This is a genomic window from Vibrio sp. OY15, assembly GCF_000742455.1.
GTDB classification, from domain to species: Bacteria; Pseudomonadota; Gammaproteobacteria; order Enterobacterales; family Vibrionaceae; genus Vibrio; species Vibrio alginolyticus.
On the sequence record NZ_JPIL01000001.1, the window covers coordinates 230,687 to 346,029 of the forward strand.

Genomic DNA, 115,343 nt, shown 5'->3' on the forward strand with positions numbered 1-115,343 from the left:
CGTCTTATCATTCAAGAAATGGAAGACACACTTGTTGAAGTGCGTACTAACTCGGCTAAAGCGATTGCAGACAAGAAAGAGTTGGCTCGTAAGGTTGAAACGTTAGAAGAGCAAATTGGCGAATGGGGCCAAAAAGCGAGCTTAGCATTAGTTAAAGAGCGTGAAGATCTAGCTCGTGCAGCGTTAATTGAAAAGCAAAAGCTAGAGCAAGTGATTAAAGGCCTCCACACTGAGCAAACCTTAGTGGAAGAAACGATCGATAAGCTTACTGGCGAGATTGGTAAGTTGGAAAGCAAAATTGCTGAAACGCGCGCAAAACAGCAAGCACTAGCAATTCGTAACCAAACTGCATCTAACCGTCGTGATGTGCAAAAACACCTGCACACTAGCCGTACTAATGAAGCGATGGCGAAATTCGAGCAATACTCACGTAAAGTGGATGAAATGGAAGCGGAAGCAGACCTGTATGCTCAAACCGGTAATGCTAAATCGCTAGAACAAGAGTTTGCAGAGTTGCAGGCACAAGACGAAATTGAAAAAGAGTTGGCAAAACTGAAAGAACAGATGTCATCGAAAGATAAATAAGAAAGGAGCCATTTATGTCGGCATTTTTTATAGCAGGACCAGTGATTGTCTTTTTAATCTTTGTCGCTCCACTATGGCTCTTCTTACACTATCGCAGCAAACGCAAAACAGATAGTGCACTGTCGAGCCAGGATTTAGAGCGCCTTCAGGTACTATCTGAAAAAGCAGAAGCGATGCAGTCCCGAGTTGATACATTGGAGCGCATCTTGGATGCTGAGTCACCAACATGGAGACGCAAGTATGAATAATCGAGAACTGTATCGTGATCCAGTAAATGGCAAAATCTCCGGTGTTTGCGCCGGTATTGCCAACTACTTTGGTGCAGAAGTTTGGTTGATTCGTATTGTAGTGATTTCTGCAGCGCTGTTAGGTGGTACGTTTTTGGTATTGTTAGCGTACGTCGCGATGGCGTTGATGTTAGAAAAGCAACCAGTAACGTATTCTGAAAATATCAGAGCGCAGCAAGAGCATACGCTCAAAAGTAAGCCTTGGCAGAAAGGGCAAAGCCCTGATCAACTGCTCAGTGTGTTGGAAAGGGATTTTGACCGTCTTGATGGCAAAATTCGTAACATGGAAGCTTATGTTACGTCTGATACATATAGGGTGAACAGAGAATTCAGTAAGCTTTAGGCATTTTGTATCCAAAGAAGATTTAACTGAAGCAGGCATAAAGCCTGCTTTTTTATCACAAATTACTAATTTTAAAGCACTATTAATCTTTTCTGCTCTGGAAGTTCGTTCAAAATTCATCTACTTTAAAAATAATCCCCCAATTTTTATGGATGAATGTAATGAGAAAATTGCTCATTCCTATTGCCATCTCGGCTGTCTTGTCGGGGTGCGGTAAAGAACTTCCTCCTGTTCCTGAACCTGAATCGCGCCCTGCGAAGCTATTTACAGTATCTGTTGGCAATGCCCAGTTTGAGCGACATTTTCCTGCCACGACGGAAGCTGGCGATAGAGCAGTACTGACATTTCGAGTTCCTGGGCTTCTTCAAACGATAGAAGTGAATGAAGGTCAAGTCGTCAGTAAAGGTGATGTTTTGGCGTCATTAAACCCAGATGAATATTCTCTGCTCGAACAGCAAGCTCGGGCAAATTTTTTGCTCGCAGATGTGCAATACAAGCGATACCAAAAGCTACGTAAAGACCAAGTAGTATCTGAGCAAGATTTTGATGAGGCAAAAGCGAACCACAACTCGGCAAAAGCTCAATGGAATCAAGCAAAGGCAAACTTAAGGTATACCAAACTTGTCGCGCCATATGATGGAACTATTTCGTACATTCCAGCAGAAAACCATGAATATGTTGCCGCGAAAGAAGGGGTGATGAATATTCAGTCCAACCAACTCCTCAAAGTGATATTCCAAATCCCAGACTATCTTCTAAATCGTTACACGCAGGGGAGCGATGTCTCTGCCAGAATGATATTTGATGCGTTCCCCGAGCGAGCCTTTGACTTAACCTTTCAGGAAATCGATACAGAAGCCGACCCTAAAACGGGCAGTTACAAAGTCACGATGGTCATGGAGCGGCCAGCAGAAATTGGCCTTTTGCCGGGAATGTCTGGCAATGCTTACCTCCTGTCCAAAAGTGCAGGAGCGACAAAGATTCCTAACTCCGCGTTGCTAGAAGAAAACGGCAAAACATACGTTTGGCGTGTCGATGAGCAAGGCATTGTATCCAAAGCCGCAATTGAGATGAATGACAAAAATCAAGTGTTAGCCGGGCTTAACGATGGCGACCAAATCATTATCTCGGGTGTCAGTGTAATTGAACCCGGAATTAAGGTAAGAGCGTGGATTAAGGAAAGAGGGTTGTAATATGAAAGGAATCATCTCTCTAGCGACTTTACTTTCAACGCTTTTTCTCGTTGGCTGTGGGGATAAGGCGCCAGAAAAAGAGCTCGAAACGCCACGAGTTAGAGTTACGTCATTAGCGGGAAACAAGGTGGATGACAACTTGTACTTCCCTGCGGTTGCGAATGCAGCGGATCGCTCTCATTTGAGCTTCAGAGTGGCAGGAGAAGTCAGCCGCATCATGGTAAAAGAGGGCGACAAAGTCACGAAGGGTGATGTTATTGCAACGCTAGATCCCACGGACTATGAGTTGGATGTAGATAATGCGAGTGCGCGTTTTTCTGTTGTCGACAGTCAGTATCGCCGCTCACGCCCTTTGGCTGATAAAGGCCTATTAGCTAAGTCTCAGTTTGATGAAATTGCAGCACAACGACAAATCGCCTTAGCAGAGCTTCAGTTAGCCAAACTTCGTCTATCATTTACTGCCTTAAAAGCGCCCGTGGATGGGATTATTTCGCGAGTTAATATCGACCAATTCGAAAATGTTCAAGTCGGACAGCATATCGTTAATATTCACAGCTTGGAGCGAGTCGAAGTGTTGATTCAGCTTCCTGACCGCCTCTATGTGAACCAACCGCCAACGGAAGAAAGACTCACCGCGATCAAAGCATTGGTGCGCGTGCCCAGCGGTAACGAATATAACGCGACGGTAAAAGAGTTTACGACTGAGCCCGATCCAACAACAGGTACGTTTACTGTCACACTGTCGCTTCCTATGCCGGAAGAAGAGTACATCCTAGATGGGATGGCTGTTGAAGTAACGTCTAAAGACGAGAATGTTGGGCTTGATTTAAACCTAGGAATTAATGTCCCTATCGAAGCCATTTTCAATGCGGACGGTGACGAGCTGGGACGCGAAAACAAATTTGTGTGGGTACTGAATGACGACAATACGGTATCGCGCAAACAGGTGCGAGCAGGTAAGGCATCTAAAACGTCCATTCAAATCCTTGATGGTCTCATGCTCAAAGACAAAGTTGTGATTGCCGGTGTTTCTCGATTAAGGGATGGCATGAAAGTGGAAGTGATACAGGAAATGGCTACGCAGGAGGCCGGTCTATGAGCGATCTTAATAAATCAGTGCCTCAAAGTGATGATGATGTGACCGGTATTGCTGCGTACTTCATCCGAAATCGCGTCATCAGTTGGATGGTTGCACTGATATTTTTGATTGGTGGTATCGCCGCATTCTTTGGTTTAGGGCGTCTTGAGGACCCTGCTTTTACTATTAAAGATGCGATGGTAGTGACCTCTTACCCTGGTGCGACACCGCAACAAGTCGAAGAAGAAGTGACGTATCCAATCGAAAAAGCGATTCAGCAGCTTACTTATGTTGATGAAGTAAATTCGATTTCTAGCCGAGGCTTATCTCAAATCACGGTCACGATGAAGAACAATTATGGCCCTGATGATCTACCACAAATTTGGGATGAGTTGCGCCGTAAAGTGAACGACCTTAAAGGGACGTTGCCTCCAGGTGTGAATGAACCTCAAGTGATCGATGATTTTGGTGATGTTTACGGGATTTTGTTAGCGGTGACTGGCGACGGTTATAGCTATAAAGAGCTACTGGATTACGTCGATTACTTACGCCGAGAGCTCGAACTGGTTGATGGCGTGAGTAAAGTTTCGGTATCTGGGCAACAGCAAGAGCAAGTGTTCATCGAAGTATCGATGAAAAAATTGAGCAGTATAGGTCTTGCTCCGGATACCGTGTTTAATCTTCTTTCGACGCAAAACGTAGTTTCTGACGCAGGAGCGATCAGAATTGGTGATGAGTACATCAGAATTCAGCCGACTGGCGAGTTCCAGAGTGTGGATGAGCTAGGCGATTTGTTGATTACTGAGTCGGGTGCTCAGGGGCTCATCTTCTTGAAAGATGTGGCGGAAATAAAACGTGGTTACGTAGAAGTCCCGAATAATATTATTAATTTTAACGGCAGCCTCGCACTAAACGTGGGTGTTTCTTTTGCTGAAGGCGTCAACGTCGTTGAAGTCGGAAAAGCGTTTGATCATCGCCTTGCAGAGCTAAAGTACCAACAACCTGTTGGTATCGAAATCTCGGAAATTTACAGTCAGCCTAAAGAGGTGGATAAATCGGTTAGCGGTTTTGTTGTGAGCTTGGCTCAAGCTGTCGGTATCGTCATTATCGTACTTCTGTTCTTTATGGGGCTACGTTCAGGTCTGCTTATCGGTTTAATTTTACTGCTGACGGTGTTGGGTACGTTCATTTTCATGAAGTATCTCGCGATAGATTTGCAGCGGATTTCATTAGGTGCCTTGGTTATCGCGTTAGGTATGTTGGTGGACAATGCAATCGTTGTGGTTGAGGGGATTTTGATTGGTACTCAAAAAGGGCGAACTCGACTCCAAGCAGCGACCGACATTGTTACCCAAACAAAGTGGCCATTACTTGGGGCAACTGTGATTGCGGTAACTGCATTTGCGCCAATTGGACTGTCTGAAGACTCTACGGGTGAATACTGTGGCACTTTGTTTACGGTTCTGCTGATCTCTTTAATGTTGAGCTGGTTTACCGCTATCTCGTTGACACCATTCTTTGCTGACATCTTCTTTAAAGGCCAGAAGATTAAACAAGGTGAAGGGGAAGAAAATGATCCATATAACGGGGTTATTTTCGTTATTTATAAAAAGTTTCTTCAGTTTTGTATGCGTCGTGCTTGGTTTACCGTTGTGGTGCTGATTGCGGGATTAGCGGCAAGTGTTTACGGGTTCACCTTTGTGAAGCAAGCGTTTTTCCCATCGTCGACAACGCCGATTTTTCAGTTAGATGTATGGATGCCAGAAGGAACTGATATTCGAGCAACTAACACAACGCTTAAAGAGTTAGAAAGTTGGTTAGCTAAGCAAGAGCATGTTGACCATATCACGACGACCGCGGGTAAAGGTTTACAGCGCTTCATGTTAACGTACGCGCCAGAGAAAAGTTATGCGGCTTATGGTGAGATAACCACTCGTATGGAAAATTACGAAGCGTTAAAACCATTAATGGCGAAGTTTCGAGAGTATTTAAAAGCCAACTACCCAGAAATCAATTACAAGCTCAAACAGATTGAGTTAGGCCCTGGTGGTGGTGCAAAAATTGAAGCACGTATTATTGGCTCAGATCCAACCGTCCTTCGTACGATAGCCGCTCAGGTCAAGGACATCATGTACGCCGACCCTCAGGCAACAAATATCAGGCATGATTGGCGTGAACGAACCCAAGTTCTTGAACCTCAGTTTAACGAGAGTCAGGCACGTCGCTATGGCATTACCAAATCGGACGTCGATGATTTCTTGTCCATGTCATTCTCTGGAATGACGATAGGCTTATACCGAGACGGCACGACGCTCATGCCTATCGTGGCTCGTTTACCAGAAGATGAGCGCATTGATATTCGTAACATCGAAGGCATGAAAATATGGAGTCCAGCACAGAGTGAGTTTATCCCACTTCAACAAGTCACAATGGGTTACGACATGCGTTGGGAGGATCCTATCATCTTACGTAAGAACCGTAAGCGTATGCTCACTGTGATGGCAGACCCTGATATTCTAGGTGAAGAAACCGCATCGACGTTGCAAAAACGTTTACAGCCCCAAATCGAAGCGATTCAAATGCCTCCTGGCTATTCACTAGAGTGGGGTGGTGAATACGAATCTTCAGGTGATGCTCAAGAGTCACTGTTTACTACTATGCCAATGGGGTACTTGTTCATGTTCTTGATCACTGTATTCCTATTTAACTCTATCAAAGAGCCACTCATTGTTTGGCTTACCGTGCCACTGGCGTTAATTGGTGTCACCACCGGTTTGTTGGCACTCAACACGCCGTTTGGTTTTATGGCATTGCTCGGCTTCTTAAGCTTATCGGGAATGGTGCTCAAAAATGGCATCGTATTACTGGACCAAATTGAAATTGAAATGAAGTCCGGTAAAGAGGCTTATGACGCGGTCGTTGATGCTGCGGTAAGTCGCGTCCGTCCCGTTTGTATGGCTGCTATCACGACGATCCTTGGTATGATCCCACTGTTGCCAGATATCTTCTTCAAACCAATGGCGGTTACGATTATGTTTGGTTTGGGCTTTGCGACAGTCCTGACACTGATTGTCGTACCAGTGTTGTATCGTTTGTTCCATAAAGTGGCAGTACCGAAACAGGCTTAGTGCTACTGATATAACGATGAAAAGTATTGCGCCTCTAGCTCATCAGTTAGAGGCGCTTTTTAAGGAAGAATAATGACAGAACAAAAAACGTGTGCGTGGGCGATGAATCACCCATTAGAGCGCGAATATCATGATTCCGAATGGGGCGTGCCAGTATATGACGACCAAGTCCTGTTTGAATTTATTACTTTGGAAGGTGCGCAAGCTGGTCTTAGTTGGATCACCATCCTTAAAAAGCGCGAAGGTTACAGAGAAGCGTTCGAGAATTACGATCTAGATGCGTTGGAACAAAGAAATGAAGAACGCGCTGAATACATCGTGGAAAACTTCGATGTTGTGAGACATCGTGGAAAGATTAACTCGGTATTTAGTAATGCCAAAGCGGCTAAAGCGTTAATTGCTGAATACGGGAGTTTATCAGACGCGTTGTGGCAGTTCGTGGACGGTGAACCCATCGTCAATCAATGGCAACATATGAGTGACGTACCAGCTTCGACAGAGCAATCCAAAGCCATGAGTAAATTCCTAAAAAAGAAAGGCTTCAAGTTTGTCGGTGAAACCATCTGTTATGCTTTCATGCAAGCCGTCGGCATGGTGGATGACCATATCGTGGGATGTCCTAAAAAGCAGAATAAGTAACGTTTGGCGATTAAGCTAATGTTGTTAGTTCTGGCTATCATGAATACGTTCCAAAGCTTCGATTCGACGCCATTGAGGGGCATCGAAGCTTTGTTTTCTTAAAGAAATGATTTCTGCCTGTTTTTCGTCTTGCCCTAGAAAATCCCTATTCAGAATATTTTGACGCTGCTTTAAGTAAGTGGCGAGTTGAGTCTCAAATGATGCTCTTTGCTCATCAAGCTTTTGCAGCCTCTGCGCTCCGGCATCTCCTACCAGAGCAACACGGGCGATGTACTTGTCTTGTGAATCAAGCTGAGAAGCTTGCTCGAGCTGCTCTGCTAATGCGTTATTGCGTTCACTTTCTCGTATGTAATCCGGTTGTTCTGATAACGCTTGATTGAGAAGGTGTGCTTGACTCTCGATATCCGATGCCTGTGTTTTAATCGTCAGCTTTTCTAAAGCAAGTTGGCGAAGTCGGTTTTCTTCGTCAAACAATTGGGTTATCTGCACCTCGTTAAAGTATTGAAGCTGTAAGTTCAGTATTGCTTCATTCAGCATGGTTAACTGTTCAAGCGTTAGGTGGTTGTGCTCAAAAGGCTCTAATGCAGTGAGTGCTTGCTTGTAGGAAAGGTAGGCTTGAAAAAGTGTGGCATCAATATTCAGAGTTTGCTTTGCTAAAGTGTCATCATTGACTTCCGCTTTGATCGTATCGAGATCTTCTTCGCCCAGCCGGCTAAGAGAATATTCGAAGAAGTCTTTTGGGGAAGAGACATCGGCGGCTATATCTTGCTGAGATGGCGAATGGTTAGAGGTTATCTCTTGTTGTTTGTCGCTTTGTAACAGAGAAAGCGCTCCCACGCCAAATATCGAGAGCAGGATAAAAGTGGTGAGAGCGACTTTCTTCATTGTGATGACCTCTTATAAACCTTGAAGTTTGAGACGATTTGCATGTTGGCGATAAAGCGTGACTGGATCGGTTTCAAAAAGATGATGAATACCGAGTAGGCCGTTAATTTCATCCAAATGGTTCATTTGATAATCATCACGTATGACTTTGCCCAAATGTGTGCTGCACGCACCAACTAAGCCATCATTTGGCCCATCAAAGGCTAAGCCAAGTACCATCATGGCAGCGTCGGTCGGATCGAAAACGTTTGTAAAAGTGGATGATCCGGTCCATGAGTAGTAATAAACGCCATTTGAAGCCAGCAAGTCACCATTACCACATTCACTGGTAGGGACTCCCTCCGGGTAGTGTTGGTTAAACGCTAATGATCCTTCCGTGGTTAATGCTGCTAGTGAGGCTAAAGGGTCTTGGTCGAGATCAGAACCACCTGATAGAAGATTAATAAGAGTAGTTAAGCCTTGCGCCAGTTTTACCGCGAGCTGCTCACTACCCGAACCCTCAGATACGGTGCCACGAACTAAATCTGCCACTTTAGACCCTTTATTAACGCCTCCTATACTCGTAACTGATGCGACTAGGTCAGGACGGACAGAGGCAACATAGCGCGTTGTTGGACCACCATGACTGTGACCAATGAGATTGACTTTCTCTGCGCCTGTTGCTGCAAGTAAGGTTTCTACTTGAGCAAGCAGTTGCTCCCCTCGAACTTCGCTGCTATTGGTCGCGGATACCTGTGCAACATAAACTTTAGCGCCATCTTTTGTTAAGGAATGTGGTATTCCGAAAAAGTAATCAACGCCTGCCAGGGTATCAAAACCAAACAAACCGTGAACCAAGACAATCGGATACTTGGTTTGGGTATAACCTGTTGCAGCGTATACGGAGGTTATTGGGACGGTAACTAAGGTAAAAAGCATTAGCGCTATAAATTTGAGTTTCAAAACTATCTCCTTGTGGTATGACCTCTTATGAATGATAGAAAGTAGGAGAGAAACTCTAAATTTGAAAAGCCTATTTATGGCACATTATTTCATTCTGTGACTGCTCAATTGAAAAACAACACAAATGATTAACATTAATTAATGGTTCGGGCGAATGTTAGTTAATTCTAATTAAGTCAGAGGGTTATAAAAACGCCCCGCAATGCAGGGCGATTCAATCATTGTTATAGGGAGGCTTCTTTTTCAAGCATTAAGGCATTATAACGCGCAAAACCAGCCTCTAAATCAGCGATCAAGTCATTTACGTCTTCTAAGCCAATATGAATACGAACCAAAGTACCTTCAAAGTGTGGGTGAGCTACGGTTCTCAGGCTGTTAAAGCTCTTAGGTTCGTTAGCTAGAATGAGGCTTTCATAACCGCCCCAAGAGTAACCCATACTGAAGTGTTTCATACCATCAAGCAGAGCCGTCGTCGCTTTTGGATAAGACGTTTTGAGAACAAATGAAAACAAGCCGTTTCCACCTGTGAAGTCTCGTTTGAAAAACTCATGGCCAGGGCTTGTTTCTAAAGCTGGATGGCGGACATGATCAACTTCTGGGCGAGAAGCGAGCCACTGAGCGACTTTTAAACTGCTTTCTGCGTGCTGTCTTAGGCGAACATCCAACGTGCGAATACCTCGAAGACCTAGGTATGCGTCGTCAGGAGAAACGCACTGACCCATCAGGTAGCTTTGTTCACGAAGCTGATCCCAATACTTTTCAGAAGCCACAGCAGTACCTAGCATGACATCTGAATGTCCAACAATATACTTAGTCGCCGCTTGAATGGAAATGTCTACGCCATGCTCGAAAGGAGAGAAGTTCACGCCAGCTCCCCATGTGTTGTCTAGCATCACGATGATATCTTGCTCATGGGCAATGTGCGCTAATGTAGGTACATCTTGGACTTCCATGGTTATTGAACCAGGAGACTCTAAGAAAAGGACTTTGGTATTCGGCTGAATCAAGTCTCGGATACCTTCACCGATCATTGGGTCATAATAGGTGGTTTCGATGCCCATTTTCTTCATGATGATGTTACAAAAGTCACGAGTTGGTTCGTAACAAGTGTCCACCATTAGAATGTGATCGCCAGTTTCAACGAAAGAGAGGATGGCGTTTGAAATTGCTGCCGTTCCACAAGGGTAAAGCGCGCAACCAGCTCCACCTTCAATCTCAACCATTGCGTCTTGGAAAGCAAAGTGCGTGTTGGTGCCTCGGCGACCATAAAACAACGTTTTGTTTGCACGATTAATGGTGGCTTGGTTCTTTTCTGCAACGGTATTGAATACCACTGTTGAAGCGCGTTGAACGGGTGGGTTTACAACACCATTTGTCCACTTTTTATCGCGGCCAGCGGTAATGAGTTTGGTTTTTTTTCCCTCTGACATAAAAGTTCCCTGTCTTAAATATTGCGGTTTTGAATATTTAAAACATGGACGACGTAGGTTATGCAAGGGAAAAGTCGACTATCAGCCAATAACAGCCAAGATGAACAGGTAATGATGTCGAGAGGTATCGTGTAGATAGGGAGCTAAAAGAACAAACCTCCAGCAGGATGCATGTAGCGCTGGAGGTTTTTTAGTCGGTGTATTTGAGGTATTAGAGGAGTGGGTTGAAGAGATAGAACACTCGCTCTAAGAACCGAGAAAATAGGCTCCTTTTCTCCCATTCTTCCAATACAACAGTGTGAGATTGCTTAATATAGCTATCTTGTAACCAAGACATTTGCTTGGTGAACTCTTCGTCATCAACGGCGAGGGTCACTTCGAAGTTCAGCCACAAGCTGCGCATATCCATGTTTACGGTGCCAACTAAACAGAATTGGTCGTCAATTACGACAGATTTTGTATGCAGCAAACCACCATAAAACTCATAAATCTTGACCCCTGCACTCAAGAGCTCACTATAAAAAGCGCGTGACGCCCATTGCACCATCATAGAGTCATTTTTATGGGGAATAATGAGTTCAACGTCAATGCCTCGTTGTGCTGTCATCTTTAACGTTTCGAGTAAATCAGCATTGGGCACGAAATATGGTGTTGTGATTCGTACCGAGCGATTGGCTTGGTTTATTGCCAATGTTAATACTTGATAGATCAGATATTCCGGCATACCTGGGCCAGAAGGCACAACCTGAATAGGGTGTTGGAATTCACTCTCATCGATTTTACATTCAGGTAGTCTCGGTAAATGGCGTTCGCCAGTTTCGACTTCCCAATCCCAACAGTGGATGGCACTCAATACGTTTACCGTTGGTCCTGTAATACGAACCATGATATCCACCCAATGCCCAACGCCACTATTTTGCTTGAAGTAAGCCGGGTCAACCAAGTTCATTGAACCTGTATAAGCAATTTCATCATCAATTACGATGATCTTGCGATGTTGGCGAAGATCAAGACGACGTAAGAAAATACGCCACATCTTCACTTCTAGCGCTTGAATAACTTCAATTCCAGCATCCTGCATCATTCGATACCAAGGACTTCTGAAAAAACGTGGACTACCTGCTGAATCGAGCAATAGCTTGACATCTACGCCGCGTTTAGCCGCTTGAATAAGCGCAGAAGCGACAGAGTCAGCCAAACCACCTGGATGCCAAATGTAGAATACCATTCGAATACTGCTCTGCGCGTTTTCGATGTCTTCAATAATGGAATGCAAAATCTCATTAGGTGACTGTTGCAGCGACAATGTATTACCGCTCAATGCGGGAAGACCAAGGCGGTTGTTACAAAGTTCATCAATTCGGTAGATGTGCCTTCCCATCGTTTCTGGGTTGTGCGCGTTACAGTCGTTAAGCTGACTGAACCACTTCTCGAATGGTGTAAACATCTCTTTCGCACGTTCGGCTCGCTTTCTGCCTAAGTTCAGTTCACCGAAGAGGAAATAACATGCGACACCCAGAACGGGAAGGATATAAATGATCATTAGCCAAGCTAAAGACACGCTCACTGCACGGCGCTTTAAAACGACACGAATGGTCACACCTGCGACCAGTAACCAATATAGCCCGATGCCAGCTAAAGTAAGAAAGTGATAAAACTTGTCCATATACGCTCAGAGTAATATGCCCTTCTAGGATATTAAGCATAAAAGTGGGTTGGGGGAATAGATTTCCCATTTAGACGTGGGATTGACCTTATATGAGGAACGAATTTCATAACAGCTGATTCTGTTATTTTAATGTGAAAAATAAGGTCATTCTTTAACTTTTGAACAAAAAAGCAGCATTTAACCTGCGTAACTCGACACTTGTGCGATAAATGTACTTTTTTGGGGTTCCAATTTTAAAGGGGAGCTGCTTTACTTTCTAGACATAGTGCGTCGAACGCTTATTTTATAAGTGTACAATAATTTTTACATAAACTTTTTAGACGTCTATCTCTATGCATACACAACAAACTAATTTTGGAGAAAAAGCGTGGCTACAACTAATACAGCAGCACCACGTGATACGTGGGGGTCTAAACTAGGCTTCGTAATGGCAGCAGCGGGTTCCGCTGTCGGTTTAGGCAATATATGGAAATTCCCTTACACAGCAGGTGAGAGTGGCGGTGGTGCATTCGTTGCTATCTATCTTATCTTTGTAATTTTTATCGGCTTTAGCGTGATGCTGACAGAGTTCGCTATTGGTCGTAAGACAGGTCTTTCTGCCGTAGGTGCATTCAAGACAACTGACCGACGCTGGACGTTCACTGGCGTTATGGGAGTCTTCAGTGGTCTTTTGATCATGGGCTTCTACCCAGTGGTTGGTGGTTGGGCATTGGCCTACATCTTTAAAGTGGGCGGTGGTCTACTCAGCGCGCCAGAAGCAATTGGCGACAGCTTTGGCGGTTTCATCTCAGATCCGATTCAACCTTTGATGTGGATGGGTGTTTACCTGTTCCTTAATGTCATGATCGTGATGAAAGGGATTTCGGGTGGTATTGAGAAAGCCGGTAAGGTTCTGATGCCGCTTCTGTTCTTAATCCTAATCGTTGTTTCTGTTAAAGGCTTGATGCTGCCAGGTGCAATGGCTGGCCTTGAGTTCTTATTCATGCCGGACTTTTCTAAAGTCGACAGCAACGTAGTTCTTGCTGCACTAGGGCAGGCGTTCTTCTCACTTAGCTTAGGTATGGGTTGTATGATGACGTACGGTTCTTACCTGAAGAAGAAAGAGAACCTATTTCAAACAACCGGTATGGTTACTGCGATGGATACAGGTGTCGCGATTCTTGCTGGTGTTGCTATGTTCCCAGCAATGTTTGCCTTTGGCATGGAGCCTGCAGCAGGCCCTGGTCTTGTATTCGTTGTCGTTCCTCAGCTATTTGCTGAAATGGGCGGTGTGATTGGGTTGCTATTCGCGTTGCTATTTTTCATCGGTTTGACGGTGGCGGCATTAACTTCTTCAGTATCACTATTGGAAGTTGTCGTGTCTTACCTAATCGACGAGAAAGGCATGAAGCGCTCTAACGCAGTTCTGTCTGCAAGCGCAGTTATGGCGGCATTATGTATTTTTGCGTCACTATCGTTAGGTGGAATGGGACCAACGCTGTTTGGTACCGGTGCCTTTGATATCTTCGACTTGCTAACGGACAAAATCTTCCTAGCGGTTGGTGGTATGTTGGTTTGTATCTTTGCTGGATGGCGCCTAAGCCGTGCTGAGCTAGAAAAAGAGATCACTAATGACGGCGAAGTATCCTTCCCGCTATTTGGATTGTGGTACAACCTAGTTAAATACCTGATTCCTGTTGCGATTGCTATTGTTGCCTTCATGGGGATTAAGTCTGGCTTTGACAGTGGCAAAGGTGAAATCATGCTGCTGGGTATCGCAATCATTGGTCTTGCTGGCATTTTCTCGAAGAAGCTTTAGCAAAGACCTTGGGGGCAAGCCTCGATAGCTTTGTCCGATAACTTATGTATACTGCTGGCTCCAAACGTGGAGCCAGTTTTTTATGTTCGATATTCTACATACCCATCCCGATTTTCTGATCATCAATAAGCATCCTAACGTCTCTGTTCATAAAGACGATGGCGACACAATGCTGCTGCAAGAAGTGGCTAAGCAGAGTGGTGATGAGCATCTCTATCTTATCCATCGCTTGGATAAAATGACATCGGGTATTCTGCTCCTCGGACGCAACGCCAAAGCGGGCAGTGCGTTATCGCAAGCTTTTGCTGACCGCCAAGTGGAAAAGTTCTATCTGGCGATTGGCTCTAAAAAGCCGAAAAAGAAACAAGGTTTGGTCGTTGGTGATATGGAGCGTTCGCGCCGTTCATCATGGAAGCTGGTCAACAGCAAAAATAACCCAGCCGTTACCCAGTTTTTCTCTCTTGCGGCAGAGCCCGGAGAGCGTTTATTTTTATGTAAGCCGCACACTGGTAAAACGCATCAAATCCGCGTGGCATTAAAATCGGTTGGCTCAGGTATTGTTGGCGACCCGATTTACAATGCAGGCAATGAGGCTGATCGCGGTTATCTGCATGCATTTTCACTTTGCTTCCAATACCGAGATGAGCAATATCGCTTTGTTTGCGATCCACGAGAATACAAAGTGCTTGGTAACAAATGGCACAGTGAAATCGTCTCTCAGGGTTTGGATACTTGGCTTTCCCCCTGGGAACTGAACTGGCCTACGATCAAATAACCGTCACAAAGAAAACTAATAAGAGAACTCGATGCAAGCATCACAACTTCCGCTGTTTTTTCAGCATCTAGAAACCGAGCTAGCGCAAGCTCCGAATGAAATTCGTCGACTGTTTCATGGTCGTGGTCGTCGTTTTGAGGGCCTAGAGCAAATCACCTGTGACTGGTTACAAGGTCAGTTGATCATCAACTTGTTTAAAGAAGTCGACGACGTGTTTCTCGCTGAGCTGAAAAGCGGCCTCAATGCGTTGGTACAATCACCACTGTGGGCAGACAAGCAAGGTCGTACTATGGTTATTCAGCACCGTTATGCCGATGGTGCGCCTTCAGAAGTGCTTGTCGGTGAATTAGATGCTCGCCCTGTCGTTGAAGAAAGCGGTTTGAAATACCAATTGGATATTGGCCGCAACCAAAACTTCGGTCTGTTTTTGGACATGCGCTACGGTCGTGATTGGGTACGGGAAAATGCGAAGCATAAAAACGTGCTCAACTTGTTTGCTTACACGTGTGGCTTTTCTGTCGCTGCCATTGCGGGTGGTGCAGATAAAGTGATTAACGTCGACATGGCGAAAGCGTCGTTGTCTAAAGGCCGTGAGAACCACAAGCTAAATGGTCATAACATCAACCAGGTAAGCTTTATGGGGCATGATATCTTTAAATCATGGGGTAAGATTAAGAAATCTGGTCAGTATGACTTGATTATCATCGATCCGCCTTCATTCCAGAAAGGCAGCTTTGCGCTGACTAAAGATTACAAAAAGATTTTACGTCGGTTGCCGGATTTGTTGGCAGACGGTGGTCAAGTGATGGCATGTGTGAACTCGCCATCTGTGACAAGCGACTTCTTGATTGAAAGCATGAAAGAAGAGGCGCCAGAGTTGACATTCCGTGAGCGTCTGGATAACCCGCCAGAGTTTATGGACGTAGACAGCGAAGCAGCATTGAAAGTGTTGTTGTTTAGCGAGAAGCAATGACGACGAAACGAAAGTTGTACCTATCTATAATACCAACCGTTTGAGTAAGGCTGGCATCTCCGCGATACCCCGTCAATCTGAATAGCGAGACGCGAGTGTGATTCAGAGTCTATTATCAGAGTGAGTTATTCCTAACACGCTGATATTAGATTCCTGGCCTCGCCTAGGCTCGTCGGAATGACGGGAAACAATAAAAGATCGATACCAGCAGCATTAACCGATCTGCACTTCAAGATCCGCTTCGATGATTGATGAGCAGGCGAGCACATAGCCTTGTTCAATTTCTTCTGGCGTCAATGTTTCTAGGCTGGTGGAAGAAACGTTGCCTTTACGAACCTTGCATTTGCACGAGCCACAAATTCCGCTTCGACAAGCGACGATTAATGGTAAACCTGCGCCTTCGAGCACATCGGCCAGTACCTGACCTTTTTGCGCATCGATGCTTTGAGCAAAATCAGGAACAAAAACGTTAACCGTCTCATCGGAGACCGATGTTTCTGCGCCAGTCGCTGGCGTAAAACTCTCTTGGTAGAAGTTCGTCATGTCAAAACCAAGGTCATTCAAATAGCCGTGTACATCTAGCATAAACTGGCTTGGACCACACAGGTAAACGGTGCGTTGCTTGAAATCAGGAACAAGCTCTTTAAGCCAGTCGGCATTCAAACGACCTTGTGGGTGTGACGTTCCTTCGCGGTTTTTCAGCAACAGCTTTAAATGGAAGTTGGGATATACGGCGTCTAACGTTTCTAGCTGATCGTAGTAAATCGTCTCTTCTGGGCTGCGTGCGATATGAAGAAATGCGATGTCCACATCGTTGTCGTTTTCATCTTGATTACTCAGCCAGTGTTTTGCCATCGAAAATACGGGCGTGACGCCGCAACCTGCACTGATAAGCAAGGCTTTTGTTTCGCCATCACGTAACACGGGTGGATGGTCGATGCAGTTAAATTCGCCTGCTGGTGGTAATGCTTGAACGGTATCACCTAGCAGAAGCGAGTCAACGATGTAGTTCGATACTTTACCGCCAGATACTCGTTTGATGGTGAGTTGAAGGTGATCGTCTTCATTGATCGAGCTGATTGAATAGGCGCGAAACTCCATTTTTCCATCAATTTCCACGCCTAAGTTAATAAACTGGCCAGGCTTAAACTGAAACAGAAGTGATTCGGTTAGTTCGGCCAATTTGATGCTGACGGTGTCGTGTGTTTCGAAGTATTTGTCGATGCAAAGGAGTGTGACGGGTTGGTTACCTTGCCATTCAAAAAACATAACAATCTCTTTGGTTGTGGCTATTTTTGGTTCGAAATAGATAGCGCCTCCGCGTAAGGAGGCGCGTAACAAGCAGGTTTATTAGGCTGCTAGGATGGCTTTTAGATCATCCTGAACATTGCCAATACTGCGCATATCGAACTTCTCTTGGATGATGGCGATTAGGTTTGGCGTTAGGAATGCTGGTGCAGTAGGGCCTGTGTAAATGCCTTTCACGCCCAATGCAAATAGCGTTAGCAAGATAACGATCGCTTTTTGCTCGAACCAAGAAAGCACAAGCGTGAGTGGCAGTTCATTGATGTCACAGTCAAACTCTTTCGCCAGTGCAAGTGCAAGCTGGATTGCAGAGTAAGCATCGTTACATTGGCCCACATCCAATAGGCGAGGGATGCCGTTGATATCTCCGAACGTATTCTTGTTGAAGCGGAACTTACCACACGCCAAGGTCAGGATTAGCGTGTCTTCTGGCGCTTCAGCCGTAAAATCGGTGTAGTAGCTGCGTTCCGCTTTATCACCATCACAACCGCCGACTAGGAAGAAGTGTTTGATGTTGCCTTGCTTCACTTGGTCGATAACCGCAGGGGCGGCGTTCATCAGTGCATTGCGACCAAAACCAACCGTGATGTGGTGTTCGATTTCATCGTGTTGGAAACCGTCTTGCGCTAGAGCACATTCAATCACTTGGCTAAAATCATCGCCTTCGATGTGAGCCACTCCAGGCCAGCCAACAATACTGCGGGTGAATAGACGGTCTGCGTATTGACCCACATTTGGATTCAACAAACAGTTTGACGTCATTACGATTGCGCCAGGGAAGTTTGCGAATTCTTTCTGCTGGTTTTGCCATGCGCTGCCGTAGTTACCGACAAGATGAGAGTATTTCTTCAGCTCAGGGTAGCCGTGTGCAGGCAGCATTTCACCATTGGTGTAAACGTTAATGCCTTTGCCTTCGGTCTGTTGCAGGATTTTTTCTAGGTCATGCAAATCATGGCCAGAAACAAGAATACATTTACCTTTTACTGGCTTGACGTTCACCGTGGTTGGTTCTGGATGGCCGAAGGTCATTGTTTCACCTTGGTCGAGCATTTCCATCACTTTGTAGTTCATCAGGCCGATGCGCATTGAGCAATCAAGTAGTTCGCCTAGATCTTCAGGGTCTGTGCCCAACCACGCCATGATTTCATGGTATTCGGCATAGATATCGTTGTTGGTTTGCTCAAGAACACGTGCGTGCTCCATGTACGCGGCTGCACCCTTAAGGCCGTATAGGCAAAGTAGGCGTAGGCCAATAACATCTTCATGTACTTGGTCCTTACCACGGTTAACCGCGACTTGAGGAGCAAAAGTTAAGATCGCTTCTGCGCTGTTTGGTAGCTCGAAGTTGGCAACGGCAGGAATGTCAGTAAGGTTGGTGTTTGACAAAGTCGCAGCAGACATTACTTGCTCTTTTAACAATGCTTTGTACGTTGCGGCTTGAGAAGTTAACTCTAGGATGCGTTCAGGGTCGAAGTTAACGTTCGTCAATGTAGAGAAAAATGCCTTGGGTGCCCATTGGTTGATTTCATCGTTAATGATGTTGAATTCAAGTGCTTTTGATGCCCAAAAAGAAACCCCTTGCAGTGTGTAAACCAACACGTCTTGTAGGTCTGATACTTCAGAAGTTTTGCCACACATGCCTTGTGCAAAAGAACAACCTTTAACAGCAGGGGTTTGAATTGTCTGTTCACATTGAATACAGAACATATTGGGTTCTCCAGTGATTGTTTTAATAGTCGTGATGTTGACCACTAGAGAGCAGAATACGTGCCAATTATTATCTTGTTGATTTGTATTGAATTTTATCAGATTTAGGAGAGTGGTTGATGTAATTAAGACAACGCAGTTGATGTCTTAATCACATCGGCTTCTTGTGGTCGGTTATTTATTGATCCCGAGCTTTTTACCCATCCGATATAAGTTCCCGCGATCCATTTGTAAAAACTCCGCTGCTTTTGCCCAAACGCCACCAGTTTGGCTCAAAGCATGTTCAATTAAATCACGTTGATAGCTTTCTATTAGCTCTCGCATTGGTTGGCTTTCTTTAGGCATATAATGCGATGTGTTTTTTACATCATCGAGAGCCAGTGAGGTGTCAAAATGGTTAAGCATGATCGTGCTTGCACCTTGTTGAATGGCGTGTAAAGCCGCGCGAGTTAAAGTGTGTTCGAGCTCGCGTACGTTTCCGTACCAAGGTAAAGACTCCAGTTGAGTCAACACTTTAGGGTGAACGTGAAGATTGGGCGCATTAAATTGTTGGCGTACCTTTTCTAACAGATATCCGGCTAAAACGGGAATATCACCGTCACGGGCACGAAGTGGGGGAACTTGGATTGGGAATACGTTTAAACGGTGGAAAAGGTCTGCTCGAAACGTGCCAGCTTCGACCTCTTTTTCTAATTGTCGATTGGTCGCGGCGATGATGCGCACATTGACCATCAAATGCTGATCGCTACCCACACGTTGCAGCTCGCCTTGCTGAATTACGCGCAGCAATTTTGCTTGCAAAATCATAGGCAGTTCGCCCACTTCATCAAGGAAAATCGTTCCACCGTCTGCCAGTTCAAACTTACCGGCACGGTGGCTATTAGCACCTGTAAATGCGCCTTTGACATGGCCAAACAGTTCACTCTCAGCCAGACCTTCAGGCAGGGCCGCACAGTTGACGTAAATCATCGGCTTATCGCTACGATGAGATTGCGCGTGTACCGAGTGCGCGACCAGTTCTTTACCAGTACCGGTCTCTCCTGTGATAAGTACTGCGTAATCTGATTGAGCAACAGTCGCAATGTTGTTTCGTAACTGGTTGACCTGTGGACTCAAACCCACCATTTCGCCATGTTGAGAACGGGCTTGCTGGATAAGGGTTTGAGTGACGCTTTTTTGCTTCTGGTTTTGCGCTTTGAGCGCTTTTAACTGAGCAATGTTACGCAATGTCGCAGCGGTCAAAGCCGCAAAGGTTTCGATAGCGACAGGATCGATGCCATCAAACGCGCCCACCGTTAGTGCATCCATCGTTAGTGCGCCAACAAGTTGGCCTTCGACATACAAGCTAAAGCCCATGCAATCGTGAACATCAATGCATTGGTCTTCAGTTAATAGTGTGCCGTCGAAAGGATCCGGCAGTGAACAATCGGCATCGAAACGCACCGGTTCACGGCTATGAATAATGGCATCTAAGCGAGGGTGCGCTTTGGGGAAATAGCGACGACCTAAGACCGAGCTGGATAAGCCTTTTACCGCGACAGGAGTTAGAAACCCATCCTCATCGAAGATAAACAGGCAGCTCGCATCACATGGGAATACTTGCGCGACCCCATCAATGAGGTTTTGATATTGCTGCTCATGAGAGCGATTAGAGCTGAGGTTTAGCGCGATATTAAGGAGTACGTGGTCAACAGTCGGTGTCATAACAAGCCCAAAGTTATCTGGAATGGGCTCATGCTAGCAACTTGATGTCATTTGAACATCGAAAGGTATGGGAGATTGATGTTCCATTGACGACGATCAAGTTTGATACGAAAAGAAACGCGCAAGTTAACAAGCCAGTGATGTAAGCTTGCGCGGGTTAGGTGTTTGAATTAGAGCAGGCCAAAGGTTTTGTTTGTCCGAGTTAACGAGGAACGACTCTAGCGTCATTACCAGAAACATTGATTTGGACCGCTTGGCCTGGTTGGAAAATCATGTTTGGATTTGCTTCTTGAACAATAGAGATAATCTTTCCGTCCTCTAAACGAATGGTCAGATTCACGCCATTTCTTTTCGCGGTTGCTTCAGCCGCTTTGCTGCCTGCATAGCCACCCAATAGACCACCACCAATGGCAGCGATATCCGAGCCAGAACCGCCCCCAACTTTTGAGCCTAAGATCCCGCCCACGGCAGCACCAGCGATGGTGCCAATGGCATTGGATTGGGTAGAGGCATCAATGGTTACGGGTTCTACTTTTTCTACTGTGCCGTAGTAAACCTGCTGAACTTTGCGAGTGTCGGATGAGCCGTATGCATCTCCGTACGGGTTAGGTGAGCTACAGCCGCCAAGCACGAGCGCACAAGTAATGGTGAGCAACATGCCTAAATTGATCTGTTTTTTCATATAGCCTCCGAATGGTTTCTTCATTCAAAGAGTATATACCCCAATTTAACCTGCGTTTTGGTGCTTTATAAAACAGTGGCTTAGCGGCCTGTCCCTTAAGGAAACGCGATTGTCTAAGCAGTATTAATGATCGTTAAGCGTATGAAACCCTGAATAAATACGTGTAAAAGTAGTAAACCAGCATGCCGCGCCAAAGATATACGCGATGACGGCAAAGTGTTGCGGTAGCAAACAAAATAAAACCAAGCAGCCAATGGTTTCTGTACCTTCGGTTAAGCCGCTCATGTAGTAAAGCGATTTGTTTTTATATACCGGATTATCGATGCCTTGTTTTCCTGCCATGATGGCAAAAGCCAAAAAGCTACTACCAGTGCCGATGAAGGAAAAAATCAAAAATGCGCCTGCAACGGCATTGTGCTCTGGGTTGGCAAGCACAAAGCCAAAAGGAATCAACGAATAGAACAAAAAATCTAAGCTGATATCAAGAAAGCCACCCGCATCGGTAATGCCTTGAATCCTTGCCAGTGCACCGTCTAACCCATCACAGATTCTGTTCAGCAAAATAAACAGCAACGCCAACAAGTACTGTTCGGCGATCAAAGCAGGCAGGGCAAAACAGCCAAGTACAAAACCAAACACTGTCGTCTGATTTGCAGTGATACCACATTTATCGAGATATGTCGCACTGAGTGCCAGCGGTTTGCGGATGAGCTTTATACTCAGGCTATCAAGCATGATTTGTCTCCCACGGCCAGTTTAGGCAGCGGCTGCCATCAGGAATATCGTCTTCATCGTGCGTTACCATCAAAGTAGGGATGTTCGCTTGCTGCAATTGTTCGACCACCCAATTGCGAAATTGCACGCGCAGGTCTTTATCCAGCTTGCTATAGGGCTCATCAAGTAGCGCAACTTTCGGCTTTGCTAGCAGCATACGAGTCAATGAGATACGGGCACGTTGCCCTCCCGAAATTTGGTCAGGAAAGGACTCTGCTAGTTTGGTCAATGAAATGTTCTTCAGTGCTTGCATAGCGTGAGCTTTACGCTCTTCACCTTTGATTGAGTTTGGTAGCGCGAAGGCAAGGTTCTCCCACACCGTTAAATGAGGGAAGAGCAAATCGTCTTGGAATAGAATACCGACCTGACGCTTATGGGCAGGGAGGGCATCCAACTTTTCGTTATCAAGCGTAATGGATCCAGAGTAGTTGAACTCGGCGGATAGGTGCCCGGCAATGGCATCCAACAAAGTGGATTTACCACAACCGCTAGGCCCCATCAGGGTAACGATTTCACCTTTTTCTACGGTCATATTGAACGCCGAGAAAAGCGCGTCGCCATTGGTTTTACGGATGGCGAGGTTTTCGAGACAAAGACTCATTCAGTAGTAAACCTTTTATAGACAAGCGGCGATACTTTCTGTGCAAGTGGCTAAGCAGTATCGCAAAAGAGAAGAACAAGAATGGCAGCAGAGCTTGCCAAATGGCGTAAATAGCGGTGACACGTCGGTCAAAACCACTGGATAGTGCAACGGCTTCAGTTGTGATGGTGCTAATGCGCCCAGCCCCTAGCACCAATGTCGGTAGGTATTGCGCCAGACTTACGCTAATACCGATAGCCCATGCGAATGCAATCGCAGGCAGGAGGATTGGTAGTTTCACTTTTAACCAAGCTTGCATCGGCGATTTACCTAGACTGAGAGCGACACGAGTTAACCCATTGTCGAAGCTGCGCCACGGACCGTCTAGCGAGAGGTAAATAAATGGGAACGCAAAGAATACATGCGCCCAGCATACCCAAAAGAAATACGCGTTACTGTTTAAGTACAGTGTTACCACTTGCATACCGAATAGCACCGATAATTGAGGAATCAGCATCGGGATGGCGATGATGTAACCGGGCACCTGCCAGCGATAACGGAGACGATACTCATGTGCTATTAAAGCAAGAACTAGCGCGACAGTCGCGCTGATCAGGGCGATTGACATACTTTGTTCTAGAGTCCCTAGAATGCTGTGCCATTCGTATTCCCAAAAACGCAGGCTGTAACGGCTTGGGAGCAAATCTGGAAAGCGCCAACGTTGGGCAAAGCTCCACAGCACCATGAGTGGAATCATTAGAAGTGCAAGTAGAGCAATCAGTGAAAATAGGGTTTTACCGGGTAAACGAAACCCGTTTCGACCAGAGTACTGCCAGCGTTTGAAGCCTTTGGTAATACACCATTCCATTAAGCGTGCAAATCCAATCAAAAGGCTAGCGATCGCAAACAGTATTACTGCGCCAGCGGCCGCTCTTGGTAGGAGCGATAAATCTGGATCGTTAAACCATTGCCATACCAAAACCGCAAACGTCGGTGGGTTGGTAGGGCCAATAATCAGGGCGACATCGACAACGGACAAACTGTAAGCCAATACCGCCAGCATTGGGAAACGAAGTTTTGCTAACCATTGCGGAAATACGCATTTCCACCACGTTTGCGCGGAACTGTAGCCCATCGAGTGACTGACTTTTTCAACCTTATCGACTTTCAATTGCTGAAGGATCGGAATGCTCATCAACAATAAAAACGGCACTTCTTTAATCGCAAGCATGATGACCAAACCGAGTGCATGTGGGTCTTTAATCAGCAATGCTAAGTCATTCACCGTTTGTGCATTCGGGTCGTAACCAAACAGTTGGTTGAGAACACGAACGCCCATACCAGTTGGGGCAAGCAAGAACGCAAAGCCAATTGCAAACGCGACGTGCGGCATAGCGAGAAGTGGGGAAAGGCTAACTTCAATTTTTCGCCAAAACTTGCTGCCCCAAGACGCCTGTAGAATGGCAAACGTGATGAAGCAAGCCAAGTAGCTACTGAAAATGGCGGAGTAGAAAGTAAGCCCGATGGATGTCCAAACACCTTCCCAATCAAAGACGGCATTGAAGCCATCAAAAGAAAAGTGGTGTAGACCGATAGGAGGTACATAACCGAGCGCAGAGACCACCACTCCAAGTAGCCCCGGAATGGTAGGCAAAATACAAACTGCGATAATGACTAAATACAGCGCTCTTAACATGGATTCTTACTAATTCCCGTAGCGTTTCAACCATTCTTTTTCCAACGCCGCTTGCCAACTTGGATGTGGCTCAGCGATAGATTTGAATTGTTGAGTGTTTTTGGCCGAACCAGTTAGGTATTGGTTGCTTAGTACCGAAGGGTCGCCCCAGATGTTTAGGTTACCTTTGCGAGACTGTGCTTCAGGGCTCAATAAAAAGTTTATCGCAACTTGTGCACCAGCACTGGCATTTGCGTTCCAAGGAATCGCTAAAAAGTGGATATTTGAGAGTGCTCCTGCGTCCATTGCGTACGCTTTGGTGCTCTCTGCAAGATTACCGCTCGACTGCGCAGAGAAAACCGCGTTCGGGTTAAAGGTAATCGCCAGGTCAGTCTGACCATCATCTAGTAGCTGAAGGGTTTCTGCTGTACCGCCTGGAAACTGCTTACCACCGCGCCAAGCGACTTTATGGAACTCATCTAGATAAGACCACAGCGGTTGAGTGACTTGTTCAAACGTGTCATCGGTAACTGGTTGTTGCAGCTCAGGGGCGTTGTTAGACAGTTCAATGAGTAATGCTTTGATAAAGCTTGTGCCATGAAACTCTGGTGGTCGAGGGTAAGTCAGGCGATTCGGGAACGCTTTTGCATAGCTCAGCATTTCTGAGAATGATTTTGGAGGGTTATGGAGGGTTTGCTCGTCATGGATAAACACTAATTGTCCTACTCCCCAAGGTGCTTCTAGACCTTCTGTTGGCTCGGAGAAGTCCACATCAATTGGTAGAGATTTATCCACATATTGCCAGCTTGGCAAACCTTCGACAAAAGGACCAAATAGCAATTGGTTATCCTTCATTGATTTGAAGTTTTCGCCATTGATCCAAACCATATCAACACTACCACCGCTGTTTTTGCCTGCCGCTTTTTCTGCGATAAGTCGAGTAGTGGTCTCAGAAATATCAGTTACTTTAACGTGGTTTAGCGTCACGTTATAACGTGATTTTAGCTCTCTATTCGCCCACTGTATGTAGCGATTAATTTCTTGGCTCCCGCCCCAAGCATGAAAGTAGACGGATTGCCCGTCGGCTTGCTGTTCGATTTTTTGCCATTCACTATTCACTGATGAATCGGCAAAAGAAGGTGTCGCAAAAGTCGTGGCTAAAATGCCAATGCTGCTGAGTAGCTTTTTCATATCTATTCCGTGTTATGTCTTTTGGTTCTTGCTTTCGTTTCTATTGACGTTTTCGCAAGTCGTTCCGCTCTGTTACAAGGATAGTAATTCATCTCTCTCTATTATCAATGCCAATCCCAAACGGAATCACTCATTGATTCAAAGAATCACTCTCAATGTGAAGCAAAACGAAGAAAGGACAAATTTGGTGTCATTTTAGGAGCGGACCGTTTGTTTGAGGATATTCTTTCAAGTAATTGAAAATTATTGTCCCCAGAGATATGAATAGGTTGTTTTACAGAGCAAAATTGATGTCTAAAGCATGGAATTGAGGGCGAAAAGAGAAAGAAAGTTGGCCATTTAAATGACTTTAGCATGCATGACTAACGATTCATCGATATAAAAAAAGCAGCCGTTTGGCTGCTTTAAGATACTATCTGGTTTACTTAGTTGGGATTAGTTTACCCAGTCACGTAGTGTAAACGTCAATTCGTGATCGGCACTTTTCAGAACAAGACCATCTTTAGTTAGCGTGATATCGCTCCAGTTAGATAGTGTTTGTGTCATTGCGTTTTCGATCTTCATTTGATCTTCCATACACATCTTCATGGTCATGCCCATTTTTTCGATGCGTAGTTGGTTGTTTTTCAGCTCGGCTTGACCGAAGAAGTTGTTACAACCTGCGTTGCCGTTTGCGGTTAGATTTTCACCGATTTCTAGGCGAGCCGCTTTTTGGTGTTCGTCTAGAACGATATTTTTGCCATCAACTTGAACAAGTTCCCAGTTGTGGTGCTGCAAATCTTGAGCCGTTATTTCTTTCACATCATCACCGTTGCTAGCACAAGCAGTCATAAGAACAGGGAGAGAGATTGCTGTAACTAACGTTTTTAGGCTAAGCTTCATTTTATAGACTCCGTTTTTATAAACGCGGTAAGTATAAGTAATAAAACACTGTTTTTGTCAGCATAAGGTTATGGTTTCGTATGTTTTTGACATAACGAAGTATATAGCAAGTTTTGTTGCTGACTAATCTTCTCATTATTTAAACTAGGCCAATACGCCCTAATATGGAAAGAGCGGTTTTAGTATGGAGCAACTGGAGTTTTTTACTGTCCCAAGCCCTTGTGTTGGAGTATGTACCTCCGATGAAAAAGGGTATTGCAAGGGGTGTATGAGAAAGAGAGAGGAAAGGTTTAATTGGCTTAACTTAACCCCCGCTCAGCAGTTGCACGTTATTAAGTTGTGTCGTCAAAGGTACAGAAGAAAGATGTTGGCAGGGAAGACGAAGCCAGAACAGCTTCAAGATGAGCCATCGCCTCAACAAGACTTATTCTAGAACTCTTGTTCAGTCTGTGGGGTTACGCCTTCGCTTTCGGTTCTGATTAGGCTTTTACATATTCCCGGTCCGGCAAGGTGTCCTTTAAGAACCGGGAATCTCCTATCCATTTTCCCTATAAAGCGGTAATTGGCGTTATTTCATCGACCAACGGTCGCTAACCCAGCCTCCTGCTTGTTCGTCGAAGTGATTTCCTGAAAATCGATGATTGAATTCAACATCTAATTTACTTGTTGGGCGTTCATCCATGAGTTGATGAATGTATCTCGCCATAGGATCCGTACAAGCTTCACGCTCTCTACGGGTAACTACTTCTTTGATCATTTGGAGTCTGTAGCTATTGCTGGCTCGTTTCATTTTTGACCTCCAGAACTCGATGGCAGCAGTTTGAACACATTGACGTCCAGATCGCTGCTCATTAGTTTGCGCGTGGAGGCACATCACCATCGTTTGAAGTCCAAAGACAAATTGTTTGAGAGCAGTGTTTGTAACGCCATTCACATCTTTCTCAGAATCATTGACTGTGCGATTGAAAATGTTTCGCGAAATTTAGCCGATGAACCTGCATATTTAAAAGACCTTATCAAACATAGAAGCCCAACACAGGGGCGTCAATAACACAAATGAACAATTTTTGAACATATTGTGAAGGTGGAGAGTTTTCAGTAATTTATCGAAAATAAAAAACCGAAGCACAAAGCTTCGGTTTTGAGGAAAGCCCTGACGAAATTGCTTGTAAAAGCTCTTAGTGCCAGGGGTAATGTGTTGAGTATTAGCTACCAGATGCAGGACAGCCTTTTACTGGTTGGCCATTACTGAAGTACTTGATGTTCTCTAAGTTCTTGTTGTAGTTATCCGCAGAGATTTGTGGGTTGTTTACGAAGAACTCGCGCAAAACGTATGCATCGGTTAGCTGTGTAGATTGAACATCGATGATTGGATAGTTATCGCCACCAGCAGCACTGAAGCTGATTACAGAGAATGTGTACGTTGCGTCTAGATCGAAGCCTTTATTGTTAATATCGGTAATGGTTACTGAGCCAGCATCACAATTTACATCTAAAGTGATGTTATCTAGTTGAGCGTAAGCACCAGACCCTGCAGATTTCGTCGCAACCACGTCTAGGTATTCTTTAACTTCTTTACCTGTCATAGTTGCTTTAGTCACGAAGTTACCAAATGGCTGAACCGTTAGTACGTCACGGTAAGTGATATCACCATCTTGGATTGAATCACGCACGCCGCCAGAGTTCATCACACCAAAGTCAGCATTTACCGTTTTGTAAGTACGGTATGCCTCGCCGAGTAGGTGACCTAGGTTAGTTTGTTGAGAGCGAACTACGTTACGATCACCTTCTAACTTACCCGTCGTATTAGAAATCTTCTCATCTAATAACTCTTGACCTTGTTGTTGGTATGGCAGTAGTAACGCTTTTACTGTTGCATCTTGTTGAATTCGTTCACCGATAACTTCATCGTTTTCGTCTAGAAGGTTTACAGGAATCAGTGCGTAGTTTGCTAAGTGAAGCTTGCCGTCGTAGTATTCGAAGTCTGCACGACCCACATATTTACCCCACTCATGCGCTTGCATAATCCAAGTACCTTTTTGTTGGTCTGGGGCACAATCATCCCCAGGTTTGAAATCAGCATACTCATTGGTACCTGGTTCCATACATACAGGGTTTTGCGAGTGACCACCGATGATAGCGTTTAGCTGTCCTTCTTCAAGAGAGCGAGCGAGTTTAACGTCACCTGGTGCTTCACTACCGTTTTTGCCATCTTCGTAGTGACCCATGTGCGTCGTTGCAAATACTAGGTCTACCTTTTCGTTCTCTTCGATTTCCTTCAGTACCTTTTTGATTTCTACTTGAGGGTCTTCGAAGTGGATGTTTGATACGTTGTCTGGATTGACTAGCTTCGCAGTGTCTTGCGTTGTTAGACCAATAACAGCGATCTTAAGGCCGTTGATAGTAAATACTTTGTAAGGGTCGAAGTAACGCTCGTTTGTATCTTTTTTATAGATATTCGCAGCCAGCATAGGGAAGTCAGCTAGCTCGGCTTGCATATCGAGAATATCTAGTGAGTTATCAAATTCGTGGTTACCGACAGCCATTGCATCGTAACCAAGTAGGTTCATCCCTACGAAGTCTGGAACCGCATCTTGCATGTCTGATTCTGGTACGCCGGTATTAATATCACCGCCAGATAGCAGAATGGTTTCACCGCCTTTTGCTTCGACTTCTGCGCGGATAGATTCGATTAAAGTGTGACGCGCAGCCATGCCGTATTCGCCGTCGCTGTTATGCCAAAAGCGACCATGGTTATCGTTAGTGTGGAGAACGGTGAACTTAGTACAAGAATCTGCAGTCTCGCAGGTTACTGGAGAATTGTCGCTGTCTGAGCCGCATCCTGCTAGCGCAGCGCCCACTGCCACTACCAAAAGAGATTTGGAAAACTTCATAAGGGATCCTTTCTTTGTGATTTTGTTATTGTTACGGCGTGAAATATACGGAATTAATGTGAAACTTTAGTGATCTATCTCTTATTTATACTTCTATCGGAGAAATGAATTAATAAGCCTGCAAACTACGTCTATAAATAAACAGAATTGGTATTTAGTATTTATTTTATATAGCTAGCTCTATTTTTTGTGAGGTAGTTAATTGAATGTGTGTTGTTTGTGTGAATCAATGCGCATTTTTGCGAAGTATTACGCTGATTTTGGTGATAATTTTGCCAAGTTTATGTTTTCCCTAATAGGTATGACACAAATCGTTATAAATTTTCGCTCTAATGATGAGGGGCTCGGTTTGTATGCATAATGAACAGCACAGAATTGAAACTCATTTGATTATGGCTTTATTCTGCCTAACTCTATCAAAAATTGTATTTATCTCTTTACTATAATTGCGATCGTTTAGAAACCTTATGCTTTAGGCATCGTTTATTTATCCTCATCCGATACCTTATCGTGCTTATTCCGCATTTGACACTCGAGAGTTTAAACAAATAGATTCAACCTAATGAGTCAAAATGAAAAGTAAATAATGGATCGTTCTTCTTCGAATATTATGATGTGAACTATCATTTAATTAATGAAAATGAAATGGATTAATGTAAAGCGTTGCGACTGTAGCTGTTATCTTTGAGCTTTGGTTTAAAGGGTAGGGTTAAAAGAATTTGTAAGTGGTGAACGCTAAGAAAGGATGCTTATGAGATACACAGTAAGGGACGCACTCAAAAAGGAGGTAGCCCAAATCGCCAAGATACACGTTGATTCTTGGCAGGTGGCGTATAAAGGATTAATGCCAAAGAGCTACATAGAGCAGTTTACGATTGAGCGTCGAGAAAGGATGTGGGCGCGAGTGATGACGGAGCAACTGGCCCAATTGATCGTAGTTGAGAGGCAAGGAGAAATTGTTGGCTTTTTAAGTTACGAGTTACCTAACCACACCAGCGAAGATAAAACGGCATTAGTGACATGTTGCTACGTTACGCCGCTACATTATGGGCAAGGAGCAGGAAGTGCACTGTTAGATGAGTTAGAGACACGTTTGCTCTCTACGTCAGTTATGCAGATCAGTTTGAAAGCACTGGATACTAATCAACAGGGGCTTAACTTTTACAAGAAGTGTGGTTTTGTGCGTACTGGAGAGGAAGAGTCGGAAGTGATTGAGAGTATGACGCTGACCGATCTCACTTTAGTGAAGTATATTGCCCGTTCATAAATCAAATGTTATATGCCAAATATAGTAAAACCCCGAAGGTGGTAAGACTCCGGGGTTTTGAAATTTTTAGATGTCTCGGTTGGTAAGTCCGATTATCTTTTATGCAAAAGGTTTGGATTTAATCCGATTAATTCCTTGGTAGGGAATTAGATGCGGATGAAGTCCATGTGTTCAACTTTTGGCTTGAACGCGTGACGTTGAACGTCTTGTGGCTTAACTTTAACTTCTTTGCCATCGATAACTAGAACGATGCCTTCGTAGAATTCAGGCTTGTCCATTTGGTTTACGATGTCGTCGTGGTTAAGAACGATAGCTACTGCTGCTTCTTCACCGCCGTATACAACTGCAGGGAATTTGCCAGCGTGACGTAGGCGGCGGCTCGCACCTTTACCTAGTTCAGTACGTACTACTGCTTCGAATTTCATAGTATTTACTCTCAAATTAGTAAAAATCAAATGTTCACAATCAACAATGCGACCTTGTTGTTCGTGGTAAAGCTTGAAACAGGAACTGTTCAAGCGAGCGCGGATACTATCATTCCACTTATAAATGGGCAACCCAAATCGTATCCAAATCAACAAAAAGGTATGATTTAGCGGGGTGGAAGGCTATCCCTTTTAACGCTTTGCTTGGATTTTGTTCACATCGACTTCATTTTCATCGGTTTACTAATCATGGTCCGAAGAACAAAGTTTATGTGTTATATGCTTTATGTTCGGCTGAGATGTAAGACTAAAGATGCTTTTAATCCACCTAAAGCGCTTGTATCCAATGTTAATTGACCTCGGTAACTGTGTGCCATTTCACTGACTATGTTTAGACCAAGACCTGAGCCAGGGGTTGTTTCATCCAATCTAACTCCTCTCTTGATTACTTGACTCAGTTTCTCTTTAGGGATGCCTGGCCCATCATCTTCAATAATGATGTGTATATTTTCCTTATCCTGAGAGGAGTGCACACGAATCATGCTGTTGGCCCACTTATAGCCATTTTCTAGCAAGTTACCTAGCATTTCATCGAGATCGGTCTGCTCTACTGCTACATTCAGCTCTGAATCAAGTTCATTAATTAAGGTAATGCTCCGGCTCGCATACACTTTATCAAACGCCATTGAGATAGCATCCACACGATCTGCTGGGTTCGACTTCACTGATAATATGTTCATCGATCCGGCCATACGGGCACGACCCAAATGGTAATCGATATGGTCTTGTATTTGATTGATTGGAGCTCGGAGACGGGATTGTGCCTCAGGTTCTAACGTCTGAACTTCATTTTTTAGAACAGAAAGTGGCGTTTTAAGTGCATGAGATAGGTTACCTGCATGATTGCGAGCTCTCTCTAGTAATTCTTGGTAATGGAACAGCAGAGCGTTGAGGTCGAAGATTAGAGGAGAAATCTCTTTTGGGTAGGTTTCTTCTAGACTCTTTTTATTACCAGACTTCAGCTCGGCTAATTCTTTTTGTAGCTTTGTAAGCGGACTCAATGACCAAGCAATTTGCAGTAAAATGACGGTAAGCACGCCCGCGAATAATAAACCCAAAATAAGCCAAAGTTGGCCGATTAACGTCTGAAGGGTATTTTTAATGGGCTCTTCGTCAATACCAATAATAATGTGAATAGGACCATCGTAATCAGGAAGATACAGCGCTTTTTCTAGCGTAATTAGTTTTTCGCCTCTTGCTCCATACGCATCTTTATCCAAACCTTTGTATTCGATTTTTTTGTCCCACAACGAACGAGAACGTTCGAGGCTTGCCTCTGTAGAGGCGCTCCAATACAAACCACTGTAAGGTCGGTTAAATCGAGGGTCTGATAGCTGAGCTGCGAGCGAAAGATGCCCGGTGTTATCGACTTCTAACTGTGCGGCGACTTCATCCATAAAAATGCTGAGCTGTGAGCGAGTGTCATCAACCATATAGTTGTAGACCTGCGTCGGTATCGTCACACCAGCGGCGAGGATCATTGCCGTTAACCAAACGATCGCCGCTAAAACGAGGCGACTTTTGATACTCAGTCGTTTTATTGCGTTCAACGGTAGCCTGTTTCTATTCGGCATTTAATTGGTATCCCAACCCTCGGACAGTTTTGATGATCTTTGGTGCGATTTTTTTGCGAATTCGGCCGATAAAAACTTCGATTGTGTTGGAGTCACGATCAAAGTCTTGTTTGTAAATGTGCTCGACGAGTTCGGTTCGAGAAATCACTTTTTCCGGGTTATGCATAAAGTAAGCGACCACTTTATACTCTAGCGCCGTCAAGCTTACCGCTTGCCCTTGCCACATGACTTTAGAAGTGCGTGTATCCAAGCTCAAGTCGCCAATTTGCATCACAGGAGAGGCATTACCAGAGGCTCTTCGTAGCTGTGCACGAATACGAGCGATAAGCTCAACCATTTCAAATGGTTTAGTTAGGTAATCGTCTGCACCTGCGTTTAAGCCTTCAACTCGCTGCGTTAGGGTGTCGCGAGCGCTTAGAATCACGACAGGAGTATTAATGTTTTCATCTCGGATGCCTTTTAGGACGGTAAGACCATCCAGTTTTGGCAAGCCGAGGTCAAGAACAATGGCGTCCCATTCTTCCGAAGTCGCGCGATACAGAGCGTCTATGCCATCTTGGGACAATTCTGGTACCCAGCCGGTACTTTCTAATGTTTCGATGATTTGCTCGCCTAAACGAGGATCATCTTCAACAACAAGTATTTTCATATTGATGATTCTTATTATGTTTGGATTTTTATCGAAGTAAGCTACGCATCGTGTCTGGATTACGCATTAGACAAGTTTAGTTGTTTTGCGGCTTTAACGCTTTGTTAAAGCTGCGACCTTTGATCTCAAGCATTTCCAGCGTGGCGGCGTCGTACTCAACTTTCAGGACGCTATTGTTGTACAGAATTTTCAATTCATACACCCAAGCATCATCATCTTCTTCAAGCTCGACCTTGATGATGCGGCCGTATAGGTCGTTTTCAACTGCGGCGTAAAGTTCCGAAAATGGTCGTATATATCCTTGTTGAACCGCGCGGTAGACCTCATCTTGATCTTCATCGAATTCGATGCGTGTTCCTGGCTTTTCGACATCTTGCACGATGGCGTGGCCATTTTGTGATGTGTACTCGTTGTCATGCTTGGCAAAACTTGGTGCACACATGAATGTCGCAATAAGGCCGAAAAGTAACGCAGAATGTAGAGAAGTCGTTGCTTTATACATAGTCAAACCTTTTCTGGAGCGTTAGCCGCAGTATATCGGATATAGATGAACAGAGAGTGAATCAGCTAATTAAGTTTTGCCATGTGTTGTGGATGTTATTTCAACTCATCTTCAAAAATTTTATCTCGCAGCTTCCAAAAGCGACCAGATTTTCTAGCAATAACAAACTGAGGCAAACGGAAACGATGTTGATTAGCGACAACGCGTGTCGGTGAAGCCTCTTCAAAAGGACGATGCTTGTCTGCTAAGTGGGGGCGTACGAACTGATCTTTAAACGTTTGTTTTTGTTTTTTGGTACTCAATGACCAAAACTCATGAACTAACGCATTGCCTTCGCCTTGGTATGGTTCACCAGAATACGTCACCTTTAGCTGAGATTTACCATCACTGGACTTAAATACAGATAGGTCCATTTCTGTGCATTCAAAGATCAATGCATCTTTGAGATTAAGGGCTTCTTTTAGCTTTTTATCTGGGTCAACGAGCGTCGCGTCACACTCATGACAAATTCGTGCAGCGATATCGTTGTCCGCACCACATTCACCGCAGTATTTGGCACGAAAACGGTAGCCACAGTGTTCACGTTCGCCTGTGTCTTCATCTTCAAAGTAACCTTGGCAACGTCTGCCAAAATGTTCAACCAAGAAACCGTTACTATCCAACTTACCCCAGAAGTTGTTATTGAATCCGCAAGCCGGGCAAGGAATCGTGATAATTTCACTGTCAGAGTCTGGTTTGGGATCACCGACTTCAGGTTGGTATAAATCGTAGCTGTTGCCTGCGTAATCAAGCACTAAACATTCTGATTTTCCGTCTGATAAGCGTAATCCTCGTCCTACTATCTGTTGGTACAGACTGACTGACTCTGTTGGTCGCAAAATCGCGATTAAATCGACATGCGGCGCATCAAAACCGGTTGTCAGTACCGAAACATTGACCAAGTATTTTATTTGGCGATTCTTGAACGCTTGGATGATCGCATCGCGCTCCGGCGTAGGTGTATCACCAATGACGATTTCAGTTTCGCCTTCTGGCAATAAACTGTGGATCTCCTGTGCGTGTCGGACAGTTGCAGCGAAGATCATGACACCTTGACGCTCTTTCGCATATTGCATGATTTGCTCAACAATTTGTGGAGTCGCACGTTTGGCTTTATCGATCACCATATCCATTTCTGCTTCTTTGTAGCGTCCGGTGTTAGCGGGCTTCAGCTGAGAGAAGTCGTAAGACAAAACGGGCGCATCCATCATGCGGGCTGGAGTGAGGAAGTTTTCGTCGAGCAAGTAACGGATCGGCAGTTCGAAAATACAATCGCGGAAGAATCGAGGCTCTTCGGTTCGCACTTGACCTCGGGTGTGATACTGATAAATCCAGCCCATTCCTAAACGATAGGGCGTTGCAGTTAGTCCCAGCACCTTAATGCCAGGGTTCAGTTCTCGTAAGTGAGTAATAACTTTTTGGTAGCTGCTGTTTTTGTCATCTGGCACACGATGGCACTCATCAATAACGAGCAGAGAAAACTGGTTTTTGAACGAATCTAAGTTACGTACGACCGATTGAACCGAAGCAAACACGACTTGCTGGTCAGTTTCTTTTCGTCCCAATCCTGCTGAGAAGATAGAACCTTTTAAACCATAACCTTCATACTTCGCGTGGTTTTGCTCGACCAGTTCTTTTACGTGGGCGAGGACTAACACTCTTCCTTTCGCAAGGCGAGCAAGTTCTGCGATCACCAAGCTTTTTCCTGCACCGGTTGGCAGCACGATCACTGCTGGTGTCGAGTGTTTACGAAAGTAATGAATAACGGCTTTAACCGAGTCGGCTTGATAAGGACGAAGTGTGTACATGAAAATATGTGAAATTGCTCAACTATTCGAACGAGGAACGCTATAATACCTGACTTTTATACCCAAGTGACCTTTAAACCGAGATTTAGAGATCACTTGGGTATAATTCAATGAGGTATTCATGCGTTTAGATAAATATTTGTGTGACGCTCTGGGTGCAACACGCAAACAGGCAACAAAGATCATCAAAAGTGGAGACATCACCGTAGACGGTGAGGTTCAAAAAAGTGGTGCATTTAAAGTACCTGAAGGTGCGGAAGTGATGTGGGAAGACCGTGTTATTGGTGCTCCTGGTCCTCGTTACATTATGTTGTATAAGCCTGCTGACTTTGTTTGTTCACATGAAGATGGCTACAACCAAACTGCATTCGCACTGCTTGATGAGCCTAAAATTGAAAACCTTCACTTTGCGGGCCGATTAGATGTCGACACTACTGGTTTAGTGTTGATTACGGATGATGGTAAGTGGTCTCACCGTATTACCTCACCTAAGCATAAGTGTGAGAAAACGTACCGTGTTTGGCTCGTCGATGCTATTCAGCCAGATTACGCGGAAAAGCTCGAACAAGGCATCATTTTGCGCAATGAATCAGAAGCAACATTGCCCGCTCGTTTGGAAATCGTGAACGAGGCCGAGAATGAAGTATTGTTAACTATCGTGGAAGGTAAGTATCACCAAGTGAAACGTATGTTCGCGGCGTTAGGAAATAAAGTTGAGTACTTACATCGTGAGCGTATTGGTTCTATCGAACTTGATGAGGCACTAGAACCAGGTGATTATCGCTACCTCACGCAAGAAGAAATTGATTCTATTTGGAATTAATTGTCGGCATGGGAAATTCTTTAGTTCCTAATAGGAACTAGTCTTTTGGTAGGAATTGGCTCAAAATAAATTTTCCTACCAAAATTAGTGCCTAGACAATTCCGGTGTGCTTACTCATCTCAGTGATATGCCTTTGCATTTAGCTGATGCATGCATACTCTTATTGCAAAGCCTTCGGCTACGGTGAATGGAATGATGGTGTCAACGCCATCATTTTTACTGCATTGTGTTTGTTTCCCATAAACACATTTCGCTTTCACATGCTTTTCTATGTCGAGTTCGTCAAGGTCACACCTTGGTACATATTTGCCCTTATGATTCTCGAACGTTGGATAGAACAGGTTTTTGGCTTCTACATTCAGCGATATGAGAACTTCCGTTATTTTCACTTTGTTCTGCAAGTATTGACGGTAGGGCTCCAACAAGAGGTAAAAGAATGACAGAAAAAGCTCAAAGTGCTCCGCAATCCCAAATCAGTTTTCTATTGTTTCTGGTACTAGGAGCGATTGGTGCTTTGACGCCTTTGGCGATCGATATGTATTTGCCTGCGATGCCGACAATAGCGAAAGATTTGGGGGTCGCGCCTGGCGCGGTTCAGATTACGTTGACGGCTTATACCGCGGGTTTTGCGATCGGCCAGTTAATTCACGGGCCGCTTGCCGATAGCTTTGGTCGCAGACCTGTGTTGATTTTAGGCGTACTTTTCTTCGGCTTGGCTGCTGTTGTGAGTGCGACAACAAATGGCATTGATGCGCTGACCTATGTACGTACGGCACAAGGTTTTGCTGGCGCGGCAGCGGCGGTCATTATCCAAGCCGTCGTGCGTGACATGTTTGACCGTGAAGACTTTGCACGCGCAATGTCCTTCGTTACTCTGGTCATTACTATTGCGCCGTTGGTGGCACCGATGATCGGTGGCCATCTCGCGATTTGGTTTGGTTGGCGTTCCATTTTTTGGGTACTAGCTATTTTCGCTGTAGTTGTGATTTTTCTCGTACTTTGGAAAATCCCTGAAACGTTACAGCCTGAAAATCGTCAGCCTCTTCGTTTCCGCACGACGCTGAGAAACTACGCCAGATTATGCTCCAATCCTGAAGCGATCGGTTTGATGCTCTCAGGTGCGTTTTCATTTTCCGGAATGTTTGCATTTTTGACGGCGGGTTCGTTTGTTTATATTGATTTATATGGTGTTCGACCAGACCACTTTGGTTACCTATTTGGTTTGAACATTGTGGCGATGATCATCATGACCAGTATTAATGGTCGCTTGGTGAAGAAAGTTGGTTCCCATGCCATGCTTCGTTTTGGGTTGTTCGTGCAACTTTTGGCGGGGATTGGTTTATTCGTAAGTTGGTTAATGGACTTCGGATTATGGGGCATTGTACCTTTTGTTGTGCTGTTTATCGGTACATTGTCGACGATAGGTAGTAACGCGATGGCGCTGCTTTTAAGTGGTTACCCATCAATGGCGGGTACGGCGTCGTCTCTAGCGGGGACATTAAGATTCGGTATCGGTTCATTGGTTGGTGCGCTGGTGGCATCACTGCCCGGGAATGTTGCTTGGCCGATGATCATCGTGATGTTTGCTTGTTCTGTGCTTTCAGCACTGTTTTATTGGACTTTAGGAAGAAAGGCGTAATGTCGAATTACACCAAAGAAATTCAAAACTTGGTTAACTCAGCACTTGAAGAGTTAGATCAAGAGCATCGCTCAGGTAAGTTAGCCAATGCCCCTGTTGCGAATAACCATTATTTAGTGCGTTGGGTAACAAAGGCGCTAAAATCACAACGTTTCGGACGTACGGTAGGCGATGACTTAACGCGTTGGCAAAAAGCAGGTCGCTCAAAGGGGAACGATGCTGGTTTGTTGTTTATCTTCAAGCGTATTTCTGCTTTTTATGCGCAATTCTTCCCTGAAGGTGAAGACTCCAAAGTGTTCAAAGATTCAGATATTGAGTCTTTTCTTGATTTGATGGAGCAAGCAGGCTGGGAAGTCTCAACATCTGAGCAACTGATTGGGTGCGGCAAAGTACAAATCTTCACTGAAGGTCAAAACTCTTTAGCGTTATGTGCAGACCAATGCGAAAGCTGTTTTGATGGCGAGTTGCTCGTAAAGCCAATGAGTTGGTTTGTGCGTGGCAATCATGCTGAGTTTGTTGAGAAAGCAGCGCAAGCGGGCTTTATGGTTCATAAGGTAACAGACTACAAATCGATGGTGAAATACCATGGCGAGTACCTTATTTTTCCAGCAAACGAAGGCAACCAGTTAGCCGAAATTCCACTCTCGTTCAAAGCTGACTAAAGTGACATTTTGAGTGTTTAAAAGCCCCTGTTATTGGGGCTTTTTGTTTTCTAAACGGTTTGCTTCTTTCGCGATGGCTTTGACCATGCCTTTAAATATGAAAAGATGGGCTGGCATCATTGCAAACCAATAAAGCAGCCCAAGAAACCCTTGCGGGTGCCACCAGGCGGTAATATCCAGCTCTCGTTCGTCACCGAGATCTTTGATGGTAATTTCTAAACGCCCAAGGCCTGGGCCTTTCATACCAAAAAACAGTGAAAGAAACTGATTATTATCGCAGCGAATCACTTTCCAAGAGTCAATAAAATCACCGACTTTAAGCTCTGGTCCAGGAGGAGAAACGCGAATCGGTTTTCCGCCACCAAAAAAGATATCGAGCCATTCACGTGTACGCCACAAGATGTTGGCAAAGTAATAGCCTTTTTCGCGACTCCCGATCTTTTGCGCCACTTTCCATAATGCCGCAGCGGAGGCTTGAGTTTTAATGCTCGCTCCAGCTTGTTTTGGGTAATAGCCATATCCTGGTTGCCATCGACGAAGCGCTGCGGGTTCAAACCCCCAGACATTACTGCGTACAAATGTGCCTTCATCTTGAATGGTATCAGTTACCGCTTGCTCGTAGCTGATCAGCGTTTGAGGAAATCGTTCTTCAATCGCTTTGGAGTCTGCAATGTAGTCGTGCTCTAAGCCCGCAAGTAATGCTTTGCCGATGTTTGCTGGTACAGAGGTGACCAAGCCGAGCCAGTACGATGCCATTTTGGGGGTAAGCAACGGTGTCGACCACAGCCGATAAGGCTTGTTGGTGATTCGGCAAATGACTTTAAACTGCTCGCGGTAGCTGAGTGTATCTGGCCCACCAACTTCATAAATTTGGTTTTCTTCTGGGGGTGATGCTTCGGCCAGCTGCAATAAATAGTGATTGAGGTTGGGTAGGGCAATAGGGTTGGCTTTTGAGTCGACCCATTTAGGCGCAATCAAAATAGGTAAGTTGTAGACAAAATCTCGCATGATTTCGAAAGCGGCAGAGCCGGGGCCGATGATAACGCCAGCACGCAATTCAGTGACTGGAACACCAGACTGCCGAATTATTTTTCCCGTGGCTTTACGAGCGGCTAAATGGCGAGAGTTTCCGGTTTGAGGTTGAATGGCACTCAAATAGATAACATGCTCGACGGAGCTTTGTTCCAACGCATATTTGAAGTTCAAAGCAAGGTTTAGTTCGTACTCAACAAAGTCATCACCTTGAGCCATCCCGTGCACGAGAAAAAAGACTAAATCAAAATCGTTCACTACAGCCTTCGTGGTCTCTGCGTCAGCCAAGTCGAGATACCTTAACGTTAAATTAGGGTGAGGCTGAGTTCTTGACTCTAAATAATCAATATGTCGCGCCGCTGCTGTGACGGCGTAACCTTTATCTAAAAGTAACGGAAGAAGTTGAGAGCCAATGTAACCCGAGGCGCCTAGCACCAACACCTTTTTCATTATCTGTCCTTTTATCGTTGGTGGAATAAACACCACAGAGTATAATCATGAGACACTTTCCCCATTCTATCAATAAGTTGTCGTTGGAGCGCTTGTGACTTTTCTTTCTCAACTCTCAATACACGCAGATAAAGCATTCTTACGTCGTTTATTTGCAATCGCGTTACCAATTACACTGCAAAGCATGATGTTTTCTAGCAGAAGCCTCGTCGATGTTCTTATGCTTGGTCAACTTGGTGAAGCTGAAATTGCCGCTGTTGGAGTTGCTGCGCGCGCGACTTTCGTCACCACCATCATGTTAGTTGGGGTGACAACGGGCGGTGCGTTGTTAACCGCTCAATATTGGGGGGCTGGCGATAAAGTTGGGGTGCGTCGCAGTACCGCTTTAACATGGATGATCGCAATGATGTTTGCTGCGATTGCTGTTGCTTTGTTTGTTGTTTTTCCACAGCCCATCATGAGTTTGACTACCGATTCACAAGAAGTGATTGAGCTAGGGGCCAGCTATCTCATTATTTCGTCGGTTAGCATGTTTGCTGTTGCATGTGTGGCCAGTATGTCGGTGGGCCTAAGGGCGATGCACCAACCAGGCTTAAGCACTTTTTTTAGTGGTATAGGCATTTTATCTAATGTGTTTCTTAACTGGGTTTTAATTTTTGGTCAATTAGGCTTTCCTGCTCTGGGTATTACGGGAGCAGCGATCGCAACGGTAATCAGTGGCGCGATCGAAGTAGGTTGCTTGTTTGGTTATCTATGGTTGAAAAAACACATAATCGCATTTGGTTGGGATGATATACGCGCAGGATTGGTCTTAGATAAAATTACGCGTTTCTTGAGCCTCTCTTTGCCAACCACATTTAACTTCTTGGCGTGGGCTGGTGGGCTGTTTGCTTATCACGCCATCATGGGGCAAGCAGGTGTACAAGGTTTGGCGGCACTTTCCGTAATGACACCTGTTGAGTCGATCGCATTGGCGATGATGATTGGTTTATCGAATGCGGCTGCAGTTCTAGTCGGGAACCAGCTCGGCGCTCGTAATTTTGAACCCGTTTATTATCAAGCATGGGCTACGGTCATTTTGAATGTGCTTATCGCATTTGTGGTCGCCGTCTTGTTGATAGTGTCAAATCAATGGATCCTTAATGCGTTTAGTGCGCTGACGACAGACACTCGCGAGCTAGCTGAACAGTTTATGGTGATTCTAGCGTTGGGTGTCGTGCTACGCTCGGTGCCGATGATGGCGATTGTTGGTGTATTACGTGCGGGCGGTGATGTTAAGTTTTGTTTGTATCAAGACATCTTGGCGCAGTGGGTGATCGGGATTCCACTCGCAGCATTTGCAGCGATTTATCTCAATTGGGATCCACAATGGGTTTACTTACTCTTTTTGACGGAAGAAGTTGTGAAGTGGGCGATTTGCTTGCCAAGAATGGTTAGCCGAAAATGGATGAGAAACCTGATTGGCCAGTAAAGAGGAACAGAGTTTATTTTGGCTGCAAAAATCTGCTCAAAACGTCAACAAAATTAGCAACAGAAAGTGAATCGAGTTGCATTTGTACTTCCATAGTGTGATCAAGCATTCAAAATACTTTCTACTAACAGGATTTTAGTGTAGATTCTGATCCCAATTTTTAAACACCATCCGAGCGGCATAATCAATGTTAAAACTGTCAGACCTATGTAAAGGCTATGTAGACGGGGGAGAGTTTCACCCTGTATTACAAGGGGCAGAATTAACATTGCAGCAAGGTGACCAAGTCGCTCTGATGGGAGAAAGTGGTTCGGGTAAAAGTACTCTGCTGAATTTAATCGCCGGATTAGATACTGCCGACTCTGGTGAAGTGCAGTTTCCAAATTTTGCTATGCATGAAGCACCGGAGCATTTAAGAACCCTTTATCGCCGCAACAATATTGGTAATATCTTCCAACAATTCAACCTGCTTCCTACACTTAATATTGCCGACAATATTCGTTTTTGTCGTCAGTTAAAAGGTCTGCCGGAAGATAAAGAGTTGTGGCGTCAAATTCTTTCTGCTTTGGACTTAATGCCATTGCTAGGACGTTATCCGGAAGAGGCGTCTGGTGGTCAGCAACAACGTGCGGCGATTGCTCGCGCCCTTTATATGGAACCCAAAATCCTGCTTGCTGATGAGCCAACTGGTAGCCTAGACGAGCGAAACGCAGAAGCAGTAATGCGCTTATTAACGAGTCTCGCTCGCCAATTGGAGTGTACTTTGCTGTTAGTGACGCACAGTGAAAAAGTGGCCGCCCATATGGAAGGAAAGATTCGACTTCAAGGAGGGCAGCTACATGTTATGGCCCGTAGTTAAGGCACTACTCGGTCATTACCGTCGTTACCCTCTACAAATTATTCTTGTCTGGCTGGGATTAACTTTAGGCGTGTCCCTCCTTGTTGGTGTTACTTCTATCAACCAGCATGCAAAACAAAGTTATGCTACTGGGGAAAAGCTTTTCTCCAATCCTTTGCCATACCGAATCCGAACGAAGCACTCTGCCAATAAAATTCCTCAAGGTTTCTATATTCAGTTACGTCGAGCTGGGTTCAACCAATGTGCACCGTTTGACGTGCTGCATCTAGATGCCAAGACCGATATGAGCCTGATGTTGGTGGGGATAGATCCTGTCGCGATGATCCCACTACAACAAGGAAAATCGCTAGGTGAGATGCCTGTTTTATCACTAATGAAGCCTCCTTATCCTATTCTCGTTAGTCAAGATTTGGCCGCTTACATGAGTTGGCAGGATGGGGACTTCATTGAGATGAATGACGGAAGCCGTCTTGGGCCTATTCAAGTAGATAAGGACAAGATGCTTTCGGGTACTCGGCTGGTTACTGATATATCGTTGTTGCGTATGCTCAAGCGGAGCTCAGGTTTGTCTGCGATTTCTTGTGGCGAAATGCCAGAGGAAAAGCTGATAGCACTGAAAAACATGTTGCCAAACGGAATGACGCTCGTTAGGAATACGCGTACTGAGCTTGAGTCGCTAACTAACGCATTCCATATGAATCTCACCGCGATGGGAATGCTGTCGTTTTTGGTCGGGTTGTTTATTTTTTATCAAGCGATGTCTCTGTCTTTCATCCAGCGACAACGTTTGGTAGGTATTTTGAGACAGACTGGTGTTAACGGAACACAGTTAGCGCAAGCCTTATTGCTAGAGTTGTCTTTGCTCGTCTTTATTGCGTGGGCGTGTGGTAACTTTTTTGGCTTGATCTTAGCGAATGAACTTATCCCAGCAGTGTCTTCGAGCCTGAGTGATTTGTATGATGCCAACGTAGGTTTAACCATAGGATGGTCATGGCAATCTAGCTTATATAGCCTAATCATGGCAGCGATGGGTGCGTTGATATCGTGTCTGTGGCCATTAATCCGTTTGCTGAAGTCACAACCAATCCGCCTTTCTTCTCGACTGTCGCTAATGCGATTTGCTGGAAGAGAGTTCTCTTGGCAGGCGCTTGCGGCATGTGCGTTTTGTGTCGCTGCAATAGCGGTATATCAGGCGCCGAAAACACAAGAAACCGGCTTTGCAATTATTGCGCTGATGTTGGTTAGTGTGGCGTTGTTTATGCCATTTATTATGTGGCATATGTTCCAAAGTTTTTCTTATACCATGCGATGGGTTCGTGTCCGTTGGTTTTTTGCTGATGCAGCAGCCAGCATGAGCTATCGCGGTGTGGCTACGATGGCGTTTATGTTAGCGCTGGCGGCAAACATTGGTGTAGAAACAATGGTCGGAAGCTTTCGAGATACAACCGATAAGTGGCTAAATCAGCGATTAGCCGCTGATGTGTACATCTATCCGACCAACAATTCAGCCGCTAGGATGAGCGCATGGCTCCAGAATCAGCCAGAGGTGAACTCGGTTTGGTGGCGCTGGGAAAAAGATATGCCGACCGAGCACGGTGCTCTACAAGTTGTAAGTACGGGCTCTTCTGAAGGTGAGTTAGACTCACTTACCGTCAAGTTAGGTGTCCCAAATTACTGGTATCAACTGCACGCTACCAAGAGCTTAATGGTCAGTGAGTCGATGGCCTTGAAGCTGGATATCCGCCCTGGCGATTTCATTAACTTGCAAGAACCGCTTGGTGGTGATTGGCAAGTCGTAGGCGTTTACTACGATTATGGAAACCCATATAACCAGGTGATGATGTCGCACCGGAATTGGCTGTATGCATTTGCAGGTACGGGTAATGTTGGTCTTGGCGTAGTATTAAAAGATAACGTCAATGGAGAAGGGCTGAAAAATCGCTTAGAGAATGTATTCCGTCTCCCGCAAGATCGTGTGTTTGATAACGGTAATATTTATAGCCAAGCAATGAGAGTGTTTGATCATACCTTTGCGATAGCAGGAACCTTGGGCAATATCACGCTGATTATTGCCGTGTTTGGTTTATTCTTTGCGACGTTGGCAGGAGAACTTTCACGGCAGCGGCATTTTTCCTTATTAAGGTGCATGGGTGTGTCCGGAAAAGAACTTGTCGTATTAGGTGGTTTGCAGCTATTCGTCTTCGGAGCCATTTCTGCGATTATTGCAGTGCCGCTCGGCTTGGCGCTCGCACATTTGATCGTTGATATTATCATTAAGCAATCATTTGGCTGGTCTCTAGAGCTTCAAACGATTCCATGGGAGTATGTTCAAACCATTGCTTGGGCGATGCTTGCCATCATGGTTGCTGGCGCATTGCCAGTTATTAGAATGATCAAAAGTACACCGATGAAGTCATTAAGGGACGCGTTGTAATGAAAAAAATGGGCTCTAAAAAACGCTTGTTGGTTTCAACGCTCATTGTTGTTACGTTCGCTTTTCTGACTGGGGCTGCTTTTTACTCAACTTTTTGGTTAGAGGCGACAACAACACGAGAAAGCGAACTTGATTCTATCTTAACGCGTGAAAATCAAACGATTTTCGAGCCTGTACTACCTAATGAGCATGTCTCTTTACCCTCAGACTTTCGCTTTCATCCCGAGTATCAGCATGAATGGTGGCACTACTTTGCGAAACTAAAAGATGAGCAAGGCAAGATCTACAATGTTCAATGGAGCTATTTCAGGGTTGCGACGGACGAGCGAGAAACCAGCGGTTGGCAGAACCCTCAATTGTACATTTCACATGTTGTCGTCAGTCATGGCTCGCATGTATGGAAAGAGCAACGGGTAGCTAGAGGTGGGATAGGCCAAGCTGGTATGATCAATCGTCCTTTCAGGTTATGGATTGATAATTGGACTTGGCGATCACTCGGTGCGACGCCTTTCCCGGGCAACTTGAATGTGAATACTGATACGTTTGGACTTGAGCTCAATACCATGACAAACGGCCCCTTTGTGGTGAATGGAGACAAAGGCTTCCAAGTTAAACATGCGTTGCAATCTGTTGCTTCTTTCAGCTTCAGTGCTCCATTTTTAAAAGTAAAAGGCAGCTTAAGCTTAAATGGTAAGCGATTCTCAGTGACGGGTTCTGCTTGGGCGCAAAAAGAGTGGGGCAGCGGCTTAATTGGTGAGGGGCAACAAGGCTGGGATTGGTTTGTTTTCAATTTAGATGATGGTCGAGCATTAACTGTTAGCCGTTATCGTCACCATGGGCAAACACCGCACGTATTTGGCACGTTGTCGACACGCTCAGGTAAAGTCATCAACCTCTCAGACGATGATATCAGTATTAAACCAATGCAAGTGACCAGTTTATCCAATGGAAGAAGGTTACCTTTGCAGTGGATTATCAATATTCCGAAGCATCAAATTAACTTGACTACCTGCATTATCAAGTCAGATATGTGGCTACCCTTTGTAATACCTTACTGGGAAGGGCCTACTTTAGCTTCCGGCTCCAATGAAGCTTGGGGCTTTATGCAGCTGACAGGCTATTGAGTTGTGAAGAAAACCACCCCCTACGGGTGGTTTTTTAGTGCGCGAAGCTTCCTGGCTTTTTCTCAAAAGTACGGGGTTATCATGATGGTACAAGCCGTGTTATGCTGATTTTCTCATCATCTTGATAAATATTTGGTGCGACAAAAACAAATACGATCTCCGATCAAAATTGAGTGTTATGTTGGAAAATACGATGTATAGTAAACTTAACATCGAAAAAACCGAAGTTTATACTCTGAAGAAGCGATTATTCTAAAGTTTTCGACAGCTATACACTCTTATCACTCTTTGTTAATCGTTTATTAAGATAATAAATATAAGGACGAAACCATGAACGATGTCATTCGTGACTTTTTCAAAATGGAATCAGCAGGTGGTATTCTTCTCGTAATTGCAGCGGCAATTGCGATGACCATTGCTAACTCACCGCTGGGCGAAACTTATCAATCTGTACTGCATACTTATGTATTCGGTATGTCAGTTTCTCACTGGATTAATGACGGCCTAATGGCTGTTTTCTTCTTACTTATTGGCCTTGAAGTGAAGCGAGAGCTACTTGAAGGAGCGCTAAAATCAAAAGAAACCGCAATTTTCCCTGCGATTGCAGCGGTTGGTGGTATGTTAGCCCCTGCTCTTATTTACGTTGCGTTTAATGCTAACGACCCAGAGGCGGTTTCTGGCTGGGCCATTCCAGCTGCGACGGATATTGCATTTGCTCTAGGTATCATGGCGCTACTAGGTAAGCGCGTACCAGTAAGCCTTAAAGTGTTTTTGTTAGCTCTCGCTATCATCGACGATTTAGGCGTGGTTGTTATTATTGCACTGTTTTACACAGGTGATCTTTCTAGCATGGCGCTGCTTGTTGGCTTCATCATGACTGGTGTCCTGTTCATGTTGAATGCGAAGGAAGTAACGAAACTGACGCCATACATGATAGTCGGCGCGATCTTATGGTTTGCGGTACTTAAATCTGGTGTTCACGCAACACTTGCAGGCGTAGTGATCGGCTTTGCTATTCCTCTTAAGGGTAAACAGGGCGAACATTCCCCACTTAAGCACATGGAGCATGCACTTCATCCATACGTGGCATTTGGTATCTTACCTCTATTCGCATTTGCAAATGCGGGGATTTCGCTAGAAGGCGTATCGATGTCAGGCCTAACTTCAATGCTGCCATTAGGTATTGCTTTGGGGCTACTGGTTGGTAAGCCTCTAGGTATCTTCACCTTTAGTTGGGCTGCTGTGAAAATGGGTGTAGCTAAGCTACCGGAAGGCATTAACTTCAAGCATATCTTTGCGGTATCTGTGTTGTGTGGTATCGGTTTTACAATGTCTATATTCATTTCCTCTTTAGCGTTTGGAAATGTAAGCCCTGAGTTTGATACCTATGCTCGACTAGGTATCTTAATGGGCTCGACGACAGCCGCGTTACTTGGCTACGCGTTACTGCACTTTTCTTTGCCTAAGAAAGCGCAAGCGTAAGATACACACTGTTTAGTAAAGCCTCCCATTCGGGAGGCTTTTTTATGTCTGCAGATTGGCACATCAACCACTTCAGGGTGGTTACTTTTGTGACCAACTAAGGTCTAGCTTATGGAGTCGGGGCAAATCACCGAAAGGGGCGTTTGGTAAATCTATAGGCGAAAAAAAGCCCAGCCGAAAATTTGACTGGGCGGATACAAACATAGGAGTTAATAAGAAAAAAGCAGCAACGTAACAATTAGATGGAAACAAGTTTGACGGCCAGTGAAACTTCAAATGCCCTAACTGTTACGTATATTCAGACCGAGCCTTTTCCAAACAGTTCCATTTTTTTTCAAAAAATTTCTACTTAATGCTTTCTAGCTTCTTACACATCCGAAAGTAATAGAAAAATCGAGATGGATTACCAACTTGGCGAAGTTACTAACTTCTGTGTTTCTAATTTTATCTTCCCTAGAACCGAAGATGTATTTCATACTCTCGTCGCTCACTCCGAGCCGCCATGGCTATTGTTAGCGTTTCAATTGCGCTGGACTGAGAAATTTGATCGTTTCCTTCTGACAAGCTTCACTGGAGTATTCGATTGAATTTCAAAAGATTAGATCACACCTTTTACTGCCTGGTCAGACCAATTGGTTAAAGTGTGATGTTAATCATTTGTTAATCTTAAGTTTCGGGAGTATATTTTCAAACAGTTGTTTAATACGAGTGATTAAAATGGCCCCGAGAACATCAACAAAAGAAAAAATACTCGATGTCGCAGAAGGACTCTTTGCTGAACATGGCTTTAATGATACTTCGCTAAGAACGATAACAGGTAAAGCTAACGTTAACTTAGCATCGGTAAACTATCACTTTGGCGATAAAAAAACGCTGGTTAGAGCGGTTTTAGATAGGTATTTAGAAGCACTAATGCCGAGCATTAAGACTTCATTAATTGAGCTAAACACGCGCGATAGCTACAACATGGACGATGTCTTTGAGTCATTGCGATTACCTTTACGTACATTAAATGATGTACGCCCAAATGGTACTGCGCTATTTATGTTGTTAATTGGCCGCGGTTATACAGACGTTCAAGGTCATCTACGCTGGTTCATTACCACCAGATACGAAGAGGTACTGAACCTTTTCACTTTCTCGATAATGAAGGCGAACCCGGAACTATGTGAAGAACAGTTGTTTTGGCGACTGCACTTCACGTTAGGAACCTGTGTATTTACGATGGCTTCAAGCCAAGCTCTTTCGGAGCTGGCAGAAAGTAAGTTTGAAAAGGAAGTCGATGTGAAATCTGTCGTCGATTTACTGATTCCATATTTGTCAGCAGGAATGTCAGCAAAGCAGTTGGCATAAGACAAATAAGAAAGTTAAACCAATAATAAGATTATACCCCGAGCGGTTACGTGAACAAAAGGATCTGAACTATGAGCTCTCTACGAAGAAAATGGATTAGTGACCCGGCTTTTAAAGTGTTCAAAAAAGTATTGCCACCTCTGTCTAGCACCGAGAAAGAGGCGATGGAAGCGGGTAGTGTATGGTGGGATGCCGAACTATTCTCAGGCAAGCCAAACTTTACAACATTGCATCATTATCCAACGCCTACACTGACGGCAGAAGAGCAGTCATTTATGGATAATGAGCTTGAGACCCTGCTAGAAATGCTTGATGACCAGAAGATTGTCAAAGAAGACAGGGATTTACCGCCTGAAGTATGGGAGTACCTACGTAAAGAGCGATTTTTCTCTTTGATCATCTCGAAAGCATATGGTGGTCGTGAATTTTCCGCTTTGGCGAACTCAACCATTGTTTCTCGTATTGCGACTCGAAGTATCAGTACCGCGGTATCGGTAATGGTACCGAACTCTCTTGGTCCTGGTGAGCTGCTATCGCACTATGGTACGCAAGAGCAAAAAGATTACTGGTTGCCTCGTTTAGCTGATGGTACAGACATCCCTTGTTTCGCCCTAACTGGCCCTGAAGCGGGTTCTGATGCGGGTGGCATACCTGATCAAGGCGTGGTTTGTTACGGCACCCATGAAGGCAAAGAAGTGCTTGGCGTGCGAGTTAGTTGGAATAAACGCTACATCACGCTTGCGCCAGTTGCGACAGTGCTCGGGTTAGCATTTAAACTGCAGGATCCTGAAGGGCTACTTGGTGACAAGAAAGAGGTTGGCATTACATGTGCGTTGATTCCCGCTGACCATGAAGGTGTCGAGATAGGCGAACGCCATGATCCTCTGGGGTCTGCGTTTATGAATGGTCCTACTCGTGGTGAAGATGTCTTCATCCCTATGGACTGGTTGATCGGTGGCGCTGATTATGCAGGTAAAGGTTGGCGTATGCTGGTTGAGTGTCTTTCTGCTGGTCGCGGTATCTCTCTCCCAGCGCTTGGCACAGCGATTGGTCACCTTACTACACGTACAACAGGTGCTTATGCTTACGTGCGTAAACAGTTTGGAATGTCGATCGGTAAGTTTGAAGGTGTTGCAGAAGCAATGGGGCGCATTGGTGGTCTTACTTACCTACTAGAAGCGACGCGTACGCTAACGACGACTTCTCTCGATATGAAAGAAAAACCTGGGATTGTAACCGCGATTGCCAAGTACCACATGACGGAAATCGCGCGTACCATTCTAAATGATTCGTTTGATATCCATGCGGGTCGTGCGATTCAAGATGGTCCAATGAACTATCTTGCTAAACATTACCTTGGTATCCCGGTTGCTATCACTGTTGAAGGCGCGAATATTCTGACTCGTAACCTGATGATTTTTGGTCAAGGTGCGACTCGATGTCACCCATATGTTCTAAAAGAAATGGAAGCTGCGGCGAATCCAGATTCTGAACAAGGTGCGAAAGAATTTGACAACTTACTCTTTAAACACATCAAGCACGCTCTCGGTAATACATTCGGTGCATTTGGTGCAGCACTAACTGGTTCTCGATTTGTTAACGCGCACATGAGTGGCCCAACGCAGCAATACTACAAAGACATTACTCGTCTCAGTCGTGCATTTGCAGTAAGTGCAGACTTTGCGATGTTAACCTTAGGTGGAGACTTGAAGCGTAAAGAAATGATCTCCGCACGTTTGGGTGATGGATTAAGCTATCTATATATGGCATCTGCTGCCTTGAAAAAGTATGAAGATGAAGGCCGTCAACAAGGCGATCTAGACTTCGTTCATTACGCTGTTCAACACTGTTTGTATAACACTTCTAAGTCATTAAATGAGGCTTACACCAACTTCCCTGTGAAATACGTTGGCGGTGTGCTTAAGGGGCTATTGTTCCCGCTTGGTAATCATTTCAATAAGCCGAGTGATGAGCTGTGTGTGAATTTGGCTGAAGCGATGATGACGCCAGGTGCGCAACGTGATCGACTTACGCATCTTTGTTACATCGGAAAATCAGAGGATGACAGCGTAGGCTTAATGGAGAATGCATTCCTTGCAATGTACGACATTAAACCTTTGGAGCGTAAACTTATGAAGGCTGCGAAGGATGGTAAAGTGGCTCGTAAAGGTCTGCTGCATGACCGTTTGCAGCAAGCATTTGAAGCAGGCGTGTTAACTGAGCAAGAAATTGATCAAATCATGGCTGCAGATAAATTGCGCTACAAGGCGATTCAAGTTGACCACTTTAGTCATGACTTTTCTGAAGTGCGAACTCATAGCCCAAAAAAGTCGCAGTTGAATCCGGCGGCATAATAGACAACTAATGTTAAGAAAAGCACCTCAATGAGGTGCTTTTTTGTATTCTTGGGGAGTGGATGGTGGGATAGTGCTCCAACCACTTGCCTTTTAAGAGCATTTTTACAGAAATTAGATGCGAAATCCCAACGAAACTTTTATCCTAACAAGGTTTTTTAAAGGAAGTTGAATATGATCATCAAACCTAGAATTCGTGGATTTATCTGTACTACAACGCACCCTGTTGGTTGTGAAGCTAACGTAAAAGAACAAATTGCGTACACCAAAGCGCAAGGTCCAATCAAAAACGCACCTAAGCGTGTTCTTGTTGTTGGTGCATCAAGTGGCTACGGTCTATCTTCTCGTATCGCGGCGGCATTTGGTGGCGGTGCATCAACTATCGGTGTTTTCTTCGAAAAAGAAGGTACTGAGAAGAAGCCAGGTACAGCAGGTTTTTACAATGCCGCTGCTTTTGAAAAGCTAGCGCGTGAAGAAGGTCTGTACGCAAAAAGCTTAAACGGCGACGCTTTCTCAAATGAAGCGAAACAGAAAACTATCGAGCTGATCAAAGAAGACTTAGGTCACATCGATATGGTGGTTTACTCACTGGCATCTCCAGTACGTAAAATGCCAGAAACTGGTGAATTAGTTCGTTCATCTCTTAAACCTATCGGTGAAACTTACACATCAACGGCTGTTGATACCAACAAAGATGTGATCATCGAAGCTAGCGTTGAGCCTGCAACAGAAGAAGAAATCAAAGACACTGTCACGGTAATGGGCGGTGAAGATTGGGAACTTTGGATCAATGCGTTGTCTGATGCTGGTGTTCTTGCTGAAGGTTGTAAGACCGTCGCGTACAGCTACATTGGTACTGAGCTAACTTGGCCAATTTATTGGGATGGTGCACTAGGTAAAGCAAAAATGGACCTAGACCGTGCAGCGAAAGCGCTAAACGACAAGTTAGCAGCAACAGGCGGCAGTGCCAATGTTGCGGTACTTAAATCTGTTGTAACTCAGGCGAGTTCTGCAATTCCTGTTATGCCACTGTACATCGCAATGGTATTCAAGAAAATGCGCGAAGAAGGTGTACACGAAGGCTGTATGGAACAAATCTACCGTATGTTCAGCCAACGTTTATACAAAGAAGACGGTAGCGCGGCAGAAGTTGATGAGATGAACCGCCTACGTCTGGATGACTGGGAACTTCGTGACGACATTCAGCAGCACTGTCGTGAGCTATGGCCTCAAATTACGACTGAGAACCTAAAAGAGCTGACTGACTACGTTGAGTACAAAGAAGAGTTCTTGAAACTATTTGGTTTCGGCGTTGAAGGCGTAGATTACGAAGCGGATGTGAATCCAGCAGTTGAAGCAGACTTCATTCAAATCTAATCACAGACTAGATAACCAATAAACAAAAGGCGCTCATTGAGCGCCTTTTTGTATTTCATAGCCAAAGTGAGTATTAACTTAGTATTATCAGTATCGTACCAGCTAGCGTCATTAAAATATTCGCAATCGCATAGGTACCCGCATAACCAAGGGCTGGGATGGTGGACTTAGCGTAGTCGTTAACGACATCCATAGCTGGAGCGCAAGTACGGGCGCCAATAATGGCACCGAAGAGCAGGGCACGGTTCATCTTGAGTACGTGTGCGCCAACTAAGTAAGCCAGAACCACAGGCACAACACTGACAATAAATGCCAAACCAATGACTTTTGGTCCTACTTGCGTTAGGTGCTCGAACATCTTTCCACCTGCACTTAGACCAATTCCCACCATAAAGAACATTAACCCTAGATCTTTGACCATATTCAGCGCCCCTTGTGGGACATAACCGAAAGTAGGGTGATTTGCTCGTAAGAAACCAAGCGTAATACCGGACAACAGAAGACCCACCGCATTACCCAAACTGAAAGACACCTGACCGAACGTCATTGTGATGAGGCCAAACAGAATACCCAAAATAAAGAAGCTACAAAAAGCGAGCAAATCGGCCATTTGACTGTGGATCGAGATGAAGCCGATTTTTTCCGCCAGTCCATGTACTCGGCTTTTCTCGCCGCTCACTTGAAGGACGTCACCTTTAGCGAGCACAATGTCTAAGTCCATAGGCATTTCAATCTGAGCGCGAACTACGCGGTTTAAGAAACAGCCAAACTCAGACAAATTCAAATCCGATAAACGCTTACCAGCGATAGCGTCACTTTTTACGACGATTTCTTCTTCAACGATGCGCAAATCAAGCAAGTTACGGTCGAATACTTCTTTACCATTACGGAAGCTAGGGTCTAAGCGAGCATGGCTGTCAGGGAAGCCAACCAGTGCAATTTCATCTCCCTCTTGCAAGATAGCATCACCATCTGGGTGGGCGAGAATACCATTTCGGCGGATTCGTTCAATGTAACAGCCAGTTTGACGATAAATACCCAGTTCTCGTAAGTTTTTACCATCAGTCCAGTCAATTAGCTCTGGGCCCACTCGGTAAGCTCGAATAATGGGTAAATACACTTTTCTCTGGCTTGAATTTCCAAGGCCACGCTCTTGTGCGATTTGCTGCGCGGAATCAGAAAGGTTTTGTTTTTGCAGTTTTGGCAACAATTTAGCAAACATGATCATGCTAATTAAGCCGACCAGATAAGCCATCGCGTAGCCTACGGATAGATTTTCTAATACCAGAGAAAATTCCATATTCCGCGGTATAGTCGCAAGGCCAGAGTTAAGAGCATCTTGTGCACCAACCAGTACTGGCGTTGCGGTCAATGCGCCTGCCATCATACCGGCGGATAAGCCAAAATCGAGGCCGAAATAGTGACTCAAGCCATACGTTAAGCTGACCGCAGACACGAGAACAGTCATGCTTAAAATAAAATAATGCTTACCATCTCTGAAGAATATACCAAAAAAGTTTGGTCCAGCTTCAATGCCAACGCAGTAGATAAACAGCATAAAGCCAATGGTTAAAGCTTCTGCATTAAATGAGAAACCAAGGTGGCCCATTACCAAAGAGGTAATAAGAACGCCAATAGAGTTGCCTAATTGTAATTTGCCAAATCGAATTTTTCCGATGGCAAGGCCAATGGCTAATACGACGAAGATTAGAAGGATAGGGTTTTGCTCGAGAAGGTATACGACGTCTATGTTCACTGTGTGGCTCGGTAGAGTGTGTGCCAAAAAAGATTAAGAACTGTGAATTGTAACTAAATATAGCAAAAAGATAAGTGAATTTTTTTAGGTTTTACCATTAGTTGACTTAACGTAATAACCAGCTGAAAAATAATAAAAAAGCCGCATGAAGCGGCTTTTTTGAAAACAGTCTTTATTACTCGTCAAATAGACCTAGGTGCTCTTTCGCGTATGCTTCGAACTCGTCGCAGCCACCGATGTGCTCTTGGTCGATAAAGATCTGAGGAACGGTTTCAACTGGTTTACCAACTGTTTTCTCAAGATCTGCTTTAGAAATACCTTCAGCGTGAATATCAACGTAACGGTAGTTGAAGTCATCACGTTTTGCTTTTAGCGTTTCTGCGTGCTCTTTTGCACGAACACAGAAAGGACATGCAGGGCGACCAAAGATAACAACGAACATAATCTTATTTCTCCTAAATCTATTCTTTTTTGAAAGCGTACAAAACATAGCGGCTGAGTGCGCTTTCTTTTGCTGGAGTAACTATGCCCGATCCAGATACGGAAATAAAGCGGCAATTACCTCTTGGTTCTATAGGTGAAATCTATCGAATAAAAACTAAACGCACGTGCTTATTTTACGGCTCTGAAGTATGTGAAGTGACGCATAAAAAACATACATTCTAAAGGGTTAATGATGGCAAGGTGGAATTGGTCAATTTTTTTTGTTTAAAAAAATAGCAATCTATTTTGGCTATACGCAAATAACTTCAACTCTTACATAAGCGTTAAATCAGAGGGCGAGAGGTTATTTGGGTATATTCTTTTGGGAGGGTGTGTATGTTTCAGTTTATGACTGCAACAAGGATTATATTTGGTGAAGGTGCACTTCAATCTTCATTATCCGTTATTAACCAATTTGGCTACAGTGTTTTGCTGGTTACTGGGCAGGATACCCAACGAGCCGCCCCCATTATCCAATATCTTAAAGCTCAAAATATGCGTTACCAGCACGTAGCTATCGTTGGAGAACCATACATCACGATGGTAGAAGAGACCGCAGTGCTCGGTAGAAAATTCCAACCTGATATGGTGGTTGCGATAGGTGGTGGCAGCGTCATCGATATGGGCAAAGCCTTAGCTGCCATTATTCCCAATCAAGGCAATGTTTACGATTACGTAGAAGTGGTAGGAAGAAGCGTCCCTTTAAAAGCAAAGCCTCTTCATTTTATTGCAATTCCTACGACAGCAAGCACCGGTTCAGAAGTGACCAGAAATGCTGTGCTGAAATCTGGACAAGATAAAGTGAAAGTGAGTCTTCGAAGCCCTGATATGCTCGCAGACGTTGCCATTGTAGACCCGACACTTACTTACGGGACCGACCAATACACATCTGGACGTGGCGCAATGGATGCGTTCACTCATTTAATGGAAGCGTATGTGTGTGGTGAGCCAAACCCTCTTACTGATATGGTCTGCGAAGAGGGGCTACGCCGTTTAAGCCGTTCAGTGATTGCCGCTTGTAAGCAAGATAATCATAAGGCGCGCTCTGATTTATCGTTCGCTGCATTGCTTGGTGGTATGGCGATTACTAATGCCAAATTAGGTGCCGCTCATGGGTTAGCATCGGCGTTAGGAGGCAAGTTAGACGCCCCCCATAGCGTTATTACGGCTCGCCTAGCTCCGCACGTGATGCAGGAGAACATTAACGCCGCTAAACTCGCGGGTAGGAATGATGTGATAAGTCGTTATCGCAAGCTGGCCCAATTAGTCACTGAGCGAGTAAATGCTAACGAACACGATGGAATTCTTTGGGTAAATATGGTGCTAGATAAGTTAGCGTTACCGCTACTGGCTCAATTTGGAGTATGCCAAACCTCTTTTGAGCAAGTGGCGAATGATGCGCTTAAATCAATGGCAATCAAAGGGAATCCTTTACCTCTTAATCAGGAACGTTTGATACACATATTGCAGCAAGTCTGTGATTGTAGCGGAGAGTGCGCAGCTGAGAGTGCACAACATGTCAGTTCTGTTGAAGTACTGGAATCAAGAACGGACTTATCGAGTGTCAACGACTTAGGGTGATTGCTCCCTTAGCAGCATTAAAACAAAAGGGGAGCCTTGAGCTCCCCTAGATAAAGTATTGACTAAGCTTTAGTGCTTAGTACTGGCTTAATTTGTCATAGCGACTGTCTTTCAACGCATCTTTTACGCGTTTTAGGTTCTCACGGAAACCTGTACCACGGCGAAGAGTGAAGCCAGTTGCTAGCACATCAATCACTGTCATTTGTACAACTCGGCTTGCCATTGGCATGTAAACGTCGGTATCTTCTGGAATATCGAGCGTGATGGCCAGCGAGCTTGCCTTTTCTAGAGGAGAATCCTTCGCTGTAATCGCAATAACCGTTGCGCCATTTTCACGAGCAAGGTTCGCTATTTCTACCTGACTCTTTGTTCGACCGGTATGAGAAATAAGAACCACAACATCATTATCACTGCAGTTGATACAACTCATGCGCTGCATAACAATATCTTCAAAACAAGTAATTGGAATATTAAAGCGAATAAACTTGTTTTGTGCGTCTCGGGCAACAGAAGATGATGCACCAAGGCCAAAGAATGAAATGCGCTTCGCTTGCGTTAGCAAATCGACCGCACGGTTCACTTGCATTGGATCTAGGCTATTTTTCGCGACATCTAAACACGCCATCGTCGATTCGAAAATCTTATGGGTGTACGCGTCTGGGCCATCGTCTTCTTCCACATTACGGTTAACGTAAGGGGTGCCGTTGGCTAGGCTCTGTGCCAAGTGAAGCTTAAAATCTGGAAAGCCCTTGGTGTCCAGACGACGACAGAAGCGGTTTACAGTGGGCTCACTAACGTCGGCCATTTTAGCCAGCGTTGCAATGCTTGAATGAATTGCAGTTTGTGGAGACGCCATAATTACTTCCGCAACTTTGCGCTCTGACTTACTGAAATTCTCCAGGTTTTTTTGAATTTTTTCTAATGTATTCATAGTGTTCACGAGGGTATAGAGAACAACTCGCTGGCTCTGCTAACGAAAGGAAACACGAAGATTCCGGAGTAGAGTGGGGCGTTAACGAAAACAACCAGCGCCATAGAATCAGTATAAACCTGATCTTCAATCAGTCTAAACCAATAACGGGTACTATTTAGTGAGAATTTGACAGGCCTCAAACAAAATGTTGTAAAAACTACAGAATTGGATGTGTAAACGAAGTTTTGTTGCGCTAGTCGCACGATAATGATGTTTGAGTTACATCAAAACGAAAAAAAATTTCAAATTGATGTAACTCGATCTGGCTGTTAAGACGATTGAATATCGACAACCAGCTGTTGAATTCTTTTCATCAAATTTGGTGCTTGCTTGGCGATTTCGCGTTGTTCATCAAGCACTGAGCTCAAAATTTCTTTTGTGGTCAGTGGATTTGCCAAAACCACTCTAAACACTATCGTATTCATGCGTTGCCATTGGTCTGGGTTCAGTCTTGTACGTGAAACGAACGATTTGCCCGTTTCGCGCTGACGCTTTTGAATAAACTGTGTTAACTCATTGATCAGCTCATTCAGTTGTTCTTTTTGTGAGCCTTCTGCTTGTGCTAATGCTTCACGGATGAATGGCGGCAAATAACGGTATGTGAGCAGACAAAGCTCTGGTTCAGAAACTAACTCGAAATCATCTTGCTGTTTGATTAAATCCGCAAAGTATCGAGCTTTTTCAATGCTTTGGTCAATCAGAAGCTCGTAACCTGGGCGACTTATGATGTGCATTGCGGCGTAGACCAACATCGCCATGCCCGAACGTGAGCCTTCTAATGTATGGCTGCCAAGGTCTTTTGAACCTTTTCGCAATATATATTGAGCGTGATGCTCTATGGATTTCATTGCGTCAGGGTCTTTGAACAGAACCATACCAGCGCCCATCGGGATATAGAGCTGCTTGTGTGCATCAATAGTTACTGAGTCTGCCATTTCCACACCTTTAAGAAGATGACGGTGATGGTTAGACATCAGTGTTGCGCCACCCCATGCGGCATCCACATGGAAGTGACAGCCGTGAGCTTGGCAGACTTCAGCGATTTCAGGCAATGGATCAACATTACCTGTCTCTGTTGTGCCAGCCACACCAATAACAGCAATAGGCTTGATATTTTGTTTTTCGAGCTCAACAATTTTCGCTTTAAGGTCGTCGATAATAATACGGTTGTTGGTATCGGTTTTAACCGCAACCAAGCCCTCTTGGCCTAGCCCTAATACATCGGCCGCTTTCTTAAGGGAGTAGTGACCACGCTCAGACACTAGCACCGCTAAGCCATCATAGCCATAGTGCTTCATGGCTTTAAAAAGGCCTTCCTTTTCCACGCCTTTAAATGAGCCATTGGCTCTTAACGCTTTGTTACGTGCTACCCAAAGCGCAGTGATATTGGCAATGGTGCCGCCGGAACAAAATGCGCCTAATGAGTGGTTTGCACTGTGCATCCACTGATTGTAAAAAGTATCATTCTGACCATATATCAAGCGATGCAGCATACCCAAAACTTGACGCTCAAGTGGCGTAAAGGCTTTGGAAGTCTCTATTTTTACCAGGTTTTGGTTTAAGGCGATCATGATCTTTGACAGTGGCATCAAGAAATAAGGCAGTGCCGATGTCATATGACCAATGAAGCTTGGTGAAGATGTGTGAACTGAGTGCGACACCAAAGTGTCGAGTAAGTGCTCTGTATGATCTGACACGAACTCTGGCTGCTCAGGAATCTGAGCAGAAGAAAAGTCTTTTTCGATTTCGCGTAAAGGCTTTTCTTCTGCCACGATGTGTTCACGAAGAAATTGATTTAGATTTCGCGAGAGGCTCTCGTCAATTTTAGTTAACGTTGAGTCCGGACCTTCTGGGACAGTGAAGATCTTTAGCAAGCTCTCAAAGCTAACATCAGCGGTTTTTTGTTCCTTAACCATAGCAAAGAATCTTTGTAGTTATTTTGGTAATGCGAGCGGCACAATCTAAACTAAAACGGGCGCAAAGTCCCGTTTTAATTGTTGAAACCCAAGTTGTAGAAATGAAAATTTTAGGTGAAGGTGACGATATTCACATTAAAAAATTCTAGATTGAGTACGTTAAAACACTCTGATGTTATCGAATGCTAATCAACGACTAATGCGAGCAATCTTAGTCACATTTCTGCTTTTCAATCTTTTCTATTGACTGATTGTACTTATTAAGTGCGGTATCAATTTGTTGGGGATGACTAAGCAGATCAGCGAATGCTGAACGAAGCTCGTAGTTTTTTGGATGATTAGTTGATTGACGGTCGCTAAATGTCTGTTTTGCAACTTCACCTAACTTATCGCTTCGGGTCGCTAACTGCTTAACGTCATGTTGCTCTAGTTTTAACCATGCTTCGATTGGCTGTTCCGTCGCAACGCGGCTAGGGTCGTTCTCTAGAAAGTAGTGAACCGCTTCGCGGTTTAATTCAAAGTGATGTTTACGTCCATCCAAGAACCATTGGCTAACTTCTTTCAGATCTGGATATTGGGTAACCGTCAAATCAACAAGATCTTGATACCACTGTAGTGAGGCATCGACGTAGCCATCGTATTTGCTAGCAAGACATTGTTGATCTGCGGCAAGCGTAAAAGTTGAGCTTGTAGCGAGGAGCGCTGCAACGACAAAGCGTTTCATTCTTCTTCCTTCTGGTTGTTATCCCTTTATTAACGCAATGCACATCAGTTGATGTTTCTCCCTTCTTTCTATTTGGTCGTGACAAATCGTTGAGCTGAATGACGAAAAGAAAGAGGGGGCTTGCCAAAAAATATTGACCACTTTGACGTTAACTGGGTATTTAAATTTTTGCCGTATTGTAATGGATGTTAAAGCGAAAACCTGAGATCTAGCTAGCAAGTGATACAAAGAAAAGCATCATAACTGGTACCAATAAACTCAAAATAAAGCCGCTAACGATAGCAACAGGAACACAACGCACACCACCGGTGGTTTGAATAACGGGTAGGGTGAAGTCCATTGCTGTTGCACCGGCATAACCAATTGCGGTGCACGGATAGCTACGAATAAAGAGAGGAATGGCAACCAGTGCGACTAGCTCTCTCATCAATTCAATCAAGAACGACGCGCCACCAAATACCGGACCAAAAGCGTCACCCATTAAAATACCTGCGAGTGAATACCAGCCAAAACCTGAAGCCATTGCGAGTGCTTGATAAAGAGGAAGATCCAAAAGCACCGCTGCAAGAACGCCACCAAGCATACATGTTGCGATGACAACAGCCGCAATAGCCATTCCTTGTTTATTTAATAGGATTTGACGCAGAGTAAGTCCACTATTGCGCAGCTGAATACCAATAAAAAATAGAAGTAGAAAGAGTATCCATTCGCTTGCTGTATCTACCCAACTCAAATCAATGGGTAACAGCAGGCCAACCACTAACCCGCCGCCAACGACCACGATAAGCTTAACAGACTCTAAAGCCATCGAAGATAACGGTAGCTTCTTTTGATTTTGATTGGTCTGGAGTGGAACAATTTTATCAATAATAGGCAGAGCCAACAGGTTGCAGGCACTTAGACACAAAAAAAACGTACTCGCATAGAGGAGAATACTTTGTAAGTTGCTGCTTAAATTATCGAGCGCCGCCAAACTAAGACCCATCAACGACAAAATGACGTAAATAAGGTAGGACGTTGACTGATTGATCTTCTCCAATAACGAAGATCGAGATATAGGAATTAGATACCCCACCACAAGCGGAGCGAAAATAAATAGCATCCCTGAAAACATAAAGCTCAATGATTCCTTTTTGAGATAACATCAACACGCATAAATCAAATTATCTATCGGTTGAAATTAGAGATATTTCACCACACACAGCTCAGCCTTGAGCGAATCGTTTTATCACGGATAAGGTATTATCAGAAAGCGATAAATTACAAACCGCTAGCATTGAGTACAGCACGGATTTGATCATTGAAGTCAGTATCACTCATGTTACTAAGTTCATACAAGACTTCTGCACCAGTTAAGTTGAATTCAACTTCGTGTTCGTCAATGCGTTCATCGTGATTGCGAAACATCAATAAATGATGCGCAATTCTAGCGATGTCGAGATAACTCACTTCTGGTCGCGTTAATTCGTATTTTTCGTTTGAGGATACTTCTCTGAAGTCGTTGTCAAATCCCCAACGCTCAAGCACTAGTTTACTTGTGGCAGAACAACGTGTTTGGAAGATTTGCAATGCAATATCTGGGTCTAAGTAATTGCCCCTATCTAAGTACAAGTGGTACTCATTAATTAGGCAAAATAACCCAATATCGGCTAATAGACCGACCAATAACGCCTTTTCTTGCTCTAGATGGCCATAAGTGCCTGGCTCGTGGCTACGAAACGATTGAACCAACATCACCATGACGGCACCGAGCTCACGCGATATCGCGGCACTCTTCACCAAGATGGCATTGCATTCTTTAGTGAGATTAACTGAGTGTTTAAGTTGCTCAATCGCTTGTGCGGTAACAATATCACGTACACGAAGTATTCCGAGACGAGATACCGCTGTAGTTAAGTCGTTGCAGGTGATATTTCTGCGATTGAAAATCACCGAGTTAGCGACTCGTAAAACGACCGCTGCTAATCCGGGATCTTCCAATAAACAGTTAGCAACATCGGCAATCGTGGTGTGTTCTTCGACACATAACTGCTGAATTTTAAGCACGACATCAGGAATAGGAGGTAACGAAATCTTACCCGTGGAGATGGACTGTTCTACCAGCTGAGCAAACTCGGATTCCAGTGCGTTTATAAGCTTATCTTTATTATTTGGCAGCCAAAAAAATGATAAATGTTCCATTGTGACGCTGTACTTGAGATCTTTCGTACAGTGTACCCTTACAGCGTATTCTTTATCAATTAAATGCGTATTATGTGCCCGTAATTGCCAGCGAGATCATAATGATGGCGCGTTTTAGGCATGCTATGCGTCAAAAAAATATCACCACACAAACAATAAATGTGAAACTAATCACGTATGCAGAATTTATACTTTTTTATATGTGACCTATGTCCTAACTTATTTTTCAACGTTAAGTATGATTAAGCAAGTTGGTGAGCACAACTCACAAAAATATCGCCAACAAATCGACATTTATAATTCGCTATAAGCTGCTGTTTATCTGGTGACATCGCTAATCGGGGTAATTTATTCAGATTAAAGAGGTCAATGGACATGACAGACCAAGCTTTTTTTAAATATGTACGCACCTTCAGTGAGTACCAAAAACGTTCTATGTTCGGTGGTATTGGTTTATTCACCGATGATGCTATGTTTGCGCTTGTCAGCAATGATTGCTGCTACTTACGTGGTGGTAATGGGCTAGATGAAGTGTTTACTCAACTGAGCTGTGAGAAGTATAAGCACGTCAAAAAACAGACGACGGCAACCGTAAATTATTATGATGTAACCGATTTATTCGAATCCGGATATGTAGGGCTTGATGAACTGGTACAGAAATCAATTGAATACTCAATTAAGGAACGGAAATATCAAAAGTCCTCTGCCAGTAGACGCTTAAGAGACTTACCCAACATGCAACTAACCCTTGAACGTATGGTCAAGAAAGCCGGTGTTGATGACGTAGAAACCTTTTTAGAACTTGGACCTGTAAAAGTCTTCAACAAAGTTAAAACGGCTTACGGTAATGATGTTGATGTAAAGCTACTGTGGAAATTTGCTGGTGCAACTGATGGCGTACATTGGAAACTGATCCAAGAGCCGCGTAAAAAACAGTTATTGGCACTGTGTGACTAAGCGAAGCTGATCGCACAATGATTGACTCGTTTCGATGGAGTTAGCGGGTCGTAAAGGCAAGTGTGAAAAGCGGAAAAAGGACGTTGAAGTTTTTTACCACTTCATTGAGTTAGTCATTAAATTAGACAAAAAAACCGAGGCAGAGACCTCGGTTTTTGTTTTTTTAATTTGCCCTTTTCTTATAGCACAAATCTTAAAACTTAAAACGCGTAGTGAACATTACCTGATCACCGTAAAAATCGTTGATACGTGCTTCAGCACCCAAAGAGAAAAGCTCTGTTGAGTGGAATCGAGCGTAGGCAGAGCCAGTCCAATCGTCATCGTTATCGATAGAAACGTAGCCGACTTTGCCGCCTACTTCTAATTGAGGGCCCAACCATTGGCGAACACCTAAGTTAAGCTCCATACCAACATCTGTGCTGCTCTCATTCGAAGGTTGCACAACGCGCATTAGCATTTCACCAGTAAGATCTGCCCAGTTGTTTAGCGGAGAATGGAAGCCAAAGCCTGCAGCTGAGTCAAAATCACTTTCAAACTCAGAGTCAATACGAGCAATAACATGCGCGTTCGGGTGAATTGATTTGCTGAATCCAGCACCAAATGTCACAGGACTTGCGCCAATACGTGCTTCGAAATAGTCGTAGCTAAAGTTGCTCATAGTTGCTGGCGCATTGCGATCGTTTGCAGCTAGGGCATGGCTTGATGCCACTAGTAAGGCAGCGGCTAATAGTGTTTTACGCATAACTAACGATAAACCTTGTTCATTATTTCCATGGATTCAAGCAACCACTTGAACCGTAATCTGATTTGTCCGACATCATAATAAAAAGGAAGGTCCACGACCAACAAAAATGTGTCGATGTTTTGTCAATTAACTTAATAGTTCCTTGGTTTAAGCAAAAACTACGCCATATACGTAGTGTCCGAGAATTTCACTCGGACAAGTAACGATGTTTTTCTAACCTCATTCGACTATGCGAGGTTAGGTGGTGCAATGAGCATCGTTGAGTTCAAGTTAGAACCAAACACTTTATTACTCGCCAAAGCTTGCTCTTCTTTCTGCCATGGCGTTGAGGATTGCCTCAGAATCAAGGATTTGAGTCCAGGATAGCAGGTTATCATCATTCTCAATCACAAACGCGGTAAGCTGAGACACGATTGCTTTTCTCAATGCTTCACCTTTCCAAGGTTTGGCAATGTAATAATCGAGACTCGCGTTATTTACGGCTTCTACGGTGTCTTCCAAACCAGCTTGTCCTGTGAGTAAAACTTTGCGCGCTGCTTTTGTGTCACCATTTTGACTGAGTTCGATTAAGAAGCTGATCCCAGTTTGTTCCGGCATAATGTGGTCACATAAAATGAGCGCAAGCTGAACTTCTTCTTCCGCCATCTCCTCAATCACTTGCCGAGCTTCAGTCACCGATTCCGCTCCTTCGACGACAAAGTTCTCCTCGAAGGGAGCAAGATCTTGGAGCACGCTATCCAAGACTTCTCGTTCGTCATCGACACATAAAATTAGATACTTGGTCATGTTTCATCTCCTTCTTCGATGACTGGTAACCAGACGGTCATTCGTGTGAACTGGCCGATCTCTGATTCGACGTCAATCCACCCTCTGTGTGCTGTTACGATTTGCTGGCAGATGGACAGCCCGATGCCTAAGCCAAAATTACCTTCTTTTTTTGTGGTGAAGTTCAGCTCGAAAATGGCGTCTCTTTGCGATTCAGGAATGCCACATCCATTATCTTCAAATGAGATAACGGCATAATGTGTGTGCTCTTTTTCTATAAGGCGTGTTTGTATGTTTAACACACCTTTCTCTAGAAATGCGTCAATGGCGTTAGAGACCAAGTTCGTCCACACCTGTTGGAGTGCGATCGGTTGACAAAGGATGGAAGGCAAGTTTGCATAGTCGGTTGAAACTTGGTGCATTTTTAATTTGTTCTCGAAAATCACCAAGGTGTCTTCAATGCCCTCATGAATATCGGCATAGTGCAGGGTCTCATCATCTGACCGAGCATATCCTTTCAGGCTTTTTACCATATCAGCAATTCGTGCTGCACAGACATTAATTGAGCGAAGTGTAGAACCTGCTTTGTGGTATTGCTCTAGTGTATTGAGAGCATGATAAGACGCTTTCTGCTTTCTCGTTAGTTGGGTAAGTAGCTCTTGATCGGACTCTAATCCAAGGCTCACCACTTTTTTTGCCAATGCTCGGTCTGGAAGAGTATGGCTAAGCGCTTTTACGCGTGATCTGAGCTCGGCGGTTGAAGCGGGTTTTGAGGTTTGCGCTTTGCTCAGTAATTCAATGCCTTTGCTTTGTATATCGGAACTGGGCGCATCGTTAAGTAATCGTTCTAGCGTATGCGTTAAATTCTCTACGCCCCTCAATATCGCGGCTACTGGATTGTTTAGTTCGTGTGCCACTCCCGCAACCAATTGGCCAAGCATCGCCATTTTTTCTCTTTCAATGAGCTGCTGGTGGGCTGATTCTAAAGATTCGAGCGTTTTTTGAAGTTGCAGTTTGGTGTTGATGCTTCTTTGCAATCGGCGGTTGAAGTGGCGTAAAAGCAAGTTTGTAAAAAGAGGCAGTAAGTTTGAGTCGCTTTGCATCACTTTATTGAATACGTTGCGATCGAGTTTGATAACTTCTGTTTTGGTTAGTGTTAGAGCTGTCGAGAAAGAACATTCCCCAGTAACAAACGACATGCCTCCGACAATATTCCCTTTGTTATGGCGTACAACCTCTCGCTGCATGCCTTGCTCATCGCGCTTGTACAGAGCCACTTCACCTTCGGTGATAAACCACAAAAAGCAATTTGGCTCGCCTTCCACGGTTAATAAGTGTTCAGGTGAGTATGTACGGCACGCTCTTGTTTCGTCATTATCTTTGAAAAATTGCTGGAGAGCGGAGATCACTTGCTCGGCTAACTCGGCATCAGACATCGAGTGGTAGTCGTGTAAGAATCCGGCTTGATAATGGCTCATCTGGTTATTGATGTGCGCTCGCAACAAGCTGTGATGATCCAATATCTGACTGTAACTTAGCAGGTCTTCTTTACCGTTTCGCAATATAAATTGGGTCAGCTCTTTTTGCACTGTGTTAAATAAGACGTGATCTGGCAAAGGTTTAGTGAGGCAGTGGTCGAGCCTGCCCTCATTAACGGCAGTGAGAATTGCCTCTATATCAGACGAGCAGCTAATAAGAATTTTTCTTGCTTGCTCGGTATGTGGCATCCGGTCTAAACCAATAAGAAAATCCACGCCGTTAAAATGAGCGTGATGGCTCGCTATAACTAAAGCAACAGTCTGTTCTCTTTCTTCTAGATACTCTAAAGCGCCTTGAGCCTCTTCTATCGATTCGACAGAAAATATATCAAACTTACTTGAGAAGGCAGACAGCTCCAATCGAAACTGTTCAGCACTGATTGGGTTGTTGTCGAGACACAACACAGCATAACGATTCACAGATGTTTTAGCTCCGGTTAAAACTTCGCCACGCAAACTTTAACAATAAAAGGGCATGATGAGTGGGAGCCAAGTATGATTCCTGATTAATGGACTAGAATAAGCATCAATAGTCTGATTTGTCTCAATGTTTTCTCCGCAGGTGGTTTGGGGTAGACTGACCGAAAATATCTAATAAGTGACGTTATGCAAAATCTTAAAAAAATCGGCGCCATTGGTGGTGCTATCTCATTAGCGCTGTGTTGGCCATTGGCTGTCGGACAAATTGGTCAGTCCATCATTGAAGATGGTATTACCAATATGAATGATGAAATGATTAAAGGCGAAGTGGTCGAGTATCAGCGTGGCTATTTGTCTTCAGTCGTGCTGACTCGTTATTCAGTTGTTGATCCTGAGCTTAAAACGCAGCTAGAGCGTGATGGTATGCCAACGACGTTTGACGTAACCAGTGATGTTAGCCACGGTCTAACAAGCCTAACAGCAGATTCAAAATTGGTGGACAATGACTTTTTGCCTCTCACGATGCATAGCCAGACTCAACTAAATGGCAATACAGCATTTATCCTCGACCTAGACAGTTGGCATTATCGTAACGAAGCGCAAGGTGTTTCTGTTTCTACAAGCCCTGCAAAAGTAACAGGTGATGTGACGGTATTGGGTGATCTCAATTACCAAGTTTCCGTTCCTTCTGTTCAAGTGGATTTTGAAAACGGTGAAGAGCTTCATCTGAATGCATTGACAGGGCAAGGTAAAGGAAAGCAAGCAAAAGGCTACTGGCTGGGTGAGCAATCTTTTTCTCTAGAGAAGCTAGATGTGGTTGATGCGAACTTAACGCCTGTCTTCTTGATTGAAAATGCGAGCTACCGTGGTAACACTACGATGAGTGAGTCTGGTGATAAGCTGAACAGTCAATTAAACCTAGATGCTAAGAAACTACGTTTAACTGATGGGACGGATGTCGATAACTTTAAGTTGGATTTCTCAATTGCAGATGTGGATAGCCAGTCATTTGACCAAATTATGTCTATCTATCAAAGCTCTCCAATGTTAGACGAGCAGGAAATTGCGAGCTTATTGCCGCATGTTGACACGCTGTTTAGCAAAGGTTTTGATTTATCCGTGAACGAGCTTTCACTCGCGTTCGGTGACGGCAAGTTCCACAACGAGTGGCAACTATCCATCCCTGAAGGTACTGAGCATATTACTCAAGATCCAATGAAGTTGGTGACGGCCACTACTGGTGAACTTAGCACTTACTTCTCTGATGAATTAGTAACGCATTACCCATTTATTCAAGAAGGGATTGATGAGCTCCTTATTATGGAGTTGATCGAAAAAGTAGAGGGCGGTTATCAATTAAAAGCAGAAATTGGTGAAGGCAAATTGAAGTTCGAAAATGGGCATGAGTTCCCATTGGTGGCTCTACTTATGCCTGCTTTGATGCAACAACAGTAATTCGTGTTGTTGCGAATTTGTTCCAATTCAACGCTTAGTCTTTAAAAAGAGGTCGTAAGACCTCTTTTCTTGTTTTTATCACTGCGAAAACGTGATATTAATTTCGTAATATTTACATAGCAGGAGCAATGAGCATCATGGAACAAAATACGGACAACGTATTTAACTTCAGTGCAGGGCCAGCAGGTCTGCCTAAAGCAGTTATGCAGCAAGCACAACAGGAACTAATCGATTGGCAAGGTCTTGGCACTTCGGTCATGGAAATCAGCCACCGAAGCAAAGAGTTCATCAAAGTTGCAGAAGAAGCCGAGCAGGATTTACGTGATCTTCTGAATATTCCGGACAACTATAAAGTGCTGTTCTGCCAAGGTGGTGCTCGTGCTCAGTTTGCTGCTGTTCCTCTAAACTTACTTGGTGATGCCGATACGGCAACTTACATCGATGGTGGTTATTGGGCTGAAAGCGCGGTAGCTGAAGCGAAAAAATACTGCGAACCAGACGTGTTTGATGCAAAAACAGAAATCAACGGGAAAGTCGCGGTTCTACCTGCAAGTGAATGGAAAATTGCTCCAGAAGCGGCTTACGTTCACTTCTGTCCAAATGAGACCATTGATGGTATTGAGATTAACGATCTTCCTATCACCGACAAACCGATTGTTGCTGACATGTCTTCGACAATTCTTTCTCGTGAAATTGATGTGTCGAAATACGGTGTGATTTACGCGGGCGCTCAGAAAAATATTGGTCCTTCCGGCATTGCTATTGCTATCGTGCGCGATGATTTATTAGGTATGGCGAAGCAGGTACTACCAAGTATTTTGGATTACACTGTTTTGGCAGAAAAAGAATCAATGTTCAACACGCCACCAACCTTTGCATGGTACCTGTCTGGTCTTGTTTTCAAATGGCTGAAGGCACAGGGCGGAGTAAAAGCGATTGAGCAAGTGAACCGCGCTAAAGCCGCGCTACTGTATGATTACATCGATCAGTCTGATTTCTACCGTAATGGCGTGCACTCAGCAAACCGTTCTTTGATGAACGTGCCATTTCAACTTGCTAAGCCTGAACTGGATGCAACCTTCCTTGAGCTAGCAGACTCTAAAGGGCTGAAAGCGCTAAAAGGTCACCGAGCAGTTGGTGGTATGCGAGCATCCATTTATAACGCAATGCCGCTTGAAGGCGTTCAAGCGTTAGTAGACTTCATGCAAGAGTTTGAGAAAAACTACGCGTAAGCTCAAACTGATAGTTGTTCTCCAAAGCGTCGCTATTGCGGCGCTTTTGTTTATCTCAACTCACATCATTCCAGGAAGGTAAAATGACCAAGGCAAATATTGAAGCGCTGACTAAGCAGTTCCCACTCTTGGCAGCACTTATTGATCTTGAAGAGGTTTGTTGGTTTAACCCCCATATCACTTCCTTGGAGGAAGGCTTACCTCATGTCGGGTTAGGTGAACAAGATATTCAAGTTGCGAGTGAACGGCTAACACGATTTGCGCCTTATTTGATGAAGGCGTTTCCCGAAACGGAAACGTCGCGTGGCATTATTGAGTCCCCAGTGGTGGATATTCCCAATATGAAAGTGCGTTTGGAGCAGCAATACGACACACCAATATTGGGCCATTTAATGCTCAAAAAAGACAGTCATTTGCCAATTTCTGGTTCGATCAAAGCGAGAGGTGGTATTTATGAAGTGCTCACTCATGCAGAAAAGTTGGCGTTTGAAGCCGGCTTGCTCTGTGAAAACGATGATTACAGAAAATTGTTCAGCAATGAGTTTCGGCAGTTTTTTAAGCAGTACAGTATTGCGGTTGGCTCAACCGGCAATCTTGGTATGTCCATCGGCATCATGAGTGCGAAGCTGGGTTTTTCAGTTTCAGTCCACATGTCTGCGGATGCGCGGGAATGGAAGAAAAATAAGCTCCGGTCGCATGGTGTTAATGTCGTAGAGCACCAAGAAGATTATGGTATTGCTGTCGAGCAAGGTCGTAAAGAGGCAGAAAAAGATCCCAACTGTTTCTTTATCGATGATGAAAACTCACGGACGCTGTTTCTAGGTTACTCTGTTGCGGGTGAGCGTCTTAAGCAGCAATTTGATGACTTGGGAATCGTGGTTGATGAGCATCATCCATTGTTTGTTTATCTTCCTTGTGGTGTTGGCGGTGGACCTGGTGGGGTGGCATTTGGCTTGAAGGTAGCATTTGGCGAGCATGTCCACTGTATTTTCGCAGAGCCAACGCACTCACCGTGCATGCTGTTGGGCGTACATACAGGCTTGCATGACGATATTTCGGTGCAAGATTTGGGTATCGATAACATTACCGCCGCTGATGGTTTGGCAGTAGGTCGTGCCTCGGGATTTGTCGGAAGAGCGATGGAAAGGCTACTTGATGGTTTTTACACCATTGATGACGCTCGTATGTATCACCACTTGGGTGAGTTAAGTGAACTGGAAGGTATTAATCTAGAGCCTTCTGCATTAGCCGGTATGATTGGGGCAGTGCACGTCTCGAATAACCATGCTTATCAGTCTCGAATGAAATTTGACGAAGAAAAACTCAAAAAAGCAACACATCTTGTTTGGGCAACAGGTGGGGGCATGGTTCCGGAAGATGAAATGGCGGCTTATCTCAAAAAATCTGGTCGGTAAATCAGCACTGTATACGTGCTTAATTAGGTAACTAATAATACAGGAATAACAAAAGGGCTCATCGTTTGATGAGCCCTTCTCGTCACTGAAAATCGAATTATAGAGATTGTAATAGCTGGTAGTAACGACCTTTTTGAGCGAGTAGCGTTGGATGGTCGCCTTGTTCGATGATCTCACCTTGTTCCATCAAACAGATGCTATCCATACTTTCTAACTCTATCAGTCGGTGTGTAATGAATACTACTGTCTTATTAGCAAAGTGTTCATTGAAAAGCGCCATCACTTTTTGTTCCGTACGCTTATCGAGGCCTTCAGTCGGCTCATCTAAGAGTAGGATTGGGGCATCACGTAGCAATGCTCGAGCAATACCGATTCGGCGTTTCTCACCACCAGATAACTGACGACCGCCGTCGCCTAACCAAGCGTCTAAACCTGGCTCTTCAAGAAGTCCGCCAAGCTCGACTTTTCGTAAAATAGTAGACAGTTGCTCATCACTTGCATCCGGAAAGGCCATGAGTAAGTTGTCACGTAGTGTCCCGTTTAGTATATCTACGCGTTGACTGACCACAGTCATTGCTGCTCGCAGGTCCGACTCGCTCCAATCTTGCAGTTTTGTACCACCGATTCGAACTTCACCTTGGTTAACATCCCAGTAGCGGCAAAGAAGCTGAATCAGTGTTGATTTACCTGAACCTGTTTGACCTACAATTGCAGTTTTAGTGCCCAACGGTAGTGAGAGTGACAAGTCTTTCAGCACCTTTTGCTGACCGTCAGGGTAAGTAAAATCTATGTTGTCGAATTCAATGTCTAACGTTGTGTCTTTATGTTTCGACTGCTCAGGGAAGACGACGTCAGGTTCAGCCAAAATTACTTCATTTAAACGACGAGCAGAAGTCAACGTTTGACCGAGATACTGGAATGCGCCCGCGATAGGCATCAGAATCTCAAAGCTAGCCATGGTTGCAAACGCGAACAGCGCAATCCAAGGATCAGGAGCACGACCACCTACGCCGTCTGCAGCAAACCAAAGCATCACAACCAGTGTAATGCCGTTCACCAGCATAAGCAGGCCTGAAGCCATGCCCGTTAAATTCGCGTTCACAAATTGGTTAGACAGCAACTGCTTCTGCTTCTCTAGAATGAGATTACGATAACGTTCTTCTGCTCCAAAGATACTCAGTTCACTGTAGCCTTGAAGCCAGTCCAGTGTCGCCACTCGCAATTGCGCTTTATGATGAGTGAGATTCTCGCCATTGTTTTTACCCAGTTTATAGAACAGTACTGGCCATACAAACAACATGACGGTAAGAATCGAGCCAAGCAGTAGGGCGAGATGCCAATCAAAGAACGCCAGGACAGCCGTTAAACTCAATATGCCAAAAACACCAATCACGACAGGGCTGATAAGTCGAAGGTAAACGTGATCCATCGCATCTACGTCCGCTACTAAGCGGTTGAGCAGATCGGCATCACGCATCGTAGAAACACGACCCGGAATCAGTGGTGCAAGTTTCTTAAAGAAGAAGATGCGTAGATCGGTAAGCAGCTTGAACGTTGCATTGTGGCTAACGACACGTTCTCCCCATCGACCTGCGGTTCGAGCCATTGCAGCGCCGCGTACCCCGGCACCTGGTAACATGTAGTTGAAGGTCTCACGAGCAACCGTCAAGCCTGCCACCGCTGCGGCTGAAATAAACCAACCTGATAGCGTTAATAAGCCAATAGACGCCGCTAAGGTCAGAAATGCCAGTAGCATACCTAGCGAAAGACCAAACCAGTGTTTTTTATAGAGTTTTAGATAAGGGAGTAAATCACGCATCTAAGTTCCCCTTGTCTGTTTCACGTTGTGCGAGGTTCGCTTCCAACATGTCTTTAAATAAGCCATCTTCTGTCGACAGTGTGGCGTAATCACCACGTTGAACAATCTGGCCGTCCTGCATAACAAGAATTTGCGATACGTTTTGTAAAGGCGCAAGTTGGTGAGTAATCATCAAATTCGTTGTGGCATGCGCATACTTGTTAATGCCTTCCATCACGAGTTTTTCACTGCGAGCATCTAAGCTTGCGGTTGGTTCATCTAATAACCAAAAACGACCATTTTGTAGCATGGCGCGAGCCAGTGCTAAACGCTGCGCTTGGCCGACAGATAAACCACCAGAACGATCAGATATCGGATAATCCAACCCATGCATTTCAACAAATTCAGCAGCGTGAGAGTCATTCAACACAGAATGTACGTCTGCATCCTGAATATTTTGCTTACCTAGTGTGATGTTATCTCGAATGCTACCGTGTAATAGCATCGGGTTTTGACCAATCCAGCTTACTGCCTCTCGCCATGTGGCTAGATCCAGTTGCGACAATTCGCAGCCATTAATTTTTAAGCTACCTTGATAAGGCATGAAACCGAGGATTGTGTTTACCAAACTTGTTTTACCTGCGCCACTTGGTCCAACCAACGCTGTACTTTTGTTGGCTTCAAGAGAGAAGGATAGGGGACCTGCGAGCTGCTTACCTTCCGGACTAAAAATGGTTAACTGGTCCGCTTCAATATGGATAGGGCTGTTTTTATCTAACGCTTGGGTACCATCTTTGATTTGATCGACTTCCAAATCCAGAAACTCGACAATGCTTTCTGCTGCGCCAACCGCTTGCTGTTTCGCATGATAGAACGTGCCCAAATCACGTAATGGCTGATAAAACTCTGGCGCAAGAATCAGAATGAACAAACCAGCAAAGAGCGTAACACCTGTGCCGTAGTAGCCGAAGTCCAGCTCCCCGATATAACTAAAGCCAAAGTAGACAGCGGTAATTGCGATAGAAATAGAAGTGAAAAACTCTAACACCGCAGAAGACAGAAACGCGATTTTCAGAACGTCCATGGTACGAGTACGAAAGACTTCTGAAGCACCCTTTAGCGTCTCAGTTTCAGATTTTGTTCTATCGAATAAGCGAATGGTTGTCATTGCTTGCAAGCGGTCATAAAAGTGACCCGACAAACGCTGCATCGCTTTAAAGTTTTTACGGTTTGCTTCTGCGGCTTTCATTCCAACCAGTGCCATGAAAATAGGCACTAGTGGTGCAGTGACCAGGAAGATCAAGCCTGCTGCCCAGTTTACTGGGAATACGACAACCAAAATGATGAAAGGCACTAGTACCGATAATGACATTTGAGGCAAGTAGCGTGAGAAGAAATCTTGCATATCTTCTACCTGCTCTAAGATGAGCGTTGCCCAACTGCCAGCAGGTTTGCCTTTGATATAAGCTGGCCCAAGTTTATGAACTTTATCTAAAATGAGTTGGCGAATATAAACTCGAATTTGCTCCCCGCAACGGTAACCGGCAAGCTCTCGACCCCAGGTACAAGCAGCTCGACCGATAACCGTGCCACCGAGCCCAACAAAATGCCAAATGAGGTCGGCTTTGTCGACTTGGTCAATGATTAACTGGTGCAGAATGGAGGCGAGCAGGGCTGCTTGAGCCAATAAAAACACGCTTGAAAGTACGCCTAGGCCTATCGCAATCATAAGCCAGCGCTTGGCTAACTTACTTTGTTGCTTCAGCCACTTATTCAAGCTGCTTTGCTTTTTCTTATCCATCGTGAAGGCTTAATGATAATTGTTTTAATGAGGCGGTAGTATACAAAAGAAAACCCAGCGGGAATACCGCTGGGCTTTAAGGATATGACACAAATGTGAAAAGTTATTTGTCACCAAGTGAGTCTAAGAAACGTTCAGCATCTAATGCAGCCATACAACCTGTACCTGCAGAGGTGATCGCTTGACGGTAGTTGTGGTCCATTACGTCGCCAGCTGCAAATACACCTTCGATACTAGTTTGTGTTGCGTTGCCTTCAAGACCTGATTGAACGATGATGTAGCCATCTTTCATGTCTACTTGGCCTTCAAAGATTTGTGTGTTTGGCTGGTGGCCAATTGCGATGAATGCACCCATTACATCGATATCTTCTGTCGCACCGCTGTTCACGTCTTTAATGCGGACGCCCGTTACGCCCATATCGTCACCCAGTACTTCATCGAGAGTGCGATCGGTATGAAGAACGATATTACCGCTTTCAACTTTATCCATCAGACGTTTCACAAGGATCTTCTCTGCGCGGAATGAATCGCGGCGGTGGATCAGGTGAACTTCTGACGCAATGTTAGATAGGTATAGCGCTTCTTCAACAGCCGTGTTACCACCGCCCACAACTGCAACTTTCTGATTACGGTAGAAGAAACCGTCACAGGTTGCACAAGCAGAAACGCCGCGACCTTTAAATGCTTCTTCAGACTCAAGGCCAAGGTATTTTGCTGATGCGCCGGTAGATATGATTAAGGCATCACAAGTGTACTCACCTGAGTCGCCTTTTAAACGAAATGGGCGTTGTGATAGCTCTACTTCATTGATGTGATCAAATACGATTTCAGTTTCAAAACGCTCGGCGTGTTCTTTCATGCGATCCATCAATGCTGGACCTGTCAGTCCCTCAGCATCGCCTGGCCAGTTTTCAACTTCAGTTGTGGTGGTTAGCTGACCACCTTGTTGCATTCCCGTCACAAGCACAGGGTTTAAGTTTGCACGCGCTGCGTAGACGGCAGCTGTGTATCCTGCAGGACCAGAACCAAGAATTAATAATTTACAGTGTTTTACGTCGCTCATTATGGCTCCAAAAAGGGCGTAACATTTCCCTCGATTGTATGGAAATTCTTAGTGCTTTAAAAGCATAAACAACGATTGTGATCGAATAATTGGTTATAGATTAGAACCCACTAAATATTGATAGAGAACGTTGACTTCTAGCATAAAATTCTATTCGTAGTAGAGAAGTCTAGTTTCAAATATTGTCAAAGCGTAAAACTGAAACATGGCTCTATTTTTTTGGCTTCATTTGGTTTGATATGTTGTTTTTGTTGTTTTGTTGAAGCTATCAACGTTAAAAGCTGGTAATTGCAGAATATTTGCGTAACCTAGCGTGTAAATTAAATGTTAATTAATGTGCCTCATTAAAGGAGCAAATGATGTTACATTCACGTGAGAATACTCTACATTTAACACAGCTCAGCATGGCAGCAATTGAGCAGCTTTCCCCATCGTTTGAAGAACTGCCTCGTACCGAACATGCAGATGGTCAGTATCGACTACGACGTTATTCTGTGGTTGGTTTTGATAACGGCAAAGTCATCGACTTAAATAAAAATAGCTTTGTTCAATCCTCTGATATCAACCGATTTCAAGGTGATGTAGTAAGACAATTCGAGCCAATTGAGAAGGATATTCTTACCAGCGATGGCTTTCGAGAAATGTGTGAATTGTTTGTCAATGCGAATCATCTGCCAAACGGTCAAGAAATAGAAATTCACCAAATCCGTATCAGGGCACTGGAAGAAGAAACCCAAGTAGCACCTGAAGGTGTGCACCAAGACGGTTTTGATCACATTGCAATGGTTGGTGTGGGACGCCATAACATCATCGGTGGCGACATCATGCTGTACAGCAGCCATAACCAAGCCCCATTTTTCCGTAAAGTGCTAGAAACCGGAGAGGTCGCAATCTTGGCTGATAGCAAGCTGTGGCATAACGCGTGCCCAATCCGCTCTGTTATTGATGACGAAGCGGGCCATATGGATGTATTTGTACTCACGGCTACGGATAAGCGTAATGAACTTCAATCTTAATCAGATCAGAGAGCAATTTCCGGCGTTGGCTCAATACCACAACGACAAGCCCGTGACGTTTTTTGATGGTCCAGGCGGCTCACAAGTGCCTCAATCAGTACTAGACAGCATGGTAGGGTATTTAGGTCGTTTCAACGCTAACTTAGGCGGGCATTATTTTTCTAGCCAAGTGACTGTTGACGTAATGCAAAATGCGCGTGAGTCGGCTCAGGCTCTACTTAATGCCCCTTCATCTGGCAATATTGTCTTCGGTGCCAATATGACCTCACTAACCTTTCAGCTTAGTCGCGCGATTAGTCGAGATTGGCAAGCAGGAGATGAGATCATTGTTTCCGCTTTGGATCACTATTCAAATGTATCCAGCTGGCAGCAAGCGGCAGAAGATAAAGGCGTTACGGTTCATCAAGTTCGTATCAACGAAGAAGATTGTACGCTGGATATGGAGCATTTAAGCCGCCTTCTTTCTGATAAAACGCGCCTTGTCGCTGTGACTTATGCATCGAACACGACGGGCTCTATTGTGGATGTACAGCATGTAGTCAGCATGGCGCACAATGTTGGGGCACAAGTTTATGTGGATGCCGTCCATTATGCGCCTCATCATTTGGTTGATGTTCAAGCGTTAGGTTGTGACTTTTTAGCTTGCTCAGCTTACAAGTTTTTCGGACCACACGTTGGTATTGCTTACATAGCCGATCAGTGGCTCCACAGTATTCGCCCTTACAAAGTCGAGCCTGCCACTAATATAGGTCCAGGTCGATTTGAAACAGGAACGCAAAGTTTTGAAGGTCTTGCTGGTGTCGTTTCTGCGGTTGAGTATCTGGCTCAATTTGGTGAAGTCGGTTTACCTCTTCGCCAACGGTTGGAGCAAAGCTACCAACTGTATGAACAACATGAGCAGCGCTTGAGTGAGCGTTTCTTACAGCGTTTGAATGCATTAGATGGTGTCAATCTATTCGGTATCGCAAAGGAAGATAGCCAACTCCGCACGCCAACTTTTGCGCTAACGTTTGACCGATATTCTCCAGAGTTCATCGCGAAAACACTGGGTGAACATAACATTTGTGTATGGAATGGTCACTTTTATGCGTTGGGCTTAGTTCGTCAACTTGGTTTAGAAGAATCGGGTGGTGTAGTGCGAATTGGTTGTATGCATTACAACACAATAGAAGAAGTCGATATGTTATTCGATGTGCTAGAAAGCATCCTTGACGCATAATTAACGATTTCTTCCTGATAGAAAAACAAAAGCTCGAGTCAAACTCGAGCTTTTTTCGTTTTTATTTGAATCAACGCGTTTTACAAGCGATTACTCACTAACTTCAACTTCATAGGAAGTGAATTTTCTTACATTAATAACGCCAGTATCAAAGATGAGGTATTGACCTTTAATGCCTTGCAAAGTGCCAGTAACAACCGGGTTTTTATCGAAGTTATGCGAAATGATCTTCGTTGGGTGCTGTTGTACCGGGTAGCTAAGGTCGGTAATGCTTTCGTTTAATACTTCAATGGCATCTTCGCCGAATTGCTGTTTTATCTCGGCAATTTTCTCTTCGACTAAAGGCAATAGCTCAGCAAAACGGTCCTGCAATGCCATAGGTTCACCGTCACCTTTAAGCAGTGTGCGCCAATTGGTCTTGTCTGCGATATGTTTCGCCAGTTCAACTTCAATTAAACCGGAGATATGGCGAGTTTTTACTTTAAAAATTGGCAAGCCCTGAGTCGCGCCTTGGTCAATCCAACGAGTCGGGATTTGAGTATGACGAGTGATACCAACTTTTAAGCTGGATGTGTTGGACAGGTAGACAAAGTGATCCACCATGCAATTCTCTTCACCCCATTGTGGTTCGCGACAAGTCCCTTGATCGTAGTGGCAGGTCTCTGGCTTCATGATACACATGTCGCAGCTTGCTAGCTTTTTCATGCATACAAAACAGTGGCCTTGCGAATAACTCTTTTTCGTTTTCTTTCCACATGAGCAACAAAAAATATTGCCAGTGTGAGTCAGTGTGAGCGTTTTACCCAGAAACGGAGTTAAGTCGATCTCTTCCTCACCGACAGGAAGACGGTAGTTGACGGCACCGTCCAGAGAAGCACGCATCTTGTTTAGCGTGCCAGTTGCAATTAATGACATGACATTACTCATTATTGTGTTTTTGCACAGTATATACTGAAGTGGAGAAGAGATGCAGGGTTGACAGGAGCTTTAAAGTAAATGTCTTGCACTAAATTATTATGCATCGTGTTTTATTTTCTAAAAATTATGGCTGTGAAATGCTTCGCAAATAGAAGTTGGGCTGCACTTTTTAGAAATTTTAAAACGTGATAACGGTTCAAAATCCGTTACTATGTGTCGAAAATAAGAATTGAATGAAAAAGCGATTTTATTTCTTGATAAATTACCTTGATTTCATTTTTTGAAATTATTGAACCCCACGTATTGTATAATCTCAGCAGGTCACTTGCCCATGAAGTGGATCCATAACTTTATCTTTGCTCTTTCTATTTGCACTATCAGTTTGGTTGCCCTTTATAGTGTGCTTGGCGATACGCGAAAGCTGACCATTACACCTGAGCATTTCAATATCTATGCAACTAAAGATGCCAGTGAAGGAGGTGTGAGTGAGGCAGATATCACATACGATCGGCAAAGCCTAGTTCTTAGCTGTGAACTAAAGCAGAGCTCGTATGCTTGGCCTTATTGCGGAATCTCGGTTTATACCGATTCAGCAACGCCAACACAGGGTATTGACCTTTCCAACTACCATACGATTCGATTGAAGGTGCGATATGAAGAGGCAGGAATAGGGGCTAACCCTAGCCACGACCTACGTTTGTATCTTCGCAATTATAATTCTGAGTATTCCAAGCCGGACGACGAGTACACCATTAAATATAATGGCATGCAGTTTTCTCCATCGGGTTCGAGCGATATTGTCGAAATTCCGATTAAAAATCTTCAGGTGATGACCTGGTGGTTAGTAGATAACGGAGTCGCGATTGAACACTCCGCACCTGAATTTTCAAACATCACACGTATTGATATTGCAACTGGGTCTGGTGCGGCACTTGGTAAACATAGAATTGTGATTGATAAAATTGAGTTTGAAGGCGCTTACCTTGCGCAAGAAACATTGTTGTATGCATTATTACTCTCTTGGATGGCGCTTGGACTGGCTTTTTCACTGCATGAGTTACGAAAAAATAGAGTGGCTTATGAAAAAGCGCAAAAGCGTCACCGTCATTTGGAAAAGGTGAATGATACTTTGCGAGCTCAAAACTATGAGTTTGCAGAGTTAGCGCATCGAGATGCTTTGACGGGCGCGATGAACCGATATGCTGTGCAACACTGGCTGGAACAACAATCTCGTCAGGTTCGCTGGGGGCATAACACCTTCAGTATTCTCTATTTGGACTTGGATAAGTTTAAAAAGGTGAACGACAAATTTGGGCACCAAATGGGGGATGACATATTGCGCGAATTTGTCATGGTGGTAGCGACTTCTATTTACTCAGACGATCGACTCGTTCGTTGGGGCGGCGAAGAGTTTGTCGTATTTTGCCCTGATACCAATATTGAACAAGCGCTAGAGAAGGCAGAAATGATTCGCAAAAATGTGGAGGATCATTTGTGGGTGCACGGTGAATCATTAACTTGCAGTATTGGCATTGCCCAAATGCAGAGTGAACGCGTCTCAGAAACCATGGCGAGAGCTGACGAAGTGTTGTATCAGGCGAAGCGCAATGGTCGCAACCGAGTGGAAGCTCATTATGGTTTACTTGCTTGCGAAAAGAAGCAAGCCTGATAGCCGTTCACTGAAAGTAAAGAAAAAAGGTGGCCAACTGGCCACCAAGAGGGAAACTGCTGAACACCACTTAGGGGGGAAGTTTGGGTTATCGATACGATTACCGTGAGCAGCAGTGTAGTGCTAATCGAACTTGCTATTTTTACCAGAACAACCAAGCGAAAAGCGTTAGTGCAGCAATACAGGCAATGTTTAATACGAAACCAATTCGCATCATTTCTTTTTGCTTGATATGACCCGTACCGAACACAATCGCGTTTGGAGGTGTTGCAACTGGTAACATAAATGCACAAGATGCAGCGACGGCAATCAGTGCAGAAAGAATAACCGGAGACATGCCTAAGGCTTCTGCAATGGTCGCAAATACAGGGACAAGTAGCGCAGCACTGGCGGTGTTACTCGCAAACTCAGTCAAGAAGACAACAAAAGCAACCACTGCAAGAATCGTTAAGAGAATACCGGCTTGCTCAAGGAAGCCTGACAAGCTATGAGCCAAAAATACGCTTGTTCCGGTTGCTTTTAGGACGTTACTCAGACAGATACCACCACCAAATAGGATTAACACACCCCAGTCGGTTGTTTTCTCAATATCTTTCCACTCGACGGCGCGAGAAGCACCAAGTAGAAGGATGGCGCCAATAGCTACAAGAGTATCGAACTTCGCGAAGCCACCCAGCATAGCGTTAATAGGCTTACTGAATATCCACAACGTCACGGTCAGTAAGAAAATCGCCAACGTAATCATTTTGCCGTTTGTCCATTCGACTGGTTGATGGTCAAGGTCAAACTTGTGGCTAAGGTCAGGCTTAGTCATCGTGTACAATACGAGGATAGCGATTGGCATTAATACTAGGGAAATAGGTACACCAAACTTCATCCATTCAGTGAAGCTTAGGCCAACTTCAGCGGCTGCAATTGCGTTTGGTGGGCTACCAACCAGTGTTGCAATACCACCAATTGAAGCACTGTAAGCGATACCGAGTAGAACAAACAAAAAGGTGTTGTGGTTTTTCTTGGCGTCTAGCTTTGTCATCACACCCAGCACAAGCGGTAACATCATCGCGGCGGTGGCGGTGTTTGAAATCCACATTGACAGGCCAGCACTCACACCAAATAGCATGAATACAGCGACAGACATTTTTCCTCTTGCCAGCAATAGTACTTTATCTGCAATAGCTTGATCTAACTTTTGTTTATGTAGAGCCGCAGCTAGTGCAAAACCACCCAAAAATAGAAAAATGATGGAGTTGGAAAAGTTATTCAGTGCGGTTTGAGTGTTGAACACACCCAAAAATACCGCAAGTAGTGGTATGAGCAGCGCGGTAATGCTGACGTGAATCGCTTCGGTTAGCCACAGAATAGCAACAAAAACTAAGATGCTCAGGCCGGTTACTACTTGTGGTTCAAAGGGTAAGGTATTAAACAAGATAATGAACAATAGGATATTCGCGTTCAAAATCATGCTGTTGCGAGTGAAGAACCAATTCTTCAATGTCACAGCGAGTGCGGTCATGGGTAGTGCTCCTTTTGCATTGCCTTTTGTCGGTTTTTTTATGGCAAAGTAACTGACTTGTAGTTATTTATTGATGAAATGTTACTTTGAATGCGAAAAAGAGTTTTGCCTGAATCGTAGAGCAAATTAGAAAGTGTGATGTTGAGAATTGGAAATGGGTAGAAAACTACCCATTTGTTTTATAGAAATGTTACTAGGCTTGTGAGCCACGTTATTCCTCTATTCGACGGGGACTTGAAGAGGCACGTTAGCTGCTTTATTTGGCTCTTTTACTGCGACGATAGGTTCTTGAGGGCCAAGAAACTTAGGCTGCGTATTGATAATATACAGGTCTAAAAACGCTTTCACACGGGCTAGCAGTTCTCGAACACGCATCGATGTTTTTTGCTTGTTGGCCGTCGGCCCTGCTACCGCGAGACACTGCGCATCAATGCTGTAAGCATCAGCGATGAACAGTGCGCGTTCGCAGTGAAAGCGTTGAGTCACAATCAGAAATCGCTCCGAAGCAAAAATTTTTTTTGCTCGTACAATCGAATCTAAGGTACGAAAGCCAGCATAATCAAGGTGAATCACTTCTTCAGGCACGCCTGCTTTAAGTAAGTCGCGTTTCATTGTCCACGGTTCGTTATATGAACGGTGGGCGTTATCACCACTCAATAAAAACTGTTTTACTTTGCCTTGGTTGTAAAGCTCAATCGCCGCATTAATGCGATGAGTGTAGTAAGTGTTGAGGATCTTTCCGATGTATTTACTGGTACCAAGAACTACGGCAACCTCATGTTGAGGGATTTGCTCGTATTCAGTGAAAATGCTCTCTTTGGCTTGTAAAACCACCCACCGGTCGATGGCAATAACAGAAACAAGCAGACTAAGTGCAGAGATCGACAAAATCAAAGCAAATCGCTTCCAGGAAAATTTCAGCTTCCACTTTGATCTTATGCGAGAAAACAACAAAACGTTTTATATCCTTAACTAAAAATGTAGTTCTCATCATATCTGATAGAAACAAAAAGAGAGAAGCCCATTTATGCCAAAATCTGGTTAGGATGATAAAAAAATAAAAGCCCCTACATGGTAGGGGCTAATTATTAAACGAATTGTCTCAAGCTTAGAACGCAGTGCGTTTGTAGCGGCGGTAAACAGGTTGCCAGAACGACTGTTCAATCGCCACGTTCAATGCTTCATCAGTAATTTCTAATGCGACACCTTGTTCAATTGCCTTTTTACCAACGGCAAATGCGATTTTTTTCGATACTAAGTGGATCTCTTCCAGTGGTGGAAGTAGTGCCCCACGACCGTTGATTGCTAGAGGAGAACATGTTGCGAGCGCGCGGCTTGATTCCATTAGCATCTCGTCAGTGACACGTTTTGCATTGACAGCAAGTACACCAAGGCCAATGCCTGGGAAGATGTAGCTGTTGTTACATTGTGCAATAGGGTAAGTGCGACCTTCATGAACCACTGGCTCAAATGGGCTACCTGTTGCAACCAGTGCTTCACCATTTGTCCAACGAATGATGTCGTTCGGTGTCGCTTCCACGCGGCTTGTTGGGTTCGACAGTGGGAAGACAATCGGACGCTTACAGTGTTTATGCATTTCTTCGATGACTTCTTGGCTAAATAGGCCAGGAGCACCAGAAACACCAATTAGTACCGTTGGCTTGGCGTTACGCATAACATCGAGTAGTGAGAAGCCATTTCCTTCATTTTCCCACTCTTTCGTATTGGTATGCTTTTGCACCAAGCGTTGTTGGAAATCAAGAAGGTTAGGCATGCCTTCTTGTAACAGACCCCAACGGTCAACCATGTAAACTTGTGAGCGAGCTTGCTCGTCAGAAATTCCTTCCGATACCATTTGTGCGATGATCGCTTCTGCGATACCACAACCAGCAGACCCTGCGCCTAGGAAGGTAATACGTTGTTTAGAAAGCTGAGTTCCTGCTGCTTTACAAGCTGCAAGTAGAGAGCCAACAGTAACAGCAGCAGTACCCTGAATATCATCATTGAAGCAACACACGCGGTCTTTGTAACGCTCAAGAAGAGGCATCGCATTTTTCTGAGCAAAGTCTTCGAATTGGATCAAAGCATCAGGCCAACGGCGCTGTACCGCTTGGATAAACTCTTCTACAAATGCATCGTATTCTGCACCCGTAATACGAGGATGACGCCAACCCATGTACATCGGATCAGCTAAGCGTTGCGGGTTATTGGTACCCACATCAAGCACGATTGGTAGCGTGTAAGCAGGGCTGATACCACCACACGCGGTATATAGTGACAGTTTACCGATAGGAATACCCATGCCGCCGATACCTTGGTCACCCAAGCCAAGGATACGTTCGCCATCTGTCACAACAATCACTTTAACGTTGTGGTTTGCTGCGTTGTTCAGCAAGTCGTCAATACGGTCACGGTTCGGGTATGAAATGAACAGACCGCGACCACGACGGTAAATGTTAGAGAAGTTTTCACATGCTGCGCCAACAGTCGGCGTGTAGATGATTGGCATCATCTCAGAAATGTGATTTTGCACTAGGCGGTAATACAATGTTTCGTTGGTGTCTTGGATATTACGCAGATAAATGTGTTTATCCATATCGCTTTCGAAACTTTTGTATTGCTGGTAGGCACGTTCCACCTGCTCTTGGATAGTTTCGGTCGACTCTGGAAGCAGACCTTCTAAGTTGAATGAACTACGTTCTTCAGCAGAGAATGCACTGCCTTTGTTCAAAAGAGGGGTTGCTAAAAGAGCCGGACCCGCATATGGAATATATAGTGGGCGTTTATCGTTGTTCATTGGGTGCCTTATGTAGGGTTGAAGGATGCGCACCAAATTTTAACGGGTTCACTATTTAGTTGTAAACATGCGTTGATGCACATCAATGTAATGTCGCAAAAAAATTCAGATACCGACGAAAATATCGGCAATATTGGTTGTTTAGAGATACCTAAAGCAGGATTTTTTTACTTGGGTATAATGTTTTGCATCATCAAATCAAATCCAATTTCTATGTTTCAACTACCTATCGACAGCCTGCAAGCCGAGTTTGACCATCATGTAAGCCTTAACCATCTTGTGGTGGAAGCCGAAACCGGGTCGGGTAAATCTACCCGCTTGCCCATGTGGGCGGCAAAACACGGACGCGTTCTGGTTATTGAACCACGTCGAATTGCTTGTACCTCGCTGGCTGAATTTCTTGCGGAGCAATCTGGAGAGCCAATAGGTCGCAAAGTCGGTTACGCGATCAAGCTTCATGCCTACTTTGATGAAAAAACCGAAGTTGTATTTGTGACTCCGGGGGTTGCACTGCGTTGGTTTTCGGAAAACAAGCTAGCAGACTTTGATGTCGTGATAGTGGACGAATTTCACGAGCGACGCTGGGATATTGATCTATTAACCGCCATTTTGAAGCAAGAAAATCAACATCGATTGATCGTCACTTCCGCTACCTTAGAAGGCGAAAAGCTAGCGCGTTACCTGGATGCTAAGCGTCTGCGTTCGGAAGGACGTTGCTTTCCAGTCACGGTGACACATCGTTCCACAGACAGCCGCTATTTACCGAACAAAAAGGGATGTGAACAGGAAGTTGTCGGAGCGGTAAAAGAAGCACTGGAAGATGAAGATGGCGATATTCTTGTTTTTCTCCCAGGACGTAAAGAGATCGCCCAATGCGCGCAGATGCTACAAAGCAGCAGTGATGTCATGGTGGTTAAACTTCATGCCTCGGTCAGTGATGAAGAACGACATCGTGCGCTGACGGTACAAAAGCAACGGAAAGTCGTATTGGCAACCAACGTCGCGGAAACCTCTCTGACCATTCCTAATATCCGTGTGGTAATCGATAGTGGTTTAGAGCGCAGAACTGTACAACGAAATGGACGTACAGCACTGACATTAACCAACATTTCTAAGGCCAGTGCCGCGCAGCGAATGGGGCGAGCAGGTCGCGTTACCGAAGGGGCTTGTATTCGTCTATATGGTGAGCACGCGCCTTTAGAGTTGGTGACACCTCCAGAATTACACAGAGAAGAGCTCGTCGAGCCCATGCTGGCAGCGGCTTGTTGTGGGTACCGTCTCTCAACACTCGATTTTCTCGACTCAATTCCCCCAAAGTCGCTAGAGGCATCTCATTCGACGTTGTTATCTATGGAAGCGATTGATGAGGATGGCAATGTCACGCAGCATGGGAGAAAAGTATATCCACTACCCATTGATGCACTGTTTGCCGATCTCGTTACCAGAATTCAAGCGAAGCCAGAGAAGGAAGCAATGATTGATTTGGCTGCCGCCTTATCTGTGCCTGCGCAGCTCTATCAGCGACAAAGTGGTGAAGTTGCTGAGCTTCTATCTCAAGAGGAGCCATACGGGTGTGATGTCTCTTTGTTGATCCGTTTGGTTCGGGGGGAGCGACTTCCGGGCATTGTCATTGATGCCAGCGCACTCGAAGAGGCACAAGGTTTAGCGAAACAAATGCGAGAAGTATTTGAATTACCGGAACTTGACGTTGCCTCTCGATATAAACGTGAAGCGCTCTTTTTCTCCATCGCCTCATTGCACCCTGAGCTTGTGTTTGTCCGACGAGCTCGTCGAAGGGATGCTCTAGGAAATGGCGTAGTCGAGATGCTGGTTGGGCGTAACAGCCGCTTTCCTGATAAAGAAGAAGCGGCCATCGTGCTAGATAGCCATAGCGTGCCAGGACGAGGCGTTAAGCAAACACTGAACCTCGCATCGGTTATGATGCCTATCCCGCTGACATTATTACGCGAACTTGAGCTAGGGGAGTGGCAACAAGGTGAGACGAATTATGAAGAGGAGACCCCAAGAGCAACGATGCATTTGGTCTACGCCGGACGAACAATCTGTACTGAACATCAAGCGTTAAAAGGTGATGTTGCTGTTCAGTCTATTGTCGAAATGATAGAAGACGAGACACTGTTACCAGGATTTGCTTCTCAAAGAAAACAACAAATCCAACACTGGAAACTCTACAACGCATTGGGCCTTAATGTCGAAGGAGAAGAGGTTAACGACTTGGCCTCCTTGACATTTTCTAGCTGGTTAAAGGATCAGTTGGAAACATTAGGCGTTGAAAATGTCGATGATATGGCGTTGTTTGAACCGGAAGACTTAACATTTAACGGTGTTCCAGAATGGGAATACGACGATTTCACGGAGCAGTACCCTTTAGAACTTTCGCTGCCAGAACTCCAACTGGATGTTGAGTATTACGCGTCTCGCAAGCTAGTACAGGTCGTTTATCGAGAGGGAAACCGTAAGGGAGACCCGAAGCGTTGGGAGCTGCCACGTTGGGCTGGTTGGAAGATACAGTATAAAAAGGCCAGTCGAGTGATTGATGTAAAGTAGGTCGGCGGATGACGTTGTGACAAGAATTGATATTTTCTTGGTGAATCTATAATGATTTCATATTGATAGCGTTACTTGCGTGTTGTTTTTAGTTTCTTAATTGAAATATTAATCAATTGAATGCTTATATATGGCGAAGCTGTACATCAGTTGTTACAAAGCTGGTTTTAATATTTCCTTTTGTATGTAAATTAGGGCATAAAAGACGAATGTTTTATATCCCATTGCTATATCAAAACAGTTGAACGATATTTGGTATATCTCATTTTCGAGTGTCGGGGGCATAGAATGGATCAACAAGGAAAGACGTGCATTGAATTCGACTACACTAGCTTTTTAGGAGCGACAGGTAGTAAAAAATGGACCTTTTTAGAGGCATTTGCCACCATCGCGCCTATTTTCGGTTTGATGTGGAAACAGAACATTGCGGAATTGCGCAAGCCTGAAGATCGGTTGTGGGATGCCGCATTAAAATCGATGTCTTCTCGTAAAAGTGATGAATCCAATTTGGTCCGCTTAACCCAGCTAGCCAAACATGAAGGGATCAATGAATTGCGAGTCGTTATGCCATATTCGCTCGATGTTCAGCAAATCGAGTACATAGAATCTCGCAGTCAGTTGAAGGTGGACACGTCAGAACAAGATGTTCTTAACATCAAGTTTTAGGCTGAGTATTTCCACTTCATCGATGTACTACTTAACAATAGTGCAATGAAAAGCGACCTCAAAGTAGGTCGCTTTTTTATTTTGAGGTTTTTGTCACAGGTCTTAGGAAGTGTGATGAATATAGAGTATTTGCACTTAAATTAACAAAAATGTAACGTTTGGAAATGCAATTGTCATAACTAGCTTCTAACTTTGTGTTTTTAGGACAAATTACCGACTAAGTGGTTGGTACTGTAAGTTCGAATTAACGTCCCTTATTGGCATACAAGGATGATTGAGTCACCACGTCATTTGGGCATAAAAACAAACACAATAAGAAAGGAAGTCAATATGTCTTTGTCTCGTCGAGACTTTATGAAAGCTGCCTCTTCAACGGCGATTGTTACCGGGCTGGTGGGCTGTGGTAGCGATGCTAGTGAATCTGTTGCGGTTACCTTTGAGCACGGAGTGGCGAGTGGAGATCCTACTCAAACACAAGTAATCATTTGGACTCGTGTTACAACCTCAGCGAGCTACGCAGATGTAAGCTGGCAAGTTTCATCTAACGAAAATTTTACTGATATCGTGCAAAGTGGCACTTTTGCCACAGACACGAGCCGAGATTTCACGGTAAAAGTCGATGTTCAAAATCTCAACGCAAATTCTCGCTACTACTATCGATTCATGGTTGGAGATGTCACTAGCGAAGTCGGGCAAACTCAAACATTACCAGAGGGTGGTGTAGAAAAGGCATCCATGGCCGTTGTTTCTTGCGCAAACTATCCTGCTGGTTATTTCCATGTGTATCGAGAGATCTTAAATCAACATGAGCAAGAACCGTTTGATGTGGTACTTCATCTCGGTGATTACATTTATGAGTATGGGGCTGGTGGCTACGCTAGTGAAGATGCTGAGGCACTAGGGCGAGAGCCAAGCAAAGGCACTGAATGCATTACCTTAGATGATTACCGAAAACGGTATGCGCAATATCGCCAAGATGCTGATCTGCAAGCGTTACATGCGAGCCTACCAATGATTGCAGTCTGGGATGACCATGAGCTTGCAAATGATAGTTGGAAAAATGGTGCGGAAAACCATCAAGAAGAGGAAGGCAGCTTTAATGATCGTCGTGCAGCTGCGGCTGCCGCTTGGACAGAATGGTTGCCCGTTCGTGAAAACACTTTCTCAAACATGCTGATTTACCGTCAGTTTTCGTTTGGAAGTTTAGTCAATTTGATGATGCTCGACACGCGACTTGTGGGGCGTGATAAACCGTTGGATTATTTCTCGCTCAGCTCACCAACGATGGAAGCTATTGGCGGTTTAGTTGCTCAGTCGCGCAGTCAAGACCGAGAGCTGTTAGGCGCTGACCAACTCGCTTGGCTGATGGATGCGTTCAGTACGCACGACGCAACTTGGAATGTGCTAGGGCAACAAGTGTTAATGTCTCGTATGGAGTTGCCAAGTTCGGTTATGACCGCGATGTTTCAATTGTTTACTGCCACTGAAGAACAAAAAACAGAGGCGTTATTAGCAGTAAACTCTGCGATTACGGGTTATCTCTCTGACCCAAGTTTAGATACCATTGCTTTGCCATATAACCTAGATGCATGGGATGGTTACTACGTTGAGCGAGAGAACGTTTATCAACTGGCCAAAGCCAGCAGTGGTAACTTTGTCTGTTTGGCAGGAGATACGCACAACGCATGGGCAAGTGAGCTTAAAGACGTATCTAAGCATCCTATCGGGGTAGAGTTTGCGACTAGCTCTGTGAGTTCCCCTGGGTTAGAGGCCTACCTCGCGTTAGACCCTGTTGCGATCGCTCAAATGGAATACACGCTGCCGCACTTAGTGTCAGAATTACAGTGGGCAGACATCAAACAGCGTGGCTTTATGCGCGTTACTTTTACGCCCGACAAGGCAGAGTCGACCTGGTATTTCGTATCAACGATTAAAGACAAAACATATCAGGTGACGACCAAGTCAGCCTCTACAACAGATGGCACTACGTTAAATATCGGCTAAACTGAGCCTAATACGAAAAAAGTCCGCAAGCTAGTGCGGACTTTTTATTGGAAAGCATTTAGCAATCTAGCGACAGTGCTAGTCAATCAATCCGTATTCTTTGCTCAGAACTTCGATGATTTCCGCTTTCGGATTCTCACTCAAATGAATCGGCTTGCCTGTAATCTTCTCGGCAATACCAATGTAGGTGCTCGAAATCGCCATCAAAGATTCGACGGGCAAAGCATTATCACGAGCGAGAGCTTCGCGCTCAGGCATACGTTCTTTGTTTAGCAAGATATCTGGGTCAGGGAAGTGGTTAAGTAGGAACTGGCGGAAACCTTCTTTTGAGTTCTCTACGATGTGACCTGCTTGGTACTCTTTAGCATCCCATATACGAGACGAGTCTGGTGTACCCACTTCATCCATGTAAATCAGCTTTTCATTGCCAGCAGCATCATGAACATAACCAAATTCGAATTTGGTATCGACAAAGATTTGGTCGATTTCTTCTAACGCTTGGCTGATAACGTTAAAGCCTTCTTTCAGCAATTTTTCGTAGAGTGCGATATCGTCAGCGCTTGAGAAGTTAAATGCTTCGTAGTTGTCTACGATGTTTTGACGAGTAATATTCACGTCATCCGCTTCTGGCACACCGGGAATGCCTTTTAGAATGCCTTTTGTGGATGGGGTCATTAGCAACTCTGGCAGTGCTTTGTCTTTTTCTAACCCTTCAGGAAGTTGGATTCCACAAAACTCGCGCTCGCCATTTGCGTAAGCGCGCCACATCGAACCCGTGATGTATTTGCGGCAGATGGCTTCGATTTTTACCGGTTTGGCTTTTTGTACAATCCAAACAAAAGGGTGAGGAATGTCTAGAATATGGCTATCTGCTAAGCCATTTTCTTTGAACAGTTTGAACCAGTGATTAGAAATCGCATTAAGCGCAGCCCCTTTACCCGGGACACCATTAAGACCACCTTCAGCATGCCAAATACAATCGAATGCAGAGATTCGGTCGCTAATCACCATGATAGCCAAAGGCGCATCTGGAGCGACATTGTATCCTTTTTCTTTGATCAGTCGGGCGCTGTCTTCTTCAGTTAACCAGTAAACTGAACGAACTTTTCCACTATGAACGGGTTTATGGGTGCGAATTGGCAGGTCGTCATTGACGGCAAGTACTTGATTAGCAAGGCTCATTGCGACATTCCTATCATCTTAATCAAACGTCAGAAAGAGAAGATATTCAGCAAAATGTGGGCGCTGAATAAATCGAATGTGGGCATCATACCAGAACTATTTTAACTCGCCAGAGAAAAAGCAAACGTTTGCCTTTTTTCTATAATACAAAAAAAGCCCCCTTAAAAAGGAGGCGAGATGCAGGATGGATAACGTCGAACTTATTAGTGGTACTTATTAACTCTGCCTTCGACGAAAAAGACTTCACACTGATAGCGCTGCGCCATGTCGCGCAACATAGATTGATTCATAAGTGCAATTTTATTGGATGCGACAACAGCACTGGCATTGCCTGAGCGGATGGCTTTTATCACGATCTCGACTTCTGAAAGCTGTTGAGAGGGCTTCATTTGAATAACGTTTTTACAGCAAATATTAGAGGCAGTGAGTTGTTCAAAGTCTGGACGAGGGCAGTCTGCTGTAAACAAAATCCATTGTTTCTGCTGCGATAAAACAGCCAGCTTAGATAGAAGCTGATCCGAAACGGCCATGGGCTTAGTTGCTTGTGCCAATACGTTGTAACGAGAGTATGTATGAGATTGACTTTGTAACTGCATCTTACTGTTCCTTTATACATGCTGTATGTGTATACAGTAGTTTGTTTTGGTGACCTGATCAACCAGTTTCTCAAAAGTTATTTGCGGTTTTTTGAGAAGGAAATAAAAGGATTTGATTCTAAGTAATTGAATTTATGTGGTTTTTTTCATTTTTGATATGTCTAACATCAATTTAAAAATGTGAGGTGAGTAGAAAACTGGACGAGAGACATACAGGGGTTTACTACTGTATATACAGGTGTTTTTCACGGACAATGGTTTGTATACAGTGGGAGAGGGCTGATAACCGATGCGACGTGCTATGTAAGATAGGAGGGAATACGAGATAGAGATTGGAAATAGGGCTTGGCCGATCAAAAAAGCGCCTTAAAAGGCGCCTTTGAAAATCAGTTCCGTTGATTCCGTCTTGCTTAGCTCGCTCGTTGCAAGCGTTCGCGCATTTGTAATTCGCCTTGGTTAAATAGGCGCACGTCGATTTTCGCCATATCGTAGCAAGCTTTACATGAGTAGTGGTGCTTGCCATCTAAATAATCGTGACGAGTTACAAGGCTAGGTTTTTTACACCAATCACAGGTGCCTTCTTCAGTGAACATTGATTTTCTCCCCACCTAGATTAATTTGAGTCGTTAGGTGTTATTTTGCGCCGGGCATTATGGCATAAAAGCGCGACTTAAGTTAAATGTCTGTTAATTTGTTTGAGAGGGAGATCGATTGCGGCGCTTGATTATATAGGTCTAAAAGCATGCTAGCCAAAGTATCCTGACCTATTTTTACTGTTTTGTAACATTTTGTGAGACGAGCTTAAAGGCATGATTGAGTCGCTTCATTTCTTCTTCACTGCCTCTTGTGTCAGGATGATAAAGCTTTGATAGCTGTCTATAGCGTAGCTTGATTGCTTGTAAATCAGGGATGTGTTGTGGTGTGTAGCCAAACATAGCACACGCGACGCTTAGCTTATGGTTCTCTGCCTGGGTTTTGGATTTCTTAAATTCTTTGAATACTTTCTCTAGCTGGCGTTTCAGTTGCTTGTTCGTAAACTCTAGCTCTTTTATTTTTTTCGCCATTCGTTGATTTTGGCTTTCCTCTTTGGCTTCAAGCGCTTTTCTATTCTGCTTAAGTTTCTTGATTACGAGAAAACTTAAGCCGCTGATGATGAGTATCGCCGCTAGCCAGATCAGCCATAAAAACTGCGAGTGTTCTACTTTGGGGTTTGCAACTGTGCTTTTCTCTTCCTGTGCTTGCTCAGCCTTTTTATCGAGCGACTTTATTTGCGAGACTTGTTTAGCTCGCAGTTGGTTGAAGCGCTGCTCTAACAGTTGGTTATAAGCTTGTTCTGCTGCTGGATTATGCTGAGAAGCCATTTGATACAAGGCTTCAGTCAATTGAGAAGTTGTGACCTTATCTGGATTGCGCTGAATAAAATCGGCGAGAAGAAAGCCACGATCGGTTGGGTCATTGAGTGCGATAGAGGTTAGCCAATATAACGCTTGTGTTTCATTTTTTTCGCCATTTATCCCTTTAGCAAAGTCGTTCGCGAGCTGTTTTTGTGCAGGGAGGTAACCTTGGTTGGCGGATTGCTCTAGCCAGTAGCGCGTTTCTGGTGAGGCTTCAGCTTCGTTTGATGCCAATAATTGTTGTGCGTACTCGTATTGTTCGATGGGGTCATTTGGAGCTTGAGAGGCAAGTGAGTAGCCAGAAAAGCTGAGGCTAAATAAGCAGAGTAGGGCAGACGTTTTGACAGACATTAATATGTCAGGCCTAACGATAATGGTTAGGCCTGCTCCGGTAATTTTTTATTATTACCGTTATGGTGCAACCAAATTACTTCAGTGGCAAGATCTGGATTTCAACACGACGGTTGCACGCACGACCTTCAGAAGTTTGGTTTGAGCAAATTGGGTTACGTTCGCCGTAGCCGCGTGCAATTGCACGACCAGGTGCAACGTTTTGAGATACTAGGAATTGACGTACGGACTCTGCACGGCGCTCTGACAACGTTTGGTTGTATGACTCACTACCTGTGCTATCCGTGTAACCGTCAATAACGAGACTGGTATCTGGGTACTCAACTAGGATGCGAGCAACACCGCGTAGAGTATTATGGATACTAGCATCAAGCTGGTAAGAGCTTGAAGAGAAGCCGATACCGTTTTCCATACGCAGTAAAAGCTGATTTTCACCAACACGCTGAACTTGTACGCCAGAGTTTAGCAAAGCGCGACGTAATTCCGCTTCTTGTTGGTCAAAGTAGTAACCAACGCCAGCGCCAGTCGCTCCGCCTGCGGCTGCACCAATGAGTGCATGCTGACGACGTTCTTTAGCATCATCACCCGTTGCTAGGCCGATTGCTGCGCCAGCGATCGCACCAATAAGCGCGCCTTGCGTGGTGGAGTTAGTTTCGTATTCACCCGTTGTTGCATTTTGGCGTTGAGTGGCTTGACAGCCAGTAAGAGCTAGCACTAGAGCTAGTGCAATAGGCATCTTTTTCAAGGGAAAATCTCCGTATAAAACTGAGGCGAAACTATGCCTCATAATGGGATGCGAATTATGAATAAACAAGCATTGATATTTGTTATGAGAAAGTAAGATTGATAAGAGTTTCTGTAAGAAAATTCCTATCAATACTGCCAAAGCTCTCAAAGTAAGCCCCATCGACATCGAAGTCATTGCTGCTTATGTGAATCCTTTACTATTCTGGCTATTTCGATGAATCGCCCAACATTTTGCGTGCTTGTTCGCCGCCCACTCCACGGTTAACTGAAACCTTTCTACCTTTCTTTAAGCCCACTTCGTAGTCTTCAGTTAGGTTTTTCATCGCTTCTTTCAATTGCTTCTTGAACGTTTCGCGGTCAATGTTTTGGAATTCTTTATCAATATAGTCATTAATTTTATTGGCCGACTCTTCATCTGGAGAAATAATTGGCAATTTTTCAATCGCGCCTTCCACCCAGCCAGATACAAATGAGTTCACACGGCGAGTCACTTCCTGAGAAGAGGTGCCGGTGCCAGCAAAGCTGTTTCGGAATTGTCCGGTACTTTCGTTCATCTCGCGATAAACAATATCGAAAGCAAATGCAGCAAAAATAGCGCGATCTGCTTCACCGATAAATTCGACACGTTTGAGCCCTTTGTGATTCAACAATACTGCTTCGACACCGAATTTTGTGTTAATGCCGCGAATCACTCGCAATATGGTAGAACTGATGTTCGCTGGTAGCAGATGAGAAGATTGTGTTTTTCCCATTCTGATGAACTCAATATCGTCTTTATCAAGACCATATTTAAGCATGAGGCGATGTGCCATTTTGATAGCATTGGCAGCCTCATTAACATTAGCGGAATTGCCCAGTTCTAAGCACTTGGCGATTTTTTTCAGAGCTTTTTGTTTATCCATCGACAACCAGTAACGAAAGCAGAAAATTTATGAAGTCAGACATATTACCTTTTTTGACATAAAAACGAAATACAAGGTGGGACTGAAGATAATTTCTGCACATAAAAAGAAGCCTCGCATTAAGCGAGGCTGGCGTTTTAGTTCGTCGTAATCAGTATGAAGTCGTACTTGTGTCTAAGAAGCCATTCTTCATTAAGATTCGTTAGAATTACAACCCGAGCTGGTTGAGCAAGTCATCGGCATCATCGTTTGATCCCGACGATTTAGATTCTTTCTCAGCCAACTGTTTACGTGTTGCCTCTAAAATGTCGTCTGGGTTTTCGTCTTCAGCAACTTCAAACTCTTCCAGTTGGATGAACTCAGTTTTATCCATTGCTAGTTCGAGATAGAAAATATTGTTGTTTTCGGTGGAGAACGTCACTCTGCGCGCTTGAGGGCGGTCAAGGTTGGTATCAACTTGTAAGATAACTTGCTTATTCAGCGCCAGCATTTTTGGTTGGTTTTGTGTGATGTTCGTTTGCAGGTCTTTACGAATTTTATTAGTGAAGTCTCCGACCAGTTGATTCATGAGTTCACCCAGAACATCGCCTACCTCGTCAGAAGTATGAGATATTGCCAGTTCTTCTTCTGGCATGCCCATATTACGCATGTAGTTGGTGTAGATCTCCAGTGCGGCTTTTGCCGTAAAATTAATCACAACTAGCCCGGTAAATCCGCCATCAAACAGAACAAAACAGCCAAAATCTGGTTTGAGGCTAGTCTTGTGGATTTTTTGCACCATTGCTGAATAATTTACTTGAGAAGATGTCGCCGAAGTAAGTACGCCAGAAACAGACTGGCAAAGTTTGAGAAGGATATCTTCAGTGGTCACAATTTTATTTTTTTTCATTCTGAAAACTCATCTAGAAACGCGATTCGTTCCCCAATGTAGGCATCAAGCGTGAAAAAATAAAGCATAAGTTTAATTATTGTATCGAGATTCTGATTTGCTCGTCTTTTTAAATGTTGTAAAGTGACGAAATTCAAAGAATATTACTTCACTAACTCTTTTGTGGTGTTTTTTCGCTTAGCGCCAATTTGTATGAGAAGTGAGCAAATAATTACACAACCCGCAGCTGATCGGATCAGCGTCGTAGGGGCAGGAAGCAAATGTTACCAAGATTACACTCGCAAACTGATGTCGATCCTCTTGTTCTTAGTTTTCTGAAAGAGCTTGAGCACGCCGGATTCACTGGTGATATCGAAAGCCAATATTCAAGCCGACTAGCGGTTGCCACTGACAACAGTGTTTACCAGCAACTTCCTCAGTCTGTCGTTCATCCCAAAACGACAGAAGATGTTTCTCTCCTCGGGAAACTGAGCAATAAAGAAAAGTACGAACGAATTACCTTTTCACCTCGTGGTGGCGGCACAGGGACCAATGGTCAGTCGCTAACCAAAGGTATTGTGGTGGATATGTCTCGCCACATGAACAAAGTGCTTGAGATTAATGAGAAAGAAGGCTGGGTTCGTGTACAAACTGGTGTAGTGAAAGACCAGTTAAATGACGCTGTTCGCCCTTATGGCTACTTCTTCTCTCCAGACTTATCTACCAGTAACCGTGCAACGATTGGCGGCATGGTCAACACCGATGCTTCTGGTCAAGGTTCTCTGAAATACGGAAAAACATCCGATCATGTTTTGTCGCTACAAGCGGTGTTTGCTGATGGTTCAATTTTAGAGTCGGACTTGTCCCATGGTTACCCAAAAGAAGGCGAGTTTGCTGCCAAGGCGCTACGTGTAACGGAATCCGTATGTCGTGAAAAACGCCAGCAGATCGTAGATAAGTTTCCTCCTCTTAACCGATTTTTAACGGGCTACGATTTAAAAAATGCCTTGAATGAAGACGGTGACCGTTTCGATATCACACGAGTACTTTGCGGCGCGGAAGGTTCATTGGCATTTATTACCGAAGCAAAGCTGAACCTGACGCCAATTCCGAAAGCGCGTACGTTGGTTAACGTTAAATACAACAGCTTTGATTCTGCACTGCGTAATGCACCGTTTATGGTAGAGGCGAAAGCGCTGTCTGTAGAAACCGTTGACTCAAAAGTGCTTAATCTCGCGAAGCAAGATATCGTTTGGCACACCGTGAGCGATTTACTTACCGATGTTCCAAATAAAGAGATGCTTGGCATCAATATGGTGGAATACGCAGGTCAGGACGAAGAGGAAGTTGCTGCTCAGGTTGCAGCGTTGACCGCCAAGCTCGATACCATGTTGGAAACAGAAGAAGCGGGCATTATCGGCTACCAAGTTTGTAACGATGTAGCGAGCATTGGGCGTATTTACAACATGCGTAAAAAAGCGGTGGGTTTGTTAGGCGCAGCAAAAGGTCGTGCTAAACCGGTCGCATTCGCTGAAGATACCTGTGTGCCACCAGAAAACCTGGCGGACTTCATTGCAGAGTTTCGAGAACTGTTAGACAGCAAGTCTCTGAATTACGGCATGTTTGGTCACGTCGATGCTGGGGTGCTTCACGTACGTCCTGCGTTGGATTTGTGTGACCCGCACCAAGAAGCATTGATGCACGAAGTTTCTGATGAAGTGGTCAAGCTGGTGGCGAAATACGGCGGTTTGATGTGGGGTGAACACGGCAAAGGTTTCCGTTCAGAATATGGCCCTGAGTTTTTCGGCGACGAGTTGTTTACTGAACTGAGACGTGTGAAAGCGGCATTCGATCCACACAACAAAATGAACCCGGGCAAAATCTGTACACCGCTGGATAGTGATGCAGAGCTTGTCAAAGTTACCGATACCAAACGTGGTTACTATGACCGTCAGATTGACGTTCAAGTACGTGACAGCTTTAAACAAGCGATGGAATGTAACGGTAACGGTTTGTGTTTTAACTACGATACCAGCTCGCCAATGTGTCCATCGATGAAAGTAACAGCCGATCGTCGTCATTCACCGAAAGGTCGTGCGGGTTTGGTTCGCGAGTGGTTGCGTCAGCTTACTGAGCAAGGCATTGATATTCTTGACTTAGAAAAGCAAACACTAGAAAACAAAACATCAATCAAAACCATGATTGACCGCGTACGTCATTCTATCAATCGTCGTCACGAGTATGACTTCTCTCACGAAGTGTATGAAGCGATGAATGGTTGTTTGGCGTGTAAAGCGTGTGCGAGTCAGTGTCCGATTAAAGTCGATGTTCCGAGCTTTCGCTCGCGCTTTTTAAACATCTATCACTCTCGTTACCAACGTCCTGCAAAAGACTATCTGGTTGCGAACATTGAGACTATGCTGCCGATGATGGCGAAAGCGCCAGGTGTCGTAAATGGTGTTTTGAAGCAGTCGTGGGTGAAAAGTTTAACGGCATCTACGGTCGGGTATGTCGATGCGCCGTTGTTATCAGTCCCCACCTTGAAACAACGAGTAGAGTCGCTGACAACGCCTTATGATCTGCAAGCGCTCAGTGGTTTGTCTTCGTCTGAAAAGAGCAAGCATGTTTTAATTGTTCAAGACCCATTCACTAGTTACTACGACGCTGATGTCGTTGAAGACTTCGTTAAGTTATTGAAAAAGCTGGGTATGAATCCGGTGCTTCTGCCGTTTAAGCCGAATGGTAAAGCACAACACATTAAAGGGTTTTTACGTCAGTTTAAGGACACAGCAGCCGACACAGCGAAGTTCTTGGCGATGGTAGCGGATCTGGATATTCCATTAGTTGGCGTCGATCCTGCTTTGGTGCTGTGTTATCGAGATGAATACGCTGAAGTGCTTGGCAGTAAGCGAGGTAATTTCGATGTACTAACAGCCCACGAATGGCTTTACCCAAGACTAGAAGCGTTTGAAAGCGGAGAGCATAAGGCGCAGGAACCTTGGTATCTGTTTGCGCACTGTACTGAAAAAACCAAAATGCCAAATGCGGAAAAAGAGTGGGGCGCTATTTTTGCTCACTTTGGTGCAGTTTTGAATACGGTACCTGTTGGTTGTTGTGGTATGGCGGGTACGTTTGGTCATGAGGTTGATAAGTTGTCGATGTCGAAAGACATTTACAATTTAAGCTGGAAGCCAAGCTTAGATAAGTTGGATAGCGAGAGATGTTTGATTACAGGCTATTCTTGCCGCAGCCAAGTGAAACGCTTTGAAGGAACGAAGCCCAAGCATCCCGTTCAGGCATTGTTAACTTTGTTGTAATCGGACTAAATCAAGCCCAGTTTTACTGGGCTTTTTAGAAACCGTATTTAGACCCTTTCAAAGGATATGAATCTTGAGAAAACTTGAACTCAAAGTCCCACCTGTTGCGGTGTTTTTGCTAGTCATACTTTTGATGTACGGACTTAAAGTTTTGACGCCGAGCATGAACATTCGAGTCCCCTTTGTTGAATTTGTAGTAGGTGTATTAACTTTGTTGTCTGGCTACATGGGCATTGCTGGCGTGTATGAATTTCGCAAAGTAAAAACCACAGTGAACCCAGTAAAACCTGAAGCGGCATCTTCTGTTGTAAGAACTGGTGTGTTTGCCTTTTCACGCAACCCTATGTACACGGCATTATTGCTTCTAATCATAGCAACTGGTTTGTGGTGGCAGCACTTGAGTGTGGTGCTTTGTGGCGTGATATTTGTCAGTTATATGAATCGGTTTCAAATCAAGCCTGAGGAACGCGTTTTAGAGCGATTGTTTGGTGAAGAGTATGTGGATTATAAAAACCATGTTCGTCGTTGGCTCTAAGCATTGCGTTTAGTTTTGTTTGGATGAGACATAAAAAGAAAGCCCAACGGTCGACGTTGGGCTTTCTTTTAGTAAACACGTTTTTTGTGCGCTTCTGATAGGGCAGTCGACTAGGCTGCCTTAACGAACTTTGCTAGGAATGCATCCTTACGTTCATTAAAGCGGCGTACAAGGTCGTCAACCGCTTCTTGGTCATATGGCTTCAAGCCACTTGCAACCATGCGCTTAATACCTTTACCAACGACTTCACCGTCTTCTTTGAACGCAAAGTTTAAGGTGACTACACCTCGTTTTCCTTCTACATCGAATGTTGCGCCAGTGAAATCCACCTCTGGATGCGTAAGGTCTAAGCGTGAAAATTCGACTTCCATGCTTTCATAAATAACTAATGGACGCTGGCAGTTAATCATCATTTGCTTCTCTTCCATAAGAGGAACCATGATGTGAGGGAAGTTCATACCAGAAAATTGCACGTAATTTGTCACTACATGCTCAATAAATGCCGGATCGTGGTTAGTTTCACCTTCACGGGACATGTGTAAGTATTCTTTACCTGCCTCGTCAACAACAGCGCTTTCTTTGTCACACTTATTTTCAATATGAAGTGCTACACCATCGTTTACCATGCCAGAGAAGTTAAAACGCATCTTTTGGCTAACGCCTTCTTTACTAAGGAGCACTGCGAAAAGTAAATCCCCAGGGACACAAAAGCGTTTGTTGTCTTCATCATGAATTGGGTTGTAGTCACCTGCGACACGTTTTGCAAAGTGGCTTGCTTGTTCGCGAGTGAACTGAAACTGGTGATTAGTGTTTGAAAAATAAGGTGTTAGAAACATAATTTTTACGTAGTAACCAAAACTGTGTGGGATTATATGCGAATATCTGCGTAGCAATGGTCCATCCAGTGAAAACTTCACCGTATCCTAACAATAAGACACTATTTCGGCGGATAAACCGTTAAAAACGCATACTTTAGCAACGCTTTTATTTGTGAAAGCAATAAACAACGACCTTTTCGCTCGCCTATCTTTTAAAGTATAGCCATCAAAGTAGACAGGCGTTCATAAACAGTGCCATCAACATGTTTAATCGTATGTAAAAAGGCTCCACGCAGAACGTAGAGCCTTCAAGTCATCATCTGTTTATTCGATGAAATGCCAGTTATGCTTAATTATTGAATACTTGGTAACAAGCTCTCTGGCATGAGCGTGTTGTGGATAGCCAGCTTAAGCAGAGTGTTTGCCTGTTCAATGTCCGGCGCAAAGTAGCGATCTTTATCGTAGAACGATACTTTTTCACGCAACATTTGTTTCGCAATCTCAATACGCTCAGAGGACTTGTTTGGCGCTCTAAAGTCTAGGCCTTGTGCTGCTGAGAGGTATTCGACAGCCAGAATACCGCGAGTGTTTTCGCCCATTTCTTTCAATCTGCGAGCCGCGAATGTTGCCATTGACACGTGATCTTCTTGGTTTGCAGATGTTGGCAAGCTGTCTACTGACGCTGGGTGAGCGAGTGTTTTGTTTTCACTTGCTAACGCAGCGGAGGTAACCTGAGCAATCATGAAACCAGAGTTCACACCACCATTGTCGACTAAGAACGGTGGCAGTTTTGATAGCGCGCTATCGATAAGTAATGCCATACGACGTTCAGACAAGCTGCCGATCTCGGCAATCGCAAGTGCTAGGTTGTCGGCTGCCATTGCAACAGGCTCCGCATGGAAGTTACCGCCAGAGATGATGTCACCATCTTCAGCAAACACCAACGGATTATCTGATACGGAGTTCGCTTCTACTTGTAATACTTCCGCCGCATTGCGGATTTGCTGTAAACACGCGCCCATCACTTGAGGCTGACAGCGCAAAGAATACGGGTCTTGTACTTTTTCACAGTTAGTGTGCGAATCACCTATTTCACTCGATGTGTCTAACAAATGACGGTATACGAGTGCTGCGTCCATTTGGCTGCGATGACCACGTACACGGTGAATGCGCGGATCGAATGGACGTCGGCTGCCGAGAGCGGCTTCAACAGACATTGCACCACAAACGGTTGCTGACGCGAAAAGGTCTTCCGCGATAAACAGGCCTTCCAATGCGAACGCTGTGGATGCCTGAGTCCCATTTAGTAGCGCTAAGCCTTCTTTTGGCGCCAGAGTGATAGGCTCTAGACCTGCGATTTTTAATGCTTCTTGCCCGGAAATGATTTTACCGTTGTGGCGAGCTTGTCCTTCTCCCAGTAATACAGTGCTCATATGGGCTAGAGGAGCTAAGTCACCTGATGCGCCAACAGAGCCCTTTTTAGGTACGCAAGGGTAAACTTGTGCGTTGACTAGGTCGGTCAGCATATTAATGACTTTTAGGCGAATCCCAGAAAAGCCACGAGACAGACTATTGATTTTTAATACCATCATCAGACGAACCGTTTCATCTGACATAAACTCACCGATACCTGCCGCATGAGAAAGAACGATACTGCGTTGCAGTGTTTCTAAATCTTCTGGTGCTATTCGTGTGTTAGCCAATAGCCCAAAACCAGTGTTAATTCCGTAAACCGTTCTATCTTCCGCGATGACTCGGTCTACGACCTGTGTGCTTTCTTCAATGGCCGGAATGGCTTCAGGATCCAAAGTAAGGTTGACTGGTGAACGGCTCACTTGGCGTAGTTCGTTTAAGCTAATATGACCTGGCTTTAGCGTTAAATTTAACATCTCTTTCATCCTTACTTGAGCTTCTTCAGTTCTTCGTTGAGCATTGGCAAATCTAGCCCTTGCTCTGCTGCACATTGTTTAGCGATATCGTATCCCGCATCAGCATGACGCATCACGCCTGTTGCTGGGTCGTTATGCAGCACGCGGGCAATACGTTCTGAGGCATCTTCACTGCCGTCACAGCAGATAACCATACCTGAGTGTTGCGAGAAGCCCATACCTACGCCACCACCGTGGTGTAGTGAAACCCAAGTTGCGCCGCCCGCCGTGTTGAGTAGCGCGTTTAATAATGGCCAGTCTGATACGGCGTCAGAACCGTCCATCATACCTTCGGTTTCACGGTTCGGGCTTGCTACAGAGCCAGAGTCTAAGTGATCTCGACCAATGACAACGGGCGCTTTAAGTTCGCCATTTTTCACCATTTCGTTGAATGCTTGACCAAGACGCTCACGATCTTTAAGACCAACCCAGCAAATACGCGCAGGTAAACCTTGGAACTGGATGCGTTCGCGAGCCATATCTAGCCAGTTATGTAAGTGCGGATTATCTGGAATTAGCTCTTTTACTTTTTGGTCGGTTTTATAAATGTCCTCAGGATCGCCAGAGAGAGCAGCCCAACGGAAAGGACCGATACCTTCACAGAATAGAGGACGAATGTAGGCTGGAACGAAGCCAGGAAAATCGAATGCGTTTTCTACGCCTTCTTCCAAGGCCATCTGGCGGATGTTGTTACCGTAGTCGAGTGTTGCGGCGCCGCGATTTTGCAGCTCTAACATCGCTTGAACTTGCACAGCCATGGATTTTTTCGCTGCTTTTACGACCATTGCTTCATCTTGCAAACGCATTTCTGCTGCGTGAGACATGCTCCAGCCTTGTGGTAAATAGCCATTGAGCGGGTCGTGTGCAGACGTTTGGTCTGTTACGACATCAGGCGTGATATTACGTTCTACCAGCTCAGAGAAAACGTCTGCTGCATTACCTAGTAGACCAACCGATACTGGTGTGTCTGACTCTTTAATGATAGCTAGCGCTTCATCTAAAGAAGTCGCTTTCTTATCGACATAGCCTGTACGTAGGCGGTAATCGATACGTGATTCATCACACTCTACTGCAATCATGGAGAAGCCCGCCATTGTACCAGCGAGAGGTTGAGCACCACCCATGCCACCAAGACCACCTGTTAGAATCCAACGGCCATTTGCGTCACCGTCAAAGTGTTTTTTTGCAACAGATACGAACGTTTCGTATGTGCCTTGTACGATACCTTGCGAGCCAATGTATATCCAGCTGCCAGCGGTCATTTGGCCGTACATCATCAAGCCTTGTTTATCGAGCTCGTTGAAGTGTTCCCAGTTTGCCCAATGCGGAACAAGGTTTGAGTTTGCGATAAGCACGCGTGGGGCATTTTTATGAGTAGGGAAAACACCAACAGGCTTGCCTGATTGAACTAAAAGCGTTTGGTCATCTTCGAGTCTTTCAAGTACTTCAACAATCTTGTCGTAACATTCCCAGTTTCGCGCTGCTCGGCCAATGCCGCCATATACAACCAGTGAATGTGGATGTTCTGCAACATCAGGATCAAGGTTGTTCATCAGCATACGAAGAGGGGCTTCGGTTAGCCAAGATTTTGCGCGCAGTTTATCTCCGTGAGGTGCACGAATTGTTCTGCTTGTATCAAGTCGTGGATCTTGTCCCTGGCGCTGTGTCATTTCAGACTCCTTTAGTTTCTCGTGATGACCAAGTACTTGCTTGGTCGTAATAATCAGTGGCATCTGGGATGCATTATGGTTTGTGCTGTTTTTCCGCCATTGCGTTGGCGATATCCCAACACAAACGGGCAGCTAATCGTGCTGTTTGACTATCGACGTCATAATTTGGGTTGTATTCGGCGATATCAGCCAGCATTAACTTATTTTTGTAATGAAGAATTCGATCTAAAAAGGGGGCAATTGTGTCGTAACTCACTCCCCGAGCTGCTGGTGCGCTGACTCCAGGTGCGGTTGCAGCAGGGAATACATCCAGATCAATAGTCAAATAGAGGTAGTCACAGTCGTCAATAAAATGCTGAAGCTGAGTTAAGTGATAACTGTGGTTTAAGTAGCAGAGCTGATTGTCCTCTACATACCAAACATTTAACGCATCTGCTTTTTCAAATAGCGCTTTAGTGTTGCTACTGCGGCTTACACCAATACAAGCGTAATGAAAGTCCCAATCGTTACGTTGACAAAAATGGTGAATTTGGTTGAAGGGTGTACCAGAGCTCGGTCTTATGTCGGCGAGGTTACTCTCGAATGCGCGCAAATCGAAATGCGCATCGAAATTGATAATGCCGATTTTAGGCTTCTTCTCTGGATGGTGCGCTTTAAAATATTCCGCTAAGCCGGAAAACGAGGCCCACGCAATCTCATGCCCACCACCCAGCACGATGACTGGCGTATGGGGCAGTGCGCTTGAAATGGTTGCTGCACATAGAGCTTGGCTCTCTTCCAGTAAGTCGTCTTCACACACCACAGTACCTAAGTCATATAGTGGGGCGTCTTGGTGCCATGCTAAATTAGCGAGTGCTCGTCGGATTAAGTCTGGCGCTTTTTTCGCGCCAATGCGTCCTTTGTTTCTCGCAACGCCAGCGTCGGTAGCAAAACCGAGTAATGAGACGCCATGCGCAACGGCACTCAACTCATCTGCTTTTTGGCGTTGAACAACGTGATGAATTCGCTGACCAAGCTTGCCGTCCTCGGCATCATGACGGCCTTGCCAATGAAATAGGGGAGAGTGTAGGTCGAATTGAGACATATTATTGGCCTCCGTGTGAAATGTATTCACCATTTACTATACGACCTACCAGACGTTTTGCTCCGACTTGATAGCTTAAATCCGCAGGGCTTTCGATATCCCATATAGAGAAGTCCGCATCAAACCCTACTTTGATTTCGCCACGTGAGTTTTGATAACCCAGAGCTTTGGCTGCATGTTGCGTTACACCACGCAGTGCTTCTTGCGGTGTAAGGCGAAATAGCGTGCACGCCATATTCAGCATGAGTGTGAGATCAGAAAATGGTGATGTACCTGGGTTGACGTCCGTAGCAATTGCCATCGGCACGTTATGCTCTCTCAACAACTCAATCGGTGGTAACTGAGTTTCTCTTAGAAAATAAAAAGCGCCAGGCAATAGAGTGGCGACGGTGTTTGATCGAGCAAGTGCTTTAACACCTTGCCCATCTAAAAACTCGATGTGATCCGCTGACAGACCGTTGTATTGCGCAGTGAGGGCTGTACCACCGAGATTAGAAAGTTGCTCAGTATGCCCTTTAACCTTTAAGCCGTGGCGTTTTGCAGCTACAAACACTTTTTCTGTTTGTTCAAGATTGAAACCAATCGATTCACAAAAAACATCGACACTCGTAGCTAATTCTTCCTTTGCGACAACAGGGATTATGTCCTGACAAATGTGCTCAATATAATCATCTGCACGACCTTGGAACTCTGGCGGAATGGCGTGAGCGGCGAGAAGTGTAGTCGTGATTTTAACTTTGCGCTCTTGTTCAAGCATTTTGGCTGCACGGAGCATTTTTACTTCATCATTCAGTGTCAATCCGTAGCCTGATTTCACTTCGACAGAAGTGACGCCGCTCGCGAGTAGCCCGTCTAAACGTGGCAACGCTAACTCAACTAACTGCGCTTCGGTTGCTGAACGCGTCGCATGCACCGTTGAAAGTATCCCACCGCCTTGTTTGGAAATTTCTTGATATGGCACGCCGCTTAAGCGCATTTCAAATTCGTTGGCACGATTGCCCGCGTAAATAAGATGAGTGTGGCAGTCGATCAAACCTGGCAGAACTAACTTGCCTTGAAGGTCGATACTCTGAGCGTAATGTTGGGCAGACAGCAGAGACTCGGTTTGCGGTTCGTCTTCACCAATTGCACAGGTGCTGATCGCAACGATTTTTCCAGATTGAATGCCAATACGAGCAGGAGACGTTGGCAGATAACCGCGCTCTCCCGACTGCATGGTGACCAGACGTGCGTTTTCAATCAGCAAATCCATGTTTGTGTCCCTGTGTTTATTTGTATCATTAAATGTATATACAAATAAATAGAGCAAAATAAGAACACTGACAAGATTGATGTTGCTAAAATGTGATCAAAACGTAGATCTAGAGGACCAATCTTGCCCTTAAATGAGCACTTTTGAGCTCAGCTTATATTTGTTACCAGGGTGATAAAGTAGGGCGGTACTGACTAACTTATCTTGGCTCCACGTTCTGCGATTCAAGAGAAGGCAAGGCTCATTGGCTTGCATTGTTAAGTCTTGCTTAATACGGCTTTCAGGCACAATTGCCTCTACAGTATGTTCTATCGCGCTGAGTGGGCAATTATCTGACAGGTATTGATTTGGAGTGATTTGTGTGAAGTCTTGATTTAAATAACTCGGGGCATATTGGCTATTCACCCAGCGGAGCTCCAATTGAATCGGCGTTTGGTCTTCATAGTGAATAATTTCACTGTAAAACACTGTCGTGCCTAGCATAACGCCGAGTTTTATCGCAATGTTGTCATCTGCTTTTATGGCAATCTGTTTGAGCACTTTACTGCCATACTTTCGCCCTCTATCGCTGACTTCTTCGGCAATGTTTCGAATGTCTAGCAGGGGAGATTCTGACTTTTCACCAGGATCACACACGAACGTGCCTAAGCGTGGGCGACGTTGTAATCGGCCCTCATTTACTAAATCCCGAATTGCTTTGTTCACTGTCATTCTACTGACACCAAATTGCTCGGTAAGCTCAATCTCGGTGGCGATGCGATGACCAACTACCCACTCTCCAGCATCAATTTTATCCAGGATAAATTGTTTAATTTGAATGTAGAGTGGTGCAGACATAATGATTTCCCTTTATTTGACTATACAAATACTGCTTAATTTAGGTACAAATTGCAAACATTTCTCGACGAATGTACCGCTTAGTGACCGAACAATCCTATTGCAGAGCTGAATGACTCTTGCTGTTGAGCATTATTTGGATTGATGATTGAATTCAAGCATTTTCTTGTGGTCTATTGCTTGCACAGCAGAAAACAATTGTGTAAACAAACGATTATTAGAAGAAAAGTCGTTAAAAAAGGAAAAGTATGTTTAAAAAATTGAAAGCATCACTGGGGATCGGCTCTGCAAAAGTAGATACCATTTTGGACGAAATGAGCGTGTTTCAAGGAGCGACGCTGAAAGGGCATGTTCATGTCAAAGGCGGAGACGTCGAACAACAAATTGATGCTATTACGATTAAATTGAACACGGAAATGAAAGTCGAAGTGGATGATAGCGTAAGTTATCAAACCTTCACTATCGATCAATTGAAAGCAGTTGACCCTTTTGTGATTCAACCTAATGAAGAAAAGCAGGTTCCGTTTGAGCTAAAACTGCATGACGAAACACCAATTACTGCGGTTAGCGCACTTAAGAATCAATGTCATGTTTGGGTCGAGACGACGTTAGATATTGATTTTGCGATTGACCCGCGTGACCGTGACTATATTGAAGTGAAACCACTACCAGTAGCATCTCGGGTTATTCAAGCGATTGAGCAAGCTGGCTTCACTATGGTTAAAGCCGATGTTGAAAAAGGCTTTTTGCGCGGTGGCTCGTTTGCCTCTCGCTCTGGTATTTATCAAGAGCTAGAGTTCCTTAACAGCGGCTTTATTTCATCAAAAGAAATTGAGCTCTCTTTTATTCTGGAAGGGCAGGTCATGCATTGTTTGGCAGAGATTGACCGTTCGCTCAGCTTGGCTGGTGACCAATATCGCTCGTTTACGTTGCCGATCAATGCAACCGATGCTCAAGTCGCAGCCGCAGTTGCACCAACGCTAAATCTATAGCTCTCATCACCTTGATGAAAATATGTACCGATATCCTATTGTGAAAGCGATATCGGTACTGTTATCCATGTTTCTTGCGTTCTCTACGGCTAAAAACTCAAGCGCTGAATTTTCCATTAGATATCGATAGCCCAATACCAGTTCATTAGAGGCATCAGCAAACTCTGTGGGTCCTTCTGTTGACCCTTGATACCAATGATATTCCAACATCAGGTGATGGTTATCTTCTAAGGCATAACGGTACCCACCCGCAATGGCAATCGTATTATGTCGATAGGGCAGATCGAGCAAGGCACGGTCATCCGAGCGAAAAGTCATGCCAATCATCGAATAAAATGCATGAGCATCACTTAAGTAGCTGTAGTTTAATTGGAAGCCTTGCTCGAAACTGCTACCTTGAAAAGTGCCGTGAGCCACATCGTTAAAATACAAACTGCCGCCAATCGATAGGCCGTGATGTTCATTTTGGAACACTTGATACTGTAAGTAAGTAGATAGGTTATTGGCCAGTGTTTGTCCTTCGAAATCATCTTCAAGCACATCATATTGCGGCATTGAAATGTAAAAACGATCTCTGTCTACTTTATCCCGCCCATTTTGTCCGATACCGAAAAGTTTATGGAAGCTTTTCGTCAGTCCATCTAAATGGTTGTCAGCGGCAAAGACCCATCGATAGTTGAGCTCCCACTGCCAACGGTTGCTAACTTGCCATTTGCTGCCTAATTCGATTTGATTGTGGTAATAATCCAGTGCGTATTCATCAGTATGAGCCCAAACACTTGCCACGGTTCCCGAACCATAAGCTTCGACAAAACCATAGGGCAGACTATGTCCTGAACGCAGTATGTTGGTGTGACTAACCACTTGCATTGGGGATTGTGCGTAAGAACGCAGCGGGCCATATAAGTCATTTGATGCGAAGGCTTGCAAAGAACATATCGAGGTGCTTAGAAGCACCATAAAGCGCGATTTGAAATAGACCATGATGAATACCTACATACAAACTACTCTATAAAACAACTATATACCTAAATCGCACGTTGAGCTCTCGCCCAGCGTGTTAGGCTTTGTATCGGTTCACACGTAATAGGGGATATTGTAATTTGTTGTGTAAGTTCATTGAGGGGCAATTCCATTCATCAGCTATGCGGTCTCTTAAAAAAAGCATGATCAGATTGTCGTGACGGGTCTGCGGTTAAGTTCTTATGACAAAACAAAATCGCGCTTTGCATTCTAAATGTGAGCTAGGTACAATCCCATTTTCGATAACGGTCCGGTATTCGTGTTACCGAGAGGCCTTTATTGACTCTCAACTATTTTCAACAAATAGCTTCTAATTTGAATAACATGTGTTGCTTGGTGTGCAACACCACTGTAAAGGACATAGCATGCCTATTATTACTCTTCCTGACGGCAGTCAGCGTCAATTTGACAACCCAGTTTCTACTATGGAAGTTGCGCAATCGATCGGTCCTGGTCTTGCCAAAGCAACTATCGCTGGTCGTGTAAACGGTAACCGCGTTGATGCGTGTGATCTAATTGAAGAAGACGCAAGCCTTGAAATCATCACAGTTAAAGATGAAGTAGACGGTCTAGAAATCGTTCGTCACTCTTGTGCTCACCTTCTTGGTCACGCTCTTAAGCAGCTTTACCCTCAAGCTAAAATGGCGATCGGTCCAACCATCGACAATGGCTTCTACTACGATATCGACTTAGACGAATCTCTAACGCAAGAAGATCTTGAAAAGATTGAAAAGCGTATGAAAGAGCTAGCGAAAACCAAGTACGAAGTGGTTAAGAAAAAAGTAAGCTGGCAGGAAGCGCGTGATACGTTTGAATCACGTGGCGAACCATACAAAGTGGAAATCCTAGACGAAAACGTATCTCGTGATGATCGTCCAGGCCTTTACCACCATGAAGAATACATCGACATGTGTCGTGGTCCTCACGTTCCTAACATGAGCTTCTGTCAACACTTCACTTTGCTGAATGTTGCAGGTGCTTACTGGCGTGGTAACAGCGACAACAAAATGCTTCAACGTATCTACGGTACGGCTTTCCACGACAAGAAAGCACTGAAAGCGCACCTAACTCGCCTAGAAGAAGCGGCGAAGCGTGATCACCGTAAGATTGGTAAGCAACTAGACCTATTCCACATGCAGCAAGAAGCACCGGGTATGGTGTTCTGGCATCACAATGGTTGGTCTATCTTCCGTGATCTAGAAGTATTCATCCGCGCTAAGCTAGATGAGTACGGTTACCAAGAAGTGAAAGGTCCACTTATGATGGACCGTGTTCTTTGGGAACGCTCTGGGCACTGGGACAAATACGCTGATGCAATGTTCACAACTTCTTCTGAGAACCGTGAATACGCGATTAAGCCAATGAACTGTCCAGGTCACGTACAGATCTTCAACCAAGGTCTAAAATCGTACCGCGACCTACCGCTACGTATGGCTGAGTTTGGCTCATGTCACCGTAACGAACCATCTGGTGCACTACACGGTATTATGCGTGTACGTGGCTTTACTCAGGATGACGCTCACATTTTCTGTACTGAGAGCCAAATTCAAGAAGAAGTAACAAACTGTATCAAGATGGTGTACGATACGTACCAAACATTTGGTTTCGACAACATCGTAGTGAAACTGTCTACTCGTCCAGAGAAACGTGTAGGTTCAGATGAAATCTGGGATCAATCTGAAGAAGCATTGAAGCAGTCTCTTGAATCGATGGATATCCCATACGAAATTCAAGAAGGCGAGGGTGCGTTCTACGGCCCTAAGATTGAATTCACACTATACGATTGTCTAGACCGTGCGTGGCAGTGTGGTACTGTCCAGCTAGACTTCAACCTACCAGGTCGCTTAGGTGCAACTTATGTAGGTGAAAACAATGAACGTCTTGTACCGGTAATGATTCACCGTGCGATTCTAGGTTCACTAGAGCGTTTCATCGGTATCCTTATCGAAGAATATGCTGGTTTCTTCCCAACTTGGTTGGCGCCAGAACAAGCAGTTCTTATGAACATTACTGATAAACAGTCAGGTTATGTTCAAGAAATAGTACAAAAACTACAAAAAAGTGGAATTAGAGCTAAAGCGGACTTGAGAAATGAGAAGATTGGCTTTAAAATCCGCGAACATACTTTGAAGCGTGTACCGTATATGCTTGTTGTTGGTGACCAAGAAATGGAAGCTGGCGAAATAGCAGTGCGTACTCGTAAAGGTAAAGATCTTGGTAAATTTAAAGTGGATGATTTTATTGCATACATCCAAGACGAGATCTCTAGCCGTAAGCTCAATCTGGAGGAATAAGCTATTAAAGGCGGAAGACGTGGCCAACAGCCGGTAAAACAAAACCCGCACCGTATCAACGGTGAAATTCGTGGTATTCGTGAAGTTCGACTAACAGGCGCTGACGGTGAATCAGTTGGTGTTGTATCGATTCAAGAAGCCATTGCAGCTGCTGAAGAAGCTGGTATGGATCTCGTTGAGATCAGTCCTAACGCCGAGCCACCTGTTTGTCGTGTGATGGACTATGGTAAGTTCCTCTTCGAGAAGAGCAAAACTGCTAAAGAGCAGAAGAAGAAGCAAAAGCAGGTCCAGATCAAGGAAGTAAAATTCCGTCCTGGAACTGATATTGGAGACTATCAGGTAAAACTACGCAACCTGACGCGTTTCCTTGAAGAAGGCAACAAAGTGAAAGTAACAATTCGCTTCCGTGGCCGAGAGATGGCACACCAAGACATCGGTGTTGACGTTCTAAATCGTCTTAAGGAAGATACTGCAGAAATTGCTGTAGTTGAATCTTTCCCTAAGAAGATTGAAGGTCGCCAGATGATCATGGTGCTAGCCCCTAAAAAGAAGTAATTAACGGCTCATCAAGTAATTAAAACCTAGCCGCTTTCCTTTCGATAAAGGCATAACGGCTAGGTTTTGTTCGCCCTAATTACGTTGTTTATTAAACCTACTCAATGCGGAGTTATTCATCATGCCTAAGATGAAAACCAACAAAGGTGCTGCTAAGCGTTTTAAGAAAACTGCTGGTGGTATTAAGTACAAGCACGCTACAAAACGTCACATCCTGACTAAGCGTACTACTAAGAACAAGCGTCAACTACGTCCGAATGCAATCCTTCCAAAATGTGAAGTGGCTGCAGTAATCCGTATGTTGCCATACGCTTAATTCTTTTTAGTTATCAATCGTTTAGTTTAGGAGAAGCATAATGCCTCGCGTAAAACGTGGTGTACAAGCTCGTGCACGTCATAAGAAAGTTCTAAAACAAGCTAAAGGTTACTACGGTGCGCGTTCACGCGTTTACCGCGTAGCTTTCCAAGCAGTTACTAAAGCTGGTCAATACGCTTACCGTGACCGTCGCGCTAAGAAACGTCAATTCCGTCAACTATGGATTGCACGTATCAATGCGGCATCTCGTCAAAATGGTCTATCTTACAGCCGTTTCATCAACGGTCTTAAGAAAGCATCTATCGAGATCGACCGTAAGATCCTTGCGGACATCGCAGTATTCGACAAAGCTGCATTTGCAGTTCTAGTTGAAAAAGCGAAAGCTGCTCTTTAATTAGCAGTTTAGGATTAAGAGAAGGAGAGCATTAGCTCTCCTTTTTTATTGCTAAAATTTATACCCAAATGACTTTTAGCTTGGCTATTTAGAGTATTGTTTATCAGTCTTCTCAATTTATTGGTTAGCATCTTATGTTAGTTATAAGGTAGCTTGGGTATAAATTTTTACGTTTATAAGGGATTAAAAATGATCTACACAACGACCGAAAGCATTCCTGGCCAGCAGATCTCTGAAATCAGAGGGGTTGTAACTGGTAATGTTGTTCAATCAAAGCATATTGGCCGTGACCTCATGGCGGGTATCAAGAGCATTGTTGGCGGCGAAATTCGTGGTTACACGGAAATGATGACCGACGCGCGTGATATTGCTATACAGCGCATGGTGGCGGACGCTGAATCTAAAGGTGCCGATGCAATTGTAGGGATTCGATTTACCACAAGCTCAATCGTAGATGGTTCTTCGGAAATTTTGGCATTTGGTACTGCAGTGAAACTAGCGGACTAGTCTACTTGAATAGCATTGCAAAAATGCTAATAGAGAGCGGTGAATTATTATGCATTTACCGTTCTGTTCCTTTTAGGTTAATTATTCTAGATTTTTGCAGAGCGAATAGATTTATATTCTCAACTTTACGTTACTATTAAAATTAATCACGATGATTTAGAGTAATTGCTTCACTTTTATTTTGCATATTATTTTATATCTATAATGAAATTGAATTCATATTGAATTTTTCATTTGTTGTGTGAATTCTCTTTTCAGTATATTAATTCATGTTTTTCTTATAAAAATATGAACTTATACCTTGCCAAGCGGTTCTAAATTGTTACAAATACTATACAGCTGTAACATTGCCAAAAGGAATTGTAGATGAGAGATCTGACTCCCGAATACTTGCTAGCCGCATTACGCCAAGCGATTAAAACAAAAGGGCTAACATATCGAGAGCTATCTGAGAAAATGGGTATGCCACTATCTACCTTTAAGAGACATCTTACAAGCACGAATCTCGCTTTAGATAAGTTGCTGGAATATTGTAGAGCGGTTGATTGCACGTTAGATGAACTACAAAAGCTCGCAAATCAATTGCAAGGTGAAGACGAGGATTACTTTAGTCGTACGCAGGATGAGGTATTCTTTCAATTCCCTCACCTTTACGACTTTTATCGTGAATTGAGAATGCTTCGAGGTAAAGACGGTTATTCTATTTTAAAGAAAAAGTATGACTTGTCTGAGCAGAGCATGTCTGATTACTTAAAAGCATTAGAGTTGTTGGATCTCGTTTACGTTGATGAAGATAAAAATATAACGCTGCACGGGCCTTTATATTATAGCTATGCAGAGAACTCCAAGCTCAACGACAAATATACCGAAATCATAAAAGAGCAGACGACTACCCACGATAAGTGTGTTCGCGTTGCTTTGGCGCGTATGAAAATTACTGAAGAACAGCTTTTGTTACTGGAAGATCAAGTTGCAAAGACCGTCATTGATTTTCATTCCAAAAATGTTGTAGCAGAGAACTTTAATGTCTCTGATTTTACTAATATTGTTCTACTTGCTGGGCCACATCAGCCAGTCACATTCTCTGACGGCATTATTGAGACAGAGGGGCGATTTATTGATGATATTCGTTATGCCATCGCAGCTGCAGGTGATAAGCCAAGCCTATCTATATAGATTTTGAGCCTTTTTTGAAGAGAGTTTCTGAAAGGGCGTTGCAAAAGAAAAAGCCTAAGACAGCAAATACTTTGTAAGTAGGGCATTCAGCGGTGTTTGCTCTTAATTCAGACTTAAAGTGTGTTGGGCTTATTTCGAATAATACCTGTTCAGCATCTACTTTCGTTATTTTTAACATGCTGATTTCCTTCGTTGTTCCTCCCAAAGCCTCTCTCGCTTCCTCTACAAAGAAACCATTCTCGTTGAACCAAGCATCCAGTAGCTACTTGGGTATGCATAATTGGTAGCTATTTATCTTCTAATTATAAATTCATACTTGAAATGTTTGTTTTTTGATCTATTATGACGAAGTGTCATTTATGACGGTTCGTCAACTTTGGTTGCGTTCCTGTATTAAAGAATCGTGTTACAATTATTGGGAGTGTGTTGGTATACGGATCAAAGGATTATGTTTAACTTTCGCTGTAAAAAATATAGCAAGCAAGACGGATGTCGTGTGTCTTCAGGGCTAACAAAAAAGCAACAGGCGATTGCTGATCGTGAGATAGAGCTTATTCAATTGGCTAAGTCTTTAGTTCAAGAGCAAGGCTTTGCCAACTTAACGATGGACAAGCTTACAGCGTCAAGCCCTTATTCTAAAGGGACGATCTACAATCATTTTTGCAGCAAAGAAGATGTGATTCTTGCGCTTTGTATTCATTCGCTGAAAAGCGAAGCAATATTTTTCGAACGTACCGCCAAATTTAATGGTAATACCAGAGAAAAAATCATTGCGATGCATGTAGGTTATCGTATTTACGCTCGTATGGAGCCAGTACTATCAACCTGTGCGATTGTTGCAAAGACGCCTTGGGTTCTAGAGAAGGCTTCGCCTAAACGTGTGAATGAACTGAATAACTTGGAAGAACAAGTAATAGATGGTGCTGATG

The 115,343-nt window shown here is 44.4% G+C and carries 98 protein-coding genes (2 of these 98 running past the window's edge); 45 read left to right on the forward strand and 53 right to left on the reverse strand.

The window, feature by feature from the left end:
• From pspA to IJ23_RS01050, 7 genes are all read left to right on the forward strand, one after another.
• Positions 1-585, forward strand: partial view of a phage shock protein PspA gene (gene pspA / locus IJ23_RS01020; protein WP_005378119.1) — the 3' portion only. It extends 87 nt beyond the left edge of the window; only the last 585 of its 672 coding nucleotides appear in the window; its start codon lies off the left edge, out of view; the stop codon is at positions 583-585.
• Between the two features lie 14 nt (positions 586-599).
• On the forward strand, positions 600-833 hold the full coding sequence (gene pspB / locus IJ23_RS01025; RefSeq protein ID WP_005378117.1) for an envelope stress response membrane protein PspB: 234 nt from the start codon (positions 600-602) through the stop codon (positions 831-833).
• Complete coding sequence (gene pspC, locus IJ23_RS01030; RefSeq protein WP_033905102.1) at positions 826-1,215, forward strand: envelope stress response membrane protein PspC; 390 nt, start codon at positions 826-828, stop codon at positions 1,213-1,215. The genes pspB and pspC overlap by 8 nt, the downstream gene beginning before the upstream one ends.
• Before the next feature lie 161 nt (positions 1,216-1,376).
• Positions 1,377-2,408, forward strand: coding sequence for an efflux RND transporter periplasmic adaptor subunit (locus IJ23_RS01035; protein WP_005378114.1), 1,032 nt, complete (start codon positions 1,377-1,379; stop codon positions 2,406-2,408).
• Position 2,409: 1 nt separating this feature from the next.
• Positions 2,410-3,507: an efflux RND transporter periplasmic adaptor subunit gene (locus IJ23_RS01040; protein ID WP_033905103.1), complete on the forward strand. Its 1,098-nt coding sequence runs from the start codon at positions 2,410-2,412 to the stop codon at positions 3,505-3,507.
• Complete coding sequence (vmeI, locus tag IJ23_RS01045) at positions 3,504-6,614, forward strand: efflux RND transporter permease subunit VmeI (protein ID WP_033905104.1); 3,111 nt, start codon at positions 3,504-3,506, stop codon at positions 6,612-6,614. The genes IJ23_RS01040 and vmeI overlap by 4 nt, the downstream gene beginning before the upstream one ends.
• A gap of 72 nt (positions 6,615-6,686) precedes the next feature.
• Positions 6,687-7,253 (forward strand): DNA-3-methyladenine glycosylase I, encoded by a 567-nt coding sequence (locus IJ23_RS01050; protein ID WP_005378109.1) that lies wholly within the window; start codon positions 6,687-6,689, stop codon positions 7,251-7,253.
• 24 nt (positions 7,254-7,277) lie between these two features.
• On the opposite strand, the gene IJ23_RS01055 is transcribed toward IJ23_RS01050, so the two are convergent.
• The 4 genes from IJ23_RS01055 to cls form a co-directional block, all read right to left on the reverse strand.
• Positions 7,278-8,138 carry a lipase secretion chaperone gene (locus IJ23_RS01055; RefSeq protein ID WP_033905105.1) on the reverse strand — a complete coding sequence of 287 codons (861 nt, stop codon included), beginning with the start codon at positions 8,136-8,138 and terminating at the stop codon, positions 7,278-7,280.
• 12 nt (positions 8,139-8,150) lie between these two features.
• Complete coding sequence (locus tag IJ23_RS01060) at positions 8,151-9,080, reverse strand: esterase/lipase family protein (protein ID WP_086013868.1); 930 nt, start codon at positions 9,078-9,080, stop codon at positions 8,151-8,153.
• A gap of 224 nt (positions 9,081-9,304) precedes the next feature.
• Positions 9,305-10,510 (reverse strand): cystathionine beta-lyase, encoded by a 1,206-nt coding sequence (locus tag IJ23_RS01065; RefSeq protein WP_005378106.1) that lies wholly within the window; start codon positions 10,508-10,510, stop codon positions 9,305-9,307.
• A gap of 211 nt (positions 10,511-10,721) precedes the next feature.
• Positions 10,722-12,176 carry a cardiolipin synthase gene (gene cls / locus IJ23_RS01070; protein WP_005378105.1) on the reverse strand — a complete coding sequence of 485 codons (1,455 nt, stop codon included), beginning with the start codon at positions 12,174-12,176 and terminating at the stop codon, positions 10,722-10,724.
• Positions 12,177-12,606: 430 nt separating this feature from the next.
• On the opposite strand from cls, the gene IJ23_RS01075 reads away from it, so the two are divergent.
• The 3 genes from IJ23_RS01075 (at position 12,607) to IJ23_RS01085 (ending at position 15,725) form a co-directional block, all read left to right on the forward strand.
• Positions 12,607-13,977: a sodium-dependent transporter gene (locus IJ23_RS01075; protein ID WP_050550051.1), complete on the forward strand. Its 1,371-nt coding sequence runs from the start codon at positions 12,607-12,609 to the stop codon at positions 13,975-13,977.
• A gap of 82 nt (positions 13,978-14,059) precedes the next feature.
• The gene (locus IJ23_RS01080) at positions 14,060-14,752 is read left to right on the forward strand and encodes a TIGR01621 family pseudouridine synthase (protein ID WP_033905107.1); all 693 of its coding nucleotides are present in this window, start codon (positions 14,060-14,062) and stop codon (positions 14,750-14,752) included.
• A gap of 31 nt (positions 14,753-14,783) precedes the next feature.
• Positions 14,784-15,725 (forward strand): class I SAM-dependent methyltransferase, encoded by a 942-nt coding sequence (locus IJ23_RS01085; RefSeq protein ID WP_033905108.1) that lies wholly within the window; start codon positions 14,784-14,786, stop codon positions 15,723-15,725.
• A gap of 213 nt (positions 15,726-15,938) precedes the next feature.
• Here IJ23_RS01085 and IJ23_RS01090 read toward each other — a convergent pair whose 3' ends face one another.
• The 9 genes from IJ23_RS01090 to IJ23_RS01130 all read right to left on the reverse strand — a co-directional run bounded on the left by IJ23_RS01090 (position 15,939) and on the right by IJ23_RS01130 (position 26,225).
• Positions 15,939-16,994 (reverse strand): hybrid-cluster NAD(P)-dependent oxidoreductase, encoded by a 1,056-nt coding sequence (locus tag IJ23_RS01090; RefSeq protein WP_033905109.1) that lies wholly within the window; start codon positions 16,992-16,994, stop codon positions 15,939-15,941.
• Positions 16,995-17,075: 81 nt separating this feature from the next.
• Complete coding sequence (hcp, locus tag IJ23_RS01095) at positions 17,076-18,737, reverse strand: hydroxylamine reductase (protein WP_033905110.1); 1,662 nt, start codon at positions 18,735-18,737, stop codon at positions 17,076-17,078.
• A 174-nt stretch (positions 18,738-18,911) separates the two neighbouring features.
• Positions 18,912-20,441 (reverse strand): nitric oxide reductase transcriptional regulator NorR, encoded by a 1,530-nt coding sequence (gene norR, locus IJ23_RS01100; protein ID WP_033905111.1) that lies wholly within the window; start codon positions 20,439-20,441, stop codon positions 18,912-18,914.
• 202 nt (positions 20,442-20,643) lie between these two features.
• On the reverse strand, positions 20,644-21,123 hold the full coding sequence (locus IJ23_RS01105) for a glycine zipper 2TM domain-containing protein (protein WP_005386695.1): 480 nt from the start codon (positions 21,121-21,123) through the stop codon (positions 20,644-20,646).
• Between the two features lie 123 nt (positions 21,124-21,246).
• Positions 21,247-21,858 (reverse strand): CDP-alcohol phosphatidyltransferase family protein, encoded by a 612-nt coding sequence (locus tag IJ23_RS01110; protein WP_033905112.1) that lies wholly within the window; start codon positions 21,856-21,858, stop codon positions 21,247-21,249.
• On the reverse strand, positions 21,851-22,498 hold the full coding sequence (locus IJ23_RS01115) for an ATP-binding cassette domain-containing protein (protein ID WP_005378088.1): 648 nt from the start codon (positions 22,496-22,498) through the stop codon (positions 21,851-21,853). Before IJ23_RS01115 ends, IJ23_RS01110 begins: the two co-directional genes overlap by 8 nt.
• Positions 22,464-24,173, reverse strand: a complete 1,710-nt coding sequence (locus IJ23_RS01120; protein ID WP_033905113.1) for an ABC transporter permease — start codon at positions 24,171-24,173, stop codon at positions 22,464-22,466. The genes IJ23_RS01115 and IJ23_RS01120 overlap by 35 nt, the downstream gene beginning before the upstream one ends.
• Positions 24,174-24,182: 9 nt before the next feature.
• On the reverse strand, positions 24,183-25,343 hold the full coding sequence (locus IJ23_RS01125) for an ABC transporter substrate-binding protein (protein WP_033905114.1): 1,161 nt from the start codon (positions 25,341-25,343) through the stop codon (positions 24,183-24,185).
• A gap of 435 nt (positions 25,344-25,778) precedes the next feature.
• A complete protein-coding gene (locus IJ23_RS01130) occupies positions 25,779-26,225 on the reverse strand; it encodes an META domain-containing protein (protein ID WP_005378077.1) in 447 nt (148 codons plus the stop codon).
• A 184-nt stretch (positions 26,226-26,409) separates the two neighbouring features.
• Between IJ23_RS01130 and IJ23_RS01135 the strand changes: the two genes are divergently transcribed.
• Positions 26,410-26,658, forward strand: a complete 249-nt coding sequence (locus IJ23_RS01135) for a DUF1289 domain-containing protein (RefSeq protein ID WP_033905115.1) — start codon at positions 26,410-26,412, stop codon at positions 26,656-26,658.
• 135 nt (positions 26,659-26,793) lie between these two features.
• On the opposite strand, the gene IJ23_RS25255 is transcribed toward IJ23_RS01135, so the two are convergent.
• Both IJ23_RS25255 and ushA read right to left on the reverse strand, forming a co-directional pair.
• Entirely contained in the window at positions 26,794-27,015 is a 222-nt protein-coding gene (locus IJ23_RS25255; protein WP_005386686.1) for a hypothetical protein, read from the reverse strand.
• Between the two features lie 415 nt (positions 27,016-27,430).
• Entirely contained in the window at positions 27,431-29,119 is a 1,689-nt protein-coding gene (ushA, locus tag IJ23_RS01145; protein ID WP_017634888.1) for a bifunctional UDP-sugar hydrolase/5'-nucleotidase UshA, read from the reverse strand.
• Positions 29,120-29,870: 751 nt separating this feature from the next.
• Between ushA and IJ23_RS01150 the strand changes: the two genes are divergently transcribed.
• The gene (locus tag IJ23_RS01150; protein WP_033905116.1) at positions 29,871-30,386 is read left to right on the forward strand and encodes a GNAT family N-acetyltransferase; all 516 of its coding nucleotides are present in this window, start codon (positions 29,871-29,873) and stop codon (positions 30,384-30,386) included.
• 146 nt (positions 30,387-30,532) lie between these two features.
• Here the strand turns inward: IJ23_RS01150 and rplY are convergent, their stop codons facing one another.
• The 5 genes from rplY to IJ23_RS01175 form a co-directional block, all read right to left on the reverse strand.
• On the reverse strand, positions 30,533-30,811 hold the full coding sequence (rplY, locus tag IJ23_RS01155; RefSeq protein WP_005378066.1) for a 50S ribosomal protein L25: 279 nt from the start codon (positions 30,809-30,811) through the stop codon (positions 30,533-30,535).
• Positions 30,812-31,095: 284 nt separating this feature from the next.
• Entirely contained in the window at positions 31,096-32,445 is a 1,350-nt protein-coding gene (locus tag IJ23_RS01160; protein ID WP_005378071.1) for an ATP-binding protein, read from the reverse strand.
• Entirely contained in the window at positions 32,435-33,094 is a 660-nt protein-coding gene (locus IJ23_RS01165) for a response regulator transcription factor (RefSeq protein WP_005378073.1), read from the reverse strand. Before IJ23_RS01165 ends, IJ23_RS01160 begins: the two co-directional genes overlap by 11 nt.
• Before the next feature lie 76 nt (positions 33,095-33,170).
• Positions 33,171-33,536, reverse strand: a complete 366-nt coding sequence (locus IJ23_RS01170; protein WP_372036143.1) for a PepSY domain-containing protein — start codon at positions 33,534-33,536, stop codon at positions 33,171-33,173.
• A 155-nt stretch (positions 33,537-33,691) separates the two neighbouring features.
• Positions 33,692-35,443, reverse strand: coding sequence for a DEAD/DEAH box helicase (locus IJ23_RS01175; RefSeq protein WP_021707635.1), 1,752 nt, complete (start codon positions 35,441-35,443; stop codon positions 33,692-33,694).
• Positions 35,444-35,564: 121 nt separating this feature from the next.
• Between IJ23_RS01175 and rsuA the strand changes: the two genes are divergently transcribed.
• The 3 genes from rsuA (at position 35,565) to IJ23_RS01195 (ending at position 38,567) form a co-directional block, all read left to right on the forward strand.
• Positions 35,565-36,266 (forward strand): 16S rRNA pseudouridine(516) synthase RsuA, encoded by a 702-nt coding sequence (rsuA, locus tag IJ23_RS01180; RefSeq protein ID WP_033905117.1) that lies wholly within the window; start codon positions 35,565-35,567, stop codon positions 36,264-36,266.
• 436 nt (positions 36,267-36,702) lie between these two features.
• Positions 36,703-37,905: a Bcr/CflA family multidrug efflux MFS transporter gene (locus IJ23_RS01190; protein WP_017820848.1), complete on the forward strand. Its 1,203-nt coding sequence runs from the start codon at positions 36,703-36,705 to the stop codon at positions 37,903-37,905.
• A complete protein-coding gene (locus IJ23_RS01195; RefSeq protein ID WP_005378053.1) occupies positions 37,905-38,567 on the forward strand; it encodes a DUF2913 family protein in 663 nt (220 codons plus the stop codon). The genes IJ23_RS01190 and IJ23_RS01195 overlap by 1 nt, the downstream gene beginning before the upstream one ends.
• A gap of 30 nt (positions 38,568-38,597) precedes the next feature.
• On the opposite strand, the gene IJ23_RS01200 is transcribed toward IJ23_RS01195, so the two are convergent.
• Entirely contained in the window at positions 38,598-40,049 is a 1,452-nt protein-coding gene (locus tag IJ23_RS01200) for a DUF2867 domain-containing protein (protein ID WP_033905118.1), read from the reverse strand.
• A gap of 94 nt (positions 40,050-40,143) precedes the next feature.
• Between IJ23_RS01200 and IJ23_RS01205 the strand changes: the two genes are divergently transcribed.
• The 9 genes from IJ23_RS01205 to fabV all read left to right on the forward strand — a co-directional run bounded on the left by IJ23_RS01205 (position 40,144) and on the right by fabV (position 52,503).
• On the forward strand, positions 40,144-41,520 hold the full coding sequence (locus IJ23_RS01205; RefSeq protein ID WP_033905119.1) for an MATE family efflux transporter: 1,377 nt from the start codon (positions 40,144-40,146) through the stop codon (positions 41,518-41,520).
• A gap of 187 nt (positions 41,521-41,707) precedes the next feature.
• Entirely contained in the window at positions 41,708-42,379 is a 672-nt protein-coding gene (locus IJ23_RS01210) for an ABC transporter ATP-binding protein (RefSeq protein ID WP_005378040.1), read from the forward strand.
• Entirely contained in the window at positions 42,360-44,813 is a 2,454-nt protein-coding gene (locus tag IJ23_RS01215) for an ABC transporter permease (RefSeq protein WP_033905120.1), read from the forward strand. The genes IJ23_RS01210 and IJ23_RS01215 overlap by 20 nt, the downstream gene beginning before the upstream one ends.
• A complete protein-coding gene (locus IJ23_RS01220; protein ID WP_033905121.1) occupies positions 44,813-45,937 on the forward strand; it encodes a lipocalin-like domain-containing protein in 1,125 nt (374 codons plus the stop codon). Before IJ23_RS01215 ends, IJ23_RS01220 begins: the two co-directional genes overlap by 1 nt.
• 330 nt (positions 45,938-46,267) lie before the next feature.
• Positions 46,268-47,419 carry a Na+/H+ antiporter NhaA gene (nhaA, locus tag IJ23_RS01225; RefSeq protein ID WP_005378034.1) on the forward strand — a complete coding sequence of 384 codons (1,152 nt, stop codon included), beginning with the start codon at positions 46,268-46,270 and terminating at the stop codon, positions 47,417-47,419.
• 398 nt (positions 47,420-47,817) lie between these two features.
• The gene (locus IJ23_RS01230) at positions 47,818-48,006 is read left to right on the forward strand and encodes a hypothetical protein (protein WP_031781228.1); all 189 of its coding nucleotides are present in this window, start codon (positions 47,818-47,820) and stop codon (positions 48,004-48,006) included.
• 130 nt (positions 48,007-48,136) lie between these two features.
• Complete coding sequence (locus tag IJ23_RS01235; RefSeq protein ID WP_005378033.1) at positions 48,137-48,772, forward strand: TetR/AcrR family transcriptional regulator; 636 nt, start codon at positions 48,137-48,139, stop codon at positions 48,770-48,772.
• 71 nt (positions 48,773-48,843) lie between these two features.
• Positions 48,844-51,126 carry an acyl-CoA dehydrogenase gene (locus tag IJ23_RS01240; RefSeq protein ID WP_033905122.1) on the forward strand — a complete coding sequence of 761 codons (2,283 nt, stop codon included), beginning with the start codon at positions 48,844-48,846 and terminating at the stop codon, positions 51,124-51,126.
• A 174-nt stretch (positions 51,127-51,300) separates the two neighbouring features.
• Positions 51,301-52,503, forward strand: a complete 1,203-nt coding sequence (gene fabV, locus IJ23_RS01245; protein WP_033905123.1) for an enoyl-ACP reductase FabV — start codon at positions 51,301-51,303, stop codon at positions 52,501-52,503.
• 73 nt (positions 52,504-52,576) lie between these two features.
• Here fabV and IJ23_RS01250 read toward each other — a convergent pair whose 3' ends face one another.
• Together IJ23_RS01250 and IJ23_RS01255 are read right to left on the reverse strand one after the other, a co-directional pair.
• Positions 52,577-54,259, reverse strand: a complete 1,683-nt coding sequence (locus IJ23_RS01250; protein WP_005378028.1) for an aspartate:alanine antiporter — start codon at positions 54,257-54,259, stop codon at positions 52,577-52,579.
• A gap of 175 nt (positions 54,260-54,434) precedes the next feature.
• Positions 54,435-54,701, reverse strand: a complete 267-nt coding sequence (locus tag IJ23_RS01255) for a GrxA family glutaredoxin (RefSeq protein WP_005378026.1) — start codon at positions 54,699-54,701, stop codon at positions 54,435-54,437.
• Between the two features lie 377 nt (positions 54,702-55,078).
• Here IJ23_RS01255 and IJ23_RS01260 point away from each other — a divergent pair, with 377 nt between their 5' ends.
• On the forward strand, positions 55,079-56,323 hold the full coding sequence (locus IJ23_RS01260) for an iron-containing alcohol dehydrogenase (RefSeq protein WP_017820842.1): 1,245 nt from the start codon (positions 55,079-55,081) through the stop codon (positions 56,321-56,323).
• Positions 56,324-56,399: 76 nt separating this feature from the next.
• Here IJ23_RS01260 and IJ23_RS01265 read toward each other — a convergent pair whose 3' ends face one another.
• From IJ23_RS01265 to IJ23_RS01285, 5 genes are all read right to left on the reverse strand, one after another.
• The gene (locus IJ23_RS01265) at positions 56,400-57,254 is read right to left on the reverse strand and encodes a MurR/RpiR family transcriptional regulator (protein WP_005378021.1); all 855 of its coding nucleotides are present in this window, start codon (positions 57,252-57,254) and stop codon (positions 56,400-56,402) included.
• Between the two features lie 311 nt (positions 57,255-57,565).
• The gene (panP, locus tag IJ23_RS01270; protein WP_033905124.1) at positions 57,566-59,212 is read right to left on the reverse strand and encodes a pyridoxal-dependent aspartate 1-decarboxylase PanP; all 1,647 of its coding nucleotides are present in this window, start codon (positions 59,210-59,212) and stop codon (positions 57,566-57,568) included.
• Positions 59,213-59,423: 211 nt separating this feature from the next.
• Positions 59,424-59,936: a hypothetical protein gene (locus IJ23_RS01275; protein WP_017634875.1), complete on the reverse strand. Its 513-nt coding sequence runs from the start codon at positions 59,934-59,936 to the stop codon at positions 59,424-59,426.
• A gap of 208 nt (positions 59,937-60,144) precedes the next feature.
• Entirely contained in the window at positions 60,145-61,050 is a 906-nt protein-coding gene (locus tag IJ23_RS01280) for a lysine exporter LysO family protein (protein WP_033905125.1), read from the reverse strand.
• Positions 61,051-61,196: 146 nt separating this feature from the next.
• Positions 61,197-62,117: an HDOD domain-containing protein gene (locus IJ23_RS01285; RefSeq protein WP_025766846.1), complete on the reverse strand. Its 921-nt coding sequence runs from the start codon at positions 62,115-62,117 to the stop codon at positions 61,197-61,199.
• Positions 62,118-62,486: 369 nt separating this feature from the next.
• On the opposite strand from IJ23_RS01285, the gene IJ23_RS01290 reads away from it, so the two are divergent.
• Positions 62,487-63,074: a TfoX/Sxy family DNA transformation protein gene (locus IJ23_RS01290; protein ID WP_005378007.1), complete on the forward strand. Its 588-nt coding sequence runs from the start codon at positions 62,487-62,489 to the stop codon at positions 63,072-63,074.
• A gap of 193 nt (positions 63,075-63,267) precedes the next feature.
• Here IJ23_RS01290 and IJ23_RS01295 read toward each other — a convergent pair whose 3' ends face one another.
• The 3 genes from IJ23_RS01295 to IJ23_RS01305 form a co-directional block, all read right to left on the reverse strand.
• Positions 63,268-63,816, reverse strand: a complete 549-nt coding sequence (locus IJ23_RS01295; RefSeq protein WP_005378006.1) for a hypothetical protein — start codon at positions 63,814-63,816, stop codon at positions 63,268-63,270.
• A gap of 291 nt (positions 63,817-64,107) precedes the next feature.
• The gene (locus IJ23_RS01300) at positions 64,108-64,605 is read right to left on the reverse strand and encodes a response regulator (protein ID WP_005378005.1); all 498 of its coding nucleotides are present in this window, start codon (positions 64,603-64,605) and stop codon (positions 64,108-64,110) included.
• Positions 64,602-66,542 carry an ATP-binding protein gene (locus IJ23_RS01305; RefSeq protein WP_033905345.1) on the reverse strand — a complete coding sequence of 647 codons (1,941 nt, stop codon included), beginning with the start codon at positions 66,540-66,542 and terminating at the stop codon, positions 64,602-64,604. Before IJ23_RS01305 ends, IJ23_RS01300 begins: the two co-directional genes overlap by 4 nt.
• A gap of 186 nt (positions 66,543-66,728) precedes the next feature.
• Here IJ23_RS01305 and IJ23_RS01310 point away from each other — a divergent pair, with 186 nt between their 5' ends.
• The 3 genes from IJ23_RS01310 to IJ23_RS01320 all read left to right on the forward strand — a co-directional run bounded on the left by IJ23_RS01310 (position 66,729) and on the right by IJ23_RS01320 (position 70,644).
• A complete protein-coding gene (locus tag IJ23_RS01310; protein WP_033905126.1) occupies positions 66,729-67,997 on the forward strand; it encodes a DUF945 family protein in 1,269 nt (422 codons plus the stop codon).
• A 137-nt stretch (positions 67,998-68,134) separates the two neighbouring features.
• On the forward strand, positions 68,135-69,229 hold the full coding sequence (serC, locus tag IJ23_RS01315) for a 3-phosphoserine/phosphohydroxythreonine transaminase (protein WP_005378000.1): 1,095 nt from the start codon (positions 68,135-68,137) through the stop codon (positions 69,227-69,229).
• A gap of 83 nt (positions 69,230-69,312) precedes the next feature.
• Complete coding sequence (locus tag IJ23_RS01320; RefSeq protein ID WP_033905127.1) at positions 69,313-70,644, forward strand: D-serine ammonia-lyase; 1,332 nt, start codon at positions 69,313-69,315, stop codon at positions 70,642-70,644.
• A gap of 97 nt (positions 70,645-70,741) precedes the next feature.
• Here IJ23_RS01320 and cydC read toward each other — a convergent pair whose 3' ends face one another.
• The 3 genes from cydC to trxB all read right to left on the reverse strand — a co-directional run bounded on the left by cydC (position 70,742) and on the right by trxB (position 75,306).
• On the reverse strand, positions 70,742-72,463 hold the full coding sequence (gene cydC / locus IJ23_RS01325; RefSeq protein ID WP_017634867.1) for a heme ABC transporter ATP-binding protein/permease CydC: 1,722 nt from the start codon (positions 72,461-72,463) through the stop codon (positions 70,742-70,744).
• Positions 72,456-74,243, reverse strand: a complete 1,788-nt coding sequence (gene cydD, locus IJ23_RS01330) for a heme ABC transporter permease/ATP-binding protein CydD (RefSeq protein ID WP_017634866.1) — start codon at positions 74,241-74,243, stop codon at positions 72,456-72,458. Before cydD ends, cydC begins: the two co-directional genes overlap by 8 nt.
• Positions 74,244-74,346: 103 nt before the next feature.
• Entirely contained in the window at positions 74,347-75,306 is a 960-nt protein-coding gene (trxB, locus tag IJ23_RS01335) for a thioredoxin-disulfide reductase (RefSeq protein WP_005377991.1), read from the reverse strand.
• A gap of 359 nt (positions 75,307-75,665) precedes the next feature.
• Between trxB and IJ23_RS01340 the strand changes: the two genes are divergently transcribed.
• Entirely contained in the window at positions 75,666-76,322 is a 657-nt protein-coding gene (locus IJ23_RS01340; protein ID WP_005377989.1) for a 2OG-Fe dioxygenase family protein, read from the forward strand.
• Positions 76,306-77,541: a cysteine desulfurase-like protein gene (locus tag IJ23_RS01345; protein WP_033905128.1), complete on the forward strand. Its 1,236-nt coding sequence runs from the start codon at positions 76,306-76,308 to the stop codon at positions 77,539-77,541. Before IJ23_RS01340 ends, IJ23_RS01345 begins: the two co-directional genes overlap by 17 nt.
• 90 nt (positions 77,542-77,631) lie before the next feature.
• On the opposite strand, the gene IJ23_RS01350 is transcribed toward IJ23_RS01345, so the two are convergent.
• Complete coding sequence (locus IJ23_RS01350) at positions 77,632-78,456, reverse strand: DUF2797 domain-containing protein (protein ID WP_033905129.1); 825 nt, start codon at positions 78,454-78,456, stop codon at positions 77,632-77,634.
• A gap of 334 nt (positions 78,457-78,790) precedes the next feature.
• Here IJ23_RS01350 and IJ23_RS01355 point away from each other — a divergent pair, with 334 nt between their 5' ends.
• Positions 78,791-80,128 (forward strand): GGDEF domain-containing protein, encoded by a 1,338-nt coding sequence (locus IJ23_RS01355; RefSeq protein ID WP_033905130.1) that lies wholly within the window; start codon positions 78,791-78,793, stop codon positions 80,126-80,128.
• 142 nt (positions 80,129-80,270) lie between these two features.
• Here the strand turns inward: IJ23_RS01355 and IJ23_RS01360 are convergent, their stop codons facing one another.
• From IJ23_RS01360 to IJ23_RS01370, 3 genes are all read right to left on the reverse strand, one after another.
• A complete protein-coding gene (locus IJ23_RS01360; protein WP_005377981.1) occupies positions 80,271-81,641 on the reverse strand; it encodes an SLC13 family permease in 1,371 nt (456 codons plus the stop codon).
• A 219-nt stretch (positions 81,642-81,860) separates the two neighbouring features.
• A complete protein-coding gene (locus IJ23_RS01365; RefSeq protein ID WP_033905131.1) occupies positions 81,861-82,595 on the reverse strand; it encodes a SanA/YdcF family protein in 735 nt (244 codons plus the stop codon).
• A 154-nt stretch (positions 82,596-82,749) separates the two neighbouring features.
• Positions 82,750-84,438 carry an NAD-dependent malic enzyme gene (locus IJ23_RS01370; protein ID WP_005377977.1) on the reverse strand — a complete coding sequence of 563 codons (1,689 nt, stop codon included), beginning with the start codon at positions 84,436-84,438 and terminating at the stop codon, positions 82,750-82,752.
• 213 nt (positions 84,439-84,651) lie between these two features.
• Between IJ23_RS01370 and IJ23_RS01375 the strand changes: the two genes are divergently transcribed.
• From IJ23_RS01375 to IJ23_RS01385, 3 genes are all read left to right on the forward strand, one after another.
• Positions 84,652-87,006: a helicase-related protein gene (locus IJ23_RS01375; RefSeq protein WP_033905346.1), complete on the forward strand. Its 2,355-nt coding sequence runs from the start codon at positions 84,652-84,654 to the stop codon at positions 87,004-87,006.
• 288 nt (positions 87,007-87,294) lie between these two features.
• A complete protein-coding gene (locus IJ23_RS01380; RefSeq protein WP_005388859.1) occupies positions 87,295-87,672 on the forward strand; it encodes a hypothetical protein in 378 nt (125 codons plus the stop codon).
• Positions 87,673-88,002: 330 nt separating this feature from the next.
• Complete coding sequence (locus IJ23_RS01385; RefSeq protein WP_033905132.1) at positions 88,003-89,676, forward strand: alkaline phosphatase D family protein; 1,674 nt, start codon at positions 88,003-88,005, stop codon at positions 89,674-89,676.
• Positions 89,677-89,754: 78 nt separating this feature from the next.
• Here the strand turns inward: IJ23_RS01385 and IJ23_RS01390 are convergent, their stop codons facing one another.
• The 7 genes from IJ23_RS01390 to IJ23_RS01420 form a co-directional block, all read right to left on the reverse strand.
• On the reverse strand, positions 89,755-90,858 hold the full coding sequence (locus IJ23_RS01390) for a phosphoribosylaminoimidazolesuccinocarboxamide synthase (protein WP_033905133.1): 1,104 nt from the start codon (positions 90,856-90,858) through the stop codon (positions 89,755-89,757).
• Positions 90,859-91,061: 203 nt separating this feature from the next.
• On the reverse strand, positions 91,062-91,454 hold the full coding sequence (locus IJ23_RS01395; RefSeq protein WP_005377962.1) for a SulA-like leucine-rich domain-containing protein: 393 nt from the start codon (positions 91,452-91,454) through the stop codon (positions 91,062-91,064).
• Between the two features lie 410 nt (positions 91,455-91,864).
• Positions 91,865-92,047, reverse strand: coding sequence for a hypothetical protein (locus IJ23_RS01400; protein WP_005377960.1), 183 nt, complete (start codon positions 92,045-92,047; stop codon positions 91,865-91,867).
• A gap of 177 nt (positions 92,048-92,224) precedes the next feature.
• Entirely contained in the window at positions 92,225-93,199 is a 975-nt protein-coding gene (locus IJ23_RS01405) for a molecular chaperone DnaJ (RefSeq protein ID WP_017634859.1), read from the reverse strand.
• A 76-nt stretch (positions 93,200-93,275) separates the two neighbouring features.
• Positions 93,276-93,935 (reverse strand): OmpA family protein, encoded by a 660-nt coding sequence (locus tag IJ23_RS01410; RefSeq protein WP_005377956.1) that lies wholly within the window; start codon positions 93,933-93,935, stop codon positions 93,276-93,278.
• Between the two features lie 217 nt (positions 93,936-94,152).
• Positions 94,153-94,848, reverse strand: coding sequence for a DUF2786 domain-containing protein (locus tag IJ23_RS01415; RefSeq protein WP_005377954.1), 696 nt, complete (start codon positions 94,846-94,848; stop codon positions 94,153-94,155).
• A gap of 208 nt (positions 94,849-95,056) precedes the next feature.
• Positions 95,057-95,737: a DUF3334 family protein gene (locus IJ23_RS01420; RefSeq protein ID WP_005388843.1), complete on the reverse strand. Its 681-nt coding sequence runs from the start codon at positions 95,735-95,737 to the stop codon at positions 95,057-95,059.
• 260 nt (positions 95,738-95,997) lie between these two features.
• Between IJ23_RS01420 and ydiJ the strand changes: the two genes are divergently transcribed.
• Both ydiJ and IJ23_RS01430 read left to right on the forward strand, forming a co-directional pair.
• Entirely contained in the window at positions 95,998-99,033 is a 3,036-nt protein-coding gene (ydiJ, locus tag IJ23_RS01425) for a D-2-hydroxyglutarate dehydrogenase YdiJ (protein WP_033905134.1), read from the forward strand.
• Positions 99,034-99,106: 73 nt separating this feature from the next.
• The gene (locus IJ23_RS01430; protein ID WP_033905135.1) at positions 99,107-99,568 is read left to right on the forward strand and encodes a methyltransferase family protein; all 462 of its coding nucleotides are present in this window, start codon (positions 99,107-99,109) and stop codon (positions 99,566-99,568) included.
• Between the two features lie 110 nt (positions 99,569-99,678).
• Here the strand turns inward: IJ23_RS01430 and IJ23_RS01435 are convergent, their stop codons facing one another.
• The 6 genes from IJ23_RS01435 to hutC all read right to left on the reverse strand — a co-directional run bounded on the left by IJ23_RS01435 (position 99,679) and on the right by hutC (position 107,157).
• Positions 99,679-100,404 carry a DUF3581 domain-containing protein gene (locus IJ23_RS01435; RefSeq protein WP_017821813.1) on the reverse strand — a complete coding sequence of 242 codons (726 nt, stop codon included), beginning with the start codon at positions 100,402-100,404 and terminating at the stop codon, positions 99,679-99,681.
• A gap of 335 nt (positions 100,405-100,739) precedes the next feature.
• Positions 100,740-102,275: a histidine ammonia-lyase gene (hutH, locus tag IJ23_RS01440; protein ID WP_033905137.1), complete on the reverse strand. Its 1,536-nt coding sequence runs from the start codon at positions 102,273-102,275 to the stop codon at positions 100,740-100,742.
• Positions 102,276-102,286: 11 nt separating this feature from the next.
• Positions 102,287-103,984, reverse strand: a complete 1,698-nt coding sequence (gene hutU / locus IJ23_RS01445) for a urocanate hydratase (RefSeq protein ID WP_033905347.1) — start codon at positions 103,982-103,984, stop codon at positions 102,287-102,289.
• A gap of 73 nt (positions 103,985-104,057) precedes the next feature.
• Complete coding sequence (gene hutG, locus IJ23_RS01450; protein WP_033905138.1) at positions 104,058-105,068, reverse strand: formimidoylglutamase; 1,011 nt, start codon at positions 105,066-105,068, stop codon at positions 104,058-104,060.
• A 1-nt stretch (position 105,069) separates the two neighbouring features.
• Positions 105,070-106,320, reverse strand: a complete 1,251-nt coding sequence (gene hutI / locus IJ23_RS01455) for an imidazolonepropionase (protein WP_033905140.1) — start codon at positions 106,318-106,320, stop codon at positions 105,070-105,072.
• 129 nt (positions 106,321-106,449) lie between these two features.
• The gene (gene hutC, locus IJ23_RS01460; RefSeq protein ID WP_033905141.1) at positions 106,450-107,157 is read right to left on the reverse strand and encodes a histidine utilization repressor; all 708 of its coding nucleotides are present in this window, start codon (positions 107,155-107,157) and stop codon (positions 106,450-106,452) included.
• A gap of 248 nt (positions 107,158-107,405) precedes the next feature.
• Here hutC and IJ23_RS01465 point away from each other — a divergent pair, with 248 nt between their 5' ends.
• Positions 107,406-108,149 (forward strand): sporulation protein, encoded by a 744-nt coding sequence (locus IJ23_RS01465; RefSeq protein WP_033905142.1) that lies wholly within the window; start codon positions 107,406-107,408, stop codon positions 108,147-108,149.
• A 6-nt stretch (positions 108,150-108,155) separates the two neighbouring features.
• On the opposite strand, the gene IJ23_RS01470 is transcribed toward IJ23_RS01465, so the two are convergent.
• Positions 108,156-109,133, reverse strand: coding sequence for a DUF3187 family protein (locus tag IJ23_RS01470; protein ID WP_033905143.1), 978 nt, complete (start codon positions 109,131-109,133; stop codon positions 108,156-108,158).
• A 404-nt stretch (positions 109,134-109,537) separates the two neighbouring features.
• Between IJ23_RS01470 and thrS the strand changes: the two genes are divergently transcribed.
• The 6 genes from thrS (at position 109,538) to IJ23_RS01500 (ending at position 114,414) form a co-directional block, all read left to right on the forward strand.
• Positions 109,538-111,466: a threonine--tRNA ligase gene (gene thrS, locus IJ23_RS01475; RefSeq protein WP_005395892.1), complete on the forward strand. Its 1,929-nt coding sequence runs from the start codon at positions 109,538-109,540 to the stop codon at positions 111,464-111,466.
• 3 nt (positions 111,467-111,469) lie between these two features.
• Positions 111,470-112,021 carry a translation initiation factor IF-3 gene (gene infC / locus IJ23_RS01480; RefSeq protein ID WP_080276913.1) on the forward strand — a complete coding sequence of 184 codons (552 nt, stop codon included), beginning with the start codon at positions 111,470-111,472 and terminating at the stop codon, positions 112,019-112,021.
• 121 nt (positions 112,022-112,142) lie between these two features.
• Positions 112,143-112,337, forward strand: a complete 195-nt coding sequence (gene rpmI, locus IJ23_RS01485) for a 50S ribosomal protein L35 (RefSeq protein ID WP_005377932.1) — start codon at positions 112,143-112,145, stop codon at positions 112,335-112,337.
• A 40-nt stretch (positions 112,338-112,377) separates the two neighbouring features.
• A complete protein-coding gene (rplT, locus tag IJ23_RS01490; RefSeq protein WP_004727974.1) occupies positions 112,378-112,731 on the forward strand; it encodes a 50S ribosomal protein L20 in 354 nt (117 codons plus the stop codon).
• A 189-nt stretch (positions 112,732-112,920) separates the two neighbouring features.
• The gene (locus tag IJ23_RS01495) at positions 112,921-113,238 is read left to right on the forward strand and encodes a heavy metal-binding domain-containing protein (RefSeq protein WP_033905144.1); all 318 of its coding nucleotides are present in this window, start codon (positions 112,921-112,923) and stop codon (positions 113,236-113,238) included.
• Between the two features lie 366 nt (positions 113,239-113,604).
• Positions 113,605-114,414 carry a helix-turn-helix domain-containing protein gene (locus tag IJ23_RS01500; protein ID WP_005385480.1) on the forward strand — a complete coding sequence of 270 codons (810 nt, stop codon included), beginning with the start codon at positions 113,605-113,607 and terminating at the stop codon, positions 114,412-114,414.
• Here the strand turns inward: IJ23_RS01500 and IJ23_RS01505 are convergent.
• On the reverse strand, positions 114,407-114,592 hold the full coding sequence (locus IJ23_RS01505; protein WP_031780965.1) for a hypothetical protein: 186 nt from the start codon (positions 114,590-114,592) through the stop codon (positions 114,407-114,409). The genes IJ23_RS01500 and IJ23_RS01505 overlap by 8 nt on opposite strands.
• Positions 114,593-114,862: 270 nt before the next feature.
• Between IJ23_RS01505 and IJ23_RS01510 the strand changes: the two genes are divergently transcribed.
• On the forward strand, positions 114,863-115,343 hold the 5' portion of the coding sequence (locus IJ23_RS01510; RefSeq protein WP_005377913.1) for a TetR/AcrR family transcriptional regulator. Its footprint extends 308 nt past the window's final position; the window shows 481 of its 789 coding nt (coding positions 1-481); its start codon is at positions 114,863-114,865; its stop codon lies beyond the right edge, outside the window.

Bases quoted from the DNA above. Each gene is read 5' to 3' on its own strand.
- pspB (WP_005378117.1), top strand. From the start codon at position 600: ATGTCGGCATTTTTTATAGCAGGACCAGTGATTGTCTTTTTAATCTTT.
- pspC (WP_033905102.1), top strand. From the start codon at position 826: ATGAATAATCGAGAACTGTATCGTGATCCAGTAAATGGCAAAATCTCC.
- IJ23_RS01035 (WP_005378114.1), top strand. From the start codon at position 1,377: ATGAGAAAATTGCTCATTCCTATTGCCATCTCGGCTGTCTTGTCGGGG.
- IJ23_RS01040 (WP_033905103.1), top strand. From the start codon at position 2,410: ATGAAAGGAATCATCTCTCTAGCGACTTTACTTTCAACGCTTTTTCTC.
- vmeI (WP_033905104.1), top strand. From the start codon at position 3,504: ATGAGCGATCTTAATAAATCAGTGCCTCAAAGTGATGATGATGTGACC.
- IJ23_RS01050 (WP_005378109.1), top strand. From the start codon at position 6,687: ATGACAGAACAAAAAACGTGTGCGTGGGCGATGAATCACCCATTAGAG.
- IJ23_RS01055 (WP_033905105.1), bottom strand. From the start codon at position 8,138: ATGAAGAAAGTCGCTCTCACCACTTTTATCCTGCTCTCGATATTTGGC.
- IJ23_RS01065 (WP_005378106.1), bottom strand. From the start codon at position 10,510: ATGTCAGAGGGAAAAAAAACCAAACTCATTACCGCTGGCCGCGATAAA.
- cls (WP_005378105.1), bottom strand. From the start codon at position 12,176: ATGGACAAGTTTTATCACTTTCTTACTTTAGCTGGCATCGGGCTATAT.
- IJ23_RS01075 (WP_050550051.1), top strand. From the start codon at position 12,607: ATGGCAGCAGCGGGTTCCGCTGTCGGTTTAGGCAATATATGGAAATTC.
- IJ23_RS01080 (WP_033905107.1), top strand. From the start codon at position 14,060: ATGTTCGATATTCTACATACCCATCCCGATTTTCTGATCATCAATAAG.
- IJ23_RS01085 (WP_033905108.1), top strand. From the start codon at position 14,784: ATGCAAGCATCACAACTTCCGCTGTTTTTTCAGCATCTAGAAACCGAG.
- IJ23_RS01090 (WP_033905109.1), bottom strand. From the start codon at position 16,994: ATGTTTTTTGAATGGCAAGGTAACCAACCCGTCACACTCCTTTGCATC.
- hcp (WP_033905110.1), bottom strand. From the start codon at position 18,737: ATGTTCTGTATTCAATGTGAACAGACAATTCAAACCCCTGCTGTTAAA.
- norR (WP_033905111.1), bottom strand. From the start codon at position 20,441: ATGACACCGACTGTTGACCACGTACTCCTTAATATCGCGCTAAACCTC.
- IJ23_RS01105 (WP_005386695.1), bottom strand. From the start codon at position 21,123: ATGAAAAAACAGATCAATTTAGGCATGTTGCTCACCATTACTTGTGCG.
- IJ23_RS01110 (WP_033905112.1), bottom strand. From the start codon at position 21,858: ATGCTTGATAGCCTGAGTATAAAGCTCATCCGCAAACCGCTGGCACTC.
- IJ23_RS01115 (WP_005378088.1), bottom strand. From the start codon at position 22,498: ATGAGTCTTTGTCTCGAAAACCTCGCCATCCGTAAAACCAATGGCGAC.
- IJ23_RS01120 (WP_033905113.1), bottom strand. From the start codon at position 24,173: ATGTTAAGAGCGCTGTATTTAGTCATTATCGCAGTTTGTATTTTGCCT.
- IJ23_RS01125 (WP_033905114.1), bottom strand. From the start codon at position 25,343: ATGAAAAAGCTACTCAGCAGCATTGGCATTTTAGCCACGACTTTTGCG.
- IJ23_RS01130 (WP_005378077.1), bottom strand. From the start codon at position 26,225: ATGAAGCTTAGCCTAAAAACGTTAGTTACAGCAATCTCTCTCCCTGTT.
- IJ23_RS01135 (WP_033905115.1), top strand. From the start codon at position 26,410: ATGGAGCAACTGGAGTTTTTTACTGTCCCAAGCCCTTGTGTTGGAGTA.
- IJ23_RS25255 (WP_005386686.1), bottom strand. From the start codon at position 27,015: ATGAAACGAGCCAGCAATAGCTACAGACTCCAAATGATCAAAGAAGTA.
- ushA (WP_017634888.1), bottom strand. From the start codon at position 29,119: ATGAAGTTTTCCAAATCTCTTTTGGTAGTGGCAGTGGGCGCTGCGCTA.
- IJ23_RS01150 (WP_033905116.1), top strand. From the start codon at position 29,871: ATGAGATACACAGTAAGGGACGCACTCAAAAAGGAGGTAGCCCAAATC.
- rplY (WP_005378066.1), bottom strand. From the start codon at position 30,811: ATGAAATTCGAAGCAGTAGTACGTACTGAACTAGGTAAAGGTGCGAGC.
- IJ23_RS01160 (WP_005378071.1), bottom strand. From the start codon at position 32,445: ATGCCGAATAGAAACAGGCTACCGTTGAACGCAATAAAACGACTGAGT.
- IJ23_RS01165 (WP_005378073.1), bottom strand. From the start codon at position 33,094: ATGAAAATACTTGTTGTTGAAGATGATCCTCGTTTAGGCGAGCAAATC.
- IJ23_RS01170 (WP_372036143.1), bottom strand. From the start codon at position 33,536: ATGTGTGCACCAAGTTTTGCCAAGCATGACAACGAGTACACATCACAA.
- IJ23_RS01175 (WP_021707635.1), bottom strand. From the start codon at position 35,443: ATGTACACACTTCGTCCTTATCAAGCCGACTCGGTTAAAGCCGTTATT.
- rsuA (WP_033905117.1), top strand. From the start codon at position 35,565: ATGCGTTTAGATAAATATTTGTGTGACGCTCTGGGTGCAACACGCAAA.
- IJ23_RS01190 (WP_017820848.1), top strand. From the start codon at position 36,703: ATGACAGAAAAAGCTCAAAGTGCTCCGCAATCCCAAATCAGTTTTCTA.
- IJ23_RS01195 (WP_005378053.1), top strand. From the start codon at position 37,905: ATGTCGAATTACACCAAAGAAATTCAAAACTTGGTTAACTCAGCACTT.
- IJ23_RS01200 (WP_033905118.1), bottom strand. From the start codon at position 40,049: ATGAAAAAGGTGTTGGTGCTAGGCGCCTCGGGTTACATTGGCTCTCAA.
- IJ23_RS01210 (WP_005378040.1), top strand. From the start codon at position 41,708: ATGTTAAAACTGTCAGACCTATGTAAAGGCTATGTAGACGGGGGAGAG.
- IJ23_RS01215 (WP_033905120.1), top strand. From the start codon at position 42,360: ATGTTATGGCCCGTAGTTAAGGCACTACTCGGTCATTACCGTCGTTAC.
- IJ23_RS01220 (WP_033905121.1), top strand. From the start codon at position 44,813: ATGAAAAAAATGGGCTCTAAAAAACGCTTGTTGGTTTCAACGCTCATT.
- nhaA (WP_005378034.1), top strand. From the start codon at position 46,268: ATGAACGATGTCATTCGTGACTTTTTCAAAATGGAATCAGCAGGTGGT.
- IJ23_RS01230 (WP_031781228.1), top strand. From the start codon at position 47,818: ATGGATTACCAACTTGGCGAAGTTACTAACTTCTGTGTTTCTAATTTT.
- IJ23_RS01235 (WP_005378033.1), top strand. From the start codon at position 48,137: ATGGCCCCGAGAACATCAACAAAAGAAAAAATACTCGATGTCGCAGAA.
- IJ23_RS01240 (WP_033905122.1), top strand. From the start codon at position 48,844: ATGAGCTCTCTACGAAGAAAATGGATTAGTGACCCGGCTTTTAAAGTG.
- fabV (WP_033905123.1), top strand. From the start codon at position 51,301: ATGATCATCAAACCTAGAATTCGTGGATTTATCTGTACTACAACGCAC.
- IJ23_RS01255 (WP_005378026.1), bottom strand. From the start codon at position 54,701: ATGTTCGTTGTTATCTTTGGTCGCCCTGCATGTCCTTTCTGTGTTCGT.
- IJ23_RS01260 (WP_017820842.1), top strand. From the start codon at position 55,079: ATGTTTCAGTTTATGACTGCAACAAGGATTATATTTGGTGAAGGTGCA.
- IJ23_RS01265 (WP_005378021.1), bottom strand. From the start codon at position 57,254: ATGAATACATTAGAAAAAATTCAAAAAAACCTGGAGAATTTCAGTAAG.
- panP (WP_033905124.1), bottom strand. From the start codon at position 59,212: ATGGTTAAGGAACAAAAAACCGCTGATGTTAGCTTTGAGAGCTTGCTA.
- IJ23_RS01275 (WP_017634875.1), bottom strand. From the start codon at position 59,936: ATGAAACGCTTTGTCGTTGCAGCGCTCCTCGCTACAAGCTCAACTTTT.
- IJ23_RS01280 (WP_033905125.1), bottom strand. From the start codon at position 61,050: ATGTTTTCAGGGATGCTATTTATTTTCGCTCCGCTTGTGGTGGGGTAT.
- IJ23_RS01285 (WP_025766846.1), bottom strand. From the start codon at position 62,117: ATGGAACATTTATCATTTTTTTGGCTGCCAAATAATAAAGATAAGCTT.
- IJ23_RS01290 (WP_005378007.1), top strand. From the start codon at position 62,487: ATGGACATGACAGACCAAGCTTTTTTTAAATATGTACGCACCTTCAGT.
- IJ23_RS01295 (WP_005378006.1), bottom strand. From the start codon at position 63,816: ATGCGTAAAACACTATTAGCCGCTGCCTTACTAGTGGCATCAAGCCAT.
- IJ23_RS01300 (WP_005378005.1), bottom strand. From the start codon at position 64,605: ATGACCAAGTATCTAATTTTATGTGTCGATGACGAACGAGAAGTCTTG.
- IJ23_RS01310 (WP_033905126.1), top strand. From the start codon at position 66,729: ATGCAAAATCTTAAAAAAATCGGCGCCATTGGTGGTGCTATCTCATTA.
- serC (WP_005378000.1), top strand. From the start codon at position 68,135: ATGGAACAAAATACGGACAACGTATTTAACTTCAGTGCAGGGCCAGCA.
- IJ23_RS01320 (WP_033905127.1), top strand. From the start codon at position 69,313: ATGACCAAGGCAAATATTGAAGCGCTGACTAAGCAGTTCCCACTCTTG.
- cydC (WP_017634867.1), bottom strand. From the start codon at position 72,463: ATGCGTGATTTACTCCCTTATCTAAAACTCTATAAAAAACACTGGTTT.
- cydD (WP_017634866.1), bottom strand. From the start codon at position 74,243: ATGGATAAGAAAAAGCAAAGCAGCTTGAATAAGTGGCTGAAGCAACAA.
- trxB (WP_005377991.1), bottom strand. From the start codon at position 75,306: ATGAGCGACGTAAAACACTGTAAATTATTAATTCTTGGTTCTGGTCCT.
- IJ23_RS01340 (WP_005377989.1), top strand. From the start codon at position 75,666: ATGTTACATTCACGTGAGAATACTCTACATTTAACACAGCTCAGCATG.
- IJ23_RS01345 (WP_033905128.1), top strand. From the start codon at position 76,306: ATGAACTTCAATCTTAATCAGATCAGAGAGCAATTTCCGGCGTTGGCT.
- IJ23_RS01350 (WP_033905129.1), bottom strand. From the start codon at position 78,456: ATGTCATTAATTGCAACTGGCACGCTAAACAAGATGCGTGCTTCTCTG.
- IJ23_RS01355 (WP_033905130.1), top strand. From the start codon at position 78,791: ATGAAGTGGATCCATAACTTTATCTTTGCTCTTTCTATTTGCACTATC.
- IJ23_RS01360 (WP_005377981.1), bottom strand. From the start codon at position 81,641: ATGACCGCACTCGCTGTGACATTGAAGAATTGGTTCTTCACTCGCAAC.
- IJ23_RS01370 (WP_005377977.1), bottom strand. From the start codon at position 84,438: ATGAACAACGATAAACGCCCACTATATATTCCATATGCGGGTCCGGCT.
- IJ23_RS01375 (WP_033905346.1), top strand. From the start codon at position 84,652: ATGTTTCAACTACCTATCGACAGCCTGCAAGCCGAGTTTGACCATCAT.
- IJ23_RS01380 (WP_005388859.1), top strand. From the start codon at position 87,295: ATGGATCAACAAGGAAAGACGTGCATTGAATTCGACTACACTAGCTTT.
- IJ23_RS01385 (WP_033905132.1), top strand. From the start codon at position 88,003: ATGTCTTTGTCTCGTCGAGACTTTATGAAAGCTGCCTCTTCAACGGCG.
- IJ23_RS01390 (WP_033905133.1), bottom strand. From the start codon at position 90,858: ATGAGCCTTGCTAATCAAGTACTTGCCGTCAATGACGACCTGCCAATT.
- IJ23_RS01395 (WP_005377962.1), bottom strand. From the start codon at position 91,454: ATGCAGTTACAAAGTCAATCTCATACATACTCTCGTTACAACGTATTG.
- IJ23_RS01400 (WP_005377960.1), bottom strand. From the start codon at position 92,047: ATGTTCACTGAAGAAGGCACCTGTGATTGGTGTAAAAAACCTAGCCTT.
- IJ23_RS01405 (WP_017634859.1), bottom strand. From the start codon at position 93,199: ATGTCTGTCAAAACGTCTGCCCTACTCTGCTTATTTAGCCTCAGCTTT.
- IJ23_RS01410 (WP_005377956.1), bottom strand. From the start codon at position 93,935: ATGCCTATTGCACTAGCTCTAGTGCTAGCTCTTACTGGCTGTCAAGCC.
- IJ23_RS01415 (WP_005377954.1), bottom strand. From the start codon at position 94,848: ATGGATAAACAAAAAGCTCTGAAAAAAATCGCCAAGTGCTTAGAACTG.
- IJ23_RS01420 (WP_005388843.1), bottom strand. From the start codon at position 95,737: ATGAAAAAAAATAAAATTGTGACCACTGAAGATATCCTTCTCAAACTT.
- ydiJ (WP_033905134.1), top strand. From the start codon at position 95,998: ATGTTACCAAGATTACACTCGCAAACTGATGTCGATCCTCTTGTTCTT.
- IJ23_RS01435 (WP_017821813.1), bottom strand. From the start codon at position 100,404: ATGTTTCTAACACCTTATTTTTCAAACACTAATCACCAGTTTCAGTTC.
- hutH (WP_033905137.1), bottom strand. From the start codon at position 102,275: ATGTTAAATTTAACGCTAAAGCCAGGTCATATTAGCTTAAACGAACTA.
- hutU (WP_033905347.1), bottom strand. From the start codon at position 103,984: ATGACACAGCGCCAGGGACAAGATCCACGACTTGATACAAGCAGAACA.
- hutG (WP_033905138.1), bottom strand. From the start codon at position 105,068: ATGTCTCAATTCGACCTACACTCTCCCCTATTTCATTGGCAAGGCCGT.
- hutI (WP_033905140.1), bottom strand. From the start codon at position 106,320: ATGGATTTGCTGATTGAAAACGCACGTCTGGTCACCATGCAGTCGGGA.
- hutC (WP_033905141.1), bottom strand. From the start codon at position 107,157: ATGTCTGCACCACTCTACATTCAAATTAAACAATTTATCCTGGATAAA.
- IJ23_RS01465 (WP_033905142.1), top strand. From the start codon at position 107,406: ATGTTTAAAAAATTGAAAGCATCACTGGGGATCGGCTCTGCAAAAGTA.
- IJ23_RS01470 (WP_033905143.1), bottom strand. From the start codon at position 109,133: ATGGTCTATTTCAAATCGCGCTTTATGGTGCTTCTAAGCACCTCGATA.
- thrS (WP_005395892.1), top strand. From the start codon at position 109,538: ATGCCTATTATTACTCTTCCTGACGGCAGTCAGCGTCAATTTGACAAC.
- rpmI (WP_005377932.1), top strand. From the start codon at position 112,143: ATGCCTAAGATGAAAACCAACAAAGGTGCTGCTAAGCGTTTTAAGAAA.
- rplT (WP_004727974.1), top strand. From the start codon at position 112,378: ATGCCTCGCGTAAAACGTGGTGTACAAGCTCGTGCACGTCATAAGAAA.
- IJ23_RS01495 (WP_033905144.1), top strand. From the start codon at position 112,921: ATGATCTACACAACGACCGAAAGCATTCCTGGCCAGCAGATCTCTGAA.
- IJ23_RS01500 (WP_005385480.1), top strand. From the start codon at position 113,605: ATGAGAGATCTGACTCCCGAATACTTGCTAGCCGCATTACGCCAAGCG.
- IJ23_RS01505 (WP_031780965.1), bottom strand. From the start codon at position 114,592: ATGTTAAAAATAACGAAAGTAGATGCTGAACAGGTATTATTCGAAATA.